Origin of the sequence: Pseudomonas sp. ES4, from assembly GCF_050586665.1 — a bacterium.
GTDB lineage: Bacteria > Pseudomonadota > Gammaproteobacteria > Pseudomonadales > Pseudomonadaceae > Aquipseudomonas > Aquipseudomonas frederiksbergensis.
On sequence record NZ_JBOBDO010000013.1, the window covers coordinates 1 to 115,343 of the forward strand.

The 115,343-nt window shown below is 57.1% G+C and carries 99 protein-coding genes, 1 pseudogene and 1 riboswitch (1 of these 101 running past the window's edge); of the genes and pseudogenes, 72 read left to right on the plus strand and 28 right to left on the minus strand.

Going from position 1 to position 115,343, the window contains the following annotated elements; translation table 11 throughout:
- Positions 1-130: 130 nt before the first annotated feature.
- On the plus strand, positions 131-442 hold the full coding sequence (locus tag ACQ4OB_RS15715) for a DUF485 domain-containing protein (RefSeq protein ID WP_017337238.1): 312 nt from the start codon (positions 131-133) through the stop codon (positions 440-442).
- Positions 439-2,097, plus strand: a complete 1,659-nt coding sequence (locus ACQ4OB_RS15720) for a cation acetate symporter (protein WP_076030204.1) — start codon at positions 439-441, stop codon at positions 2,095-2,097. The genes ACQ4OB_RS15715 and ACQ4OB_RS15720 overlap by 4 nt, the downstream gene beginning before the upstream one ends.
- A gap of 670 nt (positions 2,098-2,767) precedes the next feature.
- On the opposite strand, the gene gltA is transcribed toward ACQ4OB_RS15720, so the two are convergent.
- Positions 2,768-4,057 (minus strand): citrate synthase, encoded by a 1,290-nt coding sequence (gene gltA / locus ACQ4OB_RS15725; RefSeq protein ID WP_008148584.1) that lies wholly within the window; start codon positions 4,055-4,057, stop codon positions 2,768-2,770.
- Between the two features lie 363 nt (positions 4,058-4,420).
- Here gltA and sdhC point away from each other — a divergent pair, with 363 nt between their 5' ends.
- From sdhC to ACQ4OB_RS15785, 12 genes are all read left to right on the plus strand, one after another.
- Positions 4,421-4,795 (plus strand): succinate dehydrogenase, cytochrome b556 subunit, encoded by a 375-nt coding sequence (sdhC, locus tag ACQ4OB_RS15730; RefSeq protein ID WP_074874652.1) that lies wholly within the window; start codon positions 4,421-4,423, stop codon positions 4,793-4,795.
- On the plus strand, positions 4,789-5,157 hold the full coding sequence (sdhD, locus tag ACQ4OB_RS15735; RefSeq protein WP_007959040.1) for a succinate dehydrogenase, hydrophobic membrane anchor protein: 369 nt from the start codon (positions 4,789-4,791) through the stop codon (positions 5,155-5,157). The genes sdhC and sdhD overlap by 7 nt, the downstream gene beginning before the upstream one ends.
- Before the next feature lie 3 nt (positions 5,158-5,160).
- Positions 5,161-6,933 carry a succinate dehydrogenase flavoprotein subunit gene (gene sdhA / locus ACQ4OB_RS15740; protein WP_074874654.1) on the plus strand — a complete coding sequence of 591 codons (1,773 nt, stop codon included), beginning with the start codon at positions 5,161-5,163 and terminating at the stop codon, positions 6,931-6,933.
- Positions 6,934-6,944: 11 nt separating this feature from the next.
- Positions 6,945-7,649 (plus strand): succinate dehydrogenase iron-sulfur subunit, encoded by a 705-nt coding sequence (locus ACQ4OB_RS15745; RefSeq protein WP_074874656.1) that lies wholly within the window; start codon positions 6,945-6,947, stop codon positions 7,647-7,649.
- 262 nt (positions 7,650-7,911) lie between these two features.
- The gene (locus ACQ4OB_RS15750; RefSeq protein WP_074874658.1) at positions 7,912-10,743 is read left to right on the plus strand and encodes a 2-oxoglutarate dehydrogenase E1 component; all 2,832 of its coding nucleotides are present in this window, start codon (positions 7,912-7,914) and stop codon (positions 10,741-10,743) included.
- A gap of 42 nt (positions 10,744-10,785) precedes the next feature.
- Positions 10,786-12,006 carry a 2-oxoglutarate dehydrogenase complex dihydrolipoyllysine-residue succinyltransferase gene (gene odhB / locus ACQ4OB_RS15755; RefSeq protein ID WP_074874662.1) on the plus strand — a complete coding sequence of 407 codons (1,221 nt, stop codon included), beginning with the start codon at positions 10,786-10,788 and terminating at the stop codon, positions 12,004-12,006.
- 110 nt (positions 12,007-12,116) lie between these two features.
- Positions 12,117-13,553 carry a dihydrolipoyl dehydrogenase gene (lpdA, locus tag ACQ4OB_RS15760; RefSeq protein ID WP_102614667.1) on the plus strand — a complete coding sequence of 479 codons (1,437 nt, stop codon included), beginning with the start codon at positions 12,117-12,119 and terminating at the stop codon, positions 13,551-13,553.
- A gap of 200 nt (positions 13,554-13,753) precedes the next feature.
- A complete protein-coding gene (gene sucC, locus ACQ4OB_RS15765) occupies positions 13,754-14,920 on the plus strand; it encodes an ADP-forming succinate--CoA ligase subunit beta (protein ID WP_008148602.1) in 1,167 nt (388 codons plus the stop codon).
- Positions 14,920-15,801 carry a succinate--CoA ligase subunit alpha gene (gene sucD, locus ACQ4OB_RS15770; protein ID WP_008148605.1) on the plus strand — a complete coding sequence of 294 codons (882 nt, stop codon included), beginning with the start codon at positions 14,920-14,922 and terminating at the stop codon, positions 15,799-15,801. The genes sucC and sucD overlap by 1 nt, the downstream gene beginning before the upstream one ends.
- Before the next feature lie 458 nt (positions 15,802-16,259).
- Complete coding sequence (gene brnQ, locus ACQ4OB_RS15775; protein ID WP_074874666.1) at positions 16,260-17,573, plus strand: branched-chain amino acid transport system II carrier protein; 1,314 nt, start codon at positions 16,260-16,262, stop codon at positions 17,571-17,573.
- Positions 17,574-17,836: 263 nt separating this feature from the next.
- Positions 17,837-18,574 carry a DUF599 domain-containing protein gene (locus ACQ4OB_RS15780; protein ID WP_074874668.1) on the plus strand — a complete coding sequence of 246 codons (738 nt, stop codon included), beginning with the start codon at positions 17,837-17,839 and terminating at the stop codon, positions 18,572-18,574.
- Positions 18,574-18,975: an MAPEG family protein gene (locus ACQ4OB_RS15785; protein ID WP_074874670.1), complete on the plus strand. Its 402-nt coding sequence runs from the start codon at positions 18,574-18,576 to the stop codon at positions 18,973-18,975. Before ACQ4OB_RS15780 ends, ACQ4OB_RS15785 begins: the two co-directional genes overlap by 1 nt.
- A gap of 73 nt (positions 18,976-19,048) precedes the next feature.
- Here ACQ4OB_RS15785 and ACQ4OB_RS15790 read toward each other — a convergent pair whose 3' ends face one another.
- Positions 19,049-19,282, minus strand: a complete 234-nt coding sequence (locus ACQ4OB_RS15790; protein ID WP_008032682.1) for a hypothetical protein — start codon at positions 19,280-19,282, stop codon at positions 19,049-19,051.
- A gap of 156 nt (positions 19,283-19,438) precedes the next feature.
- Between ACQ4OB_RS15790 and ACQ4OB_RS15795 the strand changes: the two genes are divergently transcribed.
- The 3 genes from ACQ4OB_RS15795 to htpG all read left to right on the plus strand — a co-directional run bounded on the left by ACQ4OB_RS15795 (position 19,439) and on the right by htpG (position 22,350).
- Positions 19,439-19,915 (plus strand): PaaI family thioesterase, encoded by a 477-nt coding sequence (locus ACQ4OB_RS15795; protein WP_074874671.1) that lies wholly within the window; start codon positions 19,439-19,441, stop codon positions 19,913-19,915.
- Complete coding sequence (locus ACQ4OB_RS15800; protein ID WP_074874673.1) at positions 19,912-20,349, plus strand: PaaI family thioesterase; 438 nt, start codon at positions 19,912-19,914, stop codon at positions 20,347-20,349. Before ACQ4OB_RS15795 ends, ACQ4OB_RS15800 begins: the two co-directional genes overlap by 4 nt.
- Before the next feature lie 96 nt (positions 20,350-20,445).
- Entirely contained in the window at positions 20,446-22,350 is a 1,905-nt protein-coding gene (gene htpG / locus ACQ4OB_RS15805) for a molecular chaperone HtpG (RefSeq protein ID WP_074880547.1), read from the plus strand.
- Between the two features lie 41 nt (positions 22,351-22,391).
- On the opposite strand, the gene ACQ4OB_RS15810 is transcribed toward htpG, so the two are convergent.
- Positions 22,392-23,279 carry a pirin family protein gene (locus ACQ4OB_RS15810; protein ID WP_074874675.1) on the minus strand — a complete coding sequence of 296 codons (888 nt, stop codon included), beginning with the start codon at positions 23,277-23,279 and terminating at the stop codon, positions 22,392-22,394.
- A gap of 61 nt (positions 23,280-23,340) precedes the next feature.
- Positions 23,341-23,757, minus strand: coding sequence for an OsmC family protein (locus tag ACQ4OB_RS15815; protein WP_074874677.1), 417 nt, complete (start codon positions 23,755-23,757; stop codon positions 23,341-23,343).
- A 253-nt stretch (positions 23,758-24,010) separates the two neighbouring features.
- Between ACQ4OB_RS15815 and ACQ4OB_RS15820 the strand changes: the two are divergent.
- The 4 genes and pseudogenes from ACQ4OB_RS15820 to ACQ4OB_RS15835 form a co-directional block, all read left to right on the plus strand.
- Positions 24,011-24,781 (plus strand): annotated as a pseudogene (locus tag ACQ4OB_RS15820) (MCP four helix bundle domain-containing protein); the annotation flags it as partial.
- Positions 24,773-25,636 (plus strand): methyl-accepting chemotaxis protein, encoded by an 864-nt coding sequence (locus ACQ4OB_RS15825; RefSeq protein ID WP_404942553.1) that lies wholly within the window; start codon positions 24,773-24,775, stop codon positions 25,634-25,636. The pseudogene ACQ4OB_RS15820 and the gene ACQ4OB_RS15825, both read left to right, overlap by 9 nt.
- Before the next feature lie 169 nt (positions 25,637-25,805).
- Positions 25,806-27,182 (plus strand): pyridoxal-phosphate dependent enzyme, encoded by a 1,377-nt coding sequence (locus ACQ4OB_RS15830; protein WP_430956011.1) that lies wholly within the window; start codon positions 25,806-25,808, stop codon positions 27,180-27,182.
- On the plus strand, positions 27,179-28,357 hold the full coding sequence (locus ACQ4OB_RS15835; protein WP_102614663.1) for a cystathionine gamma-synthase: 1,179 nt from the start codon (positions 27,179-27,181) through the stop codon (positions 28,355-28,357). The genes ACQ4OB_RS15830 and ACQ4OB_RS15835 overlap by 4 nt, the downstream gene beginning before the upstream one ends.
- 63 nt (positions 28,358-28,420) lie before the next feature.
- Here ACQ4OB_RS15835 and ACQ4OB_RS15840 read toward each other — a convergent pair whose 3' ends face one another.
- From ACQ4OB_RS15840 to purM, 3 genes are read right to left on the minus strand one after another with little or no spacing between them, the layout of a single operon-like run.
- Positions 28,421-29,134 (minus strand): DUF3108 domain-containing protein, encoded by a 714-nt coding sequence (locus ACQ4OB_RS15840; RefSeq protein WP_102614662.1) that lies wholly within the window; start codon positions 29,132-29,134, stop codon positions 28,421-28,423.
- Positions 29,135-29,142: 8 nt separating this feature from the next.
- Entirely contained in the window at positions 29,143-29,793 is a 651-nt protein-coding gene (purN, locus tag ACQ4OB_RS15845) for a phosphoribosylglycinamide formyltransferase (RefSeq protein ID WP_074880550.1), read from the minus strand.
- Positions 29,794-29,804: 11 nt separating this feature from the next.
- Complete coding sequence (purM, locus tag ACQ4OB_RS15850) at positions 29,805-30,863, minus strand: phosphoribosylformylglycinamidine cyclo-ligase (protein ID WP_074874687.1); 1,059 nt, start codon at positions 30,861-30,863, stop codon at positions 29,805-29,807.
- A 382-nt stretch (positions 30,864-31,245) separates the two neighbouring features.
- On the opposite strand from purM, the gene ACQ4OB_RS15855 reads away from it, so the two are divergent.
- From ACQ4OB_RS15855 to ACQ4OB_RS15880, 6 genes are all read left to right on the plus strand, one after another.
- Positions 31,246-32,304, plus strand: a complete 1,059-nt coding sequence (locus ACQ4OB_RS15855) for a DUF2066 domain-containing protein (protein WP_102614661.1) — start codon at positions 31,246-31,248, stop codon at positions 32,302-32,304.
- A 35-nt stretch (positions 32,305-32,339) separates the two neighbouring features.
- A complete protein-coding gene (locus ACQ4OB_RS15860) occupies positions 32,340-33,413 on the plus strand; it encodes an AI-2E family transporter (protein ID WP_074874691.1) in 1,074 nt (357 codons plus the stop codon).
- Between the two features lie 230 nt (positions 33,414-33,643).
- On the plus strand, positions 33,644-34,348 hold the full coding sequence (gene hda / locus ACQ4OB_RS15865) for a DnaA regulatory inactivator Hda (RefSeq protein WP_008148645.1): 705 nt from the start codon (positions 33,644-33,646) through the stop codon (positions 34,346-34,348).
- Positions 34,349-34,562: 214 nt separating this feature from the next.
- Positions 34,563-35,210 carry a C40 family peptidase gene (locus ACQ4OB_RS15870; protein WP_076030219.1) on the plus strand — a complete coding sequence of 216 codons (648 nt, stop codon included), beginning with the start codon at positions 34,563-34,565 and terminating at the stop codon, positions 35,208-35,210.
- A 164-nt stretch (positions 35,211-35,374) separates the two neighbouring features.
- Positions 35,375-35,911 carry a C40 family peptidase gene (locus tag ACQ4OB_RS15875; protein WP_076031556.1) on the plus strand — a complete coding sequence of 179 codons (537 nt, stop codon included), beginning with the start codon at positions 35,375-35,377 and terminating at the stop codon, positions 35,909-35,911.
- 15 nt (positions 35,912-35,926) lie between these two features.
- Positions 35,927-36,580 carry an O-methyltransferase gene (locus ACQ4OB_RS15880; protein ID WP_076030220.1) on the plus strand — a complete coding sequence of 218 codons (654 nt, stop codon included), beginning with the start codon at positions 35,927-35,929 and terminating at the stop codon, positions 36,578-36,580.
- A 118-nt stretch (positions 36,581-36,698) separates the two neighbouring features.
- Here the strand turns inward: ACQ4OB_RS15880 and ACQ4OB_RS15885 are convergent, their stop codons facing one another.
- Positions 36,699-38,006: a PQQ-dependent sugar dehydrogenase gene (locus ACQ4OB_RS15885; RefSeq protein WP_430956012.1), complete on the minus strand. Its 1,308-nt coding sequence runs from the start codon at positions 38,004-38,006 to the stop codon at positions 36,699-36,701.
- 67 nt (positions 38,007-38,073) lie between these two features.
- Positions 38,074-38,658, minus strand: a complete 585-nt coding sequence (locus ACQ4OB_RS15890; protein WP_074874699.1) for a hypothetical protein — start codon at positions 38,656-38,658, stop codon at positions 38,074-38,076.
- Between the two features lie 154 nt (positions 38,659-38,812).
- Positions 38,813-39,043, plus strand: a riboswitch (cobalamin riboswitch).
- A gap of 81 nt (positions 39,044-39,124) precedes the next feature.
- Between ACQ4OB_RS15890 and cobO the strand changes: the two genes are divergently transcribed.
- The 14 genes from cobO to ACQ4OB_RS15960 all read left to right on the plus strand — a co-directional run bounded on the left by cobO (position 39,125) and on the right by ACQ4OB_RS15960 (position 50,724).
- On the plus strand, positions 39,125-39,736 hold the full coding sequence (cobO, locus tag ACQ4OB_RS15895) for a cob(I)yrinic acid a,c-diamide adenosyltransferase (protein ID WP_430956013.1): 612 nt from the start codon (positions 39,125-39,127) through the stop codon (positions 39,734-39,736).
- 10 nt (positions 39,737-39,746) lie between these two features.
- Entirely contained in the window at positions 39,747-41,147 is a 1,401-nt protein-coding gene (locus tag ACQ4OB_RS15900) for a cobyrinate a,c-diamide synthase (RefSeq protein WP_102614658.1), read from the plus strand.
- Complete coding sequence (bluB, locus tag ACQ4OB_RS15905) at positions 41,144-41,794, plus strand: 5,6-dimethylbenzimidazole synthase (protein WP_430956014.1); 651 nt, start codon at positions 41,144-41,146, stop codon at positions 41,792-41,794. Before ACQ4OB_RS15900 ends, bluB begins: the two co-directional genes overlap by 4 nt.
- Entirely contained in the window at positions 41,791-42,699 is a 909-nt protein-coding gene (gene cbiB, locus ACQ4OB_RS15910) for an adenosylcobinamide-phosphate synthase CbiB (protein ID WP_074874707.1), read from the plus strand. Before bluB ends, cbiB begins: the two co-directional genes overlap by 4 nt.
- Positions 42,692-43,684, plus strand: a complete 993-nt coding sequence (gene cobD / locus ACQ4OB_RS15915; RefSeq protein ID WP_430956015.1) for a threonine-phosphate decarboxylase CobD — start codon at positions 42,692-42,694, stop codon at positions 43,682-43,684. Before cbiB ends, cobD begins: the two co-directional genes overlap by 8 nt.
- Positions 43,681-45,132, plus strand: a complete 1,452-nt coding sequence (locus ACQ4OB_RS15920; RefSeq protein ID WP_430956016.1) for a cobyric acid synthase — start codon at positions 43,681-43,683, stop codon at positions 45,130-45,132. The genes cobD and ACQ4OB_RS15920 overlap by 4 nt, the downstream gene beginning before the upstream one ends.
- A gap of 120 nt (positions 45,133-45,252) precedes the next feature.
- A complete protein-coding gene (cobU, locus tag ACQ4OB_RS15925; RefSeq protein ID WP_430956017.1) occupies positions 45,253-45,774 on the plus strand; it encodes a bifunctional adenosylcobinamide kinase/adenosylcobinamide-phosphate guanylyltransferase in 522 nt (173 codons plus the stop codon).
- Positions 45,771-46,826, plus strand: a complete 1,056-nt coding sequence (cobT, locus tag ACQ4OB_RS15930) for a nicotinate-nucleotide--dimethylbenzimidazole phosphoribosyltransferase (protein WP_430956018.1) — start codon at positions 45,771-45,773, stop codon at positions 46,824-46,826. Before cobU ends, cobT begins: the two co-directional genes overlap by 4 nt.
- On the plus strand, positions 46,823-47,398 hold the full coding sequence (gene cobC / locus ACQ4OB_RS15935; RefSeq protein WP_430956019.1) for an alpha-ribazole phosphatase family protein: 576 nt from the start codon (positions 46,823-46,825) through the stop codon (positions 47,396-47,398). Before cobT ends, cobC begins: the two co-directional genes overlap by 4 nt.
- Before the next feature lie 2 nt (positions 47,399-47,400).
- Positions 47,401-48,132: an adenosylcobinamide-GDP ribazoletransferase gene (locus ACQ4OB_RS15940; protein WP_430956020.1), complete on the plus strand. Its 732-nt coding sequence runs from the start codon at positions 47,401-47,403 to the stop codon at positions 48,130-48,132.
- 201 nt (positions 48,133-48,333) lie between these two features.
- Positions 48,334-48,738 (plus strand): MarR family winged helix-turn-helix transcriptional regulator, encoded by a 405-nt coding sequence (locus ACQ4OB_RS15945; protein WP_074874719.1) that lies wholly within the window; start codon positions 48,334-48,336, stop codon positions 48,736-48,738.
- Positions 48,739-48,790: 52 nt separating this feature from the next.
- Positions 48,791-49,999 (plus strand): MFS transporter, encoded by a 1,209-nt coding sequence (locus ACQ4OB_RS15950; RefSeq protein ID WP_074874721.1) that lies wholly within the window; start codon positions 48,791-48,793, stop codon positions 49,997-49,999.
- Entirely contained in the window at positions 49,996-50,118 is a 123-nt protein-coding gene (locus tag ACQ4OB_RS15955; protein WP_256581131.1) for a hypothetical protein, read from the plus strand. Before ACQ4OB_RS15950 ends, ACQ4OB_RS15955 begins: the two co-directional genes overlap by 4 nt.
- A gap of 54 nt (positions 50,119-50,172) precedes the next feature.
- The gene (locus ACQ4OB_RS15960) at positions 50,173-50,724 is read left to right on the plus strand and encodes a glutathione peroxidase (RefSeq protein ID WP_430956021.1); all 552 of its coding nucleotides are present in this window, start codon (positions 50,173-50,175) and stop codon (positions 50,722-50,724) included.
- 89 nt (positions 50,725-50,813) lie between these two features.
- On the opposite strand, the gene ACQ4OB_RS15965 is transcribed toward ACQ4OB_RS15960, so the two are convergent.
- The 3 genes from ACQ4OB_RS15965 to ACQ4OB_RS15975 all read right to left on the minus strand — a co-directional run bounded on the left by ACQ4OB_RS15965 (position 50,814) and on the right by ACQ4OB_RS15975 (position 53,223).
- A complete protein-coding gene (locus ACQ4OB_RS15965) occupies positions 50,814-52,097 on the minus strand; it encodes an OmpP1/FadL family transporter (RefSeq protein ID WP_430956022.1) in 1,284 nt (427 codons plus the stop codon).
- 145 nt (positions 52,098-52,242) lie between these two features.
- On the minus strand, positions 52,243-52,725 hold the full coding sequence (locus ACQ4OB_RS15970) for a hypothetical protein (protein WP_074874727.1): 483 nt from the start codon (positions 52,723-52,725) through the stop codon (positions 52,243-52,245).
- Between the two features lie 273 nt (positions 52,726-52,998).
- On the minus strand, positions 52,999-53,223 hold the full coding sequence (locus tag ACQ4OB_RS15975) for a hypothetical protein (protein WP_007898912.1): 225 nt from the start codon (positions 53,221-53,223) through the stop codon (positions 52,999-53,001).
- 999 nt (positions 53,224-54,222) lie between these two features.
- On the opposite strand from ACQ4OB_RS15975, the gene ACQ4OB_RS15980 reads away from it, so the two are divergent.
- Together ACQ4OB_RS15980 and rmuC are read left to right on the plus strand one after the other, a co-directional pair.
- A complete protein-coding gene (locus ACQ4OB_RS15980; protein WP_430956023.1) occupies positions 54,223-54,546 on the plus strand; it encodes a sel1 repeat family protein in 324 nt (107 codons plus the stop codon).
- A 175-nt stretch (positions 54,547-54,721) separates the two neighbouring features.
- Positions 54,722-56,086 (plus strand): DNA recombination protein RmuC, encoded by a 1,365-nt coding sequence (gene rmuC, locus ACQ4OB_RS15985; protein WP_162842870.1) that lies wholly within the window; start codon positions 54,722-54,724, stop codon positions 56,084-56,086.
- A gap of 132 nt (positions 56,087-56,218) precedes the next feature.
- Here the strand turns inward: rmuC and ACQ4OB_RS15990 are convergent, their stop codons facing one another.
- Together ACQ4OB_RS15990 and ACQ4OB_RS15995 are read right to left on the minus strand one after the other, a co-directional pair.
- A complete protein-coding gene (locus ACQ4OB_RS15990) occupies positions 56,219-59,689 on the minus strand; it encodes a hybrid sensor histidine kinase/response regulator (protein WP_430956024.1) in 3,471 nt (1,156 codons plus the stop codon).
- 298 nt (positions 59,690-59,987) lie between these two features.
- On the minus strand, positions 59,988-60,527 hold the full coding sequence (locus ACQ4OB_RS15995; protein WP_430956025.1) for a TetR/AcrR family transcriptional regulator: 540 nt from the start codon (positions 60,525-60,527) through the stop codon (positions 59,988-59,990).
- 90 nt (positions 60,528-60,617) lie between these two features.
- Here ACQ4OB_RS15995 and ACQ4OB_RS16000 point away from each other — a divergent pair, with 90 nt between their 5' ends.
- The 4 genes from ACQ4OB_RS16000 to ACQ4OB_RS16015 all read left to right on the plus strand — a co-directional run bounded on the left by ACQ4OB_RS16000 (position 60,618) and on the right by ACQ4OB_RS16015 (position 65,395).
- The gene (locus ACQ4OB_RS16000; protein ID WP_102614648.1) at positions 60,618-61,811 is read left to right on the plus strand and encodes an MFS transporter; all 1,194 of its coding nucleotides are present in this window, start codon (positions 60,618-60,620) and stop codon (positions 61,809-61,811) included.
- A gap of 42 nt (positions 61,812-61,853) precedes the next feature.
- Positions 61,854-62,165 (plus strand): cupin, encoded by a 312-nt coding sequence (locus tag ACQ4OB_RS16005; RefSeq protein WP_074874743.1) that lies wholly within the window; start codon positions 61,854-61,856, stop codon positions 62,163-62,165.
- 105 nt (positions 62,166-62,270) lie between these two features.
- Entirely contained in the window at positions 62,271-63,422 is a 1,152-nt protein-coding gene (locus ACQ4OB_RS16010) for a TDT family transporter (RefSeq protein WP_430956026.1), read from the plus strand.
- A gap of 98 nt (positions 63,423-63,520) precedes the next feature.
- Positions 63,521-65,395 carry an MFS transporter gene (locus ACQ4OB_RS16015; RefSeq protein WP_102614646.1) on the plus strand — a complete coding sequence of 625 codons (1,875 nt, stop codon included), beginning with the start codon at positions 63,521-63,523 and terminating at the stop codon, positions 65,393-65,395.
- Positions 65,396-65,441: 46 nt separating this feature from the next.
- On the opposite strand, the gene ACQ4OB_RS16020 is transcribed toward ACQ4OB_RS16015, so the two are convergent.
- The 5 genes from ACQ4OB_RS16020 to ACQ4OB_RS16040 all read right to left on the minus strand — a co-directional run bounded on the left by ACQ4OB_RS16020 (position 65,442) and on the right by ACQ4OB_RS16040 (position 70,437).
- Positions 65,442-66,368, minus strand: coding sequence for a GGDEF domain-containing protein (locus ACQ4OB_RS16020; RefSeq protein ID WP_074874749.1), 927 nt, complete (start codon positions 66,366-66,368; stop codon positions 65,442-65,444).
- A 373-nt stretch (positions 66,369-66,741) separates the two neighbouring features.
- Positions 66,742-67,482, minus strand: coding sequence for a YciK family oxidoreductase (locus ACQ4OB_RS16025; protein WP_074874751.1), 741 nt, complete (start codon positions 67,480-67,482; stop codon positions 66,742-66,744).
- 189 nt (positions 67,483-67,671) lie between these two features.
- A complete protein-coding gene (gene mupP, locus ACQ4OB_RS16030; RefSeq protein ID WP_074874753.1) occupies positions 67,672-68,343 on the minus strand; it encodes an N-acetylmuramic acid 6-phosphate phosphatase MupP in 672 nt (223 codons plus the stop codon).
- Between the two features lie 4 nt (positions 68,344-68,347).
- Positions 68,348-69,046 (minus strand): bifunctional 2-polyprenyl-6-hydroxyphenol methylase/3-demethylubiquinol 3-O-methyltransferase UbiG, encoded by a 699-nt coding sequence (gene ubiG, locus ACQ4OB_RS16035; RefSeq protein ID WP_008148706.1) that lies wholly within the window; start codon positions 69,044-69,046, stop codon positions 68,348-68,350.
- Positions 69,047-69,102: 56 nt separating this feature from the next.
- Positions 69,103-70,437, minus strand: coding sequence for a TRZ/ATZ family hydrolase (locus ACQ4OB_RS16040; protein ID WP_430956027.1), 1,335 nt, complete (start codon positions 70,435-70,437; stop codon positions 69,103-69,105).
- Between the two features lie 107 nt (positions 70,438-70,544).
- On the opposite strand from ACQ4OB_RS16040, the gene mtnA reads away from it, so the two are divergent.
- The 17 genes from mtnA to ACQ4OB_RS16125 all read left to right on the plus strand — a co-directional run bounded on the left by mtnA (position 70,545) and on the right by ACQ4OB_RS16125 (position 90,305).
- Entirely contained in the window at positions 70,545-71,621 is a 1,077-nt protein-coding gene (mtnA, locus tag ACQ4OB_RS16045) for an S-methyl-5-thioribose-1-phosphate isomerase (RefSeq protein WP_074874759.1), read from the plus strand.
- A gap of 418 nt (positions 71,622-72,039) precedes the next feature.
- The gene (gyrA, locus tag ACQ4OB_RS16050) at positions 72,040-74,703 is read left to right on the plus strand and encodes a DNA gyrase subunit A (protein WP_076030247.1); all 2,664 of its coding nucleotides are present in this window, start codon (positions 72,040-72,042) and stop codon (positions 74,701-74,703) included.
- Between the two features lie 303 nt (positions 74,704-75,006).
- Positions 75,007-76,092, plus strand: a complete 1,086-nt coding sequence (serC, locus tag ACQ4OB_RS16055; protein ID WP_430956028.1) for a 3-phosphoserine/phosphohydroxythreonine transaminase — start codon at positions 75,007-75,009, stop codon at positions 76,090-76,092.
- The gene (gene pheA / locus ACQ4OB_RS16060; RefSeq protein ID WP_074874765.1) at positions 76,092-77,186 is read left to right on the plus strand and encodes a prephenate dehydratase; all 1,095 of its coding nucleotides are present in this window, start codon (positions 76,092-76,094) and stop codon (positions 77,184-77,186) included. The genes serC and pheA overlap by 1 nt, the downstream gene beginning before the upstream one ends.
- A 12-nt stretch (positions 77,187-77,198) precedes the next feature.
- Positions 77,199-78,311: a histidinol-phosphate transaminase gene (gene hisC / locus ACQ4OB_RS16065; protein ID WP_430956029.1), complete on the plus strand. Its 1,113-nt coding sequence runs from the start codon at positions 77,199-77,201 to the stop codon at positions 78,309-78,311.
- Between the two features lie 28 nt (positions 78,312-78,339).
- On the plus strand, positions 78,340-80,547 hold the full coding sequence (locus ACQ4OB_RS16070; RefSeq protein WP_235865036.1) for a bifunctional prephenate dehydrogenase/3-phosphoshikimate 1-carboxyvinyltransferase: 2,208 nt from the start codon (positions 78,340-78,342) through the stop codon (positions 80,545-80,547).
- Positions 80,544-81,233, plus strand: coding sequence for a (d)CMP kinase (gene cmk, locus ACQ4OB_RS16075; RefSeq protein WP_008148720.1), 690 nt, complete (start codon positions 80,544-80,546; stop codon positions 81,231-81,233). Before ACQ4OB_RS16070 ends, cmk begins: the two co-directional genes overlap by 4 nt.
- 120 nt (positions 81,234-81,353) lie before the next feature.
- Positions 81,354-83,045 (plus strand): 30S ribosomal protein S1, encoded by a 1,692-nt coding sequence (gene rpsA / locus ACQ4OB_RS16080; protein WP_008148721.1) that lies wholly within the window; start codon positions 81,354-81,356, stop codon positions 83,043-83,045.
- A 218-nt stretch (positions 83,046-83,263) separates the two neighbouring features.
- On the plus strand, positions 83,264-83,542 hold the full coding sequence (locus tag ACQ4OB_RS16085; protein ID WP_102614642.1) for a hypothetical protein: 279 nt from the start codon (positions 83,264-83,266) through the stop codon (positions 83,540-83,542).
- A 152-nt stretch (positions 83,543-83,694) separates the two neighbouring features.
- Positions 83,695-83,991, plus strand: a complete 297-nt coding sequence (gene ihfB / locus ACQ4OB_RS16090) for an integration host factor subunit beta (protein ID WP_003369729.1) — start codon at positions 83,695-83,697, stop codon at positions 83,989-83,991.
- Between the two features lie 27 nt (positions 83,992-84,018).
- Positions 84,019-84,258, plus strand: a complete 240-nt coding sequence (locus tag ACQ4OB_RS16095) for a LapA family protein (protein WP_052964115.1) — start codon at positions 84,019-84,021, stop codon at positions 84,256-84,258.
- 231 nt (positions 84,259-84,489) lie between these two features.
- Entirely contained in the window at positions 84,490-85,566 is a 1,077-nt protein-coding gene (gene rfbB / locus ACQ4OB_RS16100) for a dTDP-glucose 4,6-dehydratase (protein WP_102614641.1), read from the plus strand.
- Positions 85,563-86,456, plus strand: a complete 894-nt coding sequence (rfbD, locus tag ACQ4OB_RS16105; protein WP_102614640.1) for a dTDP-4-dehydrorhamnose reductase — start codon at positions 85,563-85,565, stop codon at positions 86,454-86,456. The genes rfbB and rfbD overlap by 4 nt, the downstream gene beginning before the upstream one ends.
- Positions 86,453-87,331, plus strand: coding sequence for a glucose-1-phosphate thymidylyltransferase RfbA (gene rfbA, locus ACQ4OB_RS16110; RefSeq protein ID WP_102614639.1), 879 nt, complete (start codon positions 86,453-86,455; stop codon positions 87,329-87,331). The genes rfbD and rfbA overlap by 4 nt, the downstream gene beginning before the upstream one ends.
- 69 nt (positions 87,332-87,400) lie before the next feature.
- Positions 87,401-88,324 (plus strand): glycosyltransferase, encoded by a 924-nt coding sequence (locus tag ACQ4OB_RS16115; RefSeq protein ID WP_430956030.1) that lies wholly within the window; start codon positions 87,401-87,403, stop codon positions 88,322-88,324.
- Entirely contained in the window at positions 88,321-89,283 is a 963-nt protein-coding gene (locus ACQ4OB_RS16120; protein ID WP_102614637.1) for a UDP-glucose 4-epimerase family protein, read from the plus strand. The genes ACQ4OB_RS16115 and ACQ4OB_RS16120 overlap by 4 nt, the downstream gene beginning before the upstream one ends.
- Positions 89,280-90,305: an MraY family glycosyltransferase gene (locus ACQ4OB_RS16125; protein ID WP_430956031.1), complete on the plus strand. Its 1,026-nt coding sequence runs from the start codon at positions 89,280-89,282 to the stop codon at positions 90,303-90,305. Before ACQ4OB_RS16120 ends, ACQ4OB_RS16125 begins: the two co-directional genes overlap by 4 nt.
- A 224-nt stretch (positions 90,306-90,529) precedes the next feature.
- Here ACQ4OB_RS16125 and ACQ4OB_RS16130 read toward each other — a convergent pair whose 3' ends face one another.
- Positions 90,530-91,945 (minus strand): hypothetical protein, encoded by a 1,416-nt coding sequence (locus ACQ4OB_RS16130; protein WP_430956032.1) that lies wholly within the window; start codon positions 91,943-91,945, stop codon positions 90,530-90,532.
- A gap of 252 nt (positions 91,946-92,197) precedes the next feature.
- Between ACQ4OB_RS16130 and ACQ4OB_RS16135 the strand changes: the two genes are divergently transcribed.
- The 7 genes from ACQ4OB_RS16135 (at position 92,198) to ACQ4OB_RS16165 (ending at position 100,538) form a co-directional block, all read left to right on the plus strand.
- Positions 92,198-93,223 (plus strand): glycosyltransferase, encoded by a 1,026-nt coding sequence (locus tag ACQ4OB_RS16135; protein ID WP_430956033.1) that lies wholly within the window; start codon positions 92,198-92,200, stop codon positions 93,221-93,223.
- Positions 93,223-94,395 (plus strand): FAD-dependent oxidoreductase, encoded by a 1,173-nt coding sequence (locus ACQ4OB_RS16140; protein WP_430956034.1) that lies wholly within the window; start codon positions 93,223-93,225, stop codon positions 94,393-94,395. The genes ACQ4OB_RS16135 and ACQ4OB_RS16140 overlap by 1 nt, the downstream gene beginning before the upstream one ends.
- Entirely contained in the window at positions 94,388-95,182 is a 795-nt protein-coding gene (locus tag ACQ4OB_RS16145) for a pyridine nucleotide transhydrogenase (RefSeq protein ID WP_430956035.1), read from the plus strand. The genes ACQ4OB_RS16140 and ACQ4OB_RS16145 overlap by 8 nt, the downstream gene beginning before the upstream one ends.
- Positions 95,179-96,015 (plus strand): sugar phosphate isomerase/epimerase family protein, encoded by an 837-nt coding sequence (locus tag ACQ4OB_RS16150; protein WP_430956036.1) that lies wholly within the window; start codon positions 95,179-95,181, stop codon positions 96,013-96,015. The genes ACQ4OB_RS16145 and ACQ4OB_RS16150 overlap by 4 nt, the downstream gene beginning before the upstream one ends.
- Entirely contained in the window at positions 96,012-96,368 is a 357-nt protein-coding gene (locus ACQ4OB_RS16155) for an SMR family transporter (RefSeq protein ID WP_430956037.1), read from the plus strand. Before ACQ4OB_RS16150 ends, ACQ4OB_RS16155 begins: the two co-directional genes overlap by 4 nt.
- Positions 96,369-96,379: 11 nt before the next feature.
- Entirely contained in the window at positions 96,380-98,521 is a 2,142-nt protein-coding gene (locus ACQ4OB_RS16160) for a glycosyltransferase (protein WP_430956038.1), read from the plus strand.
- Between the two features lie 322 nt (positions 98,522-98,843).
- Positions 98,844-100,538: an acyltransferase family protein gene (locus ACQ4OB_RS16165; protein WP_430956039.1), complete on the plus strand. Its 1,695-nt coding sequence runs from the start codon at positions 98,844-98,846 to the stop codon at positions 100,536-100,538.
- Between the two features lie 392 nt (positions 100,539-100,930).
- Here the strand turns inward: ACQ4OB_RS16165 and ACQ4OB_RS16170 are convergent, their stop codons facing one another.
- The 7 genes from ACQ4OB_RS16170 to ACQ4OB_RS16200 all read right to left on the minus strand — a co-directional run bounded on the left by ACQ4OB_RS16170 (position 100,931) and on the right by ACQ4OB_RS16200 (position 111,011).
- Complete coding sequence (locus ACQ4OB_RS16170) at positions 100,931-102,964, minus strand: HAD family hydrolase (protein WP_430956040.1); 2,034 nt, start codon at positions 102,962-102,964, stop codon at positions 100,931-100,933.
- Positions 102,961-104,157 (minus strand): glycosyltransferase, encoded by a 1,197-nt coding sequence (locus ACQ4OB_RS16175; protein WP_430956041.1) that lies wholly within the window; start codon positions 104,155-104,157, stop codon positions 102,961-102,963. Before ACQ4OB_RS16175 ends, ACQ4OB_RS16170 begins: the two co-directional genes overlap by 4 nt.
- Before the next feature lie 43 nt (positions 104,158-104,200).
- On the minus strand, positions 104,201-105,496 hold the full coding sequence (locus ACQ4OB_RS16180; RefSeq protein ID WP_256581133.1) for a hypothetical protein: 1,296 nt from the start codon (positions 105,494-105,496) through the stop codon (positions 104,201-104,203).
- Positions 105,497-105,667: 171 nt separating this feature from the next.
- Complete coding sequence (locus ACQ4OB_RS16185) at positions 105,668-107,713, minus strand: glycosyltransferase (protein WP_102614627.1); 2,046 nt, start codon at positions 107,711-107,713, stop codon at positions 105,668-105,670.
- Positions 107,713-108,852: a class I SAM-dependent methyltransferase gene (locus tag ACQ4OB_RS16190; protein ID WP_102614626.1), complete on the minus strand. Its 1,140-nt coding sequence runs from the start codon at positions 108,850-108,852 to the stop codon at positions 107,713-107,715. The genes ACQ4OB_RS16185 and ACQ4OB_RS16190 overlap by 1 nt, the downstream gene beginning before the upstream one ends.
- Before the next feature lie 7 nt (positions 108,853-108,859).
- Complete coding sequence (locus tag ACQ4OB_RS16195; protein WP_430956042.1) at positions 108,860-110,191, minus strand: ABC transporter ATP-binding protein; 1,332 nt, start codon at positions 110,189-110,191, stop codon at positions 108,860-108,862.
- Positions 110,181-111,011, minus strand: coding sequence for an ABC transporter permease (locus ACQ4OB_RS16200; protein ID WP_430956052.1), 831 nt, complete (start codon positions 111,009-111,011; stop codon positions 110,181-110,183). Before ACQ4OB_RS16200 ends, ACQ4OB_RS16195 begins: the two co-directional genes overlap by 11 nt.
- A gap of 1,289 nt (positions 111,012-112,300) precedes the next feature.
- Here ACQ4OB_RS16200 and ACQ4OB_RS16205 point away from each other — a divergent pair.
- Positions 112,301-114,295 (plus strand): polysaccharide biosynthesis protein, encoded by a 1,995-nt coding sequence (locus ACQ4OB_RS16205; protein ID WP_102614624.1) that lies wholly within the window; start codon positions 112,301-112,303, stop codon positions 114,293-114,295.
- A 417-nt stretch (positions 114,296-114,712) separates the two neighbouring features.
- On the opposite strand, the gene ACQ4OB_RS16210 is transcribed toward ACQ4OB_RS16205, so the two are convergent.
- Positions 114,713-115,343, minus strand: the 3' portion of a protein-coding gene (locus tag ACQ4OB_RS16210) for an NAD-dependent epimerase/dehydratase family protein (RefSeq protein WP_102614623.1). The gene runs 308 nt beyond the window's last position; 631 of the gene's 939 nt are visible here — the last part of the coding sequence; the start codon falls outside the window, past its right edge — the gene reads right to left on this strand; the stop codon is at positions 114,713-114,715.

Sequence of the window (115,343 nt, forward strand, 5' to 3'; positions counted from 1 at the left end):
GTGTTTGATGCGGACTGGAGAATGGCATAACCGTCATGTCGTTCTAATACTAAGGTCGTCTGGAACCAGTTCCGTAGCCGCATAGAGTGGATAACGTTCCAACTTCATCTGTGCTGCGAGGATAAAAACAATGAACGACAGCATTTACCTCTCGATTCAAAACAGCCCGCGCTTCAAGGAGCTGGTTAGTAAGCGAGAAAGGTTCGCCTGGATTCTTTCGGCGATCATGCTTGGGCTTTACTCCGGATTCATCCTTTTGATTGCTTACGGGCCGCATATTCTGGGAGCAAAAATCAGCCCCGAGTCTTCGATTACCTGGGGAATACCGATTGGTGTCGGGCTGATTCTCTCGGCCTTTATCCTGACTGCAATCTACGTACGACGCGCCAATGGCGAATTTGATGACCTGAACAATGCGATTCTCAAGGAGGCTCAGCAATGATCCGGCGTCTAATGGCTCTATTGAGCATCGCAGCCTTTGCACCTGGCGCCTGGGCAGGTGAAGCCCTGACCGGCGAAGTGCACAAACAACCGCTCAACGTTTCCGCGATCCTGATGTTCGTAGCGTTCGTTGGCCTGACCCTGTGCATCACCTACTGGGCTTCCAAGCGCAACAATTCGGCGGCTGACTACTATGCGGCGGGTGGCAAGATCACCGGCTTCCAGAATGGTCTGGCGATTGCCGGTGACTACATGTCGGCGGCGTCCTTCCTGGGTATTTCCGCCCTGGTGTTCACTTCCGGTTACGACGGCCTGATCTACTCGATCGGGTTCCTGGTGGGCTGGCCGATCATTCTGTTCCTGATCGCCGAGCGCCTGCGTAACCTGGGTAAATACACCTTTGCCGACGTCGCGTCCTACCGCCTTGGGCAGACCCAGATCCGCACGCTGTCCGCTTGCGGTTCGCTGGTGGTGGTGGCGTTCTACCTGATCGCGCAAATGGTTGGTGCCGGCAAGCTGATCCAGCTGCTGTTCGGTCTCGACTACTACGTTGCCGTGATCCTGGTCGGTATCCTGATGTGCATGTATGTGTTGTTCGGCGGCATGCTGGCGACCACCTGGGTGCAGATCATCAAGGCCGTGTTGCTGCTGTCCGGTGCTTCGTTCATGGCGCTGATGGTCATGAAGCACGTCAACTTCGACTTCAGCTTGCTGTTTTCCGAGGCGATCAAGGTTCACCCTAAAGGTGAAGCGATCATGAGCCCGGGCGGCCTGGTGAAAGATCCGGTCTCGGCATTCTCCCTTGGTCTGGCGCTGATGTTCGGTACCGCTGGCCTGCCGCACATTCTGATGCGCTTCTTCACCGTGAGTGACGCGAAAGAAGCTCGCAAGAGCGTGCTGTATGCAACCGGCTTCATCGGCTACTTCTACATTCTGACCTTCATCATCGGCTTCGGCGCGATCTTGCTGGTCAGCACCAACCCTGCCTTTAAAGATGCTGCTGGCGCGCTGTTGGGCGGCAACAACATGGCGGCGGTGCACCTGGCTAACGCGGTGGGCGGCAGTATCTTCCTGGGCTTCATCTCGGCTGTAGCGTTCGCAACCATCCTGGCTGTAGTGGCTGGTTTGACGCTCGCCGGCGCTACGGCGGTGTCTCACGACCTTTACGCCAGCGTGATCAAGAAGGGCAAGGCCAACGACAAGGACGAGATTCGTGTTTCGAAAATCACCACCGTCTGCCTGGGTGTGTTGGCAATCGGCTTGGGTATTCTGTTCGAAAGCCAGAACATCGCGTTCATGGTGGGCCTGGCGTTCTCCATCGCGGCGAGCTGTAACTTCCCGGTGCTGCTGCTTTCGATGTACTGGAAGAAGCTGACCACACGTGGTGCGATGATCGGTGGCTGGTTGGGGCTGATCAGTGCCGTTGGTTTGATGGTCCTTGGGCCAACCATTTGGGTGCAGATCCTGCATCACGAGAAGGCTATCTTCCCGTATGAGTACCCGGCGCTGTTCTCCATGGCCATTGCGTTTGTCGGGATCTGGTTCTTCTCGATCACTGACAAGTCGACGGCCGGCGTTAATGAGCGGGCGCTGTTCTTCCCTCAGTTCGTTCGTTCGCAGACGGGCTTGGGCGCGAGTGGGGCGGTTTCGCACTAAGGCTTCGAGCTTCTCCATGTAAGCTGCGTTAAACAGAAATGCCCCGGTCGAGAGATCGGGGCATTTTTTTTTTTTGCGGTTATCGGCCCTTGTTGACTGCATACATATCCGTTTCTTCGGTAACGGCCACCTATGGTTCCGCTCTTACAGCGGGTCACTTTGGAAGAGCCTGCGCGGCCCGGCGGAAAGTAACCAAAACGCTTGGCCCCTGACGTACGGCCCTTCGCCTAGGCTCAGGGTGCCCTCGCTCCGGTCCTGCTCCGTGGGCCCGCCGCCATCGGCCATCCATGGCCGGGGGCGGCTAGCCCGGCATCCATGCCGAGCTGCCCACTGCGCAGAACCTCCACTCGGCCTCCCGACGGGGCAGATCAAAAGCCAAAGCCAAAGCCAAAGCCAAAGCCAAAGCCAAAGCCAAAGCCAAAGCAAGATAACAGCCCCCACCGCTCACTCACTGATCGTTCCCACGCTCCGCGTGGGAATGCATCCCGTGACGCTCCGCGTCACCAATATGTAGGACTCAACTCACCGGAAGGCGGGACGCGGAGCGTTCCCGGCGGCATTCTCACGCGGAGCGTAGGAGCGATCAGGTTCATCGCACAAACAAAAACGGCCTCTATATAAATAGAGGCCGTTCCCGGTGCAACTTTAAGACGTTATCGCAAGACAGGCCTTATTTGCGGTCTTCCAGCTTGGTGATGTCACGCGACTCGTAGCCGGTGTACAGCTGGCGCGGGCGGCCAATCTTGTACGGGCTGGAGAGCATTTCTTTCCAGTGGGAGATCCAGCCGACAGTCCGCGCCAAAGCGAAGATCACGGTGAACATGCTGGTTGGAATGCCGATCGCCTTGAGGATGATCCCCGAGTAGAAGTCGACGTTCGGGTACAGCGAGCGTTCGATGAAGTACGGGTCGGTCAGGGCGATCTCTTCCAGGCGCATGGCCAGTTCGAGTTGCGGATCGTTGGTGATGCCCAGTTCCTTCAGTACTTCGTCGCAGGTCTGCTTCATCACTGTTGCGCGTGGGTCGCGGTTTTTGTAAACCCGGTGACCGAAGCCCATCAGTTTGAACGGATCGTTCTTGTCCTTGGCCTTGGCGATGTACTTGTCGATGTTCGACACATCGCCAATTTCATCGAGCATGGTCAGAACGGCTTCGTTCGCGCCGCCGTGGGCAGGGCCCCACAGTGCAGCGATACCGGCGGCGATACAGGCGAACGGGTTGGCACCCGAAGAGCCGGCCAGGCGTACGGTGGAAGTCGATGCGTTCTGCTCGTGGTCGGCATGGAGGATGAAGATCTTGTCCATGGCGTTGGCGAGTACCGGGCTGATCGGTTTGATCTCGCACGGGGTGTTGAACATCATGTGCAGGAAGTTTTCCGCGTACGTCAGGTCGTTGCGCGGGTACATCATGGGTTGCCCCATCGAGTACTTGTAAACCATCGCTGCCAGGGTCGGCATCTTGGCAACCAGGCGGATCGCGGAGATTTCGCGATGCTGCGGGTTATTGATGTCCAGGGAGTCGTGGTAGAAGGCCGAGAGGGCGCCGACTACACCGCACATGACGGCCATTGGGTGGGCGTCGCGACGGAAACCGTTGAAGAACGTCTTCAGCTGCTCGTGAACCATGGTGTGGTTCTTTACGGTGCTGACGAACTGGGCCTTCTGTTCTGCAGTCGGCAATTCGCCGTTGAGCAGCAGATAGCAGGTTTCCAGGTAGTCCGACTTTTCAGCCAGCTGTTCGATCGGGTAGCCGCGGTGCAGCAGGATGCCGTTGTCGCCGTCGATATAGGTGATCTTCGACTCGCAGGAAGCTGTCGACATGAAACCAGGGTCAAAGGTGAAACGGCCCGTGGCCGTCAGGCCCCGAACATCGATAACATCGGGACCAACGGTGCCGGTTAAAATGGGCAGCTCGACGGGGGCTGCGCCCTCGATGATCAACTGCGCTTTTTTGTCAGCCATGTGGCCTCCTATTTATGCTTGAAATCATCAGACAGACCCCCCACGCAGGGCCCGCACCACTATAGTGAGATAAATTCGAATGTCAATTTGCCTAAAGTCTTGCTCCAGAAGGCTTTAACCGGACTTTTTCCTCGAAATTGCCTGCCGTTTACGCCTTTTATCCGACTTGTGCAATGCGCTATTAGGGGAAGGTGAACGCGTTGTCATTAGTAGCCTAACTGTCTATACTCGGCCACCGACCGCCAGGGGCTTTTGGGCCTGCTTTATTGGGGGTCGCATCCCTGGGTGGTGGTTACCTGACCAGTGCACTCCCCAACAACTTTGCCCTGATTGTTAGGGGCTCTTCAGTGTGAAAAAAAAGCCGTGAAAAGCCAACGACCTGTAAACCTAGACCTAAGGACCATCAAACTCCCCATCACCGGCGTTACGTCGTTTCTTCACCGTGTTTCCGGCATCATTCTCTTTCTGGGCCTTGGCTTCATGCTTTATGCATTGGGCAAGTCTCTGGATTCTGAGGAAGGTTTTGCCGAGGTGAAGGCATGCTTGACCAGCCCGCTGGCCAAGTTCGTAGCATGGGGCCTCCTGTCCGCTCTTCTGTATCACCTGGTAGCCGGTGTGCGCCACTTGATCATGGACATGGGCATCGGTGAGACGCTGGAAGGCGGCCGCCTGGGCTCGAAAATTATCATCGCCGTTTCCGTGGTGCTGATCGTTCTGGCAGGAGTTTGGATATGGTAACCAGCGTTACGAACCTTTCGCGTTCCGGTCTTTATGACTGGATGGCGCAACGTGTGTCTGCGGTCGTTCTCGCGGCTTATTTCATCTTCCTGATCGGATACCTTGTAGCGAATCCGGGCATTGGCTATGACCAATGGCATGGCCTGTTCGCCCACAACGGGATGCGTATCTTCAGTCTGCTGGCCCTTGTGGCCCTAGGCGCTCACGCCTGGGTCGGCATGTGGACCATCGCGACCGACTACCTGACGCCAATGGCGCTGGGAAAGTCCGCGACTGCAGTACGTTTCCTTTTCCAGGCAGTATGCGGCGTTGCGATGTTCGCTTACTTCGTCTGGGGTGTGCAGATTCTCTGGGGTATCTGATTCATGGCTAACATTCCAACGATTTCTTTCGACGCCATCATTATTGGTGGTGGCGGTGCCGGCATGCGCGCAGCGCTGCAACTGGCACAGGGCGGTCACAAGACTGCCGTAATCACCAAGGTTTTCCCTACCCGTTCGCACACTGTGTCCGCTCAGGGCGGCATTACCTGCGCGATCGCTTCGGCTGATCCGAACGATGACTGGCGCTGGCACATGTACGATACCGTCAAGGGTTCCGACTATATCGGTGACCAGGACGCTATCGAATACATGTGTCAGGAAGGGCCGGCTGCGGTGTTCGAGCTGGACCACATGGGTCTGCCGTTCTCGCGTACCGAACAAGGTCGTATCTACCAGCGTCCATTCGGCGGTCAGTCGAAGGATTACGGTAAGGGTGGCCAGGCTGCCCGTACCTGCGCTGCCTCCGACCGTACCGGTCACGCGCTGTTGCACACGCTTTATCAGGGCAACCTGAAAGCCGGCACCACGTTCCTGAACGAGTACTACGCTGTTGATCTGGTGAAAAACCAGGACGGCGCATTCGTCGGTGTGATCGCCATCTGCATCGAAACCGGTGAAACCAGCTACATTCGCGCCAAGGCCACCGTTCTGGCCACTGGCGGTGCCGGTCGTATCTACTCGTCCACCACCAACGCCTTGATCAACACCGGTGACGGCGTCGGCATGGCTCTGCGTGCTGGCGTGCCGGTGCAAGACATCGAAATGTGGCAGTTCCACCCGACCGGCATCGCCGGCGCTGGTGTACTGGTTACTGAAGGCTGCCGTGGTGAAGGTGGTTACCTCATCAACAAGCACGGCGAGCGTTTCATGGAGCGCTACGCTCCGAACGCCAAAGACCTTGCCGGTCGTGACGTTGTTGCCCGCTCGATGGTTAAGGAAATCATCGCCGGTAACGGTTGCGGTCCGGATGGCGACCACGTACTGCTCAAGCTCGATCACCTGGGCGAGGAAGTGCTGCACAGCCGTCTGCCAGGCATCTGCGAACTGTCCAAGACGTTTGCTCACGTTGACCCGGTGGTTGCTCCGGTTCCGGTCGTTCCGACTTGCCACTATATGATGGGCGGCGTTCCGACCAACATTCATGGCCAGGCGATCACCCAGGATGCCGACGGCGTCGACACCATCATCCCTGGCCTGTTCGCAGTGGGTGAAGTGGCGTGCGTATCGGTTCACGGTGCCAACCGTCTGGGCGGCAACTCGTTGCTCGACCTGGTTGTGTTCGGCCGTGCGGCTGGTCTGCATCTGGAAAAAGCGCTGACTGAAGGCATCGAATACGACGACGCCACCGACGCCAACATTGAAACGGCCCTGGCCCGTCTGTCCGCTCTGAACTCGCGTACCGAAGGCGAAGACGTCGCCACCCTGCGTAAAGAACTGCAAAGCTGCATGCAGAACTACTTCGGTGTGTTCCGTACCGGCGAATACATGCAGAAGGGTATTGCTCAACTGGCTGATCTGCGTGGCCGTATCGCCAACGTCAAGATCAACGACAAGAGCCAGGCGTTCAACACCGCTCGTATCGAAGCGCTGGAATTGCAGAACCTGCTGGAAGTGGCCGAAGCTACCGCCATCGCCGCTGAGATCCGCAAAGAGTCCCGCGGCGCTCACGCCCGTGAAGACTACGAAGATCGCGACGACGAAAACTGGCTGTGCCACACCCTGTACTTCCCGGGTGACAAGCGCGTAACCAAGCGTGCTGTGAACTTCTCGCCGAAGACTGTTCCGACTTTTGAACCTAAGATTCGGACTTATTAAGGGTGGCCGCCATGTTGCAAGTCAGTGTTTATCGCTACAACCCTGATCAGGACGCTACGCCGTTCATGCAGGAATTTTCGGTCGATACCGGTGGTAAAGACCTGATGGTGCTGGATGTGCTGGCCCTGATCAAAGAGCAGGACGAAGGTTTCTCCTATCGTCGCTCTTGCCGTGAAGGTGTTTGCGGTTCCGACGGCATGAACATCAACGGCAAAAACGGTCTGGCCTGCGTCACGCCGCTGTCTGCTGTCGTAAAAGGTAACAAGCTGATCGTTCGTCCTCTGCCAGGTTTGCCGGTTATCCGTGACCTGGTCGTCGATATGAGCATCTTCTACAAGCAATACGAAAAGGTTAAGCCATACCTGCAGAACGACACGCCGGCTCCGGCCATCGAACGTCTGCAGACCCCTGAAGAGCGTGAAAAGCTCGACGGTCTGTACGAGTGCATCCTGTGCGCTTGCTGCTCGACCTCTTGCCCGTCCTTCTGGTGGAACCCGGACAAGTTCCTGGGTCCAGCTGCGTTGCTGCAAGCGTATCGCTTCCTGGCAGACAGCCGCGACACCAAGACTGCCGAGCGTCTGGCTTCGCTGGATGACCCGTTCAGCGTATTCCGCTGCCGCGGGATCATGAACTGCGTCAACGTTTGCCCGAAAGGCCTGAACCCGACTAAGGCCATCGGTCACATTCGTAACATGCTTCTGCAAAGCGGCGTGTGATTCAGCTGTAGTACCCGCAAGACCGCTGTACCCGTAGATGCTACGGCGCAGGCTTCAACCGGCGCCGTAGTCTTAACCTGAGCAGCAGCTTATAAGGCTGCGGCTCTTATTTTGAAGAAATGAGACAAGCAGGGGCATCCGGGCTGGTACCCGGACTATCAGCGTGATCCTAAGTGGCTTGTTTTAGTCGCTGCATTCGGACTTCTGCAAGTGTGCTCGGTGTCGACGCCGGTGGTGTTCCCCTAACCGAGGGTGACCAAGCATGCAAGAAAGCGTGATGCAGCGCATGTGGAACAGCGCCTACCTATCCGGTAGTAACGCTGCCTATGTGGAAGAGCTCTACGAGCTCTACCTGCACGACCCTAACGCTGTGCCAGAAGAGTGGCGCACCTACTTCCAGAAGTTGCCTGCTGACGGCAACCCTGCCACCGATGTTTCGCACTCCACAATTCGCGATCATTTCGTCTTGCTGGCAAAGAACCAGCGCCGCGCCCAACCGGTTTCCGCCGGTAGCGTGAGCAGTGAGCACGAGAAGAAGCAAGTTGAAGTGCTGCGATTGATCCAGGCCTACCGTATGCGTGGCCACCAGGCAGCCCAGCTTGACCCGCTGGGGCTGTGGCAGCGTCCTGCACCTGCAGACCTGTCGATCAATCATTACGGCTTGACCAATGCCGATCTTGATACGACCTTCCGTGCCGGCGACCTGTTCATCGGCAAAGAGGAGGCGAGCCTACGCGAAATTCACGAAGCGTTGCAGCAGACATATTGCCGCACCATCGGCGCTGAATTTACGCACATCACCGATTCCGAGCAGCGCCAGTGGTTCCAGCAGCGTCTGGAAAGCGTGCGTGGCCGTCCGACGTACTCCGCCGACATCAAGAGCCACCTGCTCGAGCGCGTCACCGCCGGCGAAGGCCTGGAAAAATACCTGGGTACCAAATACCCGGGTACCAAGCGTTTCGGTCTGGAAGGCGGCGAGAGCCTGATCCCGATGCTCGACGAGCTGATCCAGCGTTCCGGTTCCTACGGCACCAAGGAAATCGTTATCGGCATGGCCCACCGTGGTCGTCTGAACGTGCTGGTCAACACCTTCGGCAAGAACCCGCGCGAGCTGTTCGACGAGTTCGAAGGCAAGAAGAAGGTCGAGCTGGGTTCCGGTGACGTGAAGTATCACCAGGGCTTCTCCTCCAACGTGATGACCACCGGCGGTGAAGTTCACCTGGCGATGGCATTCAACCCGTCCCACCTGGAAATCGTTTCTCCAGTGGTCGAGGGTTCGGTTCGCGCCCGTCAGGATCGTCGTAACGACCCTACCGGCGAGAAGGTCCTGCCGATCTCCATCCACGGTGACGCGGCATTTGCCGGTCAAGGCGTGGTGATGGAAACCTTCCAGATGTCGCAGACCCGCGGTTTCAAGACCGGCGGCACCGTGCACATCGTGATCAACAACCAGGTCGGTTTCACCATCAGCAACCCGCTGGACTCGCGCTCCACCGAGTACGCGACCGACGTTGCGAAGATGATCCAGGCGCCGATCCTCCATGTGAATGGTGATGATCCGGAAGCCGTATTGTTCGTGACCCAGCTGGCCATCGACTACCGCATGCAGTTCAAGCGTGACGTGGTGATCGATCTGGTCTGCTACCGTCGTCGTGGCCACAACGAGGCCGACGAGCCAAGCGGCACACAGCCAATCATGTATCAGCAGATCACCAAGCAGCGCACCACACGTGAGCTGTATGCCGATCGTCTGACCCAGGGCGGTGTGCTGGACGCAGAGCGTGTTCAGGCGAAAGTCGATGAATATCGCAATGCGCTGGACAACGGTCTGCATGTTGTAAAAAGCCTGGTCAAAGAGCCGAACAAAGAGTTGTTCGTGGACTGGCGTCCGTATCTGGGCCACGCCTGGACCGCACGTCACGACACTCGCTTCGATCTGAAAACCTTGCAGGAACTGTCCGCCAAGCTGCTGGAAATTCCGGAAGGCTTCGTGGTTCAGCGCCAGGTCTCGAAAATCTACGAAGACCGTCAGAAGATGCAAGCCGGTGGCCTGCCGATCAACTGGGGTTACGCCGAAACCATGGCGTATGCGACCCTGGCGTTCGAAGGTCACCCGATTCGCATGACGGGTCAGGACATCGGTCGCGGTACGTTCTCGCACCGTCACGCTGTCTTGCACAACCAGAAAGACGCGGGCACCTACATCCCGCTGCAAAACCTGTACAAAGGCCAGCCACGTTTCGACCTGTACGATTCGTTCCTGTCCGAAGAAGCCGTGCTGGCGTTCGAATACGGTTACTCGACCACCACGCCTGAGGCGCTGGTGATCTGGGAAGCCCAGTTCGGCGACTTCGCCAACGGTGCCCAAGTGGTTATCGACCAGTTCATTACCAGTGGCGAGCACAAGTGGGGCCGCCTCTGCGGTCTGACCATGCTGCTGCCGCACGGTTATGAAGGTCAGGGTCCGGAGCACTCTTCGGCTCGTCTGGAGCGTTACCTGCAGCTGTGCGCCGAGCACAACATTCAGGTGGCGGTACCGACTACGCCGGCCCAGATCTACCACTTGCTGCGTCGTCAGGTGATTCGCCCGCTGCGCAAGCCATTGATCGTCCTGACGCCGAAGTCGCTGCTGCGTCATAAACTGGCGATCTCGACCCTGGAAGATCTGGCTGAAGGTTCGTTCCAGACCGTTATCCCGGAAATCGATACCCTGGACCCGAAAAAGGTCGAGCGCGTTGTTCTGTGTAGCGGCAAGGTCTACTACGACCTGCTGGAAAAACGCCGTGCCGAAGGTCGTGATGACATCGCCATCGTGCGTATCGAGCAGCTTTACCCATTCCCTGAGGACGACTTGAACGAAGTCCTGGCTCCGTACACCAACCTCAAACATATCGTTTGGTGTCAGGAAGAGCCGATGAACCAGGGGGCCTGGTACTGCAGCCAACACCACATGCGCCGCATCGTTGGCAATCACAACAAAGCACTCTTCCTCGAGTACGCCGGTCGTGATGCTTCTGCTGCACCTGCTTGTGGTTATGCATCGATGCACGCTGAGCAGCAGGAAAAACTGCTGCAAGACGCCTTTACTGTTTAACGCCTTCGCGCACCTGAAACCGAATTTAAGGACCCACAGATAATGGCTATCGAAATCAAAGCCCCCACTTTCCCGGAATCGGTTGCCGATGGCACCGTTGCCACCTGGCACAAACAGCCGGGCGACGCCGTCAAGCGCGATGACCTGATCGTCGACATCGAAACTGACAAAGTCGTATTGGAAGTGTTGGCTACCGCTGATGGCGTGCTGGGCGCTATCGTCAAGAACGAAGGCGACACCGTTCTGTCCGACGAAGTCCTGGGCTCCATCGAAGCGGGCGGCGCTGCTGCCGCTCCAGCTGCTGCCGCTGCTCCTGCCGCTGCACAAGCTGCTGCTCCAGCCGCTGAAGGCGAAGATGATCCTGTTGCTGCACCGGCTGCTCGCAAGCTGGCTGAAGAAAACAGCATCAACATCGCTTCCGTTGCCGGCACCGGCAAAGGCGGTCGTGTGACCAAGGAAGACGTTGTTGCCGCTGTAGCTGCCAAGAAAGCCGCTCCGGCTGCCGCGCCTGCCAAGGCTGCTGCGCCTGCCGCTGCTGCTCCAGTGTTCGCTGCCGGCGATCGCATCGAGAAGCGCGTACCGATGACCCGCGTACGGGCCACTGTCGCCAAGCGTCTGGTTGAAGCTCAATCGAACATGGCGATGCTGACCACTTTCAACGAAGTCGACATGACTGAAGTCATGGCCCTGCGTTCGAAGTACAAGGACCTGTTTGAGAAGTCCCACAACGGCGTGCGCCTGGGCTTCATGTCGTTCTTCGTCAAGGCGGCCACCGAAGCGCTGAAACGCTTCCCGGCTGTCAACGCCTCGATCGACGGTGCTGACATCGTTTACCACGGCTACGCTGACGTCGGTGTTGCTGTTTCCAGCGACCGCGGCCTGGTTGTTCCGGTTCTGCGTAACGCCGAACTGATGAGCCTGGCTGAAATCGAAGGCGGCATCGCCACCTTCGGCAAGAAGGCTCGCGACGGCAAACTGTCGATGGACGAGATGACCGGCGGTACGTTCACTATCACCAACGGTGGTACTTTCGGTTCGATGATGTCGACTCCGATCGTCAACCCGCCGCAAGCGGCCATCCTGGGCATGCACAACATTCTGCAGCGTCCTATGGCGATCAACGGTCAGGTTGTTATCCGTCCGATGATGTACCTGGCTCTGTCCTACGATCACCGTCTGATCGATGGCAAAGAAGCTGTGACCTTCCTGGTTACCATCAAGAACCTGCTGGAAGACCCGGCTCGTTTGCTGCTGGATATCTGATTTCGTTGCACGGGCCGTCCAGTGATGGACGGTCCTCCTGTAATGACCAGCTTCGTCCCACGACAGTCCCCAAAAGGGACTGTCCGGTTTGATTCGAGAAGGAATGACACATGACTCAGAAATTCGACCTGGTAGTGATTGGCGCGGGCCCTGGCGGCTACGTGGCTGCCATTAAAGCAGCGCAACTGGGCCTCTCCACTGCCTGCATCGAGAAATACACCGACAAGGAAGGCAAACTGGCCCTCGGCGGTACTTGCCTGAACGTCGGTTGCATTCCATCCAAGGCGCTGCTGGACAGCTCCTGGAAATTCCACGAAGCCCAGGACGGCTTCGCGATCCACGGTATCAACCACGCTGGCGTGACCATGGACGTGCCAGCAATGGTCGGCCGTAAAGCCAACATCGTCAAAGGCCTGACGTCGGGTGTTGCCACCCTGTTCAAAGCCAACGGCGTGACCTCGATCCAGGGCCACGGAAAACTGCTGGCCGGCAAGAAAGTCGAAGTCACCAAGCCAGACGGTTCGGTAGAAATCATTGAAGCCGAGAACGTGATTCTGGCTCCAGGTTCGCGTCCGATCGACATTCCACCGGCTCCGGTCGACCAGAATGTGATCGTCGATTCGACTGGCGCGCTGGAATTCCAATCGGTTCCAAAACGTCTGGGCGTGATCGGCGCTGGCGTGATCGGTCTGGAACTGGGTTCGGTCTGGTCCCGTCTGGGCGCAGAAGTCACCGTTCTTGAAGCGCTGGACACCTTCCTGATGGCCGCTGACGCTGCTGTTTCCAAGGAAGCGCTGAAAACCCTGACCAAACAGGGTCTGGACATCAAGCTGGGTGCTCGCGTTACCGGTTCCAAAGTGAACGGCGACGAAGTAGTCGTGAACTACACCGATGCCAACGGCGAACAGAACATCACTTTCGACAAGCTGATCGTAGCCGTTGGTCGCCGTCCGGTGACCACTGATCTGCTGTCCGCTGATTGCGGCGTGACCCTGGACGAGCGCGGTTTCGTGCACGTTGACGATCACTGCGCCACCACCGTACCGGGCGTTTACGCGATCGGCGACGTGGTTCGCGGCATGATGCTGGCACACAAGGCCTCGGAAGAGGGCATCATGGTCGTCGAGCGCATCAAGGGCCACAAAGCCCAGATGAACTATGATTTGATCCCGTCGGTTATTTATACTCACCCGGAAATCGCGTGGGTCGGCAAAACCGAGCAGGCCTTGAAGGCTGAAGGCGTTGAAGTTAACGTTGGCACCTTCCCGTTCGCAGCCAGTGGCCGTGCCATGGCAGCCAACGACACCGGCGGTTTCGTGAAAGTCATTGCCGATGCCAAGACTGACCGCGTATTGGGCGTCCACGTGATTGGCCCGAGCGCTGCAGAACTGGTTCAGCAGGGCGCGATCGGTATGGAATTCGGCACCAGCGCGGAAGACCTGGGCATGATGGTTTTCTCCCATCCGACCCTGTCCGAAGCCTTGCACGAAGCAGCTCTGGCTGTGAATGGCGGCGCCATCCACATCGCCAACCGCAAGAAGCGTTAAGACAAGACAATAAGAAACCACGGCGGAAGGCCCGTCGTGAGCCTTGCGTGCAAGACTCACCGCGGAATGTCCGCCGGACGCAGCCTTGCGTAGTCTCACCGGTTGTCCGGAACACCTACGCAAGCAGCAGTCACAGGTGGTGCGGCACTTGAACAAGTGCAGCACCGAATGCGCAGTACCTAACGAAGACGGTAATAAGCATGAATCTTCACGAGTATCAGGGTAAGCAGCTGTTCGCTGAATACGGCCTGCCAGTATCCCAGGGTTTCGCCGTAGACACCCCGGAAGCAGCAGCAGAAGCGTGCGACAAGATCGGCGGGACCGAATGGGTTGTCAAAGCCCAGGTTCACGCAGGTGGTCGCGGTAAAGCGGGCGGCGTTAAGCTGGTTCGCAGCAAAGAAGACGCCAAAGCATTCGCTCAGCAGTGGTTGGGCAAGCGTCTGGTGACTTACCAGACTGATGCCAATGGTCAGCCAGTCACCAAGATCCTGGTTGAATCGTGCACTGATATCGCTAAAGAGCTGTACCTGGGCGCTGTCGTTGACCGTTCGAGCCGTCGCATCGTGTTCATGGCTTCCACCGAAGGTGGCGTGGACATCGAGAAAATCGCTCACGACACCCCTGAGAAAATCCTCAAGGCCACTATCGATCCACTGGTTGGCGCTCAGCCATTCCAGGGTCGCGAGCTGGCATTCCAGCTGGGTCTGGAAGGCAAGCAAGTTGCTCAGTTCGCCAAGATCTTCGTAGGTCTGGCCAAGCTGTTCAAGGATCACGACCTGGCTCTGCTGGAAGTGAACCCGCTGGTGATCAAGGCTGACGGCGATCTGCATTGCCTCGACGCCAAGATCAACATCGACGCCAACGCCATGTACCGTCAGCCTAAGCTGAAGACTTTCCACGATCCGTCGCAAGACGATCCGCGCGAAGCGCACGCTGCCAAGTTCGAACTGAACTACGTAGCACTGGAAGGCAACATCGGTTGCATGGTCAACGGTGCTGGCCTGGCCATGGGTACCATGGACATCGTCAACCTGCATGGCGGCAAACCAGCCAACTTCCTCGACGTGGGCGGCGGTGCTACCAAAGAACGCGTTACCGAAGCGTTCAAGATCATCCTGTCCGACACTAACGTCGCTGCAGTATTGGTCAACATCTTCGGCGGCATCGTTCGTTGCGACATGATTGCCGAAGGCATCATCGGCGCTGTGAAAGAAGTCGGCGTGAAAATCCCGGTTGTTGTTCGCCTTGAAGGCAACAACGCTGAGCTGGGCGCTAAAGTACTGGCAGAAAGCGGTTTGAACATCATCGCTGCTACCAGCCTGACCGACGCTGCTCAACAAGTTGTCAAAGCTGCGGAGGGCAAATAATGAGCGTCCTGATCAATAAAGACACCAAAGTTATCTGCCAGGGTATTACCGGTTCGCAAGGTAGTTTCCACACCCAGCAAGCCATCGAATACGGCACCAAGATGGTCGGTGGCGTAACTCCAGGCAAAGGCGGCACCGAGCACCTGGGTCTGCCAGTGTTCAACACCGTGAAAGATGCTGTAGCTGCCACTGGCGCCACCGCCAGCGTGATCTACGTTCCAGCTCCTTTCTGCAAGGACTCCATCCTGGAAGCAGCCTTCGGCGGCATCAAGTTGATCGTTTGCATCACTGAAGGCATTCCTACCCTGGATATGCTGGATGCCAAGGTCAAGTGCGACGAGCTGGGCGTAGTCCTGATCGGTCCTAACTGCCCAGGCGTGATCACTCCAGGCGAATGCAAGATCGGCATCATGCCAGGTCACATTCACTTGCCAGGCAAGGTCGGTATCGTTTCCCGTTCCGGCACCCTGACCTACGAAGCTGTGAAGCAAACTACTGACGCCGGTTTCGGTCAGTCGACTTGCGTCGGCATCGGTGGTGACCCGATCCCGGGCTCGAACTTCATCGACATCCTGAAGCTGTTCCAGGAAGACCCGAAGACCGAAGCGATCGTGATGATCGGTGAGATCGGCGGTTCGGCTGAAGAAGAAGCGGCTGCCTACATCAAGGCACACGTGACCAAGCCGGTTGTTTCCTACATCGCTGGTGTGACTGCCCCTGCGGGCAAGCGCATGGGCCATGCTGGCGCAATCATCTCTGGCGGCAAAGGCACTGCAGACGAGAAGTTTGCTGCCCTGGAAGACGCAGGCGTTAAAACCGTGCGTTCGCTGGCAGACATCGGCAAGGCATTGTCCGAGCTGACTGGTTGGGCAATCAAGTAAGCCTCGCGCTTATCTGACGCTTCACCAAACAAAGGCCACCTTCGGGTGGCCTTTGTCGTTTCCGGGATTTGTACCGGGCTTTTGTGGCGAGGGGATTTATCCCCGTTGGGTCGCGAAGCGATCCTAAAACCTGCATCCGAGGTGTATCAGATGCACCGCATGCGATGGTTTTTACGACTGCTGCGCAGTCGAACGGGGATAAATCCCCTCGCCACAAGGTTCTTTGTAAGTAATTTAGATATGTAAACGCGACACAGAAATGTCGCGTATCGGATAGATCGCACCCTAACAGTGCGTTTGTTGGGCAAATTCGTTAGGCTAGCAGCCATTTTTGCGTCCGCGGCCCACAAGGTTGCTACGCGCTAAACGGGTCAGTCCTATACGGACCGACAGCATTTCCCTCACCCCTCAGGGAAATCCCTCTCTAAATTCCGATTCAGTAGTGTGGTATTTCCTTAATGAAAGTGTTGAAAGGCCAGGACATCCTGGCACTTGGTTTTATGACGTTTGCCCTGTTTGTCGGGGCTGGCAACATCATCTTCCCGCCTATCGTCGGTCTGCAATCCGGTCCACATGTCTGGATGGCGGCGCTGGGCTTTCTGATCACCGCGGTCGGTTTGCCGGTGATCACCGTTGTTGCCCTGGCCAAGGTCGGTGGCGCCATGGATGCCTTGAGCAGCCCGATCGGGAAAGTCGCCGGTGGCCTGCTGGCGGCCGCGTGCTACCTCGCTGTTGGCCCGCTGTTCGCGACACCGCGCACCGCCACCGTGTCATTCGAAGTCGGCTTGGCGCCGTTGACTGGCGAGAGCCCGTTGGCGTTGTTCCTCTACAGCTCGGTGTACTTCCTGCTGGTTTTTTTCATCTCGCTCTATCCGGGCCGGCTGCTGGATACCGTAGGACGTTTCCTCGCACCGCTGAAGATCATCGCCCTGGCCGCGCTCGGCATCGCCGCGTTTGCATTGCCGGCCGGTGATGTCGGCGTGGCCACCCCGGAATACGTGGCGGCACCTTTTTCCCAAGGCTTCATCAATGGTTACCTGACCATGGATACCCTGGGCGCGCTGGTGTTTGGCATTGTCATCGTCAATGCAATCCGTTCCCGTGGCGTCGAGTCGCCGGTGTTGATCACCCGTTACGCGATCATCGCCGGGCTGATTGCCGGTGTGGGCCTGGCGCTGGTTTATGTCAGCTTGTTCCGTCTCGGTTCGGGCAGCCATGAAGTGGCCGCGGGTGCCACCAACGGCGCGGCGGTGTTGCACGCTTACGTGCAACACACCTTCGGCTCTTTGGGCAGCGGTTTTCTGGCGGTGCTGATCTCCCTGGCCTGCCTGGTGACGGCGGTAGGTCTGACCTGCGCCTGCGCCGAATACTTCAGCCGTGTGCTGCCGCTGTCCTACAAGACGTTGGTCATCATCCTGGCGGTGTTCTCGCTGTTTGTGTCCAACCTGGGCCTGACCAAGCTGATTGCGTTCTCGATCCCGGTGCTGACCGCGATCTACCCGCCGTGCATCGCCTTGGTCGCCCTGAGCTTCTGCAAGGACTTCTGGCATGAGCAGGGCCGCATCGTCGGTCCGGTGATGCTAGTGTCGTTCATCTTCGGTTTGATCGACGCCCTCAAGGGCGCGGGTCTGGCGGACTGGATGCCGACTCAGTTGTCCCACCTGCCGCTGAGCGAGCAAGGCCTGGCCTGGCTGGTGCCGTCGGTCATGACCTTGGTCGTCGCGGTGGTTTGCGATCGCCTGCTGGGCAAGCGCGAAGAAGCACTGGCTTAAGCCGCTTCATGGCCCGCCACAAGCGGGTCGTGAACACACAAGGAAATGCCCCGTATCAATCGATACGGGGCATTTTTTTTGGAGGGGGTGCAGTGTCTTTTTCCTTGAGCTAACGTCGAAGCATTGCCAAATCTAATGTGGGAGCGAGCCCGCTCGCGATGGCGGCTTTACATTCAATAGATATGTTGGCTGATCTACCGCCATCGCGAGCAGGCTCGCTCCCACAGGTTTCAGTACTCCGAATACACACCACAAGGACCTGCATGTCGTTCATCCACGCCAACATGATCCACATCCTCGCCGCGCTCTGGTTCGCCATCTGCTGGGGCGGCTACACCCGTTATGCGACGTGGAAGGGCCGCGACACTGCGTGCCTGGCCAGCGTGCTGCACCTTTATCGCGAAGACTGGATGCGCCGCATGCTGTTGCGCGACAACCGCATCGCTGACGCCAGCGTGATCGGTAATCTGGAGCGCAACGCCTCGTTCTTCGCCTCCAGCACACTGATTATCCTGGCCGGCATTCTCACGGTGCTCGGAGCCTCCGAAAGGGCAGTGTCGTTGTTGGCGGATATCCCGATGGTGCAGCAGGCATCCCAGGGGATGTCGGAGATCAAGTTGCTGTGTCTGGCGCTGGTGTTTGTCTATGCGTTCTTTACGTTCAGCTGGTGCATGCGCCAGTACAACTTTGCGGCCATTCTGGTGGGCTCGGCGCCTATGGTCGGAGAGCGTCACGTATCCGAACAAGAACGCAAAGCCTTCGCTGCCCGGGCGGCCCGCGTCATTTCCATGGCCGCCAACCAGTTCAACTTCGGACTGCGCTCCTACTACTTCGGCATGACCATGCTGGCCTGGTTCGTCAGCCCATGGTTGTTCATGTTGATGAGTACCGGTGTGGTGTTGGTGTTGTATCGCCGGGAATTTCATTCCGACGTTCTTGACGTGATGGTCTATACACCTACAGAGGCGCCATTGCCCGAGGCGATTAAAGAGGCTGTTTGATGAGTATTCCGTTCTGGTGTGTGTTAATCAGTGCCTTGCTTATTTTTGTAGCAAAGATTCCCGTGGCCAAAGCGATGAATGACCTGGGTGGTTATGACAACCATCTGCCGCGTCAGCAACAGGCGCAACTGACTGGCTTTGGTGCCCGTGCGTTGGCCGCTCATCAGAACTGTTTTGAGGCGTTCATTCTGTTCGCGGTGGGGGTGCTGATGGCGCATACCACGCAGACAGCGGGGTGGCTGATCGACTTGCTGGCAATCATCTTCGTGATTACCCGAATCATTTATTTGTTGTGCTATTGGGTTGATCTGGCCTGGCAGCGCAGCCTGGTGTGGGGTATTGGACTATTGTGTTCGTTGCTATTGATGATTAGTCCGACTTTTAGAACAATTTTGCTGTAACGCCTGCCAGGCAAAAAAAAGGCAAAAGAAAACCCGCACTTGGCGGGTTTTCTTTATCACGCTAAAAACTGTTTTAGTTTTTAGGTGCTTCTTTTGCTGCCGCTGCATCCGATTCAGCCTGAGCTTTGGCGGCTTCGGCGTTTTCTTTCGCTGCGTCGTTCACTTTATCCTGAGCTTTGCTCATGTCTTGCTGAGCTTGCTCGGCATGTTTTTCGGCTTCTTGAGCTTTGTCCTCGGATTTTTTATCGCAAGCAGCGAGACCGAGGGAAGCGGTCAACATCAAGGCAATAGCTAAAGTCTTACGCATGGGGTGTTTCTCCTTATGGAAAATATCTACTGGCCTTTCGAGCACAGCGCATAGCGTTAAGTTCCTCAATTCATACAGATATATAAGTTTATTCCGACGGGAACTTTTACTAAAACACCAGGTGTGTCGCCCGGACACTAAGAAGAGTTTATCAAAATGGCCGAAAACCCCGTTTTTGAGCGTGCTACACGGTTTCTATCGGCGCTGCGACATTGTCAGGTACTGGGGCTGCGCGTTCACAGCGCCAGCAGCGAAGGATTGACGGTTATCCTGCCGTACAGTCCGCAAATTGTGGGCAACCCGCAAACCGGTGTGATTCATGGCGGGGCGCTGACCTCGCTGATGGACACGGCCTGCGGCATGGCCACCCTCTGCGTGCTGCCCGAGTTCGAAGTTTGTCCGACCCTCGACCTGCGCATCGACTACATGCACGCCGCCGAGCCGCATAAGGATGTCTACGGTTTTGCCCAGTGCTACCGGGTGACCACGGATGTGATTTTTGCTCGCGGTTTCGCCTATCAGGACGACCCCGAGCAGCCCATCGCCCATGTGGTGGGCACTTTCATGCGCATGGGTAAAGCCATCAAGGGCACCAAAGGCTTTGGCGGCGCTATCGCCGGAGGTGCGAAATGACCGATTCCTTCAAGGAACAACTTCAACTGGCACATGAGCAGGGCGACTATGCCTCGCTGCTGCACTTGATCCCCTACGCCAAACTGATCGGCGTCGAATGTTCGCGGGTGGGGGATGATCTGCTGTTTCGCTTGCCGGCCAACAAGGACAACATTGGTAACCCTTTATTGCCGGCGATTCATGGTGGTGTGATCGCCGGGTTCATGGAGCTGTCCGCGGCGCTGCACCTGCTGATTTTCACCGGTTCGCCGGGTGTGCCGAAGATCATCGATTTCTCCCTCGACTACTTGCGTGCCGGGCAGTTTCGCGACACCTGGGCCAGATGCCAGGTTTGCCGGCAGGGCCGCCGGGTGGCCAACGTCGCGATTACGGCCTGGCAAAGCACTGAAGTCGAACCGATTGCCACCGCCCGCGCCCATTTCAAAATTGAATAGCCCTTGAAATCCTGAACTGAGCCCCCAACTTTGATGACAACCCGCCGCCGACCCTTCAGGTCGCGGCCACTGCCATCTGATTGGAGTTTGATGACCATGAGTGTGGAAACTCAAAAGGAAACCCTGGGCTTCCAGACCGAGGTGAAGCAACTGCTGCACCTCATGATCCATTCGCTGTATTCCAACAAGGAAATTTTCCTTCGCGAATTGATCTCTAACGCCTCTGACGCTGTCGACAAATTACGCTTCGAAGCCCTGTCCAAGCCTGAGTTGCTGGAAGGCGGCGCCGAACTGAAAATCCGTGTGAGCTTCGACAAGGACGCTAAAACCGTCACCCTCGAAGACAACGGCATTGGCATGAGCCGTGAAGATGCGATCACCCACCTGGGGACCATCGCCAAATCCGGCACTGCCGATTTCATGAAACATCTTTCCGGCGATCAGAAAAAAGACTCGCACCTGATCGGTCAATTCGGTGTGGGTTTCTACTCTGCATTCATCGTCGCCGATAAAGTCGACGTGTTCAGCCGTCGTGCCGGTGCTGCTGCCAGCGAAGGCGTGCACTGGTCGTCCAAGGGCGAAGGCGATTTTGAAGTTGCCACCGTCGATAAAGCCGAGCGCGGCACTCGTATCGTCCTGCACCTGAAAGCCGGTGAAGACGAATTCGCCGATGGCTGGCGTCTGCGCAACATCATCAAGAAGTACTCCGACCACATCGCTCTGCCGATCGAATTGCCGAAAGAAGTGGCGGCCGTTGAAGGCGAAGAACAACCGGCCGTTGAATGGGAAACTGTCAACCGCGCCAGCGCCCTGTGGACCCGTCCGCGTACCGAGATCAAGGACGAGGAATACCAGGAGTTCTACAAACACGTCGCTCATGACTTCGAGAACCCGCTGAGCTGGAGCCACAACAAGGTCGAAGGCAAGCTTGAATACAGCTCGCTGCTCTACGTGCCGGCCCGTGCTCCATTCGATCTGTACCAGCGTGAAGCGCCGAAAGGCCTGAAGCTGTACGTGCAGCGCGTGTTCGTGATGGATCAGGCGGAGTCGTTCCTGCCGCTGTACCTGCGCTTCATCAAAGGTGTGGTCGATTCCAACGACCTGTCGCTGAACGTGTCGCGGGAAATCCTGCAGAAAGACCCGATCATCGATTCGATGAAGTCGGCGCTGACCAAGCGTGTTCTCGACATGCTGGAAAAGCTGGCGAAGAACGAGCCTGAGCAATACAAGAGCTTCTGGAAAAACTTTGGCCAGGTCATGAAAGAAGGCCCGGCAGAAGACTTCGCCAACAAAGAGAAAATCGCTGGCCTGCTGCGTTTCGCATCGACCAACGGTGATGAAGGCGAGCAAGTGGTGGGTCTGGCTGAATACCTGGCTCGCGCCAAGGAAGGTCAGGACAAGATTTACTACCTGACCGGCGAGACCTACGCGCAAGTCAAGAACAGCCCGCACCTGGAAGTCTTCCGCAAGAAAGGCATCGAAGTGCTGCTGCTGACCGACCGCATCGACGAGTGGCTGATGAGCTACCTCAGCGACTTCGACGGCAAGAGCTTTGTCGACGTGGCGCGTGGTGACCTCGACCTCGGCAATCTGGATTCGGAAGAAGACAAGAAAGCGGCGGAAGAAGTCGCCAAGTCCAAGGAAGGTCTGGTTGAGCGTCTGAAAACTGCACTGGGCGACTCCGTTGCTGAAGTGCGGGTTTCCCACCGTCTGACCGACTCCCCGGCGATTCTGGCCATTGGCGAGCAGGACCTGGGCTTGCAGATGCGTCAGATCCTCGAAGCCAGCGGTCAGAAGGTGCCGGATTCGAAGCCGATCTTCGAATTCAACCCGGCTCACCCGCTGATCGAGAAGCTCGACAACGAGCAGAGCGACGAACGCTTCGGCGACCTGTCGCACATTCTCTTCGATCAGGCGGCCCTGGCCGCTGGCGACAGCTTGAAAGACCCGGCCGCGTACGTGCGCCGTCTCAACAAGCTGTTGGTTGAATTGTCGGTTTAACTTCGCTGTACAAAAACCCGCTTCGGCGGGTTTTTTGATCGTTACAGCGGGGTTGGCTCGCTTCGTCCTTTTGGCAATTCGATCCGCTCACTTTCCCCTGGCACCGTCGGCCAATCCCCGGCCGCCCAGCGTCGCCGTGCTTCATCGATCAACGCCGGATCGCTCGCCACGAAGTTCCAGTTGATCCGCCGCGGCCCATCCAGCGGTGCACCACCAAACAGCACGGCATGACAGTCGCTTTCAGCAAACAGTGTCATCTCTTCCCCGACCGGCAATACCACCAGCGAATGCGGTTCTATCGGCTCGCCATCCAGTTGCACCTCGCCGTCCAGCACATACAACGCCCGCTCTTCATGTTCGGCAGGAATCAGCAAGGTGGTCGCCGTTTGCAGGTTCAATTCGGCATACAGCGTAGGAGAAAGCACCGGGACCGGTGATTCCAGGCAAAAGCCTGACCCGGCAATCATGCGGATTTTCACCCCCAGGTTATCGCTGACCGGCAGCGTGGCCGCCGGATGGTGGCTGTAGTGTCCGGGGCCGTGCTCTTTTTCTTTCGGTGAGGCCAGCCAAATCTGCAAACCGTGCATCGTGAAACCGCTGTCCTTCAACGTCTCGGGCGTGCGCTCGACGTGGGCAATCGCGCTGCCCGCCGTCATCCAGCTGACATCACCGGCCTCCACGACCTGGTCGGAACCGAGGCTGTCCTTGTGCTGGATTTTTCCTTCGAACAAGTAGGTGAGGGTCGACAGGCCAATGTGTGGATGCTGACGGATGTTCATGCCTTTTCCCGCCTCATAACGGGTTTCGAGCATGTGGTCGAAAAACACGAAAGGCCCGACGCTGCGGCATTTGGCTGACGGCAGTGGACGAAGTATGGGTTGGCCTTCGACATCTTCGGCACGGGGGCGGATCACGAGCGGAGTGTTCATGCTGCATTCCAGGCTGAGCGGGTAATGCGTGGAGCATAACCCGCTTGCGCAGCCCTTGCCGCTATTGGCTGAAGGCACCTTCAGCCAGGTGCGTTTCGATGCTGACGTCTGTGGTGGTCATCAACTTGTGGACCGGGCAACGGTCGGCGACGCGGTGCAACTCGTCGCGCTGAGCGTCGGAGAGCACACCTTTGAGTGTCAGTTTGACGTGCAGGGCATATTTACCTTTCTGCTCTTCGCTGTTGTCACGTTTGACTTCGACCGTGACACCGGTCAGCGGGATGTCTTTTTTCTTCGCGTACATCTTCAGGGTCAGCGCCTTGCAGGCACCCAGGGCGGCGTCGAAGTAATCGTGTGGCTCGGGCGCCGAGCCTTCGCCGCCGGCGAGTGTCGGTACGTCGGCAAACAGTTCATGGTCATCGATTTGGACGCTGTGACGATAACCTTCGGTGGAAACGGTATTGACGGTGACAGTCATGGGAAACCTCATAGGCAACAGGAAAAGTCATTCGAGCAAAAAACACCTTGAAGGTATAGAGCACTCTTCCAGTGACGCGTTCCACTTGATAGCTCGCCCATTCCCGAACGCTGAACCGTTACCGCCCGGTGATCGAAGCAGTTAAGGCGTTTTGATATCACGTTTTCGTCTTACGCAAAATTTCTCCGGGCCGATACCTTCTTAAGCAGCCCGCTGCAGGGTTGATGCAGCGCTTTTGGAAGGAACCAGAGCAATGAGTATCAGAAGTCTCAATATTGCGCCGCGCGCGGGCCTGGGTTTTGGCCTGCTGGCGTTAATGGTGTTTGGATTGGGGGCGTTCGCGCTGCTGCAAATGTCGAACATGCGCGCGCAGTCCGATCAGGTCGATGACAACTGGCTGCCCAGCGTGATGGCGGTCGGGGAGATGAATCAGGACATGCTGCGGCTGCGGGCATTGACCATGCGCCTGCTGATCAATCGGGACCCGCAGGCGCTGGCGCAAAACGTCAGCAAACTCAACGAGCTCAAAGGCATCCTGGATGAACCTCGGCAGCGCTATGACGCGCTGATCGTGCTGCCCGAAGAGCGTGTGTTGTTCGATCGCTTCAAAGCCTCGGAGCAACAATACCTGCAGTTCCAGACTCAGGTGATGACGCTGTCTGCTCAGGGACGGGTGGAGGAGGCGGCCGCTGTCCTCAATGGCGAGATGAGCCCGTTGGCCGATGAAATCGCCGCCACCCTCAAGGCATTGGTCGAACTGAACAAGCACAACGCTAACCTGGCGACGCAGGCGGCGCGCCAGGTGTTCAGCCATTCGCGGGTCTGGGTCGGGGTGATGATCGGCCTGACAGCGCTGATGACCATCGGCCTGGCGCTGCTGCTGACTCGCAGTATTGTCGTGCCGCTTTCCCAATCGTTGAGGGTGGCTGAAGGGGTGGCTGGCGGCGATCTCACCGGTGATATCAGCATCAGCGGCAAGGACGAACCGGCGCGGCTGCTGCACGCCCTCAAGAGCATGCAGGGGAGTTTGCGCGAAACCCTGCGGCGTATTTCCGACTCATCCAGCCAATTGGCCTCGGCCTCGGAACAGCTCAGTTGTGTGACCGAAGAGGCCACTCGGGGCCTGCATCAACAGAGCCTGGAAATCGACCAGGCCGCCACGGCGGTGAATCAGATGACCGCGGCGGTGGAGGAGGTCGCGAGCAATGCGGTGGCCACGTCCGAAGCGTCTCGGGAATCCGACCGGATCGCCCAGCACGGTCGCGAGCAGGTGCATCAGACCGTGTTGTCCATCGAATCCCTGGCCGACGATGTCACCGCCAACGCCACCCAGGTCGAGGACCTGGCGCAGAAAGTTTATGGCATCAGCAAAGTCCTGGATGTGATTCGCTCGATTGCCGAGCAGACGAACTTGCTGGCCCTGAACGCGGCCATCGAAGCGGCGCGGGCCGGGAGTGCCGGGCGCGGCTTTGCGGTGGTGGCCGATGAAGTGCGGGCGCTGGCGCACCGGACGCAGCAATCGACCCAGGAAATCGAGCAGATGATCTCCGGCATCCAGAAAGGCACCGATGCTGCGGTCAGTTCGATGCAGCAGAGCAACACGCGCGCGCGTTCGACTCTTGAAGTGGCGAAAGCGGCGGGCACGGCGCTGGAGGAAATCGCCACGGCGTTTACCCTGATCAATGAGCGCAACCTGGTGATCGCCAGCGCCTCGGAGGAACAAGCGGCTGTCGCGCGCGAGGTGGATCGCAACCTGATGAACATTCGCGATCTGGCGTTACAGACGTCGGCCGGGGCAAATCAAACCAGTGCCGCGAGCCAGGAGCTGTCTCGGTTGGCGGTCGATCTGAACACGATGGTGGCGCGGTTCTCGGTCTGAACGCGCAGCGGTTTTGTCGTTCCGGCGGCGCTACCGGCTGGCTGTGCAAGGTTGCGGGTGGCGCCATCCCGGCCTATGGTCCAAACGATACTTTACTTGCGACTGGCGCGTGATGACTCGCCGTCGGTTGCTGTCCATCCAGTGCTGATTTGCGTAGCGAGGTGACGACATGCCCACCGACTCCCGACCCGCCGTGCTCGAACTGATCGGCAACACGCCGCTGGTGCGCGTCAGCCGTTTCGATACCGGCCCGTGCACGCTGTTCCTCAAGCTCGAATCGCAGAACCCCGGCGGTTCGATCAAGGATCGCATCGGTCTGGCGATGATCGACGCGGCCGAACGCGATGGCAGCCTGCGTCCCGGCGGCACCATCGTCGAGGCCACCGCCGGCAACACCGGCCTTGGCCTGGCCCTGGTCGGTCGTGCCAAGGGTTACCGAGTGGTGTTGGTGGTGCCGGACAAGATGTCCACCGAGAAGGTCTTGCACCTCAAGGCGATGGGCGCCGAGGTGCACATCACCCGCTCCGATGTCGGCAAGGGCCATCCCGATTACTACCAGGACGTTGCGGCGCGGCTGGCGCTGGAAATCCCCGACGCTTTCTTCGCCGATCAATTCAACAACCCGGCCAACCCGCTGGCCCATGAATGCAGCACCGCCCCGGAAATCTGGGCGCAGACCCAGCATGACGTGGACGCGATCGTCGTCGGCGTCGGCTCGGCCGGTACGCTGACCGGGCTGACTCGTTTCTTTCGCCGCGTGCAACCGGACCTGGTCATGGTGCTGGCCGACCCGGTCGGCTCGGTGATGGCCGAATACAGCCGCAGCGGCACCATGAACACGCCCGGCTCCTGGGCGGTGGAAGGCATCGGCGAAGACTTCATTCCGTCGATTGCCGACCTGTCCAGCGTGCGCCACGCCTATTCGATCAGCGACGAGGAAAGCTTCGATCATGCCCGCCAGCTGTTGCGCGCCGAAGGCATACTCGGCGGCTCTTCGACCGGCACCCTGCTGGCGGCGGCGTTGCGTTATTGCCGCGAGCAGACCGAGCCGAAGCGGGTCGTCAGCTTCGTCTGCGACACCGGCACGCGCTATCTGTCGAAGGTCTACAACGACCAGTGGATGAACGACCAGGGCCTGTTGCAATACAAACATTATGGCGATCTGCGCGACCTGATCTCGCGGCGTTTCGAGGATGGCCGGGTGATCAGCGTGGGCCCGGACGACACACTGCTCACCGCGTTCCAGCGCATGCGCCTGGCGGACGTGTCGCAACTGCCGGTGCTGGAGGGCGGGCAGCGGCTGGTCGGCGTGATCGACGAGTCCGACATTCTGCTTGGCCTGCAGGAAGATGCTTCGCACTTTCGCATGAGCGTGGCCAGCGCGATGACCGACAAGCTGCAAACCCTGCCGCCCAGCGCCAGTCTGGCGGAACTGCGAGCGGAGCTCGACCGTGGGCTGGTGGCGATCATCGCCGACGCTTCGGGCTTCTACGGCTTGATTACTCGAGTCGACATGCTCATTCACCTACGGAGATCCCTTACATGAGTCAACACGACGAAAACGCAGTACCACGCGCCTTCGCCACCCGTGTGATCCATGCCGGGCAAACGCCCGACCCTTCCACCGGTGCGCTGATGCCGCCGATTTATGCCAACTCCACCTATTTGCAGCAGAGCCCCGGTGTGCACAAAGGCTTCGACTACGGGCGCTCGCACAACCCGACGCGCTTTGCGCTGGAGCGTTGCGTTGCAGACCTCGAGGGCGGCACCCGAGCCTTCGCGTTCGCGTCGGGGCTGGCGGCGATTTCCACCGTGCTCGAATTGCTCGACGCGGGCTCGCACATCGTCTCCGGCAATGATTTGTACGGCGGCACCTTTCGGCTGTTCGACAAGGTGCGCAAACGCAGCGCCGGGCATCGCTTCAGCTTCGTCGATCTGACTGACCTGGAGGGATTCGAAGCGGCACTGCAGCCCGACACGAAGATGGTTTGGGTCGAGACGCCAAGCAATCCCTTGCTGAGCCTGACGGACCTCGCTGCCGTCGGACGCATCTGTCGCTCGCGAGGCATCATTTGTGTGGCCGACAACACCTTTGCCAGCCCGTGGATACAACGCCCGCTGGAGCAGGGCTTCGACATCGTGCTGCACTCGACCACCAAGTACCTGAACGGCCACTCCGACGTGATCGGCGGCATCGCGGTGGTTGGACAAAACGCAGACCTGGCGGAGCGTCTGGGCTTCCTGCAGAACTCGGTAGGCGCGATTGCCGGGCCGTTCGACGCTTTCCTCACCCTGCGCGGCGTGAAGACCCTGGCGCTGCGCATGGAGCGCCACTGCAACAACGCGCTGGACCTGGCGCAATGGCTGGAGCGTCAGCCGCAGGTGGCGCGCGTGTATTACCCGGGCCTGCCGTCGCACCCGCAGCACGTACTGGCGCAGCGGCAGATGCGAGGTTTCGGTGGGATGATTTCCCTCGACCTGAACAGCGACCTGGCCGGTGCCACGCGCTTCCTCGAGAGTGTGCGGATCTTTGCCTTGGCCGAGAGCCTGGGCGGGGTGGAAAGCCTGATCGAGCACCCGGCGATCATGACCCACGCCAGCATCCCTCAAGAGACCCGTGCGCAACTCGGCATCGGTGATGCGTTGGTGCGGTTGTCTGTGGGGATCGAGGATGTCGAAGACCTGCGCGACGACCTGGCACAGGCGCTGGCGCGGATCTGAAAATCAGCAGGCAAAAAAAATCCGGAACCCTTATCGGATTCCGGATTTTGCTGTCGAGCCGGATCAGCTGCCTTTGACAGCCTTGCCGTTGACCGTACCGTCGAGAAGCATGATGTTGTACTCCTTGCCGTCGGTTTCAACCTGTTGCAGACGAACCAGCAGGTAATCCCAATCCTTGGCGAACCACAGGACGGTGATGCGCTTGCTTTGTGTCGGGTCGCGCACGCGCTCGACCTTGATTGCTTCGATCTGGCCAGCCTTGGTGTCGACCTTTTCCGAACCCAGCACGCGGAAATCATAGGTATCGACTTCACCATCGTCGACGACCTGATAGCTCATGCTTTTCTTGCCAGCGGCCACGTCGTGCTGCAGGGCGAGCTGATAAGTGGACTTGTCGACCATGCCGCGGTTGAGCGGGATCTTGACCGGATCACCGCGATCGGTGCCGGTGACCATTTTGTTGGTCCAGTCGAAATCCAGGTCAGCCTTCTTGGCTTTGCCCAGGCCGCCACGTTCGAAGTGGTAGGACTGCGGCAGCAAGGTGTCCTTGTCCAAAGTCAGGGTGCTTTCTTCGGTCAGGCTGGCGATCATCATCGAGGCCTTGAAGCTGAGCTTCCAGGCGCCGTTGGCTTGTTTGGTCAGGCTGCGTTCAGCGGTGCCGCTCATGGGCAACTGCTTCCAGTCAGCGGTGTAGCTGGCGGAGAAAGGTTGAAGTTCTGCAGCCTGCGCAAAGGGCAGTGCGAGCAGAGCGCAAGCGAAGAGCAGGGCGCGACGCATAAAATCTCCTAGGTTCGAATCAAGTGGCCGCTGGCCGCGAGCAACTTTCCATCCAGTAAAGCACCTTGCTCGCCGAGTGATAAACGACCTTCGGCAAACCAGCGTACAGCCAACGGGTAGATCAGGTGTTCCTGGGTATGAACTCGCTGCGCCAGACTCTGCGGCGAATCGTGCAACTCTACCGGTATTACTGCCTGTACGACCAGTGGTCCGCCATCGAGTTCCTCGGTGACGAAGTGCACGGAGCAGCCGTGCTCGGTGTCGCCGGCTTCCAGCGCGCGCTGATGAGTGTGTAAGCCTTTGTATTTGGGCAGCAGCGAGGGATGGATGTTGAGCAGGCGACCCGCGTAGTGGCGCACGAAGTCAGCGCTGAGAATGCGCATGAACCCGGCCAGTACCACGAGTTTTGGATTGAACGCATCGATCAGTTCGATCAGCGCGGCATCGAAGGCCTCGCGGCCTTCGAAAGCCTTGTGATCCAGGGTGCGGGTGTCGATACCCGCGTCCCTGGCGCGTTGCAGGCCATAGGCGTCGGCGCGGTTGGAAATCACCGCAGCGATGCGGGCCGGGCTGTCGCCGGTCCGCGTGCTGTCGATCAAGGCCTGCAAGTTACTGCCGGTGCCGGACAACAGCACCACCACATCACAGGTCTGGGACATCCGCTCTTGCATCAGTGTGCCTTGAGGTTCTTCAGTTCAACCGAAGCCGCGCCTTCGGCAGCGGTGGCGATCTGACCGATGACCCAAGGCTGCTCGCCGGCTTCACGCAATACGTTCAGCGCGGTTTCGACGTGCTCTTGAGCAACGCAGATGACCATGCCGACGCCGCAGTTCAGCACGCGGTGCATTTCGTTTTCGTCGACGTTGCCTTTCTCTTGCAGCCAGTCGAACACGGCAGGGCGAGTCCAGCTTGCAACGTCAACCACCGCTTGTGCGCCTTTTGGCAGAACGCGCGGGATGTTGTCCAGCAGGCCACCACCGGTGATGTGGGCCATGGCTTTGACGGCGCCGGTTTCCTTGATCAGCTTGAGCAGCGGCTTCACGTAGATGCGGGTCGGGGCCATCAGCAGGTCGGTCAGCGGTTTGCCGTCGAGCTGGATATTTTCGATGTCTGCACCGGACACTTCGATGATCTTGCGGATCAGCGAGTAGCCGTTGGAGTGCGGGCCGGAAGACGGCAGGGCGAGCAGGGCATCGCCTGCAGCGACTTTGGAACCGTCGATGATTTCAGACTTTTCCACGACGCCGACGCAGAAGCCGGCCAGGTCATAGTCTTCACCTTCATACATGCCTGGCATTTCAGCGGTTTCGCCGCCAACCAGGGAACAGCCGGACAATTCACAGCCAGCGCCAATGCCGGTCACGACCTGGGTCGCGGTTTCGACGTTGAGTTTGCCGGTGGCATAGTAGTCGAGGAAGAACAGCGGCTCTGCGCCGCAGACCACCAGGTCGTTCACGCACATGGCAACCAGGTCGATGCCGATGCTGTCGTGCTTGTTCAGGTTCAGCGCCAGGCGCAGCTTGGTGCCGACGCCGTCGGTGCCGGAAACCAGCACGGGCTGCTTGTAGCCGGCCGGGATTTCGCAGAGGGCGCCGAAACCGCCCAGGCCGCCCATGACTTCCGGGCGCGCAGTGCGCTTGGCGACGCTCTTGATGCGTTCGACCAATGCTTCACCGGCGTCGATGTCTACACCGGCGTCCTTGTAGCTCAGGGAGGGTTGCTTGCTCATGATCCAGGCCTTTAGGGGGGATTCAGGGGTAACGACCGAGTCCAGTGGGACCACCGAAACTGAAGAAGGCGATTGCCATCCGCGAATTTCAGGGTGCCCGGCTGTTGCCGGTCTGCGAAGGCGCGCGATTTTATCAGGCTTGAGGGGCAGCGGCCATCCTCAGGCCGACAGCAGGGGCATATCCGCTTAAAAAAACCTTCATTGCCCGTGTTGGTCGCCTCCTTCATGGCTGTATAAGGTATCGCTATTAACCGTCTATCGTTAGGACAGTGCAAAAACTTACCAGGGTCAGGTGAATGTTTTGCTGGGGGGCGTGGTCACAGCCTTGCTCAATCCGGTTCACGCGGCCTGTTCCAGCCGCTCTTGTCGTCAGGAATCCGCCATGCGTTTTTTTTCTAGATTTTTGTTTGCGGGCTGTATGTCATTGGTCAGCCTGGCGAGTCATGCCGAAACCGTAAAAAATCTGTATCAGGTGCGTCAGCCTGTCAGTGGTCAAACCCCGGAAGTGCGCGATCAAGCGACCCAGCAAGCGCTGGAGACGCTGGTGTTGCGGCTGACCGGCGATCCCAAGGCTGCACAAAGTCCGGGGTTGGCGGCACTGCGCAAGGATCCGCAGCAAATCATCAGTCAGTACGGCTTTGACGCCGGCCCGCCGGAAGTGCTGAAGGTCGATTTCGACCCGGCCTCCACCGAGCAGGCATTGCGCCGTGCCGGGCTGTCGTTGTGGGGGGCAAACCGGCCTTCGATCCTCGGCTGGTGGTTGAACGATTCCACCGAGGGTTCGAGCCTGGTCGGCGATGGCCAGGCCAGTGCTGCGCCGTTGCGTCGAGCGGCGCAACACCGTGGCTTGCCGCTGCGTTTGCCGCTGGCCGATCTGAGCGAGCAGATCGTCGCCACCGCACCGAATCTGGAAGGTACGGACGCGACGCCACTGCGCGGGGCATCGGAGCGTTACAACGCTGACGCCTTGCTCGCGGTGCATGCGCGTGAAGAGGGCGGACAGTGGCAGGCCAAGTGGAATTTGTGGCTCGGCGACAAAAAGGAGGCGGGCAGCGTGCAGGGCGCGGATCAGGCCGCGGTGGCCGATGCGGTGATGCTGGCGGTCAGTCAGCGGCTGGCACCGCGGTTTGTCGTCAAGCCGGGGGCTTCGGGCGAACAATTGCTCGAGGTGCAGGGCATGAATCTGGAACACTACGCGGCGCTTGGGCGCTTGCTGGAACCGTTTGGTGCGCGCCTGCAAAGTGTCGACGGCGACCGGATTCTTTATCGGGTCAACGGCAGTGCCGAACAGTTGAAGGCGCAATTGTCGCTGGCCAGGTTGCAGGAAGTTCCAGCGGGTGAGGCACCAGCCCCCGCCACCCCCGTTCAGCCGGCCGCCGGTTCGACACCGGCCGTAGCGCCAACGCCGGCACCGACGCCGCAGCTGCGTTTCCGTTGGTAAGTTTTCTTTCTTTATATAGATGCATGGAGTGGTACATGGCCGATACGCGGCGTTGGTTCTGGTTGGGTGGGGTGGTTCTGCTCTGCGTGTTTGTCTGGTTGTTGCATCCGATCCTGACCCCGTTCCTGATCGCATTGCTGCTGGCCTATCTGTTCGACCCGCTGGTGGATCGGCTGGAGAAGGCCGGCCTGTCCCGGACCTGGGGCGTGGTGGCGGTGTTTGCGCTGTTTACCTTGATCTTCACGGCATTGCTGTTGGTGTTGATACCCATGCTCGCCAAGCAGTTGTTTCGCTTGTATGAGCTGACGCCGCAGATGCTCGATTGGTTGCAGCACACTGCACTGCCATGGGCACAATCGAAATTCGGACTGTCGGATAATTTCTGGAAGTTCGACAAGCTCAAGGCTGCGATCAGCGAGCACATGGGCCAGACCACTGACATCGTCGGAGTGGTGCTGAGTCAGGCAACGGCCTCCGGCCTTGCATTGATTGGCTTGCTGGCGAATCTGGTGCTGATCCCGGTAGTAGTCTTCTATCTGCTGCGGGACTGGGACCTGATGATGGCCAAGATCCGCAGCCTGCTGCCCCGTGACCGCGAAGAGCGGGTTATGACCCTGGCAGGTGAATGCCATGAAGTGCTCGGTGCGTTCGTGCGCGGGCAGTTGCTGGTGATGGTGGCGTTGGGCGTGATCTACGCGGCCGGCCTGATGTTGATCGGGCTGGAGCTGGGGCTGTTGATCGGGTTGATTGCCGGTCTGGCGGCGATCGTGCCGTACATGGGGTTCGTCATCGGGATCGGCGCGGCCTTGATTGCCGGTCTGTTCCAGTTCGGCGGCGATCTGTATCCCCTGTTCGGTATCGTCGCGGTGTTCATGGTTGGGCAGGCGCTGGAAGGCATGGTGCTCACGCCATTGTTGGTGGGGGACAAGATCGGTCTGCACCCGGTGGCGGTGATCTTCGCGATTCTGGCTGGGGGCGAGCTGTTCGGATTTACCGGCGTCCTGCTGGCGCTGCCGGTGGCGGCTGTGATCATGGTGCTGGTGCGCCATATGCATGATTTGTATAAAGATTCTGATATGTACAGCGGTGTTGATGAGTCCGGGATTTAAGAGCGGCTGATCAACCATCGCGGCCAGCCTGGTGCATTGCCGGGCTGGCCCGAATCCCTCGCGCGGCTGTCACCTGCGCCGCCAAAGAAACTGTCATAAAACCAGGGTGTTAACGCAAACCTTTGATTTTGCTTGTGGTCTGTCGCATTGTGCGACCCGCCTCACGGGTATAAACTTCGCAAACTTTACACAGAGGCCACTAACGGTTCCTTTGGAACTGTTCAGTCAGCATGAAACCGATTCAGCTGCCCCTAGGTGTGCGTCTGCGTGATGACGCTACCTTTATCAATTACTATCCAGGCGCCAATGCCGCTGCACTCGGCTATGTCGAGCGGCTATGCGAAGCCGACGCCGGCTGGACCGAAAGCCTGATTTATCTCTGGGGCAAGGACGGGGTAGGGCGTACGCACTTGTTGCAGGCGGCCTGCCTGCGCTTCGAGCAACTGGGAGAGCCGGCGGTGTATTTGCCGTTGGCCGAACTGCTCGATCGCGGTATCGCGATCCTCGACAACCTCGAACAGTACGAACTGGTCTGCCTGGATGATTTGCAGGCGGTGGCTGGTCGGGCGGATTGGGAAGAGGCGTTGTTTCATCTGTTCAATCGTCTGCGTGACAGCGGTCGGCGCCTGCTGATCGCCGCATCGACCTCCCCGCGTGAACTGCCAGTGAAGCTGGCGGACCTCAAATCCCGTCTGACTCTGGCGCTGATCTTTCAGATGCGTCCGCTCTCCGATGAAGACAAATTGCGTGCCTTGCAACTGCGCGCCTCGCGTCGTGGCCTGCACCTGACCGATGAAGTCGGGCATTTCATCTTGACCCGCGGTACGCGCAGCATGAGTGCGCTTTTCGAGCTGCTTGAACGTCTCGATCAGGCTTCCCTCCAGGCTCAACGCAAGCTGACCATCCCGTTCCTGAAAGAAACGCTAGGCTGGTGAAAACCAAGGCCTGTAGCGGGTTTCGGCATATTTCAGGCGTCAAGAAATCCGCTTTCCTACAGGGTTGCAGGCTGCGCGAACGTCTAAAACGGGCTTAAGCGCTTAGATGTAAACGCGAAACCAAGAAGTCACATAAAGGTCGATTGAATTTGCAAATGAGTTTGATAGTAGGCATAGTCTCGGCTTCTTAGAACTATCAGCCACGGTCGTGCCCATGCTAAATCGCTTTGCACCCCTCGTGCCTCTCGCACTCGTCACCCTGTTGTTCGGTTGCGCTGCTCACTCTCCAGTGTCCCAGCAAGAGCAACAACAGCAGGTTAAAAACTCTGCTACCGCCCAATCTTCCGTTCTTTATCAACAAGCGCTTGAGCAGGAAGAAGCGGCCAGCGAAAAAGAACTGGCAGACTTCGCCGGCGGCAAGTCGTATCAGCTTCCGGTTCTGGCCGACAGCATCCTTGAACGCGGCATGTCCCTGATCGGTACCCGTTACCGTTTCGGCGGCACCTCCGAAGCAGGATTTGATTGCAGCGGCTTCATCGGTTACCTGTTTCGTGAAGAAGCCGGCCTGAACCTGCCACGTTCCACCCGCGAAATGATCAACGTCGACGCTCCTCTGGTTTCTCGCAGCAAACTGGAGCCGGGCGACTTGCTGTTTTTCGCCACCAATGGCCGTCGCGGCCGCGTCAGTCACGCCGGGATCTACCTGGGTGACAACCAGTTCATCCATTCCAGCAGCCGTCGTAGTGGTGGTGTGCGGATCGATAGCCTGGGCGACAGCTACTGGAGCAAGACTTTCATCGAAGCCAAACGCGCTCTCGCGATGGCACCGGCGACGGCCCCGATCGTCACGGCGCGCAAGTAAGCGGACAGTTTGTAAGGTGAACTTAAAGTCTTACTTGAAGTTTGCCCCGTAGCAGCTAGAATCCTGATCTATTATTGATGGCAAACCGCCTGCGTCCTGCGCAGGCGGTTTTCTTTTCTGCGCCCCTGCAGAAAAAGCCGCAGCCAGATCAGGATGTTCTGCCTATGTCGACGTCGGCCCGCCTCGCAATCATGTTCTTCGCAGCGCTGCTCAGTGCCTGCGCCAGCCGTACACCGCCACCTGCACCGGTGGTTCGCGCGCCGATTGTTTTCAGTTCCTCCCAAGCATTCTCGCCTGAGGCAGAAGACGTCTTGTTCCGCGCGCTCGGCCTGGTAGGCACGCCGTATCGCTGGGGTGGCAACACGCCGGATTCGGGTTTCGATTGCAGCGGGCTGATCGGTTATGTCTACCGTGATGTCACCGGCATTTCCCTGCCACGGACCACGCGCGAGATGATCGGCATGCAGGCGGCCAGCGTGGGCAAGGAAGGCCTGCAAACCGGTGACCTGATCTTCTTCGCCACCAATGGCGGTTCTCAGGTCAGCCACGCCGGGATCTACGTCGGCGAAGGTCGCTTCGTCCATGCGCCAGCCACCGGCGGCACGGTGAAGCTCGACAGCTTGTCCAAAGCTTACTGGCAGAAAGCCTATCTGAGCGCCAAGCGCGTCTTGCAACCTGAGCACTTGGCACGCAATCCCTAAAGGGCAGAGGTTGTCATGACCGCTCGCACACTCAATCTCGACGATTCCCTGTATCAATACCTGCTCGACGTTTCCCTGCGCGAAACGCCGTTGCTCAAGCGTTTGCGTGACGAAACCCAGGCGCTGCCCATGGCTCGCTGGCAGGTGGCGCCGGAGCAGGGGCAATTCCTCGCGCTATTGGTGAAACTCATCGGTGCCAGGCGCCTGCTGGAAATCGGTACTTTCACCGGTTACAGCGCCTTGTGCATGGCGGCTGCGCTGCCGGATGACGGTTCGCTGATCTGCTGTGACATTCCCGGTGACTACAACGCCACCGCGCGCCGTTACTGGCAGGAAGCGGGACTTGCCGCGCGGATCGATCTGCGTTTGGCGCCCGCGCTGGAAACCCTGGCTCAGCTGGATCAGCCAGAGTCATTCGACCTGATCTTTATCGATGCCGACAAAGCCAACTACCCCCTTTACCTGGAGCATGCATTGCGTCTGCTGCGCGTCGGCGGGCTGGCGGTGTTTGATAACACGCTGTGGAGTGGTCGGGTGCTTGAGGACAATCCCGAGAGTGAAGACACCCGAGCCATCCAGGCGCTCAATTGCGCCTTGAAGGATGACTCGCGTGTGGATTTGTCGCTGTTGCCGTTGGGGGATGGGCTCACACTCTGCCGCAAGCGCTGAACGCGGTTCTTGTGGAAGCGGGCTTGCTCGCGAATAGCGGTGGGTCAGGCAAGTTCAATGTCGGGTGTACCGGCCTCATCGCGAGCAGGCTCGCTCCCACAGTTGATGTGTATTGCAGTTATTGAGCCGCCGACACGCGCCACACCTTGTTGCCCACGTCATCCGCCACCAACAAATCCCCCTGCTGATCAATCACTACACCCACCGGCCGGCCCATGGCTTTTTCCTCGTTATTGAGGAAGCCAGTGAGCACATCAATCGGCGGCCCGCTCGGTTTCCCTGCGCTGAACGGTACGAAGATCACTTTGTAGCCACTGTGCGGTTTACGGTTCCATGACCCATGCTGGCCGATGAATGCTCCTTCCTTGAATTGCGCCGGCAGTCTGTTGCCTTCAGCGAACGTCAGGCCCAACGAGGCGGTATGCGGGCCGACCGCGTAGTCCGGCGCAATGGCCTTGGCCACCAGGTCGGGGTTTTGCGGCTTGACGCGAACATCGACATGCTGACCGTAATAACTGTAAGGCCAGCCGTAAAACCCGCCGTCCTTCACTGAAGTGATGTAATCCGGCACCAAATCGCTGCCGATTTCGTCGCGCTCATTGACCGCTGTCCACAATGCGCCGCTGCGAGGTTCCCAGGCCAGGCCGTTTGGATTACGAATCCCCGAGGCGAAGATCCGATGATTACCGGTGGCGCGATCCACTTCCCAGATTGCCGCGCGACCTTCCTCCTGATCCATGCCGTTTTCACCGATGTTGCTGTTCGAGCCCACGGTGACGTACAGCTTGCTGCCGTCCTTGCTGGCGATAACGTTTTTGGTCCAGTGGTGATTCAGCGTCCCGCCCGGCAGGTCGATCACCTTCATCGGCTGTGACTTGATCGCCGTCTCGCCGTTTTCATAGTGGAAGCGCAGCAAGCGGTCCGTGTCGGCGACGTACAGGTCATTGCCGACCAGGGTCATGCCGAAGGGCGAGTTGAGGTTTTCCAGGAACACCGTACGGGTTTCGGCGATGCCGTCGTGGTCCTTGTCCCGCAGCAGCGTGATGCGGTTCGGGCTCGGTACGCCGGCGCCGGCACGGCCCATGACTTTGCCCATGATCCAGCCACGAATGCCGGCATCGGGTTTGGCGGGTGCGTTGGTTTCGGCGACCAGCACGTCGCCGTTGGGCAGCACGTAGAGCCAGCGCGGGTGATCGAGGCCTTCGGCAAAAGCCACCACCTGAGTTCCTGTCGCGGCGATAGGTTTTGCGCCGTCCGGCCAGCCGATCGCCGGGGCGATGTTCACCGTCGGGATCAGGGTCTTGTTCGGTTCTGGCAGCTTGGGCGATGGGCCGGTGCCGTCGGAGACTTGCAGCCTGGCGGTTTCACCACAGGCGGCAAGCCCTCCGGCGAGCACGATGACGAGAGCGAGCTGAGGCTTGCGCATGCTGATCTTCCCTATGAATGCAGTGAGCTAATCAATAGAGAAGTGCAGTGCGCGATGGTTCAACCGGTCAGCCGCGGGCTTCCTTGAACAGCACGGCGATGCCGGGGTGATAGTTGCCGGCTTCATTGCGCAACTTGCGATAGGCATAGGGGAAGTACCAGGCCACCGCGCATGTGTGTTCCTTTTGCAGGTCGTCGACCATGTCCTGGAGTTCTTCCGGGGTGGCGCTTTGTTGGGCTTTTTGCGGTGCGACGAATAGGCAGCCGAGTTTCAGGTCGCTGGCGTAACTGATGCGTTTGGCTTCGCTGGTGATGTCCTGCAACGCTTGAGTCAGGTTCAGGTTGTTGACCCGTGGCCAGCGCTGGGTCGCCTGAAGGTAAGCGCGTTCTTCGCTCGTCGCGATAAACAGATCGGCGCGGCCATTGCGTTCGCCTTCTTCGACCTGTTTACGAGTTGGTGTTTGCTGCAGCGTAACCATCTCTGCCATCCAGGCTGCGGCGGACAGCAGGCTCAGGTTGGCTTTTTCATCGAACCAGTAAGGCGTTTCGTTATCGCCGCGCACGGCGTTGTAGCGGTCGATACAGTCAAACCAGCGTTCCAGCACCGGTCGCAGGAATTCCAGCTTCGGATTGCTGATGATCATGCCTTGCATGTGGCTCACCCTTGTTATTGTGTTGTGAGATTGTGGCTCTTTGATATCACTGCTGGGAGTGTGGCACAAGATTGGCGTCAGATAATTGATCGACAGCAGTTATTCGCTCCCAGGCTGCCCGTCTTCAATTGACGCTCCATCCCCAACCCTCTAACCTTCGCGGCTTGTTTCAGGTGCTCTGTGACCTTGGTTGACAGAGTGAAACAGGGAAGCCGGTGAGTGACGCTCTTCAAGCGACGAAGAGCCATGATCCCGGCGCTGCCCCCGCAACGGTAAATGAGTAAAAACTGCGCCTTGAGCCACTGTGTCGTCGACATGGGAAGGCGCGCAGTCAGGCAAATCGCCGCTCATGAGCCCGGAGACCGGCCTGATCCATCCAGCGGCATCACGGTGGGCGATGCCAGGCTTGTTGCCGTCTATTCTTGTGCCTGCCCGCCGTTATCCAGCCTCAACGGAGAGCTCCCCCATGACTGATACCCCCGATCGTGACGAACGTCATCTGGCGCGCATGCTGCGCAAAAAAGCCGTGATCGACGAACGCATCGCCAATTCCCCGAATGAATGCGGCCTGCTGCTGGTGCTGACCGGCAACGGCAAAGGCAAAAGCAGTTCGGCCTTCGGCATGCTCGCCCGGTCCATGGGCCACGGCATGCAGTGTGGCGTGGTGCAGTTCATCAAGGGGCGCAACAGCACCGGCGAGGAGCTGTTCTTCCGGCGCTTCCCGGAGCAGGTGCGTTTTCATGTGATGGGCGAGGGCTTCACCTGGGAAACCCAGGATCGCCAGCGTGACATCGCCGCCGCGCAAGCCGCGTGGGCAGTGTCGCGCGAATTGCTGCGTGATCCGTCGATCGGCCTGGTGGTGCTGGATGAATTGAACATCGCGCTCAAGCACGGTTATCTGGATCTCGATCAGGTGCTCAGCGACTTGCAGGCCCGTCCGCCAATGCAGCACGTGGTAGTCACCGGTCGCGGCGCCAAGCCGGAGATGATCGAGCTGGCCGACACCGTCACCGAAATGGGCGTGATCAAGCACGCGTTCCAGGCCGGAATCAAAGCGCAAAAAGGCGTCGAGTTGTGAGCTGCACTTTATGAATAGCCATCGTCAATGCCCGGCGGTATTGATTGCCGCACCGGCCTCCGGTCAGGGCAAGACCACCGTCACCGCCGCGCTGGCCCGTTTGCATCGCAATCAGGGGCGCAAGGTGCGCGTGTTCAAATGCGGGCCGGACTTTCTCGACCCGATGATTCTCGAGCGCGCCAGCGGTGCGCCGGTGTATCAACTGGACATGTGGATGGTCGGCGAGCAGGAAAGTCGTCGACTGTTGTGGGAAGCGGCCGGCGAAGCCGATCTGATCCTCATCGAAGGCGTCATGGGGCTGTTCGACGGTACGCCGTCCAGCGCTGATCTGGCGCGGCACTTCGGTGTGCCGGTGCTCGGCGTGATCGACGGCACCGCCATGGCCCAGACCTTTGGCGCATTGGCGTTGGGGCTGGCGAAGTATCAGCCGGACTTGCCGTTTGCCGGTGTGCTGGCCAACCGCGTCGGCACCGTGCGCCATGCGCAGTTGCTCGAAGGCAGTCTGACTGAAGGTTTGCGCTGGTATGGCGCGCTGTCCCGGGAAACCGGTATCGAATTGCCGAGTCGGCACCTCGGGCTGGTTCAGGCCAGTGAGTTGAACGATCTCGACCTGCGCCTCGATGCCGCCGCCGAGTCATTGGCCAGCAGTTGCGATGTCGCTCTACCACCGGCTGTGGAATTCGCCGCGCCTGAAATGATCGCAGCCGAACCCTTGCTGGCCGGTGTGCGAATTGCCGTGGCCCGGGACGAAGCCTTTGCGTTTACCTACGGCGCGAGCCTGGATCTGCTGCGGGCCATGGGCGCCGAGTTGTCGTTTTTCTCGCCGATCCGTGACATGCAACTGCCGGAGGCAGACAGCCTCTATCTGCCTGGCGGTTATCCTGAATTGCATCACGTGGCGCTGTCACAGAACACCACGATGCTGGCCGCAATCCGCGCTCACCATGCGGCGGGTAAGCCGTTGTTGGCCGAGTGCGGCGGCATGCTGTATCTGCTCGATTCGTTGACCGATGTCGAGGGCACTCGCGCTGAACTGGTTGGCTTGCTGACGGGGGATGCGGTGATGCAAAAGCGTCTGGCCGCGTTGGCGTTGCAGGCCGTCGAATTGCCGGAAGGTTTGTTGCGCGGGCACACCTATCACCACTCGTTGACCAGCACTGAGCTTGAGCCGATTGCTCGTGGGCTGAGCCCGAATGGTGGGCGAGGGGCGGAGGCGGTTTATCGTGAGGGGCGGATGACGGCTTCTTATGTGCACTTTTATTTTCCGTCCAATCCATTGGCGATTGCCGCGCTGTTTGTGCCTGACCATAAGGACGCCATCGCGAGCAGGCTCACTCCCACAGGGGACCGCGTTTCTTCAGATAGCACACCTTCCACTGTGGGAGCGGGCTTGCTCGCGAAGAGGCCATGACCGACAACGCATTTTCCGAAGCCGAACGCGCGGCGGTCTACCGAGCCATCGGCGAACGCCGCGACATGCGTCATTTCAGCGGCGGCACCGTCGAGCCTGAGTTGCTGCAGCGCCTGCTCGAAGCTGCACACCAGGCGCCGAGCGTCGGCCTGATGCAGCCCTGGCGGTTCATCCGCATCAGCGATCGAGCCCTGCGCGGCAAGATCCAGTCACTGGTGGAAGAAGAACGCATCCGCACCGCCGAAGCCCTCGGCGAACGCACCGACGAATTCATGAAGTTGAAAGTCGAAGGCATCAACGACTGCGCCGAGGTGCTGGTCGCCGCGCTGATGGACGATCGCGAGCGTCACATCTTCGGCCGGCGCACGATGCCGGAAATGGACATGGCGTCGCTCTCCTGCGCGATCCAGAACCTGTGGCTGGCCTCCCGCGCTGAAGGATTGGGCATGGGCTGGGTCTCGCTGTTCGAGCCGCAAGCCCTGGCGGACCTGTTGGGTTTTCCCGCGGGTGCCAAACCCTTGGCCGTTCTTTGCCTGGGGCCGGTCACGGAGTTCTATCCGGCGCCGATGCTGGTACTCGAAGGCTGGGCGCAGACGCGTCCGCTCAGTGAACTGCTGTATGAAAATTATTGGGGAGTGAGTCAATGAGTGTGGCGTTGTTGAGTGTCGCCGCGGTTGCGCTGGATGCGCTGCTGGGTGAACCCAAACGCTGGCATCCGCTGGTGGCGTTCGGCCGCTTTGCCGACCGAATCGAGCAACGTTTCAATGGTGAAGGTCGCGGCTGGCGCAGCCATGGCGTCACTGCCTGGGTGATCGCGGTGTTGCCGCTGACCCTGCTGGCCACCGCATTTTCCTGGGCGCCCTACATCGGCTGGATCGTCGAGATTCTCCTGCTCTATTGCGCCCTCGGCATGCGCAGCCTCGGTGAACACGTCGAGCCGGTGGCCAAGGCGCTGCGCGGTGATGACCTGGACGAGGCGCGCACACGGGTCAGTTATCTGGTCAGCCGCCAGACCAGCGAACTGGACAAGACCGAAGTCGCCCGCGCCGCCACCGAATCGGTGCTGGAGAACGGCAGCGATGCGGTATTCGCTGCGCTGTTCTGGTTTGCCGTGGCCGGCGCGCCAGGCGTGGTGCTCTACCGTTTGAGCAACACGCTGGATGCGATGTGGGGTTACCGCAATGAACGCTTCGAGCGTTTTGGCTGGGCCGCGGCAAAGATCGACGATGTCCTCAACTATATTCCTGCACGCCTGGTGGCCCTGACCTACGCGCTGCTGGGCAAAACCCGCCTGGCGCTGAAATGCTGGCGCACCCAGGGCCGAACCTGGGACAGCCCGAATGCCGGTCCGGTGATGGCGGCCGGTGCCGGTGCGCTCGGCGTCGAGTTGGGCGGGGCGGCGATTTATCACGGCGAACTGCATCAGCGTCCGCCATTGGGCGAAGGCGAACCGGCAGACGCCGACTCCATCGACCGCGGCTGGCAATTGGTCCAGCGCGGGGTATGGTTATGGTTGCTGATCCTCTGCGTGGGGGCTGAATTTTATGCTTGAGCACGGTGGGCGGTTACGCAAGGCGGCGCTCGAGTACGGCATCGCCGAAGCCGATTGGCTCGACCTGTCCAGCGGCCTCGCGCCCTGGCCGTTTCCGGTCCCGGAGATTCCGTTGCGGGCGTGGGCGCGGTTGCCGGAAACCGATGACGGTCTGGAGCAGGCGGCCTGTGAATATTACGGCGCTGCCCAGGTGCTGCCGGTGGCCGGCTCGCAAATGGCGATCCAGTTGCTGCCACGTTTGCGCCGGGCCGGTAAGGTCGGCGTGCTCTCGCCGTGTTACGCCGAACATGCCGAAGCGTGGCGCCGCAATGGCTACATCGTGCGTGAAGTGCTGGAGCAGGAAGTCGACTTCTTTCTCGACAGCCTCGACGTGCTGGTGGTGGTCAATCCGAACAATCCTACCGGCCTGAGCCTGACACCCAGTCGCTTGCTCGACTGGCACACGCGGCTGGCCCAACGCGGTGGCTGGCTGGTGGTGGACGAGGCATTCATGGACAACACGCCGCAGCTGAGCCTGGCACCTTTTGCCAATCAGGTCGGGTTGATCGTGCTGCGTTCCTTCGGCAAGTTTTTCGGCCTGGCCGGTGTGCGTCTGGGTTTCGTTCTGGCTGAGCGCAAGGTGCTCAAGTTGCTGGCCGAGCAAGTCGGGCCTTGGGCGGTCAGCGGGCCGACGCGGGTACTGGGTCAGGCCTGCCTGCTGGATACCGAAGGGCATATCCGGCAACGGGTTCGCACAGAAGAGGCCAGCAAACGTCTGGCGCTGCTGCTTGAACACCACGGCTTCGAACCACAGGGCGGCTGCGCCTTGTTCCAATGGCTGATCACCGAACGCGCCGAAGAGCTGCATGCCTTCATGGCCCGGCGCGGCATTCTGCTGCGAATGTTCACGCACAACAGCAGCCTGCGTTTCGGCTTGCCCGCCGATGAAGCCGACTGGACACGTCTCGCGCAAGCGTTCGAAGCCTACGCTGAGGAAACCCAATGACTACCTTGATGGTGCAAGGCACCACTTCCGACGCCGGTAAAAGTACGCTGGTAACGGCGTTGTGCCGCTGGGTCACGCGTCAGGGCGTCAGCGTCGTACCGTTCAAACCACAGAACATGGCGCTCAACAGTGCCGTGACCGCCGACGGTGGCGAGATCGGTCGTGCGCAAGCGGTGCAGGCCCAGGCCGCCAACCTCGAGCCGCACACCGACATGAACCCGGTGCTGCTCAAGCCCAACAGCGACACTGGCGCCCAAGTGATCATCCATGGCCGCGCCGTCACGACGATGAACGCAGTCGCGTATCACGACTACAAAGCCATTGCCATGCAAGCAGTGCTGGCCTCCCATGAACGACTGAGCGCGGCGTATCCAGTGGTCATGGTCGAAGGCGCGGGCTCGCCGGCCGAGATCAATCTGCGTGCCGGCGACATCGCCAACATGGGATTCGCCGAAGCCGTGGATTGTCCGGTGGTGCTGATTGCCGACATCAATCGCGGCGGGGTTTTCGCGCATCTGGTGGGCACGCTGGAACTGCTGTCGCCCAGCGAGCAAGCGCGGATCAAAGGCTTCATCATCAATCGGTTTCGCGGCGATATCGCTTTGCTGCAACCGGGGCTGGACTGGCTGGAAGCGCGCACCGGCAAACCGGTGATCGGCGTTCTGCCTTACGTGATGGACTTGCACCTGGAAGCCGAGGACGGCATCGATCAGCGTCAGACCGACAAGGCCGACCACGTCCTGAAAGTGGTGGTGCCGGTGCTGCCGCGCATCAGCAACCACACCGATTTCGATCCGTTGCGCCTGCATCCGCAGGTGGATCTGCAATTTGTCGGCCCCGGTCAGGCGATTCCACCGGCCGACCTGATAATTCTTCCCGGCTCGAAAAGCGTGCGCAATGACCTCGCGTATCTGCGGGCCAACGGCTGGGACACTGCGATCAGTCGTCATCTGCGTTATGGCGGCAAAGTGCTGGGGATTTGCGGCGGTCTGCAAATGCTCGGCGAACAGGTCCACGACCCGCTGGGCCTCGAAGGCGCCCCGGGTTCCAGCGCCGGTCTGGGCTTGTTGGCATTCGAAACCCGGCTCGAAGAAGAGAAGCAATTGCGCAATGTGCGCGGGCGTCTGGCGCTGGAAGACGCGCCGGTCAGCGGCTATGAAATTCATGCCGGGGTCACCACCGGACCGGCGCTGGAAAACGCCGCGGTGCTGCTGGACGACGGTCGCTGCGACGGTGCGCAAAGTGTGGACGGGCAGATTTTCGGTACCTATTTGCATGGCTTGTTTGAATCGCTTGCGGCGTGCAGTGCGCTGTTGCGCTGGGCCGGTTTGCAGGCTGTGCAGGACGTGGATTATCACGCGTTACGTGAGCGCGATATCGAGCGGCTGGCGGATCTGGTGGAGAAGCATCTGGATACCCGACTGTTGCGTGAGCTCTGCGGGATTTAAGGTGGCTGTTGCGGCCCCATCGCGAGCAGGCTCGCTCCCACATTGGAATGCGATCACCTGTGGGAGCGAGCCTGCTCGCGAAGACGGAAGTCGGCTCACCGCACATTTAAGGAATGAACCATGCTGCAACTGATCCTCGGCGGCGCCCGCTCCGGCAAAAGCCGCCTGGCTGAAAAACTCGCCTCCGACAGCGGTCTGGCAGTGACTTACATCGCCACCAGCCAACCCCTGGACGGTGAAATGAACGAGCGAGTGGCCCATCACCGCGCCCGTCGTCCAGCCGAATGGGCGTTGATCGAAGAACCTCTGCAACTCGCCCGCGTCCTGCGCGAAACCGCCAGCGCCGAACGTTGCCTGCTGGTGGATTGCCTGACGTTGTGGATGACCAACCTGCTGATGCTCGACGACGCTGAGCGTCTGTCGGCCGAACGTGAAGCGCTACTGGACTGCCTGGCATCGTTGCCGGGTGAAATCATTTTTGTCAGCAACGAGACCGGAATGGGTGTCGTGCCGCTGGGCGAATTGACTCGCCGCTATGTCGATGAAGCCGGTTGGCTGCATCAAGCCTTGGCCGAGCGCTGTCAGCGAGTCGTCCTGATCGTCGCCGGCCTGCCCCTGACTTTGAAAGGAACTGCGTTATGACTCAATCCTGGTGGCTGAACCCGTGCAAGCCGATCGATGCTCAAGCGGTCGAGCAGGCGCAGGCCCGTCAACAGCAGCTGACCAAACCGGCCGGCTCCCTCGGTCGGCTTGAGTCGGTGGCGGTGCAATTGGCCGGGCTGCAAGGGCAGGTCAAGCCGAGTCTGGATCAGTTGTGGATCGCGATTTTTGCCGGTGACCATGGCGTGGTCGCTGAAGGGGTGTCGGCATTTCCCCAGGAAGTCACCGGGCAGATGTTGCTCAACTTCGTCAGCGGCGGGGCGGCGATCAGCGTGTTGGCGCGGCAACTCGGGGCCTCCCTGGAAGTGGTCGACCTCGGCACGGTGACGCCGTCGTTGAATTTGCCGGGTGTGCGTCACGTGAACATCGGCCCCGGTACGGCGAATTTCGTCGAAGGTCCGGCAATGACGCCGGCTCAAGGCGAGCTCGCTTTGCAGGCCGGTCGCGACAGCGTGCAGCGCGCCATCGCGGCGGGTGCGCAGTTGTTTATCGGTGGCGAGATGGGCATCGGCAACACCACCGCGGCCAGCGCATTGGCCTGTGCCTTGCTCGATTGCCCGGTGGTGCATCTGGCCGGGCCGGGCACCGGTTTGAATGCGGCGGGTGTCAGCCATAAAGCGCAGGTGATCGAACGCGCTTTGGCGTTGCACAGCGCTCAACGTGGCGATGCGCTGCAAACCCTGTTCAACCTCGGCGGTTTTGAAATCGCGGCACTGGTCGGCGCGTATCTGGCGTGTGCCCAGGAAGGCGTCGCGGTGCTGGTCGACGGTTTCATTTGCAGCGTCGCGGCGTTGGTCGCGGTGCGCTTGAATCCTGAATGCCGTCAGTGGTTGTTGTTCGGTCATCGCGGCGCCGAGCCGGGTCATCGTCATGTGCTGGAAACCCTCAACGCCGAACCGCTGCTGGACCTCGGCCTGCGTCTGGGCGAGGGCAGTGGTGCGGCGTTGGCCGTGCCGTTGCTGCGTTTGGCGTGCGACCTTCACGGGCAGATGGCGACGTTCGCCGAGGCCGCCGTGGCGGACCGTCCGGCATGACCTTGCGCCTGGACCTGTTGCGCCACGGTGAAACCGAACTCGGTGGCGGTTTGCGCGGCAGCCTCGACGATGCGCTGACTGAAAAGGGCTGGGCGCAGATGCGCGCGGCGGTAATCGAGCAGGGGCCTTGGGATCGTTTGGTCAGTTCGCCACTGCAGCGGTGTGCGCGGTTCGCCGAAGAACTCGGCGCACAGTTGGGTTTGCCGGTGCAGTTGGATAAGGACCTGCAGGAGCTACACTTCGGCGCCTGGGAAGGGCAGAGCGCCGCCGCGCTGATGGAAACCGATGCCGAGGCGTTGGGATTGTTCTGGGCCGACCCTTATGCGTTCACGCCGCCTCAGGGTGAACCGGTGGTGGATTTTTCGACGCGGGTGTTGGCAGCCATTGAGCGCTTGCAGGCTACCTGCGCGGGCGAGCGGGTGTTGCTGATCAGTCACGGCGGGGTCATGCGCTTGTTGCTGGCTCAGGCCCGGGGATTGCCTCGTGAGCAGTTGCTCAACGTCGAAGTCGGGCATGGCGCGGTGTTTTCGCTGACGGTCGAATCCGGCCTGTTGTTAAAGGAAGCGCTCTGACCATGTTGCCGTTCTGGATCGCCCTGCAATTTTTGAGCAGTCTGCCGATTCGTCTGCCGGGCATGCCGGAACCACAGGAGTTGGGGCGGTCGTTGCTGTTTTATCCGCTGGTCGGCTTGCTGTTCGGCGCGATTTTGTGGGCGTTCAACTGGCTGCTGCTTGGCACCCCGTTGTTGCTTCACGCCGCGCTGTTGCTGACGGTTTGGGTCTTGCTCAGCGGTGCTTTGCACCTGGATGGCCTGGCCGACAGCGCCGATGCATGGCTCGGTGGGTTCGGTGATCGAGAGCGCACCTTGACGATCATGAAGGACCCGCGCAGCGGGCCGATTGCGGTGGTGACGCTGGTGCTGGTGTTGCTGCTCAAATTCGCCGCGTTGCTGGCATTGATCGAGCAGCAACACGCCGTTGTCCTGATCATTGTCCCGTTGATCGGGCGCAGCGCGATGTTGGGGTTGTTCCTGACCACGCCTTATGTGCGCGCTGGTGGCTTGGGGCAAGCGCTGGCCGATCATCTGCCGCGTTTGGCGGGTACGCAGGTGTTGGCGGTGAGTGCGTTGGCTTGCGTTTTGATTGCCGGTTTCAGCGGCGTATTGGCAGTGGTGCTGGCGGCGCTGGTGTTTGTCTGGCTGCGGCAAGTGATGCTGCGCCGATTGGGCGGCACGACGGGCGATACCGCGGGGGCGTTGCTGGAAATCCTTGAGGTGGCGGTGCTGGTGGGGTTGGCGTTGACCTGATGTTTATTGGGTGGATGTGCTGGACCTTTCGCGAGCAAGCCCGCTCCCACATTTGATTGCGCTGAACAAAAATTCTATGTTCGCTGAAGATCTAATGTGGGAGCGGGCTTGCTCGCGAAGGCGGTCCGTCCGATCCTCAATAACTTTGAATAAACTCATCTGTAACTTGATTTAACACAACAGCGGGTATATACACGCACCATGCTCGAATCCCAATGTTTATGCATCAACCTGCGTCGCGCCGCCCGTGGCGTCAGCAGGCACTACGACGGCGCTCTCGATGGCTTCGGGATCAACGTCGCCCAGTATTCTCTGCTGTGTAATCTGCAGCGTCTGGATAAACCGAGTATTTCCACGTTGGCCGAGGCCATGGGGCTGGATCGCAGCACCTTGGGGCGCAATCTGCGGGTGCTGGAAGGCGAAGGCCTGCTGATGCTGGTCGAGGGCGAAGACATGCGTAACCGCATCGTCATGCTCACCGAGGCTGGTATTGAACGTCTGAAAGCGGCCTTGCCGGCGTGGGAAGCGGCGCAGCAGCGGTTGATCGACCGCTTGGGCGCCGAAAAACGAGAAACCTTGCTGCGACTGCTGGACGAACTGGCGTGAAGCCGGTTTTTCCGATCTTAAGCGGGTATATACCCGCTACCGGAGAACAAGAATGACATCGATGTGGCGTACGTGCGGTTGGGTTTTGTTGGGGAGTGCGCTGATTCTCGCGTTGTCCTTGGGGGTAAGACACGGCTTCGGGCTGTTTCTGGCGCCAATGAGTGCCGAATTCGGCTGGGGGCGTGAGACGTTTGCCTTCGCCATTGCCTTGCAGAACCTGATCTGGGGCCTGGCGCAGCCCTTCACCGGCGCGCTGGCCGACCGCTTCGGCGCCGCAAAAGTGGTGTTGGTCGGCGGTGTCCTGTATGCATTGGGCCTGGTGTTCATGGGCCTGTCGGATTCGGCCGTGACCTTGTCTCTGAGTGCCGGCCTGTTGATCGGCATCGGTCTGTCCGGTACCTCGTTCTCGGTGATCCTCGGCGTGGTCGGCCGCGCAGTGCCGCCAGAGAAACGCAGCATGGGCATGGGCATTGCCAGCGCTGCCGGCTCTTTCGGTCAATTCGCCATGTTGCCCGGCACACTGGGGTTGATCGGCTGGCTTGGCTGGTCCGCGGCATTGCTGGTGCTGGGGCTGCTGGTGGCGCTGATTGTGCCGCTGGTGAGCATGCTCAAGGACAAACCGCTGCCGGTGCTCGGTCATGAGCAAACACTGTCCGAAGCCTTGCACGAGGCCTGTTCCCATTCGGGATTCTGGCTGCTGGCGTTCGGCTTTTTTGTTTGCGGCTTCCAGGTGGTATTCATCGGCGTGCATTTGCCGGCGTATCTGGTGGATCAGCACCTCCCGGCGAGCGTCGGCACGACGGTGCTGGCGCTGATCGGGTTGTTCAATATTTTCGGGACCTACACGGCGGGCTGGCTCGGGGGCCGGATGTCCAAGCCACGTTTGCTGACTGGCCTGTATCTGCTGCGCGCAGTGGTGATCGGGTTGTTCCTGTGGGCGCCGGTCACGACGACCACTGCTTACCTGTTCGGCATGGCGATGGGCTTTCTGTGGCTGTCGACGGTGCCCTTGACCAACGGCACCGTGGCGACCTTGTTCGGCGTGCGAAATCTGTCCATGCTCGGTGGGATTGTTTTCCTGTTTCACCAGCTCGGATCGTTCCTCGGCGGCTGGTTGGGCGGGGTGGTGTACGACCGAACCGGGAGCTACGACTTGATCTGGCAAGTGGCGATTCTCTTGAGCCTGTTGGCCGCCGCCCTGAACTGGCCGGTGCGTGAGCAGCCGGTGGCGCGCCTGCAAACACAGATGAGTGCGATATGAACAGTCTCTGGCCGCGGATTGCTGTCCTCGCTGTCTGCGCCTTGCTGCTGGCCCTGTCGTGGTGGGGCTGGCATCAGGGCGGGCTGGCGTTGATGCAACTGGGCATGGGTGCTTGCTAGCAGGATGTGAGGGCGAGTAACTTCGGTCTTGACGATTCTCAAGGATGCACCGACATGTTGAAACGTTGGCTGGCAGTTCCCGCGTTACTGGTAGCGTTTGGTGGATTGGCCCAAGCGGCCGAATGCCCGGAGCTTTTGCAAGGTTCGTTGCCCAAGCTGCGCGCCAAGGAATCCATCGACCTGTGCCAGCGCTTCGCTGGCAAACCGCTGGTGGTGGTCAATACCGCGAGCTTCTGTGGTTTCGCCCCGCAGTTCAAAAGCCTTGAGGCGCTCAATCAGCGCTACAAGGATCAGGGGCTGGAAGTAATCGGTGTTCCGTCCAACGACTTCAAGCAAGAGTCCAAGGATGGCGAAGAGACTGCCAAGGTCTGCTACGTGAACTACGGCGTGACGTTCACCATGACGGAACCGCAGAAAGTCCGCGGCAATGACGCGACGCACTTGTTCAAGGTCATCGCCAGGCAGAGCGTCGCGCCGAAGTGGAACTTCTACAAGTACGTGGTCGATCGCCAGGGCAAGGTGATCGCCAGTTTCTCCAGCCTGACCAAGCCCGAAGATCCCGAACTCATCGAGGCGGTGGAAAAGGCACTGGCCTCGCACCCTTGATCGGCGCCCATTAAAAAGCCCCGCCTCTGCAAAAGAGAGCGGGGCTTTTTCAATTCAGGCGGCAAGTGGTTCAAACTCGCCGTGAATCATCAGAAGCGGTAGGTTGCGCCAACACCGAAACCGTTTGCCCAGTTTTCATACTTGGCGTTGTAGCTCTGGTTGCGAGGTTGACCGTTGCTGTTGTTGACCTTGACCGACTCTTCGCGCAGGTACGAATACGCTACGTCGATGGTCAGGTCGTCGGTCGGGCTCCAGCCAGCGCCCAGGCTGAAAATCTTGCGATCGCCGGTCGGGATGCGTGGAGAGCGGTTTTCGTTATTGGTCGGCGACTGGTCAACCGACAGGCCGGTACGCAGCACCCACTGCTTGTTCAACTGATAGGACGCACCGATGGCGTGAGCCCAGGTGTCGTGCCAGTTCTGTTCTTCGGTGATGGTGCCGAACAGGGGGTTCAGGCCAGCAGGAACACCGCTGTTCTCGACGCTGATTTCCTTCAGGCGGCTCCAGCGAGTCCAGGTGCTGCCTGCGTAGAGGGTCCACTGGTCGTCCAACTGATGAGTGACCGAGAAGTCGACCGATTCAGGCGTGGTGATATCCAGCGAAGCGTCGTATTTCTGGTTCGGGTTCTGACGCAGGGCAGCGAGGCCGGCGTAGTTGACTTTGGTGTCGCCCTCGAGCTTGTACTTCACTTTCGAGTGATAGGTCAGGCCGACGCGAGTGGAGTCGGTGGCTTGAACCAGGATACCGATGTTGTAGCCCAGCGCTGTGTCGTCACCCGTGATTTTGACTTCACCGTCTGGTGCGCGTGGGTTCGGGCTCAGCGACAGGTTCGATTCCAGCGTGCCGTCAATGCGGTTGATGGTCGGACCGAAACCGATCGACACCTTGTCGTTGAAGGCGTAGCTGACAGTTGGCTGAAGAGTCACGATGGTGACTTCGCTCTTGCTGCCGAAGTATTTGCCGGCGAAGCCGTTCTCGTAGTCGGTCACCAGGCCGAACGGAGCGTAGACGCCGAAACCGACTGCCCACTGGTCATCGATTGGCTTGACGTAGTAACCCATGGGCACGCCCATGAAAGGGACCATGTCACCTTTGTTGGTACCGCTATTCGGGCTGGAGCTCGCATCGCTGATATCAGCGTGCGCGTCGATGAATGCAACACCACCGGTTACTTGTTCGCGCTTGAGGCGAGACATGCCGGCAGGGTTGCCAAAAACTGTGGATGCGTCGTCGGCAGCTGAAGATCGCCCGGCAAAACCTGTCCCCATCCCGCTGATGCTTTGTTCGTTGAGGGCAAAACCACTGGCGAAGATTTGGGTGGATGCCATGGCAACGGCGAGGCTAATGGTGGTTTTGAGCATTACTTTTTTCATTATTAGAACTCCTGGTGATCACCGGGGCGAAAATTACCAACATTTTCGTCCCAGCGCCATAGGCTGTATCGCTTGATTTAGAGCGGTTTTGTAGGACAATCCGACCAAAATCGCAGCAGTTGAGCGATCTTGTGGAAACAGCCGATCAGCAGGCGACCTGATTCAGCGGTGAAACACAGGTTTGCCAGGCGCAGGTGAAGTCTCTCAGGCGTCCTTGAGGCTGGAAGGTCTGGCGCCAGATGCGCGCCATTCCCAGTAGGTCGTCTGCTTCAGGGAGGGGGGTGTTCTGTTCTTCTACCAGCAGCCAGGCGATGGCTGTGGCGTAACGCAGGTTGACGGTCAACTCGAGATGCGGGCCACTGAGGAACGCATGTTGGCTGGCCAGGCCGCGAACCAGGCTTGCGCGTTCGGGATCAAGTGCCAGGTAGTGGTCCCAAAGTGCCTGGTGGCGGGGTTCGGCGATTCGGTACAAGCCGTGTCCACGGCGGTCATGCAGGGCAGTTCCAAGGGCTGACTGGCTGGCGGCAACACCCAGCAGCAGGGATTCGGCAGTTGCGCTATGGCGCCCGAGATAAATCAAGGTCGGGCGGATCACATAACGGCACAGTTCGCTGGCAGCGATACCCATAAAACCCTCGAAACATGAAATGGTCGGCGATACCTGAAGGCCTTGGCAGCGGTGAATCGACTCAGGCTCGCCGGAAGCGGCTCAAGCCGCTTGAGTTGAAGTGTAGTGTCATATTCGCGCCGTAAAGGCCTGTTTTTAAAATATTTCCGGCCGCGAGTTATAACCGTTATATCGGTTTGTACTTAGGCGGCAGCGGCGAAAAGAGAAATATCAGGCAATAAAAAGCCCCGCTTTTTAAGCGAGGCTTTTGAGGTTTTCAGTCTTTCTGGCGTATCAGGCAACCAGTGCCTGACGGGTACGCTCGATCACGGCCTGCAGCGGCTCGGCGCTGGAGTATTGATCGGGGTACAGGCGTTCGCTGTGACGAGCGATGCCGTGTTCGTTGACCAGAGTGAAGCTGAAGCAGCCTTTGCGAGCAGCCATGATCAGGCAGTTCATTGGTGCAAAAGCGTTGGTTAGGGTGCGAATGGCATCCTGGGTGTGGATTTGAGTAGACATAGTCATTGGGTGTTCCTACAAGCGACACGGATAAGAACCGTGCAAAGTTAAAACGTTCCAGTGACGACGACCACCATTGGTCGAACGAAGAACCCGACTGGAACAAAGCAGCCAGTTTGAAGCGCTGATAAATTGGCGCGCTTGGGCTGGCAGGTAGGTACTTAGGAGGGCAGGCAACACATCAAGGGCAAAGGTTCTGGGCCCGGGGTGAAGATCCTGATCAATTTGCAGGTTGGTTCGGTCAGAGTAAGTGAGCTTCGCAACACCCTTTGCTTTCGATTCAAAGGCAGTGTTGACGCAAGGTTTACCTGGAAACCATCGAGGTGGTCGATCCCGCTTTGTCGGTAGAGGCTTCCGTTGGGAAGGCTGACCGGGGGGATTTGTTCGACCAGAATTGACTTTCAGCTTGGTACTAACGCCGCGGATACTAACGGATTGAATGACTGAAGGGAAGTGTGTTGGCAAAAAAGTTCTTTGAACGCCCCCATTCAACGTTCGGATTGGCGCTCGGACAAGGCTCATGAATCGCTGACGCGCCCTGTAATAGCACAAATTCCGACCATTGGTAGTCGCGGCTCATCGGCCCAGGACCAGTCTGGATCGTGGGTTTGCCAAGGTTTATCCCCAGCCGCAGGCAAAAAATGCGCCGAAAAAGCGCATCGATATAACTGCCTCGAAGGGACTTGTGCACATAAGTGACGGAGGATGTCACGCCGCTGTCATCTTCCCTTCAAACGCAGTGGGTGCCTGTAACCAAAATTTAAGTCAATGAAAAACATCGCTTTTTTTTACTGGTGAAAAAATCGTCAGTTTGACTGCGAGCCCCATTCCATAGGGCTTTGCGAGAGTTCAAGGGCGGTTGTCCACTGAGTTATCCACAGCTTCTGTGGATTGTCCCGAGCGCTTGCTCTAGGACGGGCGTGCCGGGTTTTTTTAGGCTTTACCTGTAAGAAAAAAAGAGTAGAGTGGCGCGCCTTCCGATCTGCCCCACAGTGCTTTATGAAGTTTCGCTCAGTATCAGTCTCTGCAACCTCCACACCTCCCAGCATTACCCCGCCCAAGCGCTTTTCGATGCGTGTGGCCGAGTGGCTGCTGGACAGCCCGCGTCTGGGCGAAAACACCAACGTCAAACACCTCGCCGGACGTTTGCTCAAGCAGCCAGCCCGTGAAGGAGTGGTGGCTGCGCAAAGCCGTCTCGGTCTGCTGATGTGCCGTGAATGCGGGAATGCCCGGGATCGCCGTATCGGCCAGGATCTTCTGCGTTCGGCCGCGCGGGCAGGGGATCGACGCGCCCAGCAGGAACTGGGGCTGATCGAAGACTGAGCTGTCCAAGACCTGACGCCTTGGTTAACCTTCAAGCTTTATTTCATTGGCAGGAGTGGCTATGGCTATGGACTTGACCAGCGCATTGCTCGGTCTGGCGGGCGCTGCGCTGCCGTTACTGGTACTGGCCTGGCAACTTCAGCGGCGAGCGAACGCCACGCAGTCAGAGGCTGCGCTGCTGGAAGAGCGTCTGGCCATGGCCCTACTGGCTCAGGATGGATTGAACGCCCAACTCGAAGCCTGTCGCGATGAAATCGGTGATCTGGGCCAGGCCAACGCCGCCAAACAGGCAGACCTGGCCGCCGTACGCCGTGAAGTCGAACTGCTGCAGATCGAACGTGACGACGCACGCGACGCCGCCCACGCCTGGAATCTGGAACGCGCCGGCAAAGAGGCTGAGTTGCGCCGTCTGGCCGCCCAGGCCGCTTCGCTCAACGCTGAGCTACGCGAGCAGCAGGAAAGCCATCAGCAGCGCCTCAATGACCTGCAGGGCTCACGAGACGAGCTGCGAGCGCAGTTCGCGGAGCTGGCCGGCAAAATCTTCGACGAACGCGAGCAGCGTTTTGCCGAAACCAGTCAACAACGCCTCGGTCAGTTGCTCGATCCGTTGAAGGAACGCATCCAGTCCTTCGAAAAACGCGTCGAAGAAAGTTATCAGGCAGAAGCCCGCGAACGTTTTTCCCTGGCCAAGGAACTGGAGCGGCTGCAACAACTGAACCTGCGCCTGAGCGACGAAGCCACCAACCTGACCCGCGCCTTGAAAGGGCAGAAAACCCAAGGTAACTGGGGTGAGCTGATTCTTGAGCGGGTGCTTGAACACGCGGGCCTGGAGAAGGGGCGCGAGTACCAGACCCAGGTCAACCTCAAGGGGCCGGACGGTGAGCGTTTCCAGCCGGACGTGATCATTTATCTGCCGGGCGACAAGCAGGTGGTGGTCGACTCCAAGGTCAGCCTCACGGCCTATCAGCAATACGTCGCGGCCGAAGACGATGCGATCGGCCAGATCGCCATCAAGCAGCACGTGCTGTCCTTGCGCACTCACGTCAAAGGGCTGGCCGGCAAGGATTACAAGCGTCTCGACGGTTTGCACAGCCTGGATTTCGTCCTGCTTTTCGTACCGATCGAAGCGGCGTTTTCCGCCGCGTTGCAGGCTGAACCGACACTGTTTCAGGAGGCCTTCGATCGCAACATCGTCATTGTCAGCCCGACCACTTTGCTGGCGACCCTACGGGTGATCGACAGCTTGTGGAAGCAGGAGCGCCAGAGCCAGAACGCTCGGGAAATCGCCGAGCGGGCCGGGTGGCTGTACGACAAGTTCGTGTTGTTCATCCAGGATCTGGATGAAGTCGGCAATCGCTTACAGCAACTGGATAAAGCCTACAGCTCGGCGCGCAATAAGCTGACAGAAGGCCGCGGCAATCTGGTCAGTCGCGCCGAGCAACTCAAGTTGCTTGGCGCGCGGGCGAGCAAGAGCTTGCCGGCAGACTTGCTGGAGCGGGCGATGACCGACGTGGATGGGTTGGCCGAATTGCCGGAGTAGCCAAAAAGGCATCGCGAGCAGGCTCGCTCCCACATTTTTGACCGAGTTATCCGGACGAACACGGTCAAATGTGGGAGCGAGCCTGCTCGCGATGGCGGCAGTGGCTTCACCACAAGACTCAAACCTGCCGCGCTACAACGGCAAATGCCGACTCAACAACGCCCGCAACGCCGCCGGTTTCACCGGTTTAGCCAGGTAATCCAGCCCCGCCGCATGCACCTGGGCTACCGTCTCCGGTCGCCCATCGGCGCTGATCACAACCCCCGGCACAGGCTCACCCAATCGGGTGCGCAACCATGCCATCAGTTCGGTTCCGGTCTCGCCATCGTCCAGGTGGTAATCCACCAAGGCCAATTGCGGTCTCATCCCGTCGCTGAGCAGCGCCGCACATTCATCGCGGTTGCGCGCGGTCCAGACCTGACAACCCCAGCGCGTCAGCAAACTGTTCATGCCGATCAGGATGCTGTCTTCGTTGTCGATGCACAGCACCTGCGAGCCGCTCAGCAATTTGCCATTGAGCTCGGCGGTCTTGGTCGGCAGGGCGGCTTGAGCACGAGCCAACGGCACGCTGACGCTGAACACGCTGCCGCGCCCCGGCCAGGAGCGTACGCGCAAGGTATGACCGAGCACGCGGCACAACCCGTCGGCGATCGCCAGGCCCAGCCCGAGGCCTTTTTCAGCGCGCGTCTGGTGGCTGTCGAGGCGTTTGAATTCTTCGAAGATGACCTGCTGTTTATCCAGCGGAATGCCCGGGCCTCGGTCCCAGACTTCCAGGCACAGCTCGCCCTTGCGTCGGCGAACCCCCAGCAGCACTGGGCCTTTGGCGTAGCGGAAGGCATTGGTCAGGAAGTTCTGCAGGATTCGTCGCAGCAGTTTGATGTCGCTGTCGACGCGCAACTTGCTGCCCCTGACCCGGAATTTCAGCCCCTGGTCGTGGGCCAGCGCCTTGAACTCGGCACCGAGGACGTCGAACATCTCATTGAGCACGAACGGCTTCGGATCGGGGTTGATCTTGCCGTTTTCCAGGCGGGAAATGTCCAGCAAATCGCTGATCAAGTCCTCCGCCGAGCGTAGTGACGTGTCCAGATGATGGACCAGTTTTTGCGCCTCGCTGGAGAGACCGTCCTCCTGATGGGAAAGGGCGGCCGAGAACAGTCGCGCAGCGTTCAAGGGTTGCATTAAGTCGTGGCTGACCGCCGCCAGGAATCGGGTTTTCGACTGGTTGGCCAACTCCGCGGTGCCTTTGGCTTCGGTCAGGGCGAGGTTGAGTTGCGACAGTTCGTGGGTCCGCTCGGTGACCCGTCGCTCCAGGCCCTCGTTGGCTTCGGTCAGCGCTTGTTCAGCCTCGCGGAACGCGGTGATGTCGGTGAAACTCATGACAAAACCGCCACCCGGCATCGGGTTGCCGATCAGCTCGATCACACGACCATTGGGGAAAAGTCTTTCAGAGGTGTGGGCGCGGCCCTGACGCATCCAGTGCAGGCGCCGGGCCACGTGCACTTCGGCTTCACCGGGACCGCATAGTCCGCGCTCGGCGTTGTAGCGAATGATGTCGGCAATTGGGCGGCCCAGCCTGATCAGTCCATCGGGGTAGTTGAACAGCTCCAGATAGCGCCGGTTCCAGGCCACCAGTTTCAGCGACTGGTCGACCACGCTGATGCCTTGGGTGATGTTCTCGATCGCGCCTTGCAGCAGCGCGCGGTTGAATTGCAGCACTTCCGAAGCTTCGTCGGCGATTCGCACGACGTCCTCGAGTTGCATTTCCCTACCTTCAATGGCGGCTTTTACCACCGCACGGGTCGAAGAAGCGCCGAGTACACCGGCCAGCAAGCGTTCGGTATGGGCGATCCATTCCCCGTCGGCGGTCTGGTTCGGGTTGAAGCCTTTGCCCTGACGGTAGGCGAAGCGGATAAAACTCTGACGGGCGCGTTCTTCGCCGACGAAGCGTGCGGCCAGCTGCAACAAATCGTCGATCTGCACCGACAGCATCGAACGGGCGCTGGGGCGGGCGCTGATTTCCTGACCGATGAAGCGACCCGCCTGCCAATGTTCCGAAACCCTCGTTCGCGACAGCACCGACACCCAGGCGAACAGCGTGAAGTTGGCCGCCAGCGACAACACCACGCCTTGGGTCAGCGGGGTGAGCGGCAGGTTCAGCGGGTTGCTGTGCAACCAGGCCAGCCCCGGGAAGCTGCTCAAGGACAAACCAAGGCTGTGGGCCGCGATCGGCAGAATCAGGGTGTAGAACCAGAGGAATGTCCCGGCGGCGAGACCCGCGAATACACCGCGACGATTGGCCTGTTTCCAGTACAGGGCGCCGAGCATGGCCGGGGCCAGTTGGGTCACGGCGGCGAAGGCAATCTGGCCGATGGTCGCCAGACTCGCCGTCGAGCCGAGCAGGCGATAACTGACGTAGGCCAGCAGCAGAATCACCACAATGCTCACTCGGCGCACCGAGAGCATCCACTGGCGGAACACTTCGAACGGCCGCTCGGCGTTGTTGCGCCGCAGCAACCATGGCAACAGCATGTCGTTGGAGACCATGGTCGACAGCGCCACGCTGGCGACAATCACCATGCCGGTCGCCGCCGAGGCGCCACCGATAAACGCCAGCATCGCCAGGGCAGGATGGGCTTGGGCGAGCGGCAGGCTGATGACAAACGAGTCCGGCAGCACCGAACTCGGCAGCAGCATCTGACCGGCGAGGGCGATGGGCACGACGAACAGCGCCGCCAGCGCCAGATAGGCTGGAAACACCCATTTGGCCAGGCGCAGATCCTGAGGGTCGATGTTTTCCACCACGGTCACATGGAACTGCCGGGGCAGGCAGATGATTGCCATCATCGCCACGCCGGTCTGTACCACCATCGATGGCCAGTTGATGGTTTCCTTCCAATACTCTTCGAGGCGCGGGGCGAGCATGGCCTGGTCGAACAGGTCCTCGAAACCGTCGTACAGGCCATAGGTCACGAACGCGCCGACCGCGAGAAAGGCGAACAGCTTGACCAGCGATTCGAACGCAATCGCCAGCACCATGCCGCGGTGGTGCTCCGTGGCGTCGAGGTTGCGGGTACCGAAGACGATGGTGAACAGCGCCAGTACCAGCGACACGATCAACGCCGTGTCCTGGGCGCGCGTGCCCATGGCGTCGGCACCGGCGCCGATCAGCAGGTTCACCCCGAGCACGATGCCCTTGAGTTGCAGCGCGATGTAGGGCAACACGCCGACCAGGCAGATCAGCGCCACCACCACCGCCAGCGACTGGGATTTGCCATAACGCGCGGCGATGAAGTCGGCAATGGAGGTGATGTTCTCCTGCTTGCTGATCATCACCATTTTTTGCAGGACCCACGGCGCGCACACCAGCAGCAGGATCGGCCCGAGGTAGATCGGCAGGAAAGACCAGAGTTGTTCGGCGGCCTGGCCCACGGCGCCAAAGAAGGTCCAGCTGGTGCAATAGACGGCCAGCGACAGGCTGTACACCCAGGCGCGCACTCGCGGCGGCAACGGTGTGCTGCGACGATCGCCGTAGAAGGCGATGGCGAACATGATGGCCATATAGGCCAGGGCGACGACGGCGATCAGCCCGCTGGACAGCGACATGGGAACTCCAGACAAAAGACACCCGGGACTCCCGCCCGGACAGACAGTCTCGCACGATGGCAGGGGTTAGTCAGTGTCGACCAAGGTCGCGGCGTGGCGGGGTGTCGCAGGCGGTGTGTCAGTGGGATCTTTGATGTTTGTGCAGGCCTCATCGCGAGCAGGCTCACTCCCACAATGGATCTATGTCGTTCACAAATTACACGTCCACTGAAGATCAACTGTAGGAGCAAGGCTTGCCCGCGATGGCGGCGTCCACTGAAGATCAACTGTGGGAGCGAGCCTGCTCGCGATGGCGGTATTACTGACTCAACGCAATCTCGATCAACCGATGCAACTCCTCAATCTCCAGCGGCGCCGCCGAGAACAGGATGCGAAACACCGTCGGCGCCGCCACCAGGTTGATCAGCCGATCGACGTTCGGCTTCGGCTGATCGGGGTAACGATCCAGGATCGTCTGCAACTGCCCGCCAATAATCGTCGCGCAAAGTGTCGGCGTGGTGCTGCATTGCACATCGCGCAACATATTGCGGCCGGGCTCGGAACTCATCTCGTCCAGATACTGCTCGGCCCAGGCGTGCACGTCGCCGCGCAGGCTGCCGGTATTGGCCGGTTCGCTCTCGGGACGCATGCGGGCGAGGGCGACATCCGCCAACAACACCGACAGATCGCCCCAGCGCCGATAGATGGTCGACGGCGTGACGCCCGCGCGGGCGGCGATTTGCGGGACGGTCACGGTGGTGCGGTCCTGCTCTTCGAGGAGATCGCGCACTGCCGAGTGGACCGACTCTTGCACCCGGGCGCTTCTGCCGCCGGGGCGTAAACCTTCTTTTATAGCCATGCATCGGACCTTAACACAAAGAATTTGCTTTAAGCCCTAGCCAGTCGCACACTCCGCAAAAGCAAAAAGTTAGCTTTACGGAGCGTGCGCATGTCCAGTTCAACGTCTAATCGTTCAAGCCTGTGGTTCCTGGCGATCACCTTACTCAGTTTTCTGGCGGCGTCCACGGCGCCGACGCCGTTGTACCACCTGTACCAGGAACACCTGCAATTCTCGGCAGCGACCCTGACCCTGATTTTCGGCGTGTACGCGATCAGCTTGCTGGCGGCACTGCTCACGGTCGGTTCGCTCTCGGATTACCTGGGGCGCAAACCGGTGATCTTTACCGCTGTGATGCTGAACATGCTGGCGATGCTGCTGTTCATCAATGCAAACAGTGTCGCCTGGTTGATCAGCGCGCGAGTGCTTCAAGGCTTTGCAACGGGGATGGCCACCGCCGTATTGAGTGCGGCGCTGTTGGACACCGATCGCCAGCAGGGGCCGTTGGTCAACAGTGTCGCGCCATTGCTGGGCATGGCGGTGGGCGCCATGGGCTGCGGCTTGTTGGCCGAGTTTGCACCGCTGCCGTTGCAGTTGACCTATTGGGTGCTGTTCGCGCTGTTTGTGATGCAGGCGCTGTACGTCTGGCGATTGCCGGAAAGCGTCAGCCGCCAACCGGGAGCCTGGGCCTCGCTGCGCCCGACACTGCATGTGCCGATCCAGGCGCGACGTGCGTTGTGGCTGGTGCTGCCGATCAATATCGCGGTGTGGGCGCTCGGTGGTTTTTACGCTTCCTTGGCGCCGTCTCTGGTGCGCACAGCGACGGGATCGACCTCGAATCTGATTGGCGGTGCGACGGTGGCGGTGTTGACGGTGACCGGCGCTCTGATGATCTACACCCTGCGCGATCGGCCGGCCGACAAGGTTTTGCGCTTGGGCGGCAGCCTGCTGCCCGTTGGTGTCGCGCTGATCCTGATGGCGGTGCACAGCGCCAGCCTTACGCTGTTTTTCGTCGGGACGCTGGTGGCCGGATGCGGTTTCGGCGCCGGTTTCCTCGGTGCATTGCGCAGCGTCGTGCCGCTGGCCTTACCCCATGAGCGGGCAGGGTTGATGTCGGCATACTACGTGCTCAGTTATCTGGCGTTCTGCTTGCCGTCGTTGCTGGCGGGGAACTTGACCCGGACCTTCGGGCTGGTGGCCACGACCGATGGTTACGGCGCGGTGCTGATTATTCTTTCGGCCGGCGCTCTGCTCGCGTTGATGCGTCAGCAGTCGATGAAAGTCTGTGGCGTCGATGTTCGATGACCGTTAGCCTTGGCACCGCCCTGCCTTTCGACGGACCGACCCATGAAAATCATCCGCAGCAAATCCTTCACCGCTGACCGTGCTTGGGGCGCTTTGGATATCGCCAACATGAACGGCATCACCACGCGTTTGCACTGGACCGACCAGCCCTATAAATGGCACATCAATGATGGGCAGGAAGTGTTCGTGGTGCTGGATGGTGTTGTGCAGATGCGTTATCGCGAAGCAGGTCAGGAGCAAGAAGTGATGTTGGGCGTAGGCGATATCTTCTATGCCGACGTTGGCACCGAACACGTTGCCCATCCGCAAGGTGTGGCAAGAATCCTGGTGATCGAGACTGAAGGCAGCGTCTGACGCTATATCTGCAAAACAGATAACAGTTAGAGATATTACCCGTTATATCGATATTCGATTCGGATCTACCATGGACTCCACCTCAACAGAGGACAGGAGTTCACCATGACATGCCCCAACATTGCCCCAGCCGGTTTCAAACCCTTCAGTCATTTGCAGCACCCGCGTGAGGTGATCCGCCAGTTCACGCCGAACTGGTTCGCCGCCACCATGGGCACCGGTGTGCTGGCGTTGGCGCTGGCGCAGCTGCCCGGCGCAAATGCCGGTTTGTACGCGATTGCCGAAGCCCTATGGCTGTTCAACATCGTGCTGTTCGTTTTGTTCACGGTCATGTATGCGGCGCGTTGGGCGCTGTTTTTCGATGAGGCGCGAAGGATTTTCGGTCACTCCACGGTCTCGATGTTTTTCGGCACCATCCCCATGGGCCTGGCGACCATCATTAATGGTTTCTTACTGTTTGGTCTGCCGCGTTGGGGTGAGGGCGTGATACATCTCGCCGAGGTGCTGTGGTGGCTGGATGTGGCGATGTCTGTGGCGTGCGGCGTGCTGATTCCCTACCTGATGTTCACCCGTCAGGAGCACAGCATTGACCAGATGACTGCCGTCTGGCTGTTGCCGGTGGTGGCGGCAGAAGTGGCGGCCGCCAGCGGTGGCCTGTTGGCGCCGCACCTGGCCGATGTCCATTCGCAACTGGTGGTGCTGGTGACCAGCTACGTGCTCTGGGCCTTTTCCCTGCCGGTGGCATTCAGCATTCTGACCATTCTATTGCTGCGGATGGCGCTGCATAAATTGCCTCACGAAAACATGGCCGCCTCCAGCTGGCTGGCGCTCGGTCCGATTGGCACCGGGGCGCTGGGCATGTTGCTGCTGGGCGCCGATGCGCCGGCGATCTTTGCGGCCAACGGTCTGCCGGGCATCGGTGAAATCGCCGAAGGGCTGGGATTGGTGGCCGGGATTACCTTGTGGGGCTTTGGCCTGTGGTGGATGCTGATCGCGGTGCTGATCACCCTGCGTTACCTGCGCGTCGGCATCCCTTTCAATCTCGGCTGGTGGGGTTTTACCTTCCCGCTGGGCGTCTATTCCCTGGCGACATTGAAACTGGCCAGTACCTTGAACCTGACGTTTTTCAGCGTTTTTGGCTGCGTGCTGGTGGTGTTGCTGGCGGTGATGTGGCTCATCGTCGCCAAACGGACAGTGCAGGGCGCCTGGCGGGGTGAGTTATTTGTCTCGCCGTGCATTGCAGGATTAAACAAATAACCTGCAAAGTTTAGGTAATGTGTGGCCTGGATCGTCGTTGGATATTCCAATAACTGCATCCACGCCACTCTCTACCCAACATCAGGGACACATGGAAGATGAGTCACCCCTCACAGTTCACCTTGCTTCGCACCCGGCGCTTCCTGCCGTTCTTCGTCACGCAGTCGCTCGGGGCGTTCAACGACAACATCTTCAAGCAGTCGCTGATTCTCGCCATTCTCTACAAGTTGACGATCGACGGTGACCGCTCGATCTGGGTCAACCTGTGTGCGCTGCTGTTCATCCTGCCGTTCTTCCTGTTCTCGGCACTGGCCGGGCAGTTCGGGGAAAAGTTCGCCAAGGACGCGCTGATTCGTCTGATCAAGCTCGGGGAAATCGCCATCATGGCGGTCGGCGCGGTCGGTTTCATGTTCGATCACCTGTGGCTGATGCTGGTGGCGCTGTTTGCCATGGGCACTCACTCAGCGCTGTTCGGGCCGGTGAAATATTCGATCCTGCCCCAAGCCTTGCGTGACGAAGAACTGGTGGGTGGCAACGGCCTGGTGGAAATGGGCACCTTCCTGGCGATCCTCGCCGGGACCATCGGCGCCGGGATCATGATGTCCTCCAGTCATTACGCGCCGATCGTCTCCACGGCGATCCTCGGTGTGGCGGTGCTCGGCTATCTGGCCAGTCGCAGCATTCCGAGGGCTGCGGCCGCCTCCCCGGAAATGCGCCTGAACTGGAACATTTTCAGCCAGTCCTGGGCCACCTTGAAGCTGGGCTTGGGGCAGACGCCTGCGGTGTCACGCTCGATTGTCGGCAACTCGTGGTTCTGGTTTGTCGGGGCGATTTATCTGACGCAAATCCCTGCTTACGCCAAGGAGTGGATGCACGGCGACGAAACCGTGGTGACGCTGATTCTTACGGTGTTCTCGGTCGGTATCGCACTCGGTTCGATGCTCTGCGAGAAATTGTCCGGGCGCAAAGTCGAAATCGGTCTGGTGCCGTTCGGCTCTTTCGGTCTGACTGTGTTTGGTTTGCTGCTGTGGTGGCATTCCGGTGGGATTCCAGACAGTGTTGCCGGCCATGGCTGGATCGAAGTCCTGGGTTTTGGCCATGCCTGGCTGGTGTTGATCGACATTCTCGGGCTTGGCGTGTTCGGCGGTTTCTACATCGTGCCGCTGTATGCGCTGATTCAGTCGCGGACTCCGGAGAACGAGCGGGCGCGGGTAATTGCCGCCAACAATATTCTCAACGCGCTGTTCATGGTGGTCTCGGCGATTGTCTCGATCGTCTTGCTGAGCATGGTCGAGCTGTCGATTCCGCAGCTGTTCCTGGTGGTGTCGCTGCTGAACATCGGCGTCAACGCCTACATCTTCAGCATCGTCCCCGAATTCAGCATGCGCTTCCTGATCTGGCTGCTCAGCCACTCCATGTACCGCGTGGAGCATCGCAATTTGCAGCTGATTCCCGATGAAGGCGCGGCATTGCTGGTGTGCAATCACGTGTCCTTCGTCGACGCCTTGCTGATTGGCGGCGCGGTGCGTCGGCCGATTCGCTTTGTGATGTATTACAAGATCTACAACCTGCCAGTGCTGAACTTCATCTTTCGCACGGCCGGGACCATTCCTATCGCGGGACGTCAGGAAGACATTCAGATCTACGAAAAAGCCTTCACGCGCATTGCTCAGTATCTGAAGGACGGCGAATTGGTGTGCATCTTCCCGGAGGGCAAATTGACCGCCGATGGCGAGATCAACGAGTTCAAGGGCGGGCTGACGCGGATTCTCGAAGAGACGCCGGTACCGGTGATTCCCTTGGCATTGCAGGGTTTGTGGGGGAGTTTTTTCAGTCGCGATCCGCAAAAGGGCATGTTTCGCCGGTTGTGGTCACGGGTGACCCTGGTGGCAGGGCCTGCGGTGTCGGTCGACGTGGCAGAGCCAGCCCGGTTGCAAGGGTTGGTGGGGGAATTGCGCGGCGCTATGCGCTGATTCCTTTCGTTGCGGGCCGCTAACCCAGCGTGCCCGCGCCGCGCATTCAACCCGCCATCGCCAAGCGGTTACGTCCTTCGCGCTTGGCCACATACAACGCACTGTCGGCCCGTCGCAACAGGCTTTCGGCGGACTCGCCGGGCAATAGCGTCGAGCAACCAAGGCTGACCGTCAGCTCGACCGCATGGCCGTCAGCCAGATATTTCTCGGCCTGCAACGCAAATCGCAGGCGCTCGCCGATCATGGCTGCCGCCTCACGGCTCGTGTTGGAAAGCAGGATCAAGAACTCTTCGCCACCAAAACGGAAGACCATGTCCACATTGCGCAACTGATTTTTGATCGAGGCTGCAACGGCCTTGAGCACGTCATCGCCAGCGCTGTGTCCGTGGTTATCGTTGATGAGTTTGAAGTGATCGATGTCCAGCATCAGCAGCGACAAGGGTTGCAGATGCCGACGCGACATCTCGGTTTCCCGTTTCAGGGTCTGATCCATGGCGATGCGGTTGCCGGTATTCGTGAGCGGATCGCGCAAGGCGCTTTGGGTGGCCGCGCGGTAGAGCAAGGCATTGCGCATCGGGTACAGCAATGCGGACAGCAGTGACTCGAGGTCGCCTTGTTCCTGCTCACTGAAACGCTGGTTGCGGCGGAAAACCAGTTCACCCAGATTCTCGCCTTCATGACTGAGGCTATAGCTGATCGAGTGATGGCCGCGCAGGCCGAACTCCAGGCGCAAGTCGCTGGACAGGTGCTCGTACGTCATGGCGTCAAGCGGTACAAGTCGCTGAATCTCACGGAAGAAGAGCCCGAGAATGCGTTGCGGCTCAAGACTGGTTTGCAGCTGCAGGCCCAGTTGCTGTCGCCTTTGTGCAAGGCTGACCGGCCTCTCGATGAGGGTAGGCTGCTGACCAAAGCCCAGGCGTTGCAATTTGGCGCTATCGAAGTCAATTGCGTTGGTCTGGGAAGGTGATTTCATATGGCGTGCGCCCCTAAGCAGTAAGGCTGTCTTACAGGCTGGGTGAGAGCGGCTTTGGGCTGCGCGTCATACTGGTCCATCAGTCCCGTAGGACATCTGGCCCAAGTTTAGTCCGCTTTGCCGACGATAAGTAATCTGTCGGCTCAGGCGTCCGCCCGCTTGCTTTCACACTGCGTGTCTAAGCAGATATAGAGCGAAAGTCGTGCCATTCAGTTCAGTCGGATAAAAAACGTTATAAATCAATGTGTTGAAACTACTGATGAGGAGGGGTGACGGGTTTTGTGACAGTTGCTTGACGTCTGATGGGAGGGTTGCGACGTGCTTTGAGTGCCACGGCGGGAAGCCGCCGCGGCACAAAAGCGACGCGCGGGCATTATTGAGCGTTGAACGCCTGGCCGTTGATGCCGGTGCTGTCCGGACCCATCAGGTAGAGGTAGACCGGCATGATCTCCTCGGGCGTCGGGTTGTTCAGCGGGTTTTCACCCGGGTAAGCCTGGGCACGCATGCTGGTGCGGGTGGCGCCCGGGTTGATGCTGTTTGAGCGCACCGGAGCCACGGTATCGACTTCGTCGGCGAGGGTTTGCATCAAGCCTTCGGTGGCAAACTTGGACACGCCGTAAGCGCCCCAATATGCACGACCCTTGCGGCCGACGCTGCTGGAGGTGAACACCACCGAGGCGTCCTGGGACAGCTTGAGCAGCGGCAGCAGGGTGCTGGTGAGCATGAACATGGCGTTGACGTTGACTTGCATGACACGCATGAAGTTTTCGCCGGACAGCTGCTCGATCGGCGTACGCGGGCCAATGATCGACGCGTTGTGCAGCAAACCGTCGAGGTGGCCGAATTCGGTCTCGATCATCGCTGCCAGCTCATCGTATTGATGGGGCAGGGCGGTTTCCAGGTTGAACGGGATAACGGCCGGCTGTGGGTGGCCGGCGGCTTCGATTTCGTCGTAGACCTGAGTCAGGTTGGCTTCGGTCTTGCCCAGCAACAGCACGGTGGCGCCGTGGGCGGCAAAGGTTTTTGCGGCGGCAGCGCCGATGCCACGGCCAGCGCCGGTGACCAGGATGACCCGGTCCTTGAGCAATTCTGGGCGGGCGGAATAATCAAACATGAAAAACCTCACAACAATTCAACAATAAGGCCGGCACTGAACCTGTGGCGAGGGAGCTTGCTCCCGTTCGGCTGCGAAGCAGTCGTAAAACTTGCAAATTCAGTGTGCCTGACAGATTGCAGTGGCAGATTAAAGGGCCGCTTCGCAGCCCAGCGGGAGCAAGCTCCCTCGCCACAAAAGCTTCTCTACTCAGCAGCTACAGAGGGCGCTATCCAAAACCTTGCGCAACTCCAGCGGATGATCGACCACCACATCCGCCCCCCAATGCCGCGGGTTATCGTCCGGATGAATGTAGCCATAGGTCACGGCGGCTGTCCTGGTGCCGGCGTCGCGACCGGATTCAATATCGCGCAAGTCATCACCCACAAACAACACGCTGGCCGGATCGAGGTCGAGCATCTTGCACGCCAGGATCAACGGTTCCGGGTCCGGTTTGCTGTTCTTCACATGGTCCGGGCAGATCAACAACGCCGAGCGCTCGGCCAGGCCAAGCTGCTGCATGATCGGCTCGGCGAAGCGCAGCGGCTTGTTGGTGACCACGCCCCAGATCAGGTTGGCCTTTTCGATGTCGGCCAGCAGTTCGCCCATGCCGTCGAAGAGTTTGCTGTGAACCGCGCAACCGGCGAGGTAACGCTCCAGGAACTCCAGGCGCAATTCCTCGAAACCCGGTGATTCCGGGTCCATGGAGAAGGTCACGGCGACCATCGCCTTGGCGCCGCCGGAGATCTCGTCGCGAATGTGTTTGTCGTTCATCGGCGGCAAGCCGCGGTCGGCACGCATCGCCTGACAGATCGCAATGAAGTCCGGCGCGGTGTCGAGCAGAGTGCCGTCCATGTCGAAAAGAACTGCTCTGATACGCATCGGCTTACTCCTCGCGCAGGGTCTGGATCATGTAGTTGACGTCCACGTCGGAGGCCAGTTTGTAGTGCTTGGTCAGTGGGTTGTACGTCAGGCCGATGATGTCCTTGACGGTCAGGCCGGCCATGCGGCTCCAGGCACCCAGTTCGGACGGGCGGATGAATTTCTTGAAGTCGTGGGTGCCGCGCGGCAGCAGCTTCATGATGTATTCCGCGCCGACGATGGCGAACAGGTACGCCTTCGGGTTGCGGTTGATGGTGGAGAAAAACACCTGGCCGCCGGGCTTGACCATGCGGAAGCAAGCGCGGATCACCGAGGACGGGTCCGGCACGTGCTCGAGCATTTCCAGGCAGGTGACCACGTCGAACTGCTCGGGCATTTCTTCAGCCAGCGCTTCGGCGGTGATCTGCCGATATTCGACGCTCACGCCGGATTCCAGTTGATGCAGTTGCGCGACCGCCAGCGGCGCTTCGCCCATGTCGATGCCCATCACGGTAGCGCCGCGCTGGGCCATGGCTTCGCTGAGAATGCCGCCGCCGCAACCGATGTCGAGGACTTTCTTGCCGGCCAGGTTGACGCGTTCGTCAATCCAGTTGACCCGCAGCGGGTTGATGTCGTGCAGCGGTTTGAATTCGCTTTCGCGGTCCCACCAGCGATGGGCCAGGGCTTCGAATTTGGCGATTTCGGCGTAGTCGACGTTGCTCATGGTTAAGTCCTCTAAAACTTGAAAAATCCTGTTGCCCCGGTGATGAACCGGGGTGCTTACGATTCGGTATGGCCGCTGATGCGCTGGCCCCAGGCCTTGGCGATGGCGCAGAGTTGTTCTTCATCCAGGCGAGTCAGGCGACGGTCGTCGAGCAATTGCTTGCCGGCGACCCAAAGGTGTCTCGCGCAGTCACGGCCGGTGGCATATATAAGCTGCGAAACCGGGTCGTAGACCGGTTGCTGCGCCAGGCCGGAGAGGTCGAACGCGACGATGTCTGCCGCTTTGCCGACTTCCAGCGATCCCGTTTCGGATTCAATGCCCAGCGCACGGGCGCCATTGAGCGTGGCCATGCGCAGGGCGCGATGGGCATCCAGCGCAGTGGCGGAGCCGGCGACGGCTTTGGCCAGCAAGGCGGCGGTGCGGGTTTCGCCGAGCAAGTCCAGGTCATTGTTGCTGGCCGAGCCATCGGTGCCGATCGCAACATTGACGCCAGCCTGCCACAAACGCTCCACCGGGCAGAACCCGCTGGCCAGCTTCAGGTTCGACTCCGGGCAATGAATCACGTTGGTGTTGCTTTCTACCAGCAATGCCAGGTCTTCATCGCTGATCTGAGTCATGTGAACCGCCTGGAAGCGCGGCCCCAACAAACCCAAGCGCCCGAGGCGGGCCAACGGGCGCTCGCCGCGCTGCTCGACGGATTGCTGCACTTCATTCGCCGTTTCATGCACATGCATGTGGATCGAGGCGTCCAGTTCCTCGGTGATCACCCGGATTTTCTCCAGGTTCTCGTCGCCCACGGTGTAGGGTGCATGGGGGCCGAAGGTGACTTTGATACGCTCGTGGTGCTTGAGATCGTTGAACAGTTCGACGCCCTGACGAATGGCTTCGTCCGCCGTGCTGGCGCCCGGGATCGGGAAGTCGAGGATCGGAATGGCGATTTGCGCGCGAATGCCGCTGTTATGGACGCGCTCGCTGGCAACCTTGGGGAAGAAATACATATCGGAGAAGCAGGTGATGCCACCTTTGATCTGTTCGGCAATCGCCAAATCAGTGCCATCGCGCACGAATGCCTCGTCGACCCACTTGGCTTCGGCCGGCCAGATGTGGTTTTCCAGCCAGGTCATCAGGGGCAGATCATCGGCCAGGCCGCGGAACAGTGTCATCGCCGCATGACCGTGGGCATTGATCAAGCCGGGGCAGAGCAACATGTCCGGCAGTTCACGGACTTCAGTTGCGTTAAGCTTCAGCGCAGCCGAACGTGGGCCAATGAATACGATGCGTCCATCGCGGATGCCCAGGGCGTGCTCTTTGAGGACAACGCCAGCGGGTTCGACGGGTACCAGCCAGGTCGGCAGCAATAGCAAGTCGAGCGCAGCGGCAGTGTTCGGCATCGAGAATCGGTTCCAGAGCTTTTGTAAAGATGGCGAAGTATACCCGAGCGTCTTCGCAGGGGGATCGCTATAATCGACGGCTTTTGTTCATGTGTGCGGGGTGAGGGATGCGCGATCGACTGTTGGCTGCGGAGAAAGTAAAGGCCATCGATTGGCGTGATGGCGCCCTTTACCTGCTGGATCAGCGTGTTTTACCGTTCGAGGAAACCTGGATCGCCTACACCAGTGCTGCTGGCGTGGCCGAGGCCATTCGTTCGATGGTGGTGCGCGGCGCGCCGGCGATTGGCATCAGTACCGCCTATGGCGTTGTGCTGGCGGCCCGCGCGCGGTTCGCCGAGGGCGGTGACTGGCAGGCGGCACTGGAAGAGGATTTCGCGCTGTTGGCCGATTCCCGTCCGACCGCGGTCAACCTGTTCTGGGCCCTGGGCCGCATGCGCGACCGGCTTGAACGTCTGAAAGATCACGCCGATCCGCTGGCGGTGCTGGAAGCAGAGGCGATCGCCATTCATGAGAGTGATCGCGAAGCCAACCTGACCATGGCGCAACTGGGCGTGGACCTGATCCGCAAGCACCAGGGCAACGCCCAGGCGATCCTGACCCACTGCAATACTGGCGCATTGGCCACTGGCGGCTTTGGCACGGCGCTTGGCGTCATTCGTGGCGCGTTCATTGAGGGCATGGTCGAACGCGTCTATGCCAACGAAACCCGTCCGTGGCTGCAAGGTTCGCGATTGACCGCATGGGAGCTGTCCAACGAAGGCATCCCCGTCACACTCAATGCCGACTCCGCCGCTGCTCACATCATGAAGACCAAGGGCATTACCTGGGTGATCGTCGGCGCTGACCGGATCACCGCCAATGGCGACGTGGCCAACAAGATCGGCACCTATCAGCTGGCGGTGAACGCCATGCACCACGGCGTGCGCTTCATGGTGGTGGCGCCGAGTTCGACCATCGACATGAGCCTGGCCAGCGGCGATGACATTCCGATTGAAGAGCGCGATGGTCGCGAGTTGCTGGAAGTCGGCGGCAAACGGTTGGGGGCGGACGTGGATGCGTTCAACCCGGTGTTCGACGTGACGCCTGCGGATTTGATCGACGCGATCATCACCGAAAAAGGCATCGTCGAGCGCCCGGACACCGCGAAAATGGCGCAGTTGATGTGCCGCAAGCGTCTGCATTAAAGATATTTGGCGCCTGATAGGCCGCTATCGCGAGCAGGCTCGCTCCCACAGGGGATTTGTGACCGTCCCGGATCCAGTGTGGGAGCGAGCCTGCTCGCGATGGGGCCCAGATAGTCAACAAATATGCTTCATTCACCCCTGATATTTTCCTCTGAGCCTCTCTCGTCCCCTTTCAGCCTGCCACCAGTCAACTAACTACACTCCATGCGCATCAGGGGGATAGGTGCGTGGCGGCTCTTGTGATAACATCCGGCGGTTTCCAAGGTAGCCCGATGTGGCTGCCTTTACTGCGCAGATCCATGGCATAACTCGTTGATTTGTCGTAAGTCGGTGCATGGCACTCAGCCTGCAGCGGCGAGCTTCGTTCGTCCCATATGGATGTGACGAAGTTTCACCAGAAAAAGGAATCAGGCTTCTCATGGGCGAACTGGCCAAAGAAATCCTCCCGGTCAATATCGAAGACGAGCTGAAGCAGTCCTACCTCGACTACGCGATGAGCGTAATTGTCGGGCGGGCACTGCCGGATGCGCGCGATGGCTTGAAGCCCGTGCACCGGCGTGTGCTGTTCGCGATGAGCGAGCTGGGCAACGACTTCAACAAGCCGTACAAGAAATCTGCCCGTGTTGTCGGTGACGTGATCGGTAAGTATCACCCTCACGGTGATACCGCGGTGTACGACACCATCGTTCGGATGGCGCAGCCATTCTCGCTGCGTTACCTGCTGGTAGACGGTCAAGGCAACTTCGGTTCTGTGGACGGCGACAACGCCGCCGCCATGCGATACACCGAAGTGCGCATGACCAAGCTGGCGCACGAGCTGCTGGCTGACCTGCACAAAGAAACCGTGGACTGGGTGCCGAACTACGACGGCACCGAAATGATCCCGGCGGTCATGCCGACCCGTATTCCCAACCTGTTGGTCAACGGCTCCAGCGGTATCGCCGTGGGCATGGCGACCAACATCCCGCCGCACAACCTCGGTGAAGTCATCGACGGTTGCCTGGCACTCATCGACAACCCAGAGTTGACCATCGATGAGCTGATGCAATACATCCCCGGTCCGGACTTCCCGACCGCCGCGATCATCAACGGTCGCGCCGGCATCATCGAAGCCTACCGCACCGGTCGTGGCCGCATTTACATGCGCGCCCGCTCGATGATCGAAGATATCGACAAGGTCGGTGGTCGCCAGCAGATCGTCATCACCGAACTCCCTTACCAGCTGAACAAGGCCCGTCTGATCGAGAAGATCGCCGAGCTGGTAAAAGAGAAGAAGCTCGAAGGCATCACTGAACTGCGCGACGAGTCCGACAAGGACGGTATGCGCGTCGTGATCGAACTGCGTCGCGGCGAAGTGCCTGAGGTGATCCTCAACAACCTCTACGCCCAGACCCAGCTGCAAGCGGTGTTCGGTATCAACATCGTTGCGCTGATCGACGGTCGTCCGCGGATCCTGAACCTCAAGGACCTGCTGGAAGCCTTCGTTCGTCACCGTCGCGAAGTCGTTACCCGCCGTACCGTGTTCGAACTGCGCAAAGCCCGCGAACGTGGTCACATTCTGGAAGGTCAAGCGGTTGCCCTGTCGAACATCGACCCGGTCATCGCCCTGATCAAGGCCTCGCCAACGCCGTCGGAAGCCAAGGAAGCGCTGATCAAGACGGCGTGGGAATCTTCCGCCGTGGTCGCGATGGTTGAACGTGCCGGTGCCGATTCGTGCCGTCCAGAGACCCTGGACCCGCAATACGGTCTGCGCGAAGGCAAGTACTTCCTGTCGCCGGAACAGGCGCAAGCCATTCTGGAGCTGCGTCTGCACCGCCTGACCGGTCTGGAACACGAGAAGCTGCTGGCCGAGTATCAAGAGATCCTCAACCAGATTGGCGAACTGATCCGCATCCTCAGCAGCGCCACGCGCCTGATGGAAGTGATCCGCGAAGAGCTGGAAGTGATCCGCGCCGAATACGGCGACGTGCGCCGCACCGAGATTCTCGATGCCCGTCTCGACCTGACCCTGGGTGACATGATCCCGGAAGAAGAGCGTGTCGTGACCATTTCCCACGGTGGCTACGCCAAGACCCAGCCATTGGCTGCGTACCAGGCTCAGCGTCGTGGCGGTAAAGGCAAATCGGCTACTGGCGTGAAGGATGAGGACTACATCGCTCACCTGCTGGTCGCCAACAGCCACACCACGCTGCTGCTGTTCTCCAGCAAAGGCAAAGTGTACTGGCTGAAAACCTACGAAATTCCGGAAGCCTCCCGCGCTGCCCGTGGTCGTCCGCTGGTCAACCTGCTGCCGCTGGACAGTGATGAATACATCACCACCATGCTGCCGGTCGACGAATACACCGAAGGTCACTTCATCTTCATGGCCACTGCCAAGGGCACCGTGAAGAAGACCCCGCTGGAATCCTTCAGCCGTCAACGCAGCGTCGGCCTGATCGCGCTGGAGCTGGATGAAGGCGATGTGCTGATTTCTGCTTCCATTACCGATGGCAGTCGCGAAGTCATGCTGTTCTCCGACGGTGGCAAGGTGACTCGCTTCAAGGAAACCGACGTTCGCGCCATGGGCCGTACCGCTCGCGGTGTTCGCGGCATGCGTCTGCCGGAAGGCCAGAAGCTGATTTCCATGCTGATCCCGGAAGAAGGCAGCCAGATCCTCACCGCTTCGGCCCGTGGTTTCGGCAAGCGCACGGCGATCACCGAGTTCCCTGAGTACAAACGTGGCGGTCAGGGCGTTATCGCCATGGTCAGCAACGACCGTAACGGCCGTCTGGTCGGTGCAGTCCAGGTGCTCGACGGCGAGGAAATCATGCTGATTTCCGACCAGGGCACCCTGGTGCGTACGCGTGTTGACGAAGTCTCCAGCCTGGGTCGTAACACCCAGGGCGTGACCCTCATCAAACTGGCCAGCGATGAAACGCTGGTAGGTCTGGAGCGGGTTCAGGAGCCGTCGGAAGTCGAAGGTGAAGAGCTCGAAGGTGAAGAGGGCGAAGAAGGTGCAGTGTTCGACGGCGAAGTCGTGATCGACGACGTTGTTGAAGACCAGCAACTCGACGCCGCAGCCGACGAAGAACCGCAGGAATAAGCGGACAAACAGGGGGCGGATGAGAATTCGCCCCCTTGTTGTTTGTCCGTAAAGAAATATCGACACCCATGGAGATCCGTGTGGGTGCCGGGCTTTTGTGGCGAGGGGGCTTGCCCCCGTTGGGGTGCGAAGCGCCCCTGAAACCAGTCGCCGTTATCTTGCATGAGAGCGTGGTGACCGGTTTGCGATTGCTTCGCAATCGAACGGGGGCAAGCCCCCTCGCCACAGGCAAGCCCGCTCCCACATTGGATCTGTGTCGACTGATGTGTTTGTACGATCCACCAAATCAGAGCGAGATTGGATGTGAGCAAGAGAGCCTATAACTTCTGTGCCGGTCCTGCGGCACTTCCCGAAGCTGTCCTGCAGCGCGCCCAGGGTGAACTCCTTGATTGGCACGGCAAGGGCCTGTCGGTCATGGAAATGAGCCATCGCAGCGATGAGTTCGTGTCCATCGCCACCAAGGCCGAGCAGGATCTGCGTGATCTGCTGAATATCCCCTCGAACTATAAAGTGCTGTTTCTGCAAGGTGGCGCCAGCCAGCAATTCGCTCAGATTCCTCTGAACCTGTTGCCGGAAAGCGGCACCGCCGACTATATCGACACCGGTATCTGGTCGCAGAAAGCCATCGAAGAAGCTTCGCGCTACGGAAACGTCAACGTTGCCGCTACCGCCAAGCCTTACGACTATTTCGCTATTCCCGGTCAGAACGAATGGAACCTGTCGAAAGACGCGGCCTACGTTCACTACGCACCGAACGAAACCATCGGCGGCCTGGAATTCAACTGGGTGCCGGAAACCGGTGACGTCCCGCTGGTGGCCGACATGTCTTCCGACATTCTCTCGCGCCCGATCGATGTTTCGCGCTTCGGCATGATCTACGCCGGCGCCCAGAAAAACATCGGCCCGAGCGGCATCGTCGTCAACATCGTTCGCGAAGACCTGCTGGGTCGCGCCCGTTCCATTTGCCCGACCATGCTCAACTACAAGGTCGCGGCCGACAACGGCTCGATGTACAACACCCCGCCGACCCTGGCCTGGTACTTGTCCGGCCTGGTGTTCGAGTGGCTGAAAGAGCAGGGTGGCGTTGAAGCCATCGGCAAGCTCAATGAAGTGAAACAGCGCACGCTGTACGACTTCATCGACGCCAGCGGCTTGTACAGCAACCCGATCAACAAGTCGGATCGCTCGTGGATGAACGTGCCGTTCCGCCTGGCGGACGACCGTCTCGACAAGCCATTCCTGGCTGGTGCCGAAGAGCGTGGCCTGTTGAACCTCAAGGGTCACCGTTCCGTGGGCGGCATGCGTGCCTCCATCTATAACGCCGTCGACATCGTTGCGGTCAACGCACTGATTTCGTACATGGCAGAGTTCGAGAAGGAACACGGTTAATGTCTGAGCAAGAACTCAAGGCACTGCGCCTGCGCATCGATGCCCTGGACGAGAAAGTCCTGGAGCTGATCAGTGAGCGCGCACGCTGCGCCCAGGAAGTTGCGCGAGTAAAGATGGCCTCGCTGGCCGAAGGCGAAGTGCCGGTGTTCTATCGTCCTGAGCGTGAAGCTCAGGTGCTCAAGCGCGTGATGGAGCGTAACCAGGGGCCGCTGGGCAACGAAGAGATGGCGCGGCTGTTCCGCGAAATCATGTCCTCGTGCCTGGCCCTCGAGCAGCCGCTGAAAGTGGCTTACCTCGGCCCTGAAGGCACCTTCACCCAGGCCGCAGCCATGAAGCACTTCGGCCACGCCGTGATCAGCAAGCCGATGGCGGCGATCGACGAAGTGTTCCGTGAAGTGGCCGCCGGTGCGGTGAACTTTGGCGTGGTCCCGGTGGAAAACTCCACCGAGGGCGCGGTCAACCACACCCTCGACAGCTTCCTCGAACACGACATGGTGATCTGTGGCGAAGTCGAGCTGCGGATTCACCACCACCTGTTGGTCGGTGAAAACACCAAGACCGACAGCATCAGCCGCATCTATTCCCACGCCCAGTCCCTGGCCCAGTGCCGCAAGTGGCTGGACGCCCATTACCCGAATGTCGAGCGCGTGGCGGTGTCCAGCAACGCCGAAGCGGCCAAGCGGGTCAAGGGCGAGTGGAATTCGGCGGCGATTGCCGGCGACATGGCCGCCGGTCTGTACGGGTTGACTCGTCTGGCCGAAAAAATCGAGGATCGTCCGGACAACTCCACGCGATTCCTGATCATCGGCAGCCAGGAAGTACCGCCGACCGGCGACGACAAGACCTCGGTCATCGTCTCCATGAGCAACAAGCCCGGCGCGCTTCACGAGTTGCTGGTGCCGTTCCACGACAACGGCATCGACCTGACGCGCATCGAGACCCGTCCGTCGCGCAGCGGTAAATGGACCTACGTGTTCTTCATCGACTTCGTCGGCCACCACCGCGACCCACTGGTCAAAGGTGTGCTGGAAAAGATCAGTCAGGAAGCAGTGGCACTCAAAGTGCTGGGTTCCTACCCGAAAGCAGTTCTCTAAGGGCGGTAGCAAATGAGTGGTGACTTCCTCGCTCTGGCACAGCCGGGCGTGCAACAACTTTCGCCTTACGTTCCGGGCAAACCCGTGGACGAACTGGCGCGCGAGCTGGATATCGATCCGGCCAGCATCGTCAAACTGGCCAGCAACGAAAACCCGTTGGGCGCCAGTCCCAAGGCGCTGGCGGCAATTCGCGAAGAATTGGCCGAGCTGACCCGTTATCCGGACGGCAACGGTTTTGCGCTCAAGACCCTGCTGGCCGATCAGTGCCGCGTCGAGCTCAATCAGGTGACGCTGGGCAACGGTTCCAACGACATTCTGGAACTGGTCGCCCGTGCCTATCTGGCGCCCGGTCTGAACGCCGTGTTCAGCGAGCACGCGTTTGCGGTCTATCCAATCGTGACCCAGGCCGTTGGTGCCACGGCCAAAGTGATCCCGGCCAAAGACTGGGGCCACGATCTGCCGGCCATGCTGGCTGCGATCGATGTCGATACCCGCGTGGTGTTCATCGCCAACCCGAACAACCCGACCGGAACCTGGTTCGGCGCCGAGGCGCTGGACGAGTTTCTGCAGGACGTGCCGGAGCACGTGCTGGTGGTGCTGGACGAGGCCTACATCGAATACGCCGAAGGCAGTGACTTGCCGGATGGCCTGGATTTCCTGGCGGCGTACCCGAACCTGCTGGTATCGCGCACATTCTCCAAGGCCTATGGCCTGGCGGCATTGCGGGTCGGCTATGGCTTGTCCACCGCCGTGGTCGCCGATGTGCTGAACCGCGTGCGTCAGCCGTTCAACGTCAACAGCCTGGCCCTGACCGCTGCGTGCGCTGCGCTGCAAGACGTCGAATACCTGGCCGAAAGCCGTCGCCTGAACGAATCCGGCATGCAACAACTGGAAGCAGGTTTCCGTGAGCTGGGGTTGAGCTGGATTCCGTCCAAGGGCAACTTCATCTGCGTCGATCTGGGCCGTGTTGCGGCTCCGGTCTTCCAGGGCTTGTTGCGCGAAGGCGTGATCGTGCGTCCGGTGGCCAATTACGGCATGCCGAACCACCTGCGCATCACCATCGGTCTGCCGGCGGAAAACAGCCGCTTCCTCGAAGCGCTGACCAAGGTTCTGGCTCGTGGTTGATGTCACTGCACTGCAATCTGCTGAACCTATGATCGGTCGCCTAGTGGTGGTCGGTCTCGGGCTGATCGGCGGTTCGTTTGCCAAGGGTTTGCGTGAAAGCGGCCTGTGCCGCGAAGTGGTCGGGGTCGATCTCGACCCACAGTCGCGCAAACTGGCGGTTGAGTTGGGTGTGGTGGATCGCTGCGAGGAAGACCTGGCCGCTGCCTGCCAGGGCGCCGACGTGATTCAGCTGGCCGTGCCGATCCTCGCCATGGAAAAAATGCTCGGCCAATTGGCCGGCATGGATCTGGGGCAAGCGATTCTGACCGACGTCGGCAGCGCCAAAGGCAATGTGGTGCGCGCGGCAACCGAGGCGTTTGGCGGCATGCCGACGCGTTTCGTGCCGGGTCACCCGATTGCCGGTTCCGAGCAGAGCGGGGTGGAGGCCTCTAACTCAGAGCTGTTCCGCCGCCATAAAGTGATTTTGACGCCGCTGGATCAAACCGATCCGGCAGCGCTGGCAGTGGTCGACCGGTTGTGGCGCGAATTGGGCGCCGATGTCGAGCACATGCAGGTCGAGCGTCATGACGAAGTGTTGGCGGCGACCAGCCATTTGCCACACTTGCTGGCGTTCGGTTTGGTCGATTCGTTGGCCAAGCGCAATGAAAACCTTGAGATCTTCCGTTACGCTGCGGGCGGTTTCCGTGATTTCACAAGAATCGCGGGTAGCGACCCGGTCATGTGGCACGACATCTTCCTCGCCAACCGCGAAGCTGTCCTGCGCACACTCGATACATTTCGCAGCGACCTCGACGCCTTGCGCGACGCGGTCGATGCAGGGGATGGGCACCAATTATTGGGCGTGTTCACTCGCGCCCGGGTTGCCCGCGAACATTTCAGTAAAATCCTTGCCCGCCGGGCTTATGTGGACGCTATGAATTCCAACGACCTGATTTTCCTGGCACAACCTGGTGGCCGCCTGACTGGGCGGATTCGAGTACCGGGCGACAAATCGATTTCCCACCGTTCGATCATGCTCGGCTCCCTGGCTGAAGGCGTCACCGAAGTGGAAGGTTTCCTCGAGGGCGAAGATGCCCTGGCAACCTTGCAAGCCTTCCGCGACATGGGCGTCGTGATCGAAGGTCCGCACCACGGTCGCGTGACCATTCACGGTGTCGGCCTGCATGGCTTGAAGCCTGCGCCGGGCCCGATCTATCTGGGCAACTCCGGCACGTCGATGCGTCTGCTGTCTGGCCTGTTGGCTGCGCAGAACTTCGACAGCACCCTGACGGGCGATGCTTCGCTGTCCAAGCGTCCGATGAATCGCGTGGCCAATCCGCTGCGTGAAATGGGCGCCGTGATCGAGACCGCTGCTGAAGGTCGTCCGCCGATGATCATTCGCGGCGGCAACAAACTCAAAGGCCTGACCTACACCATGCCGATGGCCAGCGCCCAGGTTAAATCCTGCCTGCTGCTGGCGGGTCTGTACGCCGAAGGCAAGACCACCGTCACCGAGCCGGCGCCAACCCGCGACCACACCGAGCGCATGCTGCGCGGCTTCGGCTACCCGGTCAGCGTCAACGGTGCTACCGCTTCGGTCGAATCCGGCCACAAGCTGACCGCGACCCACATTGAAGTGCCGGGCGACATCTCGTCCTCCGCGTTCTTCCTGGTAGCGGCGTCGATCGCCGAAGGTTCGGAGCTGGTGCTTGAGCACGTCGGCATCAACCCGACCCGTACCGGCGTGATCGACATCCTGCGTCTGATGGGCGCTGATATCACTCTTGAAAACCAGCGTGAAGTCGGCGGTGAGCCAGTGGCGGATCTGCGCGTACGTGCAGCTAAACTCAAAGGTATCGAGATTCCCGAGGCGCTGGTTCCACTGGCCATTGACGAATTCCCGGTGTTGTTCGTCGCCGCCGCCTGTGCCGAAGGGCGCACCATCCTGCGTGGCGCCGAAGAGCTGCGGGTCAAGGAGTCTGACCGTATTCAGGTCATGGCGGATGGCTTGCTGGCACTGGGCGTAAAATGTGAACCGACCCCGGACGGCATCATCATCGACGGCGGCCAGATCGGCGGCGGCGAAGTGCACGGGCACGGCGATCACCGGATCGCCATGGCCTTCAGCGTGGCTTCGCTGCGCGCCACTGCGCCGATCCGCATCCATGATTGCGCCAACGTCGCGACGTCGTTTCCGAACTTCCTCGCGCTGTGTGCGCAGGTCGGTATCCGTGTTGCACAAGAGGCTCAGTCGTGATTATCAAGCCACCGGTCATCACCATCGACGGGCCTAGCGGTTCGGGCAAAGGCACTATTGCCGGGATTCTGGCCAAGCGCCTGGGCTGGTGCCTGCTGGATTCCGGTGCGCTGTACCGTCTGTTGGCATTCGCCGCGCGTAATCATGGCGTCGATCTGACCAATGAAGAGTCGCTGAAGCTGCTGGCCGCTCATCTGGACGTGCAATTCGTCGGTGCGACCGAAGGTCATCCGCAGCGGATCATTCTCGAAGGTGACGATGTCACTGATGATCTGCGCAACGAACAAGTTGGCGCCTGGGCTTCCCAGGTCGCTGCGCTGCCGGCGGTGCGTGACGCGCTGCTCCAGCGCCAGCGGGCGTTCCAGGAGGCTCCGGGCCTGGTGGCCGATGGTCGCGACATGGGCACGGTGGTTTTTCCCGATGCGCCGCTGAAGATATTCCTCACTGCCAGTGCCGAGGAGCGTGCGCGCCGTCGATACTTGCAGTTGAAGGGCAAAGTCGATGGTGTTAGTCTGTCGAGTCTGCTAGATGAGATACGTGTCCGCGATGAGCGTGACACCCAGCGAGCGGTAGCCCCGCTCAAACCGGCGGCTGACGCCATACAGCTGGATTCCACGGAATTATCCATCGATCAGGTGCTGGAACGCATCATGAGCGAGATCGCCATTCGCGATATCGCCGGGTGACCAAGAAGCGACTCAGGGGACCAGTCATAGTCCTGCGCCGTTTCTTCAAATGAACATAACCCACGTCGTCTGGGATGTGGAGATGGGCGTATCCTTCGCCCTTATTCAACAGGAATTAAAATGAGCGAAAGCTTTGCGGAACTCTTTGAAGAAAGCCTAAAAACCCTGAACCTTCAGGCAGGCTCCATCATCACCGGTGTTATCGTTGATATCGATTACCAGGCTCGCTGGGTAACCGTTCACGCTGGCCTGAAGTCTGAAGCACTCATCCCGCTTGAGCAGTTCTACAACGATGCTGGCGAACTGACTATCAACGTCGGTGACGAAGTTCACGTTGCTCTGGACTCGGTTGAAGACGGCTTTGGTGAAACCAAGCTGTCCCGTGAAAAAGCCAAGCGCGCTGAATGCTGGATTGTTCTGGAAGCAGCCTTCGCAGCCGAAGAAGTGGTCAAGGGCGTTATCAACGGTAAGGTTAAAGGCGGCTTCACTGTCGACGTTAACGGCATCCGTGCGTTCCTGCCAGGTTCTCTGGTTGACGTCCGTCCAGTGCGCGACACCACGCACCTGGAAGGCAAAGAGCTGGAATTCAAGGTCATCAAGCTTGACCAGAAGCGCAACAACGTTGTCGTTTCCCGTCGTAGCGTCCTCGAAGCCGAGAACTCCGCCGAGCGTGAAGCTCTGCTGGAATCCCTGCAGGAAGGCCAACAAGTCAAAGGTATCGTCAAGAACCTCACCGATTACGGCGCATTCGTCGATCTGGGTGGCGTCGATGGCCTGCTGCACATTACCGACATGGCTTGGAAGCGTATCAAGCATCCTTCCGAAATCGTCAACGTTGGCGACGAGATCGATGTCAAGGTTCTGAAGTACGATCGCGAACGCAATCGTGTTTCCCTGGGCCTCAAGCAACTGGGCGAAGATCCATGGGTTGCTATCAAAGCCCGTTACCCAGAAAGCACTCGCGTTACCGCTCGTGTAACCAACCTGACCGACTACGGCTGCTTCGCTGAGCTGGAAGAAGGCGTTGAAGGCCTGGTACACGTTTCCGAAATGGACTGGACCAACAAGAACATCCACCCTTCGAAAGTCGTACAAGTCGGCGACGAAGTGGAAGTTATGGTTCTGGACATCGACGAAGAGCGTCGTCGTATCTCCCTCGGCATCAAGCAGTGCAAATCTAACCCGTGGGAAGATTTCTCTGGCCAGTTCAACAAGGGCGATAAAATCTCCGGCACCATCAAGTCGATCACCGATTTCGGTATCTTCATTGGTCTGGACGGCGGCATCGACGGTCTGGTTCACCTGTCCGACATCTCTTGGAACGAAGTGGGCGAAGAAGCCGTTCGCCGCTTCAAGAAAGGCGACGAACTGGACACCGTTATCCTGTCGGTTGACCCAGAGCGCGAGCGTATCTCCCTGGGTATCAAGCAGCTGGAAAGCGATCCGTTCTCCGAGTACGTTCAAGAGAACGACAAAGGCGCAATCGTTAAAGGCATCGTGAAAGAAGTTGACGCTAAAGGCGCCATCATCACTCTGGCCGACGATATCGAAGCGACTCTGAAAGCCTCCGAAATCAGCCGTGACCGCGTTGAAGACGCGCGCAACGTTCTGAAAGAAGGCCAGGAAGTAGAAGCCAAGATCATCAGCGTTGACCGCAAGAGCCGTGTAATCCAGCTCTCCATCAAGTCGAAAGACGATGCTGAAGAGAAAGAAGCCATCCAAAGCTTGAAAGACAAGCCTTCGGATAGCATCGCTGCTGGTCCTACCACTCTGGGCGACCTGTTGCGTGCACAAATGGAAAAACAGAACTAAGTTCTGTCAGACCATAGAAAAAGGGCGACTTCGGTCGCCCTTTTTTGTGGTCGGGATTTGCTGATCTTGATGGTCTCGCAATGTTGCGATTGATTGCCGTGAAACCAATCCTCCCCACAAGTTGTCTCTTTCTTTAAGCGGATCAATCGTTTATTTGCAGCTAGGCTTTAGCTTGAAGCGAACGACCGCCGGGTGACACGTCCGACCTAAGGAAGCGAATGAACAAGCTCATTGTCGTCATAGCAGTACTGACATTGGCGGGCTGTACCACTAGCGCCAAGACTCACGCGGTGCGTGGGGTCAGCGGTATCGAGATCGATTGTTCGGGGTTGGGGTCGGGATGGGAGAAGTGTCACAAGCGAGCGAACAAGGAGTGCAAGGCGGCAGGCTACAAAGTTGTGGCCAGGTCCGATGATGCCAAAGATGAGGATGAATACCTCTTTGGCTTCAATCCCGCGGGCTATCTGACGCGCACCATGCTGGTTATCTGCAGGTGAGTCCGGAACGGCGTGATCAGCGTTGCAGTGGTCTGAAATCGTGCATCTCTTTATGGGTAAAGATATGTCAAAACTCGGGCTGTTCAAATTCATCGGGGCGTGCTAAAACCTTTGAAGCGCTGATCTAGCTGCTTGAAAAAGAAGGGAAAAATATGACGAAGTCGGAGTTGATCGAACGAATTGTCACCCATCAAGGGCTGCTCTCATCCAAGGATGTGGAGCTGGCCATCAAGACCATGCTTGAACAAATGTCCCAATGTCTGGCCACCGGTGATCGCATCGAGATCCGTGGGTTTGGCAGCTTCTCCTTGCACTACCGCGCACCGCGCGTAGGGCGCAATCCAAAAACCGGTCAGTCCGTCAGCCTCGACGGCAAGTTCGTGCCGCATTTCAAGCCAGGCAAAGAATTGCGTGACCGTGTGAACGAGGATGAGGAGGAAGGTCTTTGACGGCGTCTGTTATACAAGGAACCGCTCATGCGTAACCTCAAGCGCGTACTGCTCGCCGTATTCGTCCTGTTACTGGTTTTGGCGATCCTGGCGTTCGTTCTCGAGAATCAGCAATCGGTTTCCTTGCTGTTCCTGGGTTGGGCGGGGCCGCAACTACCGGTATCGCTGGTCATGGTCATTGCGTTGCTGATCGGGATGGTGATCGGGCCGATTCTTGGCTGGTTTCTGGGGCGTACATCCAGAGCTTCCCGCAAGCGCCTTGTCTGATTACGACATAACGCGCAAGGCGCACTAAGCTTTCACCACAGCTTGTCTATATCCATTAGTAAAACCGTCATTAAGCTGTAAAATGCTGCGCTTGTCCGATAGTGGCATATTCCCATGTCGGTTCAGAATGACTCTGTCAGAAAACCTCTGCTGACTTGATGGCTTTGGAATTCATGGATTAGACAGCGCTCGGTTGGCGGCCTTGTCAGTAACTCAAGGGTATGGTTTCGCGTGAAAATTCTAGTTACCGGCGGCGCCGGGTTTATCGGTTCGGCAGTCATTCGACACATCATTTCCAGCACTACTGACTCTGTCGTTAACCTCGATAAGCTTACTTACGCCGGTAACCTTGAGTCATTGGCCGAAGTTAGCCACAACTCACGTTACGTGTTCGAGCGTGTCGACATCTGCGACCGCGATCAGGTTGACCGCGTCCTGCTTGAACATCAACCGGATGCGATCATGCATCTGGCCGCTGAGTCCCACGTCGATCGCTCGATCTCTGGCCCGTCTGAATTCATCCAGACCAACATCATCGGCACTTACACCCTGCTGGAAGCTGCACGCCACTATTGGGCTGCGCTGGATGATGCGCGTAAAGCCGACTTCCGCTTTCACCATATTTCGACTGACGAAGTTTACGGAGACCTCGAAGGTCCGGAAGATCTCTTCACCGAAACCACGCCGTATCAGCCAAGCTCGCCATACTCCGCCAGCAAGGCCAGTTCCGATCACCTGGTTCGCGCCTGGAGCCGTACGTATGGCTTGCCGACCCTGGTCACCAACTGCTCCAACAACTACGGCCCATGCCATTTTCCTGAGAAGTTGATCCCGCTGATCATTCTCAATGCATTGGAAGGCAAACCGCTGCCGGTCTACGGCAAAGGCGACCAGGTCCGCGACTGGCTCTACGTCGAAGACCACGCCCGCGCACTGTACAAAGTCGTGACCGAAGGCGTTATCGGCGAGACGTACAACATCGGTGGCCATAACGAAAAGCAAAACATCGAAGTGGTGCATACCCTGTGTGCGCTGCTCGACGAACTGCGTCCCGATTCCGCTCATCGTCCACATGCCAGCCTGATCACCTACGTTCAGGATCGCCCCGGCCATGATTTGCGCTACGCAATCGACGCCAGCAAAATCCAGCGTGAACTGGGTTGGACACCGGAAGAAACCTTTGAAACCGGTATCCGCAAAACAGTCGAGTGGTACCTCAACAACACTGAATGGGTCGCTCACGTGAAGAGCGGTAGCTATCAGCAGTGGATTGACCAGAACTACGCAGACCGCTCGAACAAGGCATGAAAATCCTCCTGCTGGGAAAAAACGGCCAGGTAGGCTGGGAACTGCAGCGCTCCCTCGCACCACTGGGTGAGTTAATCGCCCTGGATCGCCATTCGGTCGGTGGATTGTGTGGTGATCTGTCTGATCTCGACGCCTTGCGTGCAACGATCCGCCAGCTTAAACCCGACGTCATCGTCAATGCAGCGGCCTATACAGCTGTCGATAAAGCCGAGTCCGAGACTGGGTTAGCCAGCCGTGTAAACGGTCAGGCAAGCCAGGTCATGGCCGAAGAGGCCGCGATTCTGGGTGCCTGGCTGATCCACTACTCGACTGACTACGTCTTCAGCGGCCAAGGTTCTGCACCGTGGCAAGAGTCGGATGCAGTCGCCCCGGTGAATCACTACGGCGCCACTAAACTGGCCGGCGAACAGGCGATTACCGGGTCAGGCTGCAAGCATCTGATCTTCCGCACCAGTTGGGTCTATGGCGCTCGGGGCAACAACTTCGCCAAAACCATGCTCAGCCTGGCCAAGGCTCGCCAAACCTTGAGCGTCATCGCTGACCAGATCGGAGCCCCGACCGGGGCAGACCTGATTGCCGACGTGACCGCGTTGGCCATTCAGCAAGTTCTGCAACGTCCCGAGCTCTCGGGCCTGTATCACTTGGCGGCCAGTGGCGAAGTCTCCTGGCACGGCTATGCTAGCCATGTGATCAGCTTCGCTCGAGACAACGGCGAGCAGCTCGCCGTAACGGCGATCAATCCAATTGAAACGATTGCTTATCCAACACCTGCACGCCGTCCTCTGAATTCGCGTTTGAATACTCAGAAGCTGCGCGACAATTTTTCTCTACACTTACCGGAATGGCAAAGTGGCGTGACCCGAATGCTTAGGGAGATTCTGAATAAATGACCACGGCGAATCGTAAAGGCATCATTCTCGCGGGTGGTTCGGGTACACGCCTGCATCCATTGACCCTCGGCGTGTCCAAGCAGATGCTGCCGATCTACGACAAGCCGATGATCTTTTATCCGCTCTCGGTACTGATGCTCGCGGGAATGCGCGAAATCCTGATCATCTCCACACCGCAAGACCTGCCGTGCTTCCGCAGGTTACTGGGTGATGGAAGCCTGTATGGCCTCAAGCTGACCTACGCCGAACAACCAAGTCCGGATGGTTTGGCCCAAGCTTTCATCATTGCTGAAGAGTTCATCGGAAAGGACCCTTGCTGTCTGATCTTGGGTGACAACATCTTCTACGGACAGAGCTTCTCGGAAAACCTGCGTTCCGCGACCAATCAAGAGCAAGGCGCGACTGTATTCGGCTATCACGTATCTGATCCAGAGCGTTTCGGTGTCGTGGAATTCGACGCTACCGGTCGTGCGCTGAGCATCGAAGAAAAGCCGCTGAAGCCCAAGTCCAACTACGTGGTAACCGGCCTGTACTTCTACGACAACAAGGTCATCGAGATCGCCAAGAGCATCAAGCCGTCCGCACGCGGCGAGCTGGAAATCACCGATGTCAACCGTGCCTACCTTGAGGGGAATGAACTGAACGTCGAAATCCTTGGCCGCGGATTCGCATGGTTGGACACGGGTACTCACGAGTCGCTGCTTGAGGCGAGCCACTTCGTACACACCATCGAAAAACGCCAAGGCTTTAAAGTTGCTTGCCTGGAAGAGATTGCTTACAACAATGGCTGGATCACCCCAGAGCAATTGGGCGCACAGGCAGAGCGTCTCAAGAAGACTGGCTATGGTCAGTACCTGGAGAGGTTGCTGGGTTAGTGTTTTTCACTGAGCTGTGAGCGTCCTCTTTTCGATTTGAAGTGTTAACCCAATGCAAGCAGGATTGGCATGCCAGTAAAATATCCACAGGTAGCAGTTTTGCTGGCTGCGTACAACGGAATGCGGTGGATCGAAGAGCAGATTACCTCGATCCTAAGTCAGTCAGCTGTAGATGTTACCGTCTATATAAGTGTTGATCCTTCGACAGACGGCACCGAAGCTTGGTGCACTAGCTTCTTCGCTGAACGTAGCGATGTGGTTTTGCTACCGGCTGCCGGTAATTTCGGTGGAGCATCACGCAATTTCTTCCGTCTCATCCGTGATGTCGATTTCGAGGGTTATGACTTCATCGCGTTTGCTGATCAGGATGACATTTGGCACTCAGACAAGCTCGAGCGAGCCACCCAGACTTTGCTGGCAGGTGAATTTGATGCGTATTCAAGTAATGTAACGGCTTTCTGGCCAGACGGTAGAACGCATTTGTTGGACAAGGCACAACCGCAAGTTGCCTGGGATTTTTTGTTCGAGGCTGCTGGGCCGGGTTGTACTTACGTGTTGAACAAGAGATTGGCGGACTCGCTGAAGGACTCCATGCTTGCCAACTGGCAGCGATTACAGGAAGTCAGTTTGCATGACTGGTACTGTTACGCCTTCGCCCGAAGTCACCAATACAAATGGTTCATCGACCCGGTTCCATCCATGCTGTATCGCCAGCATGATAGTAATCAAGTAGGGGCTAACACTGGATTGGCTCCTTTGATTGCCCGATATAAAATGATTCATGACGGCTGGTGGTTTACTCAGGTGCGATTGATTGCTTCATTGGTGGGCCAGAGCAGAGAACCTTTTGTTGAAGCATGGCTCGAGTTAGGGCGCAGGCAGTTATTGAAGCTTTCCTTGAGCGCCTGGATATGCCGGCGTCGATTCCGCGATAAAGTGTTCTTCTTTTTTATCTGTTGTACCACTGCAGTTGTTGGAAAGAGGAATAAATGAAAGGCCCACAAGTTTTGGTGACGGGGGCTAGCGGATTCGTTGGCGAAGCATTGGTTTTCAGGCTTTTACTCGATAAAAAATTCGTCCCGGTTGCCGCTGTGCGCGGTGTTACACGATTGCTTGGTTTGTGTCGGGTAGTCCCGTTCGACCTTACAGACACTACTGCATCACCGGCCCTGAATGACGTTCAAGTAGTAATCCATGCCGCGGCTCGAGTGCATGTGATGAACGAAACCTCAGCGGACGCTCTTTCGGAATTTCGCAAAGTCAATGTGGACGGAACCGTTAGACTCGCCAAAAAAGCGGCCGAATCGGGGGTGAAACGGTTTATTTTTATCAGTTCAATCAAGGTTAATGGCGAAAGCACCGTACCACAGAGTTCTTTTAAGGCTGACGATCCTCCAGCACCTGTAGATCCGTACGGAGTCTCGAAACAAGAAGCTGAAGATGCTTTGAAGCAGATTGGTCTGAGCACTGGAATGGAAGTTGTTATTATCAGGCCGCCACTTGTATATGGCCCGGGGGTGAAGGCCAATTTTTTAAGCATGATGAGTTGGCTGTATAGAAATATACCTTTACCGTTGGGTGCTATTAATAATCAACGCAGTCTGGTGGCGCTTGATAACCTTGTGGATCTCATCGTGACCTGTATCGATCATCCTGCTGCAGCGAATAATATCTTTTTGGTTAGTGATGGTGAGGATCTATCTACAACTTTGTTGCTTCGGCGCATGGCTCGTGCCTTAGGCACGAAAGCATGGTTGCTCCCGATACCTTATTTTGTATTGAGTTTAAGTGCCTCACTCCTGGGTAAAAAAGCAGTTGCTCAACGTTTGTGCAGTTCGTTGCAGGTTGATATTAGCAAAACATGTGATGTTTTGAATTGGCGTCCCTCGGTAAGTGTGGATAAAGCTTTACGCAAAACCGCCGACCATTATCTGGATAAGTTGACGAAATGACTTTTTGGTTGTTGCTATCTGCTGTGTTCGCAAGTTCCTGGTTGCTGACCTATGTCTTGCGTCGGTATGCCTTGGCCAAGAGTTTAATCGACATACCAAACGAGCGCAGTTCCCATACCGTACCTACGCCTCGCGGAGGCGGGGTGGCTATTGTGGTGGCGTTTGCAGTGGCGCTGCCGGTGTTGGCTGCCGTGGGTCTGCTTGGTATGCCTTTGCTTATAGGGTTACTGGGCGCGGGAATTTTGGTCGCGCTTATAGGCTTCGCCGACGATCATGGCCATATTGCCGCTAGATGGCGGCTCTTGGGGCATTTCATTGCAGCTGGCTGGGCGCTGTACTGGCTTAATGGCCTCGCATCCATTTCATTTTTTGGTACCGCGATTGACTTGGGCTGGTTCGGCAATGTGCTTGCGCTGATTTACCTTGTCTGGATGCTGAACCTCTACAATTTTATGGACGGCATTGATGGCTTGGCCAGCGCGGAGGCCATATGCGTATGTCTGGGGGTATGCGCGTTGTATTGGCTGGGTGGTTACGCCAACCTTATATGGGTTCCGTTCGTTTTGGCTGGAGCGGTGGCCGGGTTTCTATGCTGGAATTTTCCTCCCGCGCGTATCTTTATGGGAGACGCGGGTAGTGGATTTCTAGGCTTCATTCTCGGCGGTTTAGCGCTCCATGCGGCTTGGACAGCGCCGGAGTTGCTCTGGAGTTGGTTGATTCTGCTCGGAGTTTTCATTGTTGATGCTACCTGGACGTTGCTGCGACGTTTGATGCGTGGAGACAAAGTTTCTCAGGCGCATCGCAGCCACGCCTATCAGTATGCATCCCGTCGTTTCAAGAGTCATCGAGCCGTAACGCTTGGGGTTGTCGTCATTAATCTTGTCTGGTTGGTACCAATTTCGATTTTTGTCGGGCTGGGATTGCTGAACGAAATACTCGGAATGTTAATTGCGTACACTCCGCTCGTCTTTTTAGCCTGTTTATTTAATGCGGGAGCGTTGGAGGAAAAGGCTGATTCTTGAGCGGTAGTAAGGCTCTCGATTTACCACATTAGGAAATGTATTTCGTAGTCGCGCTATAAGCCTCATCTATCTTGGGGGATGAATTCGTGAGTCGGATACGCTCGCCTGGCAATCCGCTGGGTGGAGGGCTGTATCTCCTTTTTCCTGCACCAGACCACGGATGCAGGAGAAGGAGTTTGAATAGGCGGCTTTTCACCAAGGTGTCATTGCTTGGGCGTTAGATTTTACACATCAGTTGTCGATGTGAGAGCATAGCGGTTTTTTATTCGTGTCGTGATTGTTGAGGTGATGCACTGCATAAGTATTACTACGGCTATAAGCATCAACATCCACGATGGGTAGTAGTAGCGAAATTCCACACGTTGCATATTCAAAAGGAAACCGGCGTAGTAAAGAATGGAAGTGCTGGCGAGCAAGCGTATCGCTGTAGCAGAAGGGGTTGGTAAAGCTAGAGAACTTGCGATTAGTGTAAGGCATATAGCCAGTCCGAGGAGTGGCTTCTCTTCCAGTGCGGGGATTCGAATGTTTGTTGCAAGTTCTGCCGCTTGGTTGCGTAAGGGGCCAACTTGGCAGTTGCACGCGGCTTCGGTTCTTGTTATTTCTGAAGTTACGCCGGTCCAGTTGGTTGTCATTGGCGTGGCGGTAGTTACAGTTGGACTATTCCCGAGGTAAAGCCAGTAAGCTTTAATTGATTTCATTTTAATAAATTCAAGTGGCGCGCTTGTCACTGAGTGCCACCAAAGTTTGCGGATTTTTGGGGCGTTTTCAATCAGTGCAACTCTGTAGGGGGTGATGCCTCCGTCTTTCCCCCAAAGCATATAGCCGGCATCTTCGTGTCTGTAATTTTGTCGTGCGGATTCGGTATTGCCGATAAAGTCGAGACAGTTATCACATGTAGCACCGTTGGTCATTTTGGATATGCCGACTATCTCGGCAGCCATGCTGACAACTGAAACATCCTGGCTGTTTACATTTAGTAGTTTGTCCCAAGTGTGAAGCAGCGAAATGGACGTGAAAAGAAGTGCTATGGCGAATAATAATCGATAGGCTGAGCGAGTAACGGCAAAGAATGCAATGATTGGAGCGCATATGGCAAAATTGGGTCTGATCCATACTGTCGTGATGAATAATATGCTAGCAATAATCAGAAATGGGTAGATTCCATATTTTAGAATAAGCTCTTCTTTGTGGAGTAGTGCGCCGATTAGTATGAGCGCGAATGCAGTCATTAATGGCTCGGGTGTATGGATCACTGAATAAATAATATTGGTGGGTATGAAGAGTAAAATTGAAGTCAGTGCGAGGGCTGTATAAGCAGGGGTGGCTCTACGAAGCACTGCGTAGGTGCCAAGTGAGAGTAATGCTGATTGCATTGTAGAGAATAAAAACATGCCTCCACTTAGTTTAAATGTGGCTGCCATTAAAACTACTGGGAAGGTCGGGTGCCAGTTGGTGAAAGATAATTCGTTGTAAGGGTAGCCAAAGCCGTGTTGGGAAATGGCTTTTGCGAGCTCCCATTTTACGAATGAGTCACCCCACAACAAATAACCGGGGGCCTGAAGGTAAACAGAGAGCGCTGCAAATATAAGCAGCGCTCCACAGGCGATATAGTCCCTGGTTGATGACGTTACTGACGACATTTTATTAGTCCGTTTTTTCGATCATGAATCTTATCATTTATTAAATGTCGCCCGCCAGAAAGGAGGTGAAGAGGCCTTTCTGGAATCTCTAGACGAGTTTTAGACATCAGTCGGCTTCGGCGTATGTTCTTGGCTCGTGTGAGTGGCAGGTGGTGTGGGCCGGGAGATGGGGTAGAATCAGTATTTTTACTCTAGGCGGCATCACAAAGCCCCTCCGGTGATCGCTTGATTTTTGTTGAAAGGGAATTGTGAATGGCCTTCTTTCCGTGCTTTTTGTCTGTGGTTTTTGTCGTTCGCAATCAGTCGCAAGGAATCGAAAAAATACTGGCAGACGCGGCTTCTGCTGTCGCCCTGACCGTCAGCGATTACGAGTTGATCGTTGTCGATAACGCATCCGACGATGAGAGTGTTTCGGTCCTCAAGCAACTGACAAGCGAGAATGGGCTCGCCAACTTGCAGGTCTACGCCCTGACCAAAGAGGTAGATACCGACACCGCGTCGTGGGTTGGTCTGGAAAACGCGCTGGGTGACTTCGTGGCCGTGATCGATCCGCTGTCCGATGACATTGGTTTTATCCCTGAAATGCTTGAGCAGGCGGTTCGCGGTGCTGATGTGGTGTTTGCGAACAATCAGCAGAAAACCGCGCAAAGCAGGGCCTATCGAAGCGCATACGCGGTATTCCATTGGCTCTATAACTGGTTCAATGGTGTTCACCTTGCCAGAGAAGCGCCGCAGTACCGCATTATCAGCAAGCGAGTCATCAACTTCATCCTTCAGCATCCTCAGCCAGCCATGACCTACCGGCATCTTCCGGCAACGGGCGGCTTTGCCCGTGCTTACCTGACTTACAGCGCAAAACCGAAGGCCTGTGGCCCGAAGCGACTGGGGGACAGCATCGACCGTGGTATGCGTCTGCTGGTATCGACCACCCGAGCCCCCATGCGGCTAGTGACTTCGCTGTCGTTGTTCGGTGCCGTAGCCAATCTGCTATACAGCGTCTACGTGCTTGCGATCGGTTTGTTCAAAACGGATGTAGCCCCAGGCTGGGTCAGTTTTTCGCTGCAACAATCGGGTATGTTCTTCCTGATCTCTCTGGTTCTCCTGGTGTTAGGGGAGTACATCTTGAACATGGCGAGCTTGTCGAACGAAGGACCCCAGTATCATGTCGGTCAGGAGTTCACCAGCGCCCGCATGACTCGTCATGAAAAGCTCAACATCGAAGAGGTTCGTTCGACTACGGTTGATAACGACACGTTGTCACGCGAGCAAAACGTCTGATGTCGAGTGTCATCACAGATTTTGATGCAGTTGTGATCGGTGGTGGGTTTTATGGCGCTGCCATTTCTATCTATCTCGCCAGGCAGCGTGGGCTCAAACGTGTCCTATTGCTTGAGAGTGAACCCGCATTGTTGAAGCGTGCTTCCTATAGCAATCAGGCGCGGGTACATAACGGCTATCACTATCCGCGCAGTTTCACGACGGCTTATCGCAGCAGGGTCAATCTGCCGAAATTCGTGCGGGACTGGCCTGATGCGGTCAAGCAGGACTTCACCAAGCTCTATGCCATTGCCCGACGCAACTCCAAGGTCACGGCCAGGCAGTTTGAACGTTTCTGCCGAGAGATAGGGGCGGCTTTCCAGCCAGCAGATGCGTCGTTGCGAGGGCTCTTTGAGCCGAGGTTGATCGAAGAAGTGTTTCTGGTTGAAGAGTACGCGTTTGACTCGACGAAGCTAGCCGGCTGGGCAGAGAGGGAGTTGAAAGATAGCCGCGTCCAGATTCGTTGTTCAACCCAGGCGAGCGGTATTTCCAGAGGGTCGGACTCTACACTGCGCGTGGCAGTAAAGACGCCAAACGGCCAGTTGGAAGAGGTCGTGTGTCGTTACGTATTCAACTGCACTTACAGTGGTCTCAATCAGTTTTCTGGTGAGTTCCCCGGTGTGAAGGCTGAGCTCAAACAAGAAATCACCGAAATGGCCTTGATGCAGATGCCCCCATCCCTTGTCGGGCTCGGTGTTACGGTGATGGACGGGCCATTCTTCTCGATGATGCCTTTTCCTGCTCGCAACCTGCATACCTTGTCCCATGTGCGATATACCCCGCACTTGCATTGGGCTGATCAGCAAGGGGTCGACCCCTACGAGAAACTTCGCCATTACCCGCGGGACTCACGCGTTGACCGAATGGTGAGGGATGTGGGGCGGTATATCCCGGCGGTTCTTGAGGCCAAGCATATTGACTCGTTGTTCGAGGTCAAAACCGTTCTGGTAAAGAACGAAGGCGACGATGGTCGGCCGATTCTTTTTGAAAAACACGCAGAGCTCCCCGGTTGTTACTCGGTGCTCGGTGGCAAAATTGACAATATTTATGATGTTCTTGAAAAACTCGATACAGAACAGTTCCCGTGTGTCGATAGTCAGGAAACCACCAAATCTGGAGTTGTGAATGGCTAATGCACTTATCGGATTTTCAGGGTTTGTTGGTAGTACGTTGCTGAAACAAAAAACCTTCACTTCGCTGTATCGTTCAACCAACATCGGTGATATTGACGGTCAGGTGTTCGATACCGTTGTGTGTGCGGGTGCGCCAGCACAAAAGTGGATCGCTAACCGTGATCCTGACGCTGATCGGGAAAAAATAGACGGTCTGATTGCACATCTCAAGACACTCCGGTGCACGACCTTCGTTCTGATCAGTACAGTCGATGTTTTCAGCAATTCCATGGGAGTTGATGAAGAGACGCCGGTGGATGTGTCGGGTTTGCATGCCTATGGTCTGCACCGCCGAGTGTTGGAGGAATTTGTTGAAAGCCATTTCGCCAACCATCTGATCGTGCGTCTCCCAGGGTTGGTGGGGCCAGGTTTGCGTAAAAACGTCATTTTCGACTTTTTGAATCAAAACAACCTTCATTTGATCGATAGTCGTGGTGTCTTCCAGTTCTATCCGATGGTTAATCTCTGGCACGACATCCAGCTGGCGCTCGATGCCGGTTTGAGACTGGTTCACCTGACAGCGCAGCCTGTCAGTGTGGCCGATATTTCGCAGAAGGGCTTCGGCACATCTTTCATTAACGCCCTTGGGAATCCTGCTGCAACCTATGACATGCAGACCCTGCATGCGCATGTGTTCGGTGGGGCAGGGCGGTATCAATACAGCGCTCGTGAGACACTCCTCGCGGTTCGTGCCTATGCCCAGTCAGAACCGCTAGTTGTGAAAACCGATTCAGGAGTAAATCCATGAGGCTAGCGATCTCCAACATCGCGTGGGATATCGCGGAAGACGAAGGCATCGCCGATTTGCTTCGACTTCATGGTGTTGATGCAATCGATGTGGCGCCCGGAAAGTACTTTCCCGAGCCCGCCAAGGCTTCGGACGCTGACATCAGCCTGGTTAAAGAATGGTGGGCGATGCGAGGCGTCGAAATCACCGGGATGCAGGCGCTGTTGTTCGGTACAACCGGTTTGAATGTCTTCGGTTCACAGCAATCTCAAGAAGATTTGTTAACCCACTTGAGCGCTGTGTGCCGTATTGGTTCTGGCCTTGGTGCTACCAGAGTGGTCTTTGGTTCACCGAAGAATCGTGATCGCACCGGTTTGAGCGATGAGCAAGCGTTCGCGGTGGCCGTGCCTTTTTTCAGGCAGTTGGGGGACATTGCTCATTCCAATGGGGTGACGATTTGTCTCGAACCCAATCCAACCTGTTACGGCGCCAACTTCATGACTACCAGCGCAGAGACCGCTACGGTGGTCAGAGCAATTGACCATCCCGCCATCCGCATGCAGTTGGATACCGGTGCGCTGGCGATTAACGGCGAAGATCCTCAACAGGTGCTGAACGAGTGTGCCGATCTGATTGGGCATGTGCATGCCAGCGAGCCGGACTTGCTGCCCCTCGGGGATGGCGGCACCGATCATGGGCAGATGGCTTTGGCTTTGAAGCGTTATTTGCCTGGCCATGTTGTATCGATCGAGATGGTTGCCACCAAGGATGAGTCACATCTGAACTCTGTTGAGCGTGCCTTGGGCGTAGCGTTGAAGTATTACTGTGCAGGCAATGTGGGGGTAGGGGCATGAAATGGATCATTCTGTTTCTGGGCATCCTTTCCAATGCATCTGCCAGCGTACTGGTGAAGATGGCAATGATGCCTCCACGCAAGTTTCCATCCCTCAGTGATCCGCTGACGGCACTTACCAATTGGCCGTTCTGGCTGGGACTTGGGCTGTATGGCATGGCGTTCCTGCTTTATGCCGCTGCGCTCGCTCGTCTTCCGCTCAATGTGGCGCATCCGGTGTTAACTGCGGGGGCGGTGGCGACTGTCGCCTTGTCTTCGATATTATTTTTTCGTGAGCCCTTTCACTGGACGACAGCGGTAGGGGTTTTATTGGTGATTGCTGGCGTCGGGCTGATCACAGCTCGCGTAGTTTGATGGTAGAAATAATGACCCCTTCTGATATTGATCCAGTTATGCGCAACACCTGGCAAGTTCCTTCTTTTGATACGCCGTTGTGGCGTGGCCGTAAACATCCCTGGTGCGTGGTTATTCCCGTCATAAACGAAGGTGATCGCATCAGGAACTTGATTGCCAAGATGGCAGAGGCAAAAATTTCTGACATTGCCGATATCATCATTGTCGACGGTGGTAGTACGGATGGATCTCTTGAGTTACAGGCTCTACAGGATAAGGGCGTCAGCGGTCTTCTGGTGAAAACCGGTCCGGGCAAACTGAGCTCGCAGTTGCGTTGTGCCTATGCATTTGCCCTGGATCAGGGTTATGAAGGCATTGTCAGCATCGACGGTAATGATAAGGATGATCCCGTTGCCATTCCGCGCTTTATTGACGCCTTGAAACAAGGAGTCGATTTTGTGCAGGCTTCTCGTTTCTTGCCGGGAGGTGTGGCAGTGAACACGCCAAAGTCGCGCGACTTGGCCATTCGATTGATCCACGCTCCGGCATTGTCGTTCAGCTCAGGTTTTCCATGGACAGATACGACCCAGGGCTTTCGGGCGTACAGTCGTAAAATGCTGCTGGATCCGGCAATCAGCCCGTTCCGCGACACCTTCCGAGAATACGAATTACTGGCTTACCTCTCTCATCGAGTACCGCAGATGGGGTATCGATGTCTGGAGTTGTCCACCAGCCGGATTTATCCAGAGGGTGAAGTTCCGACCAAGATCAGTGCAATTAGAGGGAATCTCAGAGTCTTGAAGACTTTGCTCTTCTCATGCATGGGGGCTTACAACGTACCGGGCTCGGTACGGCAGACACTTCCTGGTGCACGGCCAATTGCATTGGTGTGCTTGCTGGGTATTCTGTTTAGCGTATTGGCTTTTTTCCCTGGGTGGATGAGCCCAGACTCAGTCATTCAGTATACCAATGCGAAAAGTGATTTTTATAATGATTGGCATCCGGTATTGATGGCATGGTGGTGGCGGCACCTCGATTTCTTGTATTCGGGACCTGCGTTATTTTTAATTCAGAACTTGATTCTTTACTGGGGGGCTTGGGGACTTTTCGCTGTTGCGTCTCGTCGCTGGGTTGGACGGTACGCATATTTTATTCCCTTGATAGGTTTTTGGCCTGGCTTGCTTTTTCCACTTGGTCAGATATGGAAAGACGTTGTTTTTGCCTGCGCAATATTTTTCGCATGGGCGATAGTTATCAATGTCTACGTTCAACCGAGAAAGTTTACGTGGGTTGAGCGCTTTGGAATCTTGATTCTGGGAGTATTTGCGTTTGGTGTGAAAACAAATGCTCTGGTTGTATTGCCTTTCCTGTTTGGGTTTTGGGTGTATGCAGAAGGCTGGAAAAAAACAAGTCGGGTAATGCAAGTTGGGCTTGCTTTGGTTATTACGGTCGTCTGTGCGACTGGGGCGCTATTTATAGTTCCAAAAGAGCATGTCATAAAAGAGCACCCGTTTCAGTATTCTCAAACTTATGATTTATTGGGGATTTCTGTAAAGGTTGGAAAGAATTTACTGCCTTCTTATGTTTCTGACCGTGTGGGTGATACGCAGGGTAAGTTAAAGCTTTTGTACTGGCCTGGCGGAAACAATGCACTGTTTTATGGAGCATCTGGAAGCCTGCTCACTACTGATGCGGCTAAGTTGTCTGAGTTGAATCAACGTTGGATAGACGCTGTCTCTGAGTATCCAGGCGTTTATCTGGTTCATCGGTTGGAAAATTTTTCAGCCCTGCTCCGTTGGGGTGAATCGACTACGGCAGTTGTTGCGAGCCCTACCACAGTCGATAACCCTTATGGCCTGAGTTTTCAAGGTAATAAATTCTCAGCTTGGCTTGCGTCTCAAACAGGTGTTCATCCATGGATGTTTTTTCCATGGATTTATCTGGTCGTTCTCATGGCCGCTATGGGGATTCTGATTTGTCTCAAGTGGAACAGAGTGCTGGTTTTCAGCCTGGGAGGGTCCGCGATAGCCTTTGTATTACCTCACGTTCTCATTGCCCCTTCTGCTGATTATCGATATCTGTATTATTCCTATTTCTGTGCGTTGATATTGGCGTTCTTTGCAATGGCCGAGATTTCTCGACGCGTTGCTAGCAAGGCGATGAGGGCGGGTTGATACAGCGCGACTGGTTCTGATCACAGCCTCTGCCTTGTCAAGGTAAAAGCCCACGCACTCAGGCGCTCCCAGTTCAATCGGCGTCACTGGCTCCGGTGTTTAGGGGCAATAAATGCGACGATATGCAGTGAACCGATGGTTTGGTAGCGTCCCATCCTGTGTTGAGCTCAGGCGCAAAAACGCCGGCAACTGGGCGGGTGGTCGGGAGGGACGGCAGCAGATGGTGCAATGTGATGGGTATTGGTTTTCTCCAGCGAAAATATTAGTGGTCTAGTGCTATCATGTGTGCTGACAAAAAAACATAACGGACTGGTCACCTATCGTGCAAAAACACGTTCCTGTCGGAGAGCGCAGCTTGTGGGCACTCTTTCTATCACTGCCTATTGCCTACCTGCTGACCTCAAAACTATTACCGTTTATTGTGGTGGCTCTATTCGGAGTCCAAACCTCAGTAATCGAATTACAGGCAACTGGAACGAAATCTGCCGATTCAAAAGGGGCCGAGGTTTGGATTGAAAGACCTCAGTACATGAACGGCGCAGTGCCTACCGGGTGGGAGGCCCGCGAAAACAGGCTGGTTTCCTACATTCCTCCATATGGCCCCCTTACTTTAGAAGTGCCTTCTAACAGTCGAGGTCTTGAGTTTGTCAAAACCGATTGGTCGGGGCATGCATCAATAAAAGTCGGCGTAACGAAAAGTACAGTCGATCTTTATAGTAAGTCTGAATCGAAGGTATTAATCTCTGGATATGAGTTACTGCTAAAGTCAAAAGGCATATTCGTTCCTTTCGTGGCGGTTGTTTTTTTTACACTGCTAGCTTTTATGATGCTCATTACCCATCGCGTTCTCCGCGGTGATGTCGCTCTCTCGACAGTGGTGGATCGACCTGTCGGCTCTAAGAACCTAAAGTATGACTCCCGCCTTGACCATCTTCGTTTTTTGGCCGCCGCAATGGTGATTTTTTATCACTGTTTTACCGATAACTTTGGTCTCGGTCATAGCACCTATAACCCGATTTTAGGACTCGTCGAACAGGGGCATATGGGTGTCGGGCTTTTCATGGTGCTTAGCGGTTATCTGCTCACGAAAATCGCGTCAGGCAAAGAAATAAATTATTTTGATTTTATAAAGAACAGAGTTATACGAATCTATCCGCTGTATATGCTGTGTGTTTTGATAATGCTGTGTGGGTGGAGTCTTAACTATTCTTTCACGCAGGCGCTCAGTTTGTTTTTTCCATTTGTGAATGCTTTGCAAGATGTAAAGCTTCCAATGTTTGCCCATCTATGGACGATTGCGGTAGAGTTTCAATTTTACTTAATGTTCCCATTTCTTGTCTTGTTTCTAGATAAAATTGGTCCGAGGTATATCGTAGGGCTTCTGCTGCTCACAATATTCTTCAAATACCTCATGTGGACGAAGATGGGTTCAGTGACCAATGTGGCTTACATGACCTTGCTAGGACGCATTGATCAGTTTGTTATCGGTATGGTTGCGGCCTTTTTGGTCAAGCAATATATGGCCGATAGTAAGATAACAACTGCGTGGCTTGTTGCTGCAATCGCAAGTGCAGCCGTTGTGATGAGTATTTTCTGCGGACAAAAAGGTCTAATCGGAATTGATCAGTCCTGGGTGATGGCCTTTTGGCCGTCCATCGAGGCGGTGATGTGGGCGACCCTGATCGTTAGCTACTCGCATGCACGAATTCGGATCCCTGAAGCTATCAATGTAAGCCTAGCGCGCTTAGGTCAGCTTAGTTTCTCTATGTATTGCATGCACTACGTCGTGATTCCATTTACTAATTCCCATTTTGTTCGCATTGGGCATGCACCCGGTGGGTTGGCTGATGTCCTTGCACAGACTGCCTTTCTAACGGTTCCTGCCATCGTGGTCTTTTCTATGCTGACTTACGGAATTATTGAGAAGCCATTCTTTACGCTCAAGAAAAAGTACGCCACGCCTTCCCCGACAGAGCGATCCTTGCGCCAAGAGAACGCGTGTGAAAGTGTAAAGTGATTGGGCGTTCTGGTCAGATTACTTTTTTCGGAGACCGTGCCTGCGTATTTCACTCATCGTGACCGGACAACGAATAAGATGAATTAATGACTATAAGCTATCATTGTTGTTTCATCGAGTGTTTGGCAGGATGACTCATTATTCCGTGAATAGCGGATTTCTCAGCTAATAATCAACGCTGCTGATTTACTCTCGCGACACTGGAAGGTTGATGAGTTCTTTTGTAAGCGCTCGATGACTACCGCCTTAAAATGTGGGGGGGGGCGTGGAGCGCGTAGTCTCTTAGACGCTGGTGTATATGGACCGCATACAGTTGAAACCTGATGCTGTGCTCCCAATCTTCATCAAGAGCCAGCAATCATGATGCCCCCCGACAACAAGGTCGAAATAAGCTACCGCCTGCGAGACTTCATCCGATAACGTTTGACCGCGTTGGCCACAGTGAAGAGAGCAATAAGCACGGCCTTGTGCACGAGACCAATTCCATTGAGATGCTTGATTCCAGAGGTCCATTGAACTCGACGGATGTAGTCCATCACCTGTCGACGTGCAGTGCTACTGAATGGGGAGAGAAAAATCGTAGATAGTGCCGGAGCCTGATTCTTCTGGAAGATATCACCGAAGCCAAAAACGTCGTGTTGAGGTGTATGGATGAATATTTTTGCCAGGTCAGCATCCGGATTGACACTGAGTTTTTTCCAGACATGCACAGCCGACGCACGCAGTTCCGAGGAGCTCACTACATAACGCTCCAGATACGGTCCCCATACTTGGGCAGCCAGTGCGACACCCTCCTGGAAGTGAACGGAAAATTCACTGTGGGAACTATTTTCCTCGGCTGATACGTTGCGATACGCGGTAACCTTCCCTTGCGACCTTACGTACTTCTCCGTGCTGCCCATGTTTGATGTGCACAGCATTTCAAGGACAGCAAACGCTTCAAACAGCTTGCCTGTATCAGCATCAACCCGTTCATCAGCACCGTAGGCGCGCTTTGAAACATTCGACGCTTGGGGATTTAGCATCTTTCGCAAGCCAAGATACATCCCGTGAAAGTGTGTATCAGGCTTAATCCGCGCAAGATTGTCCTGGATTGTCCCGCGCCAGCCAATATCAACCAGGCCGACTTTGTCCTTCTGTGAAATACCTTTTTCTGTAAGGTATTCATTCAATAGCTCACGTTGTTCCAGTATCTTTTTGTTTACGGCAGCCGTGAATGCCGGCGCCTGGATCAGCTTGCTTAATGACTCGTTTTCATCAGGGCGCTCAACAACATCCGAAGCCTCTAACCCAACCTCAGATAAAAGATCAGCAAAGTCCGCGCATTCCAGACCCAATGTGGAAAACAGCCCGGAAACCTTTTGCGAGCGGTTCAGGCGCCAAATACGATTGAACTCATCATTCGAAACTTCTTCCATTGAAGCGACGAACGTAGAAAGTCGACTGACCTCAAGCTCTGCATAGGCTGGCAATTGATGCCCAAAAAGGGTCTGATCTGGAAAGATAATTTCGTATATACGGCGGAAAAACTCGCCTTCTCGGGTAAGAAAGAAGACTCGATCCAGACGCTCAGCGACTGCTTGCTCGGCAATCCACAAGGCAAAGCCCAAGAACAGTGGAGCGGCCTCTATTCCGAAGCGAAACGCTGCCGCTTCAGTCTTTTGCCGGGCAGGTATTGACGGCTCCACTGCTAGGATACTGAGCTGTCGAAGATGCTGGAACAGCGCCTCACGCGAAGCAAACAGACTCTCTCGCTCTTTCCTGGCCGCGTGAGATTTGTCCGGCACGAATGATATGCCGGTAACACCCAGTTGCGCAGGGGACTCTACATCCGACCAAGGGTGATCGCCTACATGCACATGTTCGGGAGGAGTGATCCCGTAGACCTCGTGCACATGCTTAAACAGCGTTCCTGAACGTTTATTCAAGCCCACGTCACACGAGCTCACGCCATCCTCAAAGAGATGACTGAGGCCCTTCTGCTCGAGCAAGTGTTTGAGCATGTCAGAGGTCATGTAGAAATCAGAGAGGAATATCGTTCTTTCGGCAGAGTGCTGCTTGAGAAACTCTTCGATATCCGGATCCTGAAAAGTACGACGCACTTCTACTGAAAGCTCATAGTCGGCAAAGCGCTGGGGCAGACTCTCATCGAAGGAAGAGAGCAAAATGGTTTCCAGCCATTCCTTGAGCACATGAACGATTTCGTACTCTTCGTCCTTGTTTGCTTCTCGAGCTGTCTTCGCCAGACGGGCTTCTGTATCCACCCGTGCCTGATAGATATCCCAATAACCCGTGTACAGCGGTTTGAAGTATCCAGACAGCTCGAAAAATACATGAGCGGCAGTCGCCAGCTTGATGCATTCGGGGTGGCAATCTCTTCTAAGCAAGGTGTCCCAGACATCAACTGTCTTGATTTTGTAGATCATCGTACTTTTCGCCCACCAAAAATCACTTCAGCCACTGCTTCCAGCTGTTTGATCCGAAGCTTGAGCCATGCGGGAAGTTTGGCGGCAAGTTCACTGAGTTTATGACGGCGAACGACCCAACGATTTGTACTGAGGCGCTGCTTTTCTTGAACTGAGTACTCATTGAACGCCTTTACAGTCAACTCTGTAAAAACAGATTTTTCCATGGGCGGACCTTCCAGGCTCTTCTCTACCCATTCGCAGAAGAGAGTCGAAGAGTCATGCCAGGAAGGCCAAATGTCGGCCGTCTGGCGCGCTCCTTCCTGAAGCCGTGAAAGCTCAGTACGGTCGCATATGAGTTTTTTCAGGACACTGACGACGCCGTCAGTGTCACCCGTGGAGACTACGACCGCATTTTTTCCGTTAACGATATATTCGTCATGTCCGGAAACATCAAAGACTACGGCGGTGCCGCCACAGTGAAACAGCTCGAGCGGCGGACCAAACATTCCTTCAACCGTACTGAGCTTGATCAAAATATCGCAAGAGCGATAAATTTCGGCAGTCTTGACCATGGGGACCCGGGAAAACACCCGCGAGACTCCCGGAAGCCACTTGATGGGGGAGCCCGTCAGAACCCAGATGTCTTTCGCGCCGGCTTCTCTGGCTAATCGAACACCCAAGGCCGTATTTTTGAAGGAGACACCAAAATGTCCCTCCACGAGAATTCTGGGTTGCGCATCAGTAGGACGAGGAGCGCTTGTGACACCCGTTTGTGAGTACACATCCTTGCGTACACCGTTGCGTACCAGAGTGGTATCCCGATCGAAATCGTCTTTCAGGTAATGCTGGATCCACGTAGCTTCAGTTACGTATTCGATCGGGAAGTGGTAGGTAGCGTCAACCAAAGCGCGCAATGGCCCTTCCGATTCAGGATAAAACCTGGACTCGATCGACTGGACGAAATACGCATATCTTCTGGCGTCGAAGTTGCCAAGCTCAAAAGCGGTTTTCCACCATGTGGCGATGACCAGATCGAAAGACTCTTGCTTGGCCTCTTCTATGGGCAGACAACGAAGCTTCGGCGCTTCGTCATGCCAGGAAAGCGTCGACGCCGAAAAAGGCTCCTGAACTGCCAGTGTTACGTCATATCCATGATTACGCAGGTAGCTGGCATGTTGAATGATGACGTAAGTGCCACCGCTAATAGCCATCGAGCCTACGAGAAAGCAAATTCTTCTATCGTTCAATTTATGATTACTTCTGAAAATAGCGGATTAATCCATATAAGTTGGCTATTGGGCGGCCAACCCGCTCATCGAGCTTCTTCCATGGCCAGAACCCAAGCAGTCCTCGTCCGTTGCGCCTCAGGACGGTGAGCATGAACTTCAACCTATCAGAAAAGCTCGGGACCTTGTGCGCGCCGGTAAAGAAAGAGCGCTCAAACACACCGTAGTTTTCAACATGAAATACTGAAGAAAACCAGTCGATCTCGGACTGTGAAGGTTGGAAAACCAAGCGCGCGTGGCTGCGAGCGATCTGCTCAAGACCGAACGACTGCGCACCAGCTTGCAGAGTCATGGCGTCCAGCAACTGGTTGTAACGAGCGAAGATGTGACGCTGAACAGGGAACACCAGGGACTCCAGCATCTCTTGCTCATGGAACGTGTCATGGATGGCACTAGCCCGACCATTAGTGTCTATTTGGTAGCTGGCCGCTGAACCATGATCTGCTGCCAGGAGAATTTCGAACAGGGCGCGATTTTCATTAAAGACATGAAACCGCGACGTACGGCCTGCAATGGAGGAAAACAGAAGACCGTGCTTGGGGTTCGCAGAACCTGCCGCCCCTGGTGCTATAAGCCCGATGTAGTAGCCCGTAACTGATTTGACTGGCGATGCCGGTCCCTTGCACAACAGCGCGTAAAGGTTGTCCTGAATCGTGCCCTTCCAGCCGACGTCCACGACCACTAGGTTTTCGGGAACATCACCTTCCGAGAGGGCAGATAGATACTGCCAAAATGCCTTTCGACGACTCAGCCGTTGCTCGTCATATACCGCAATGAATCGTGGCAACGCCTTAAGTCGGGAGAAGAGGTCGCTTTCGGGGAAGTCCTCTTGCCTTTGATTAGACTGTTCAGTCGTCAGGCCCAACAAGGCTGACAGCTCTGGGCAGAACTCATCCAGCCCAAGGCTCGAAAGAAACTCCAGCAGCGACATTCGCCGATATTGCCGGAAAAGCGTTTCGAACCGCTCTTCGCTCAGCGCATTCAGAGAAGGCAGCAGCGTTGATCTGCGAGAAACCTCCAGGTAACGGCTCTGAATCGGGACGCCCACGCGAGCGCAGTAGCAGTCGAACATTTGCTTGAGCGGTTGTCCCTCTCTGGAGAGAAAGAATACCTGCTTGACGCCGTTCTCAATGAGTTTGCGATGCAGTTCGCTCACCCAATACAGGAGCGTGTCTGCCATTTCTCCGAAAAGTTCGAACGAATCAGATCTTCCTTCAAAGCTAGCTCCTCTGATGTCACTCGTCGCCGATGGAGGTTTTTTCACTGCATATATTCCGTGTAGGGGGATCGATGTCGATTAGCGTTTTGAGGAGTGTGATAGCGGATAAGCCAGGTATATCCGGTAGACTGCGATACCGGAATGACTGCGCCTACCATATGCTCAAGCCGTTTTGCATGCCGCAGGCTGACCCGAACCCGCGGCATTCCCCTGCTTTCAAGTACGGCTGTCGATTGCTGTAAGGCTTTCAAAGTACTGACCAAACTTTGCAGCCTTTATAGACCAGTCCCATTCTTTGATTCTTTCAACGTTTTCTGTTGAAAGCCGAGTCAACAACGCAGGCTCTTCGACGAGCTTGCGGATACTGTCCTTGAGCGCTTCGACTGTTCTCTCAGGCAAGATAAAGGCCTTCTGCAATTCACCGAATGCCTGCGGCACGATGCCGACATCAGTACTGATAACCGGTACTCCGCAGGCCATCGATTCCAGAACAGGGTTAGGCGTACCTTCTATCTTCGACGTACACACATAGACGTCGATCTTTGAGTAGTAGTTAGGCATCTGGTCATGGGGGATGAATTGATCCTGTCGGTCAGCGAACAGACTTTTTACAGCAAAACCTTCTTGCTGAAGCTGCTCAATTGCTGGCTTGAGGATCGTATTCACACCTTTGAAGTCTTCGAGCTCTGCCGCCCACTGACTGTTTCCAACCCAGCCAATCACCAGTTCACGTTGACCGACTTCTTTAAGGCGTTCAATATTCATGGGCATGAATTTTGTCAGGTCGACACCATCCTCGATCACGCGGGTGGGTTCCGGATAGCCGCTTACTTCGGAATAAATACGGTTTAACTTTTCAGAGCCCACAGTGTAGCCAGCAACTATATCGGTAAAAAGATGGGCGCGACCACTGAGTTCTTCTTCTTCCAGAAGCAGGTGATCGTAAACACTTGTGCTGAGCTTTTTAGTGGCAATAAAGCGCTCATGGAACAGCTCATATGGCATGCCAAGGCTTTCAACATAACTTCTGTAGTACGGCGTGCCGATGAGTGTTAAATGCTCTCTCCAGAAGAAGTGCACGATGTCACAGTCTTCGGTCATCATGAATATTTTGTCGATGTTGTCGATGATATCCATCGGTATCACAACGAAATCGAACTGATCACTCAAGTAGCGTTCCAGTTGCCGGGCGATATTTCCAAACGCCCAGTTATCTGTATCGATGATCAGTGCGATTTTCGTCTTTTCATGCTCTTCCGGTACCAACTTTACGGGAGCGGAAATATGATCGGCTTCATTGTTGAGCCCTAGTTCATCGTGCCGTGACTGAACCCAATGATCTACCGCATCACCCCAGATCTTGAAACCGTGTTTTGCCTCAAGGTGCATCGCTGACTTGTGAAGAACACCGCGAGAAAAACGTTCTTTTTCATAGTTGCGATCAGCGTCTGAATCCGGCATTGGGTGGTCATGCACCAAAGCGCATACCGATGCGCAACCGACTTTGTAGCCTTGCTGGAACAGGCGCACCGAGAAATCGATATCCTCGAAGCCAACAAACATACCTTCGTCATAACTACCGACACGAGCGAACGTGTCCTTGTTAACGACGCAAGCGCCACCAAACAGGAACGTCCCGAGGAATGGCTGACTGATAACGTCCTGTATTTTTGTCTGCAGGGAAGCGCTTCCAGCACCGATATGAAGTTCGCCCTCTTCATACGACACATAAACGTGACCGCCCCTGGCGAAGATTGTTTGACCATCTGGGTCCAGCAAGGGAAGGCTCATGAAATGACAACCAAGAACCGCTAGATCATGCTGAATCTGCTTTAGCGGATTCATCGTGAAGTAGATATCGTTGTCGAGACACATCAGCCATTCCGTCGTGACATGTGGAATGGTTCTATTACGGCCGCCTGAAACACCGAAATTTTGCCCAAGCTCTACAATACGGGTGCGGAAAGATAGCGTTTTGCACGCCTCGCGCATCCGCTCGATTTCTTCTGCCGAAGAGCCGTTATCCATAATCAGCACTTCACCGGCGAAATGCGGTAAGAACTCTTCAATGGTCTTGAGCAGCTTGATCGAGAGCGACGAGCGGTTCATCGAAAGGAAAGAGATCGTTAGGTTCTCACCACTACTGCCGATGTTCGGCCCCGTTTCCCGCCAGGCATCAGACGCCAGAAGAGCGTGCGCATTGTCATAAACGTAGAGCCCGCGCGAAAGCCCCGGGATGATATCCAGCCCTAGCACTTTCATTAGTTAGGGTTCCTGCGAACAATTCTGAAGACCTTTTTTATCAACGTTCGAGCATGGCGAGGAACCAGCCCTCCCAAGCGGAGATAACGGTAATAACCGACTCGCATTTGATCACGTTCTGCGGTTACTTTTGCCACTTCGGTCTGAAGCGCATGTACTACTGCATTCAACTCATGCTGAGTGGAGTTGAACACATGCAGTCTTTCTTTTACCAGTTCGTTTTCCGTCAGCGTTGCCTGATAATTAAGTCGTGTTTTTCTCAAGTCCGCCTTAAGCGTATCAACTTCCATTTGAATGGCCGTCAAACCCTGGTGGAGAGTGTCCACCTTCAACCTTTCGTCCACAAGCAACGTCCCGTCCATTGCATGAACCATGCGCGCATACGCGTCCATACTGATCGGGAAAACTGCAGCACCATTAGTGATTTCAGGTGCATTCCAGATGCCGAAATAATAGCTGCAGTTCTCAGTATTAAATTCCGGTTTTTCACCACCATTTACAAGGTATGCACCTTGGACTGAGTTGAATTTCATCCAGCTATCGGGAACTGTTTCATAGTCTCGCTCAATATCCAGCGACGTTGAGCCGAATCCAAAGACCGCGGTTCCTATGCTCCAATTGACGTTGTCTCCCAGTACGCTGCTGGCGAGCTGTTGAAACTCTTCGAAACGGTATTTGCGCAAGTGGTACGGGTTGCGCTGATGTTCTTCCGGGAAATACCAATAGTCATTTGGGCAACTAATGATAATGATCGCGTCTTTCTTTGCGACGCGTTTCAGCGATTGCAAATAGGCTGCCGGATCTTCAATGTGCTCAATGGTTTCACACGAAACGATTACGTCAAAATACTCGGACGGAAACTTTTCTTCGATGGTTGTCGCGTCAGCTGCAGTAAACTCGATCCCAGGACCACCAAACGAACGGGTTGCGCGATTCACTGCGTCGACGAACACATCTACGCCGACAACCTCTTCGGCTCCGGCCTGCTTTAAAAGGTAACTTCCATAACCCTCGCCGCAGGCGATATCCAGGACTCGCTTGTTTTTAACAAAGGGCGTGGCAACCGAGTATCTCGCGAAATGGATTGACGCTTCTATGTTCGCTCTCTCTGGAGCAGAGTTGATATCTAACCGTTCCATTTGTGGCCTATTCAAATACTGTTGAGATCGTTGGTTGAAAATTCCACTGTCGCGGAAGGCTTAACATGCCAACCGCTTTGAAGTTATCTTCAACACGGAACGAGCACGCATTTTTTGCTTCTGCGTAAGTTATGAATCCAACATTGTCGTTAATTGCTACCCGCCACTTGTACTGACCGCTCAGCAGAGGGAGATCTGCAAAGTCAATCGATACAGTTCCTGCGCTTGAGGAACGGTAGGCCGGGATTTTGTCCATCAATGTGGTAGCGCCACATAGATACAGCTCATCATGTCTATATAGATTGAAGACGAAACTGATCTCTTCCGGCGGCGTATCAACCAGCGCGACAAAATCGAAACACACACTTACGGATTGCCCGGTTGTCACGGTCTCCAGTGCAGTGCCTTCGGTGTCAGTCAGGCGGACATCCGTAATTTTAAACAGCTGATCCGCAGACTCGCTGTTATTCAGAGTCGCTTTGGGGGTGACACTTTTTGACTTGCCGGCATCTGACTCTCCAGATTCTGAAGTGTCGTGACTTTCAGCAGCAGCTGCTGCCAGCGTGGCGGCGAATGCTGCGGTGGTACTTTGAGCAACCTGAGCCTCCATTTCGATCATGTATTGATCGATGACTCTAGGCGCAGGACCGAACATGACTTGCCGGCCTTCTTTTAGGTAAAGCGCTCGTTCACAAACCGATTTAACTTGATATTGGTCGTGTGATACAAAAAGAATGGTGCAACCACGATCACGTATTTCGTAAAACTTCGAAAGGCAACGTCGCTGGAATGCCGCATCACCGACAGCAAGAATTTCATCGACGATCAATATTTCGGGTTCGACGTGAACAGACACCGAGAATGCCAGCCTGGCAAACATACCGCTCGAGTAGTGTTTTACAGGGCTGTCGATAAACTGCCCAATGTCAGCAAAACCGGCAATTTTATCAAATCGATTGTCAATTTCTTCTTTTGATAATCCAAGTATTGATGCACTTAGGTAAACGTTCTCACGCCCTGTAAACTCTGGATTGAAACCAGAGCCGAGTTCAAGCAAAGCTGACAAACGACCTTGACGCTCTACGTGGCCATGCGAAGGAGTAAGGGTCCCGCAGATGATCTGCAATAGCGTGGATTTGCCCGAGCCGTTACGCCCCACAATACCGACGGTTTCGCCTTTCTTTACATCAAAGTTGATATCCCGCAGCGCCCAGAACTCATCGCTGGGATTAGTAGCGCCTTTCCAGAGTATTTGCTTCAGTCGATCTTGTGGTTTTTCATAAAGATGATAAATCTTTGAGACGCCCGCAACCGAAATTGCTAAGTCATTAGAGGACATCAGCAAACCCCTTTCTTGTCTTCTGGAACCAGATATAGCCTAGCCATGCAATGATGACTGCGCACAGTGTGTAAACCGCCAAACCCTGAAAGTTTGGGAGTCTCCCCCATATCATCACTTCTCGTGCTTGCTCAATAATGAAGGTGAGCGGGTTGATCATTAACCATGGACGTACGGCCTCAGGCAATGATGTGGCAGGGTAGAAAACCGGGGAAAGAAACATTAGCACGGTAGTGAAAAGACCAATAGTTTGAGCCACATCGCGTAAATACACGCCCAGTGAAGCAAGAAACCAGGCAGCCCCCAGCGAGAGTATGATCAGTGGCAATATTACTAACGGTATAAATACAGCGGTCCATTGAACAAAGCCGTTGAAAATCAAGAAGGCGATCAATAAGACAGCAAGACTCACCGTCGCATGAAAAAGTGCCACGCCGATACTGATGGCCGGAAGTATTTCAATAGGGAATACAACTTTTTTGACGTAATTAGCATTATCCAGGATCAGCCTTGGAGAGCGATTCAGGATTTCTGAAAACAAGCCGTGAACGATCATACCTACGAACAATATAACGGCAAAGTCAGTTTTGCTGTCGGTCCCGCCCGTGCCCCAGCGCGATTTGAACACTACCGCGAAGAAGAAGGTGTATACCAACAGCATCAGAACCGGGTTAAAAAAAGACCATGCCAAACCCAGCATTGACCCGCGATACCGTCCGATTACTTCTCTCTTTGTCATTTGTAGAGTGAGTCGGCGGTGGCGCCACAAACACGAAATCAAGGTGACTGGAGAAACTGAATGCTTGCTATGTGGATTGATCGGTGTTGCCTTATGCATCGATACACTCACTTTTTGAATCCTTTGGGGGGGTGCTCTGCCTGCGTCAATAATCTGCGTGCATAGTTTCAGTGCAGAGTTCAGCACACCAATCTGATTGCTAGCTTGCTTGCAAATACCGGGTCGGCATCACGAGCCACCTCTCCATCCCTGCGTGGCCTAGTATAAGCGAATCACAGAGCCATTTTTTCAAGGATTGGTCGCCGAGAGGGCATGACCCTTTATTGCGGAAAATGCTGCTGGTCTTCATCAACATTCGCTGAGGAACTGAGTCCCCCTGTTTTACGCAACAAGAGCTAAAATCTTGCGGTTGAGAGGGGGGGGGTAAATGATCTGAGTGGATCCGCCAAAAAGCTCTTGCCTGTGTCGGTGTCGCGAGTGATTGGAGCCTTTGATAGGGTCTGCTTTCTCTGAACAGATTCGGCCGAAGGTTGTTTCGGGGCTTGCAACGCACGATCGAAACTTTCTAGCGAGCCTGATTTTTTCTTAATACGATAAAGCGCAAGGACGTTAATCCGCACCGTGTTGAATAGGCTCACCAGCTCATCTCCAGATCTACTCCCCCAAGCACCTTCGTTGGCTGTTCTTCTTGGGTGACTCATGATAGGCCTTCGCCCCTTGGCGGCGACAGAATCCAAACGTATCGAGCAAGTGTAACACCCTCGAATTCGGTCGTATAACCCCTAAATTATTCGTAACCGTTCATAATCCCTCACGTTCAAACCGTGGCTCGATCGCCGATGCAGGTACATGATTTCTGTAGTGAACCTGCCCTCATCATGCGCCCCCGGGTTGTGCCCTTAGGAGGGGGGGCGCGCCGCCGATTTTGTAACACCACGACTCGCGCTCTACAGTGAAGTCGAAAGCATCGCCGCCTGTTGCTTTTCAGACCGATGAGGAGGTCGTGACATCGGCCGGAAGTGGCCAGCGTGGGCCATGCCGACAGACTCACTGCCTATCGAGGTCATCCACGAATTGTTCCGGCATGAGCTAATCTGCTTTGCGGTTGTCGCAAACAAGTCGTCGGCAAAAACTACTCGTATAGACCTGTAAGCGATTTTGTGCTCCTCTGCCTGAGTCAGCTTGGCGCAGGATCAATTTGCTAGCGGCTGTTGTCGTTGTACGTCTTGCGGGCATGCATGCATATGGTGTGCGATTATTGATCGCTGGGAAGTCTCTATCGTCAGGTTTAAGGTGGTGAGGTGGGATGTTTATGTACAATGACGTAACAGATCTAGTGATGAGGGACAGGCCTGGCAGGTCAAGTACTTATGGACAAATTTAGAGTTTTTTTGCTGGGTCTGCCTCGTAGGCAAAAAAGATTGTTACAGGTGGCCACTGATACGGTGCTGGTTTGGTTTGCCCTATGGCTTGCCTTCATCGTTCGGCTGGGCATTGACGGTATGTACAATCCACTAAAGGTCCATTTCTGGCTTTTCGTGTGCGCGCCAGTGGTGGCCGTCCCTCTATTCGTCCGCTTCGGAATGTACCGTGCGGTCATGCGCTACTTTGGTAATGACGCATTGATTGCCATCATCAAGGCCGTCAGCCTGTCATCGCTGCTACTTGCGGTCGTTGTCTATTGGTACAGCAACCACGAAGCTGTAGTACCACGTTCGATTATCTTCAACTATTGGTGGTTGAGCCTCGTCATCATTGGCGGGCTTCGTCTTTGTATGCGTCAATATTTTATGGGGGACTGGTTCACCGCCGCCCAGCACGTTCCGTTCACCAATCGTGACAATGGCCTGACCAAGGTGGCTATTTATGGAGCTGGTGTTGCGGGCAATCAACTCGTTGCTGCTCTGCGTATGGGGCGGGTCATGCGGCCTGTCGCTTTTATCGACGATGATGCAAGCATTACGGATCGTTCGATTGCTGGCTTAAAGGTTTACAAACCTAAGCATATTCAGCAGATGATTGATGTGACGGGGGCGGAGGAAATCCTTCTGGCTCTGCCATCGTCTACTCGAGCGCGACGTCGGGAGATTCTCAATCTTCTGGAAGGTTTTCCGCTTCACGTTCGCAGCGTGCCGAATTTTACTGATTTGGCCAGTGGCCGGGTGACGGTCGATGACATCCAGGAGGTTGATATCGCCGATTTGCTGGGGCGCGATTCAGTTCCGGCGCAACCCGATCTGCTAGCGCGCTGTATCAAGGGTAAGACTGTGATGGTAACGGGAGCCGGTGGCTCAATTGGCTCGGAGTTGTGCCGGCAGATTTTTTCGATTGGTCCGACCACGCTTTTGTTGTTCGAACATAGTGAGTTCAATCTTTACAGCATCTTGTTCGAGCTTGAGCAGCGTATTGCCCGTGAGTCACTGTCTGTCCGTCTATTGCCTATACTGGGTTCCATTCGTCATCCCCATAAGCTAGTGGATGTAATGAAGACCTGGAATGTAGACACGGTCTATCACGCAGCTGCTTACAAACACGTTCCTATGGTTGAACACAATATTGCTGAAGGTGTGCTGAATAATGTGATTGGAACACTCAATACCGCTCAGGCTGCATTGCAGGCAAGTGTTGCGAACTTTGTACTGATTTCCACAGACAAGGCGGTGCGTCCTACCAATGTGATGGGTAGCACCAAGCGGCTGGCCGAAATGATCCTTCAGGCGCTGAGTCGCGAGATTGCGCCGGTGTTTTTCGGCGATAAGGCTAACGTGTCGCGGGTAAATAAAACCCGATTCACGATGGTCCGGTTTGGCAATGTGCTGGGTTCTTCCGGATCAGTTATTCCTCTGTTTCATAAGCAGATCAAGTCGGGAGGGCCATTGACGGTCACCCATCCGAAGATCACCCGATATTTCATGACCATTCCTGAGGCGGCGCAGTTGGTCATTCAGGCTGGATCGATGGGGCAGGGTGGTGACGTGTTTGTGCTCGATATGGGCGAACCGGTGAAGATTGTCGAGCTGGCGGAGAGGATGATTCACCTTTCGGGCCTGAGCGTTCGCTCAGAGAAAAATCTTCAGGGCGATATCTCAATCGAATTCACTGGTCTGCGTCCGGGCGAAAAGCTTTATGAGGAGTTGCTGATTGGTGACAACGTGGCAGCAACCCCGCATCCAATGATCATGAGTGCAAATGAAGATCATCTGCCCTGGGAGGTGCTCAAGGCCAGGCTGACTGAACTGCTTGCTGCCGTTGAACTGGACGACTATTCCCGGGTTCGTCAGTTGCTGCGCGAGACAGTAAGTGGTTACACACCGGATGGCGATATCGTCGACTGGATTTACCAGCAGCGTCGCCTCGAACCTTGATCCCTACATCTTACGTTGAGAGCGGCGTGCTTTTACGTCGATGGATCGGGCGCTAAAGATCAAGAGTGGAGATTACTTGGCAATGGGGTTACAAAGTTGAGGCGATCAAGTAATTGAAGTTGTTATTTGAACCCAGTGAGCTCGGATTTATGGTTGCCCTGCAACAGTCATAATTAAAGAAAATACCCAGTGTCGAATCATGTAGGGTATTTTCGTCATTGTCTGATTGCAAGGCGACGCGTTTGACAAAACCAGTCTTGTTTAAATCTTCCACTTCTGAATATCAGCTTGTTTGCATGCGCTATGCAAATTCCCCCCGCTCTTTGTCGTCATCGTGGAAATATGAAGAGGTGGAGCAGTTGATTTGGAAAGCGTCAGAAGTTAAGTTTTCACGTACTGATGTCGGTGTTCAAGAAATCAACAAGTCTCTGTACCCAATAGCCGGGCTAATCCAACCTTCATCGGTGTCTGCTCAGGGAGTTTAAATCTTTCAAGAAGTCGTTGGTTATTTGCCCGCGAGTGGCGAATATCTCCGGAGCGCGCCGAACCATAGCTGACAGGTGGCAGTTCTCCTACTACCTCGCCCAAGGTTTCCAGCATCTGGTTGAGTGTGGTGGCTTGATTCATTCCGACGTTGATTGCGCCCACTTCGACCTGCGGTGCTTCGACGGCCTGCACCAACACCTTTACCAAATCTTCCACATAAACAAAGTCTCGGGTTTGTTCTCCGTCGCCGAAGACTGTAATGGGGAGACCTTTATGCGCCCGCTCGCTGAAAATGCTAATCACGCCAGAGTAGGGGGAGGAGGGGTCTTGGCGTGGGCCAAAGATATTGAAAAACCGGAACACAACCGGCTCAAGAGCGTGCTGGCGTCGGTAGAAGTCGAAGTAATACTCGCTCGCTAATTTGTCCGAGGCATAGGGTGTCAACGGTGCCTTAGGCGTCTCCTCGTCGATAGCTTGCCCTTCTCCATTGTTGCCGTATACCGCGGCACTCGAGGCAAATACCACGCGTTTAACTTCAGCTTGGCGCATGGCTTCGCAGACG

Coding starts and splice junctions, on each gene's coding strand:
- ACQ4OB_RS15720 (WP_076030204.1), top strand. CDS start 439: ATGATCCGGCGTCTAATGGCTCTATTGAGCATCGCAGCCTTTGCACCT.
- cobO (WP_430956013.1), top strand. CDS start 39,125: ATGACTGATACCCCCGATCGTGACGAACGTCATCTGGCGCGCATGCTG.
- ACQ4OB_RS15815 (WP_074874677.1), bottom strand. CDS start 23,757: ATGACTGTCACCGTCAATACCGTTTCCACCGAAGGTTATCGTCACAGC.
- ACQ4OB_RS15800 (WP_074874673.1), top strand. CDS start 19,912: ATGACCGATTCCTTCAAGGAACAACTTCAACTGGCACATGAGCAGGGC.
- ACQ4OB_RS16195 (WP_430956042.1), bottom strand. CDS start 110,191: ATGTCCTCTAATGACTTAGCAATTTCGGTTGCGGGCGTCTCAAAGATT.
- mtnA (WP_074874759.1), top strand. CDS start 70,545: ATGCGCGATCGACTGTTGGCTGCGGAGAAAGTAAAGGCCATCGATTGG.
- ACQ4OB_RS15975 (WP_007898912.1), bottom strand. CDS start 53,223: ATGTCTACTCAAATCCACACCCAGGATGCCATTCGCACCCTAACCAAC.
- lpdA (WP_102614667.1), top strand. CDS start 12,117: ATGACTCAGAAATTCGACCTGGTAGTGATTGGCGCGGGCCCTGGCGGC.
- cobT (WP_430956018.1), top strand. CDS start 45,771: ATGACTCAATCCTGGTGGCTGAACCCGTGCAAGCCGATCGATGCTCAA.
- ACQ4OB_RS16010 (WP_430956026.1), top strand. CDS start 62,271: ATGACATGCCCCAACATTGCCCCAGCCGGTTTCAAACCCTTCAGTCAT.
- ACQ4OB_RS16160 (WP_430956038.1), top strand. CDS start 96,380: ATGACCCCTTCTGATATTGATCCAGTTATGCGCAACACCTGGCAAGTT.
- hda (WP_008148645.1), top strand. CDS start 33,644: ATGAAACCGATTCAGCTGCCCCTAGGTGTGCGTCTGCGTGATGACGCT.
- ACQ4OB_RS15750 (WP_074874658.1), top strand. CDS start 7,912: ATGCAAGAAAGCGTGATGCAGCGCATGTGGAACAGCGCCTACCTATCC.
- ACQ4OB_RS15875 (WP_076031556.1), top strand. CDS start 35,375: ATGTCGACGTCGGCCCGCCTCGCAATCATGTTCTTCGCAGCGCTGCTC.
- ACQ4OB_RS16125 (WP_430956031.1), top strand. CDS start 89,280: ATGACTTTTTGGTTGTTGCTATCTGCTGTGTTCGCAAGTTCCTGGTTG.
- bluB (WP_430956014.1), top strand. CDS start 41,144: ATGACCGACAACGCATTTTCCGAAGCCGAACGCGCGGCGGTCTACCGA.
- rpsA (WP_008148721.1), top strand. CDS start 81,354: ATGAGCGAAAGCTTTGCGGAACTCTTTGAAGAAAGCCTAAAAACCCTG.
- ACQ4OB_RS16115 (WP_430956030.1), top strand. CDS start 87,401: ATGCCAGTAAAATATCCACAGGTAGCAGTTTTGCTGGCTGCGTACAAC.
- ACQ4OB_RS16150 (WP_430956036.1), top strand. CDS start 95,179: ATGAGGCTAGCGATCTCCAACATCGCGTGGGATATCGCGGAAGACGAA.
- ihfB (WP_003369729.1), top strand. CDS start 83,695: ATGACGAAGTCGGAGTTGATCGAACGAATTGTCACCCATCAAGGGCTG.
- ACQ4OB_RS15870 (WP_076030219.1), top strand. CDS start 34,563: ATGCTAAATCGCTTTGCACCCCTCGTGCCTCTCGCACTCGTCACCCTG.
- ACQ4OB_RS15780 (WP_074874668.1), top strand. CDS start 17,837: ATGTCGTTCATCCACGCCAACATGATCCACATCCTCGCCGCGCTCTGG.
- ACQ4OB_RS16005 (WP_074874743.1), top strand. CDS start 61,854: ATGAAAATCATCCGCAGCAAATCCTTCACCGCTGACCGTGCTTGGGGC.
- gltA (WP_008148584.1), bottom strand. CDS start 4,057: ATGGCTGACAAAAAAGCGCAGTTGATCATCGAGGGCGCAGCCCCCGTC.
- ACQ4OB_RS15745 (WP_074874656.1), top strand. CDS start 6,945: ATGTTGCAAGTCAGTGTTTATCGCTACAACCCTGATCAGGACGCTACG.
- ACQ4OB_RS15840 (WP_102614662.1), bottom strand. CDS start 29,134: ATGCGTCGCGCCCTGCTCTTCGCTTGCGCTCTGCTCGCACTGCCCTTT.
- ACQ4OB_RS15945 (WP_074874719.1), top strand. CDS start 48,334: ATGCTCGAATCCCAATGTTTATGCATCAACCTGCGTCGCGCCGCCCGT.
- cobD (WP_430956015.1), top strand. CDS start 42,692: ATGCTTGAGCACGGTGGGCGGTTACGCAAGGCGGCGCTCGAGTACGGC.
- ACQ4OB_RS16140 (WP_430956034.1), top strand. CDS start 93,223: ATGTCGAGTGTCATCACAGATTTTGATGCAGTTGTGATCGGTGGTGGG.
- ACQ4OB_RS15890 (WP_074874699.1), bottom strand. CDS start 38,658: ATGCAAGGCATGATCATCAGCAATCCGAAGCTGGAATTCCTGCGACCG.
- ACQ4OB_RS16175 (WP_430956041.1), bottom strand. CDS start 104,157: ATGGCTATTAGCGGTGGCACTTACGTCATCATTCAACATGCCAGCTAC.
- sdhD (WP_007959040.1), top strand. CDS start 4,789: ATGGTAACCAGCGTTACGAACCTTTCGCGTTCCGGTCTTTATGACTGG.
- ACQ4OB_RS15790 (WP_008032682.1), bottom strand. CDS start 19,282: ATGCGTAAGACTTTAGCTATTGCCTTGATGTTGACCGCTTCCCTCGGT.
- brnQ (WP_074874666.1), top strand. CDS start 16,260: ATGAAAGTGTTGAAAGGCCAGGACATCCTGGCACTTGGTTTTATGACG.
- ACQ4OB_RS15965 (WP_430956022.1), bottom strand. CDS start 52,097: ATGAAAAAAGTAATGCTCAAAACCACCATTAGCCTCGCCGTTGCCATG.
- ACQ4OB_RS16000 (WP_102614648.1), top strand. CDS start 60,618: ATGTCCAGTTCAACGTCTAATCGTTCAAGCCTGTGGTTCCTGGCGATC.
- ACQ4OB_RS16135 (WP_430956033.1), top strand. CDS start 92,198: ATGGCCTTCTTTCCGTGCTTTTTGTCTGTGGTTTTTGTCGTTCGCAAT.
- ACQ4OB_RS15955 (WP_256581131.1), top strand. CDS start 49,996: ATGAACAGTCTCTGGCCGCGGATTGCTGTCCTCGCTGTCTGCGCCTTG.
- rfbD (WP_102614640.1), top strand. CDS start 85,563: ATGAAAATCCTCCTGCTGGGAAAAAACGGCCAGGTAGGCTGGGAACTG.
- gyrA (WP_076030247.1), top strand. CDS start 72,040: ATGGGCGAACTGGCCAAAGAAATCCTCCCGGTCAATATCGAAGACGAG.
- ACQ4OB_RS16170 (WP_430956040.1), bottom strand. CDS start 102,964: ATGATCTACAAAATCAAGACAGTTGATGTCTGGGACACCTTGCTTAGA.
- htpG (WP_074880547.1), top strand. CDS start 20,446: ATGAGTGTGGAAACTCAAAAGGAAACCCTGGGCTTCCAGACCGAGGTG.
- sdhA (WP_074874654.1), top strand. CDS start 5,161: ATGGCTAACATTCCAACGATTTCTTTCGACGCCATCATTATTGGTGGT.
- rfbA (WP_102614639.1), top strand. CDS start 86,453: ATGACCACGGCGAATCGTAAAGGCATCATTCTCGCGGGTGGTTCGGGT.
- ACQ4OB_RS16025 (WP_074874751.1), bottom strand. CDS start 67,482: ATGTTTGATTATTCCGCCCGCCCAGAATTGCTCAAGGACCGGGTCATC.
- ACQ4OB_RS15835 (WP_102614663.1), top strand. CDS start 27,179: ATGAGTCAACACGACGAAAACGCAGTACCACGCGCCTTCGCCACCCGT.
- ACQ4OB_RS15900 (WP_102614658.1), top strand. CDS start 39,747: ATGAATAGCCATCGTCAATGCCCGGCGGTATTGATTGCCGCACCGGCC.
- ACQ4OB_RS15995 (WP_430956025.1), bottom strand. CDS start 60,527: ATGGCTATAAAAGAAGGTTTACGCCCCGGCGGCAGAAGCGCCCGGGTG.
- ACQ4OB_RS15810 (WP_074874675.1), bottom strand. CDS start 23,279: ATGAACACTCCGCTCGTGATCCGCCCCCGTGCCGAAGATGTCGAAGGC.
- ACQ4OB_RS15950 (WP_074874721.1), top strand. CDS start 48,791: ATGACATCGATGTGGCGTACGTGCGGTTGGGTTTTGTTGGGGAGTGCG.
- ACQ4OB_RS16070 (WP_235865036.1), top strand. CDS start 78,340: ATGATCGGTCGCCTAGTGGTGGTCGGTCTCGGGCTGATCGGCGGTTCG.
- cbiB (WP_074874707.1), top strand. CDS start 41,791: ATGAGTGTGGCGTTGTTGAGTGTCGCCGCGGTTGCGCTGGATGCGCTG.
- sucC (WP_008148602.1), top strand. CDS start 13,754: ATGAATCTTCACGAGTATCAGGGTAAGCAGCTGTTCGCTGAATACGGC.
- ACQ4OB_RS16155 (WP_430956037.1), top strand. CDS start 96,012: ATGAAATGGATCATTCTGTTTCTGGGCATCCTTTCCAATGCATCTGCC.
- ACQ4OB_RS16145 (WP_430956035.1), top strand. CDS start 94,388: ATGGCTAATGCACTTATCGGATTTTCAGGGTTTGTTGGTAGTACGTTG.
- ACQ4OB_RS15785 (WP_074874670.1), top strand. CDS start 18,574: ATGAGTATTCCGTTCTGGTGTGTGTTAATCAGTGCCTTGCTTATTTTT.
- ACQ4OB_RS16205 (WP_102614624.1), top strand. CDS start 112,301: ATGGACAAATTTAGAGTTTTTTTGCTGGGTCTGCCTCGTAGGCAAAAA.
- ACQ4OB_RS16095 (WP_052964115.1), top strand. CDS start 84,019: ATGCGTAACCTCAAGCGCGTACTGCTCGCCGTATTCGTCCTGTTACTG.
- ACQ4OB_RS16015 (WP_102614646.1), top strand. CDS start 63,521: ATGAGTCACCCCTCACAGTTCACCTTGCTTCGCACCCGGCGCTTCCTG.
- purM (WP_074874687.1), bottom strand. CDS start 30,863: ATGAGCAAGCAACCCTCCCTGAGCTACAAGGACGCCGGTGTAGACATC.
- cobC (WP_430956019.1), top strand. CDS start 46,823: ATGACCTTGCGCCTGGACCTGTTGCGCCACGGTGAAACCGAACTCGGT.
- ACQ4OB_RS15880 (WP_076030220.1), top strand. CDS start 35,927: ATGACCGCTCGCACACTCAATCTCGACGATTCCCTGTATCAATACCTG.
- ACQ4OB_RS16130 (WP_430956032.1), bottom strand. CDS start 91,945: ATGTCGTCAGTAACGTCATCAACCAGGGACTATATCGCCTGTGGAGCG.
- purN (WP_074880550.1), bottom strand. CDS start 29,793: ATGTCCCAGACCTGTGATGTGGTGGTGCTGTTGTCCGGCACCGGCAGT.
- ACQ4OB_RS16040 (WP_430956027.1), bottom strand. CDS start 70,437: ATGCCGAACACTGCCGCTGCGCTCGACTTGCTATTGCTGCCGACCTGG.
- cobU (WP_430956017.1), top strand. CDS start 45,253: ATGCTGCAACTGATCCTCGGCGGCGCCCGCTCCGGCAAAAGCCGCCTG.
- ACQ4OB_RS15860 (WP_074874691.1), top strand. CDS start 32,340: ATGGCCGATACGCGGCGTTGGTTCTGGTTGGGTGGGGTGGTTCTGCTC.
- ACQ4OB_RS16185 (WP_102614627.1), bottom strand. CDS start 107,713: ATGAAAGTGCTAGGGCTGGATATCATCCCGGGGCTTTCGCGCGGGCTC.
- ACQ4OB_RS15830 (WP_430956011.1), top strand. CDS start 25,806: ATGCCCACCGACTCCCGACCCGCCGTGCTCGAACTGATCGGCAACACG.
- ACQ4OB_RS15920 (WP_430956016.1), top strand. CDS start 43,681: ATGACTACCTTGATGGTGCAAGGCACCACTTCCGACGCCGGTAAAAGT.
- hisC (WP_430956029.1), top strand. CDS start 77,199: ATGAGTGGTGACTTCCTCGCTCTGGCACAGCCGGGCGTGCAACAACTT.
- ACQ4OB_RS15855 (WP_102614661.1), top strand. CDS start 31,246: ATGCGTTTTTTTTCTAGATTTTTGTTTGCGGGCTGTATGTCATTGGTC.
- mupP (WP_074874753.1), bottom strand. CDS start 68,343: ATGCGTATCAGAGCAGTTCTTTTCGACATGGACGGCACTCTGCTCGAC.
- ACQ4OB_RS15825 (WP_404942553.1), top strand. CDS start 24,773: ATGCAGGGGAGTTTGCGCGAAACCCTGCGGCGTATTTCCGACTCATCC.
- ubiG (WP_008148706.1), bottom strand. CDS start 69,046: ATGAGCAACGTCGACTACGCCGAAATCGCCAAATTCGAAGCCCTGGCC.
- ACQ4OB_RS16085 (WP_102614642.1), top strand. CDS start 83,264: ATGAACAAGCTCATTGTCGTCATAGCAGTACTGACATTGGCGGGCTGT.
- ACQ4OB_RS16020 (WP_074874749.1), bottom strand. CDS start 66,368: ATGAAATCACCTTCCCAGACCAACGCAATTGACTTCGATAGCGCCAAA.
- ACQ4OB_RS15885 (WP_430956012.1), bottom strand. CDS start 38,006: ATGCGCAAGCCTCAGCTCGCTCTCGTCATCGTGCTCGCCGGAGGGCTT.
- ACQ4OB_RS15980 (WP_430956023.1), top strand. CDS start 54,223: ATGAAGTTTCGCTCAGTATCAGTCTCTGCAACCTCCACACCTCCCAGC.
- ACQ4OB_RS16190 (WP_102614626.1), bottom strand. CDS start 108,852: ATGGAACGGTTAGATATCAACTCTGCTCCAGAGAGAGCGAACATAGAA.
- ACQ4OB_RS15715 (WP_017337238.1), top strand. CDS start 131: ATGAACGACAGCATTTACCTCTCGATTCAAAACAGCCCGCGCTTCAAG.
- ACQ4OB_RS16120 (WP_102614637.1), top strand. CDS start 88,321: ATGAAAGGCCCACAAGTTTTGGTGACGGGGGCTAGCGGATTCGTTGGC.
- ACQ4OB_RS15970 (WP_074874727.1), bottom strand. CDS start 52,725: ATGGGTATCGCTGCCAGCGAACTGTGCCGTTATGTGATCCGCCCGACC.
- ACQ4OB_RS15795 (WP_074874671.1), top strand. CDS start 19,439: ATGGCCGAAAACCCCGTTTTTGAGCGTGCTACACGGTTTCTATCGGCG.
- ACQ4OB_RS15960 (WP_430956021.1), top strand. CDS start 50,173: ATGTTGAAACGTTGGCTGGCAGTTCCCGCGTTACTGGTAGCGTTTGGT.
- sucD (WP_008148605.1), top strand. CDS start 14,920: ATGAGCGTCCTGATCAATAAAGACACCAAAGTTATCTGCCAGGGTATT.
- ACQ4OB_RS15990 (WP_430956024.1), bottom strand. CDS start 59,689: ATGTCGCTGTCCAGCGGGCTGATCGCCGTCGTCGCCCTGGCCTATATG.
- ACQ4OB_RS15940 (WP_430956020.1), top strand. CDS start 47,401: ATGTTGCCGTTCTGGATCGCCCTGCAATTTTTGAGCAGTCTGCCGATT.
- odhB (WP_074874662.1), top strand. CDS start 10,786: ATGGCTATCGAAATCAAAGCCCCCACTTTCCCGGAATCGGTTGCCGAT.
- pheA (WP_074874765.1), top strand. CDS start 76,092: ATGTCTGAGCAAGAACTCAAGGCACTGCGCCTGCGCATCGATGCCCTG.